The 115,343-nt window shown below is 59.8% G+C and carries 100 protein-coding genes, 1 tRNA gene and 1 pseudogene (1 of these 102 running past the window's edge); 61 read left to right on the top strand and 41 right to left on the bottom strand.

Annotation, left to right across the window (positions count from 1 at the left end; translation table 11 throughout):
- Together QPW08_RS13090 and polA are read right to left on the bottom strand one after the other, a co-directional pair.
- Positions 1-1,715 (bottom strand): annotated as a pseudogene (locus tag QPW08_RS13090) (hypothetical protein); the annotation flags it as partial.
- Positions 1,716-1,985: 270 nt separating this feature from the next.
- Positions 1,986-4,826: a DNA polymerase I gene (polA, locus tag QPW08_RS13095; protein ID WP_284126356.1), complete on the bottom strand. Its 2,841-nt coding sequence runs from the start codon at positions 4,824-4,826 to the stop codon at positions 1,986-1,988.
- Positions 4,827-5,089: 263 nt separating this feature from the next.
- On the opposite strand from polA, the gene QPW08_RS13100 reads away from it, so the two are divergent.
- Complete coding sequence (locus tag QPW08_RS13100) at positions 5,090-5,350, top strand: hypothetical protein (protein WP_284126357.1); 261 nt, start codon at positions 5,090-5,092, stop codon at positions 5,348-5,350.
- Positions 5,351-5,433: 83 nt separating this feature from the next.
- Here the strand turns inward: QPW08_RS13100 and QPW08_RS13105 are convergent, their stop codons facing one another.
- The gene (locus QPW08_RS13105; RefSeq protein WP_407674574.1) at positions 5,434-6,456 is read right to left on the bottom strand and encodes a serine hydrolase; all 1,023 of its coding nucleotides are present in this window, start codon (positions 6,454-6,456) and stop codon (positions 5,434-5,436) included.
- 225 nt (positions 6,457-6,681) lie between these two features.
- Between QPW08_RS13105 and QPW08_RS13110 the strand changes: the two genes are divergently transcribed.
- From QPW08_RS13110 to QPW08_RS13120, 3 genes are all read left to right on the top strand, one after another.
- Positions 6,682-8,025: a phosphotransferase family protein gene (locus tag QPW08_RS13110; RefSeq protein ID WP_284126359.1), complete on the top strand. Its 1,344-nt coding sequence runs from the start codon at positions 6,682-6,684 to the stop codon at positions 8,023-8,025.
- A gap of 3 nt (positions 8,026-8,028) precedes the next feature.
- A complete protein-coding gene (locus QPW08_RS13115) occupies positions 8,029-9,315 on the top strand; it encodes an acyl-CoA dehydrogenase family protein (protein WP_284126360.1) in 1,287 nt (428 codons plus the stop codon).
- Positions 9,316-9,431: 116 nt separating this feature from the next.
- A complete protein-coding gene (locus QPW08_RS13120) occupies positions 9,432-11,699 on the top strand; it encodes a DUF305 domain-containing protein (RefSeq protein WP_284126361.1) in 2,268 nt (755 codons plus the stop codon).
- 15 nt (positions 11,700-11,714) lie between these two features.
- Here the strand turns inward: QPW08_RS13120 and QPW08_RS13125 are convergent, their stop codons facing one another.
- The 3 genes from QPW08_RS13125 to QPW08_RS13135 all read right to left on the bottom strand — a co-directional run bounded on the left by QPW08_RS13125 (position 11,715) and on the right by QPW08_RS13135 (position 15,291).
- Positions 11,715-12,491 (bottom strand): aspartyl/asparaginyl beta-hydroxylase domain-containing protein, encoded by a 777-nt coding sequence (locus QPW08_RS13125; protein WP_284126362.1) that lies wholly within the window; start codon positions 12,489-12,491, stop codon positions 11,715-11,717.
- A 77-nt stretch (positions 12,492-12,568) separates the two neighbouring features.
- On the bottom strand, positions 12,569-13,576 hold the full coding sequence (locus tag QPW08_RS13130; RefSeq protein WP_284126363.1) for a copper resistance protein B: 1,008 nt from the start codon (positions 13,574-13,576) through the stop codon (positions 12,569-12,571).
- Positions 13,576-15,291: a copper resistance system multicopper oxidase gene (locus QPW08_RS13135; RefSeq protein WP_284126364.1), complete on the bottom strand. Its 1,716-nt coding sequence runs from the start codon at positions 15,289-15,291 to the stop codon at positions 13,576-13,578. The genes QPW08_RS13130 and QPW08_RS13135 overlap by 1 nt, the downstream gene beginning before the upstream one ends.
- A 50-nt stretch (positions 15,292-15,341) precedes the next feature.
- Here QPW08_RS13135 and QPW08_RS13140 point away from each other — a divergent pair, with 50 nt between their 5' ends.
- Positions 15,342-15,623 (top strand): metal-sensitive transcriptional regulator, encoded by a 282-nt coding sequence (locus QPW08_RS13140; RefSeq protein ID WP_284126365.1) that lies wholly within the window; start codon positions 15,342-15,344, stop codon positions 15,621-15,623.
- 3 nt (positions 15,624-15,626) lie between these two features.
- Here QPW08_RS13140 and QPW08_RS13145 read toward each other — a convergent pair whose 3' ends face one another.
- From QPW08_RS13145 to QPW08_RS13200, 12 genes are all read right to left on the bottom strand, one after another.
- Complete coding sequence (locus tag QPW08_RS13145) at positions 15,627-16,775, bottom strand: hypothetical protein (protein ID WP_284126366.1); 1,149 nt, start codon at positions 16,773-16,775, stop codon at positions 15,627-15,629.
- A 104-nt stretch (positions 16,776-16,879) separates the two neighbouring features.
- Positions 16,880-18,526 carry a chaperonin GroEL gene (groL, locus tag QPW08_RS13150; RefSeq protein WP_284126367.1) on the bottom strand — a complete coding sequence of 549 codons (1,647 nt, stop codon included), beginning with the start codon at positions 18,524-18,526 and terminating at the stop codon, positions 16,880-16,882.
- 55 nt (positions 18,527-18,581) lie between these two features.
- Positions 18,582-18,866 (bottom strand): co-chaperone GroES, encoded by a 285-nt coding sequence (locus tag QPW08_RS13155; RefSeq protein ID WP_284126368.1) that lies wholly within the window; start codon positions 18,864-18,866, stop codon positions 18,582-18,584.
- 137 nt (positions 18,867-19,003) lie between these two features.
- Entirely contained in the window at positions 19,004-20,422 is a 1,419-nt protein-coding gene (locus tag QPW08_RS13160; RefSeq protein WP_284126369.1) for an MATE family efflux transporter, read from the bottom strand.
- A 110-nt stretch (positions 20,423-20,532) separates the two neighbouring features.
- On the bottom strand, positions 20,533-21,216 hold the full coding sequence (locus QPW08_RS13165) for a hypothetical protein (RefSeq protein WP_284126370.1): 684 nt from the start codon (positions 21,214-21,216) through the stop codon (positions 20,533-20,535).
- Positions 21,217-21,367: 151 nt separating this feature from the next.
- The gene (rplL, locus tag QPW08_RS13170; protein ID WP_284126371.1) at positions 21,368-21,745 is read right to left on the bottom strand and encodes a 50S ribosomal protein L7/L12; all 378 of its coding nucleotides are present in this window, start codon (positions 21,743-21,745) and stop codon (positions 21,368-21,370) included.
- Positions 21,746-21,813: 68 nt separating this feature from the next.
- Positions 21,814-22,329 (bottom strand): 50S ribosomal protein L10, encoded by a 516-nt coding sequence (rplJ, locus tag QPW08_RS13175; RefSeq protein ID WP_284126372.1) that lies wholly within the window; start codon positions 22,327-22,329, stop codon positions 21,814-21,816.
- 346 nt (positions 22,330-22,675) lie between these two features.
- Positions 22,676-23,086 carry a hypothetical protein gene (locus QPW08_RS13180; protein WP_284126373.1) on the bottom strand — a complete coding sequence of 137 codons (411 nt, stop codon included), beginning with the start codon at positions 23,084-23,086 and terminating at the stop codon, positions 22,676-22,678.
- A 124-nt stretch (positions 23,087-23,210) separates the two neighbouring features.
- The gene (locus QPW08_RS13185; protein ID WP_284126374.1) at positions 23,211-23,435 is read right to left on the bottom strand and encodes a helix-turn-helix domain-containing protein; all 225 of its coding nucleotides are present in this window, start codon (positions 23,433-23,435) and stop codon (positions 23,211-23,213) included.
- Positions 23,435-23,935: a DUF2975 domain-containing protein gene (locus QPW08_RS13190; RefSeq protein WP_284126375.1), complete on the bottom strand. Its 501-nt coding sequence runs from the start codon at positions 23,933-23,935 to the stop codon at positions 23,435-23,437. Before QPW08_RS13190 ends, QPW08_RS13185 begins: the two co-directional genes overlap by 1 nt.
- Positions 23,936-24,008: 73 nt before the next feature.
- Positions 24,009-24,140: a hypothetical protein gene (locus tag QPW08_RS13195; RefSeq protein WP_284126376.1), complete on the bottom strand. Its 132-nt coding sequence runs from the start codon at positions 24,138-24,140 to the stop codon at positions 24,009-24,011.
- A gap of 185 nt (positions 24,141-24,325) precedes the next feature.
- Entirely contained in the window at positions 24,326-25,771 is a 1,446-nt protein-coding gene (locus QPW08_RS13200; protein ID WP_284126377.1) for an 8'-apo-carotenoid 13,14-cleaving dioxygenase, read from the bottom strand.
- 47 nt (positions 25,772-25,818) lie between these two features.
- On the opposite strand from QPW08_RS13200, the gene QPW08_RS13205 reads away from it, so the two are divergent.
- The 4 genes from QPW08_RS13205 to rpoC all read left to right on the top strand — a co-directional run bounded on the left by QPW08_RS13205 (position 25,819) and on the right by rpoC (position 36,096).
- A complete protein-coding gene (locus QPW08_RS13205) occupies positions 25,819-26,439 on the top strand; it encodes a TetR/AcrR family transcriptional regulator (RefSeq protein ID WP_284126378.1) in 621 nt (206 codons plus the stop codon).
- Between the two features lie 268 nt (positions 26,440-26,707).
- Complete coding sequence (gene rpoB, locus QPW08_RS13210; protein WP_284126379.1) at positions 26,708-30,892, top strand: DNA-directed RNA polymerase subunit beta; 4,185 nt, start codon at positions 26,708-26,710, stop codon at positions 30,890-30,892.
- Between the two features lie 51 nt (positions 30,893-30,943).
- Positions 30,944-31,738, top strand: a complete 795-nt coding sequence (locus tag QPW08_RS13215; RefSeq protein WP_284126380.1) for an FkbM family methyltransferase — start codon at positions 30,944-30,946, stop codon at positions 31,736-31,738.
- Positions 31,739-31,806: 68 nt separating this feature from the next.
- The gene (rpoC, locus tag QPW08_RS13220; protein ID WP_284126381.1) at positions 31,807-36,096 is read left to right on the top strand and encodes a DNA-directed RNA polymerase subunit beta'; all 4,290 of its coding nucleotides are present in this window, start codon (positions 31,807-31,809) and stop codon (positions 36,094-36,096) included.
- 95 nt (positions 36,097-36,191) lie between these two features.
- Here the strand turns inward: rpoC and QPW08_RS13225 are convergent, their stop codons facing one another.
- Positions 36,192-37,337, bottom strand: a complete 1,146-nt coding sequence (locus QPW08_RS13225; RefSeq protein WP_284126382.1) for a serine hydrolase domain-containing protein — start codon at positions 37,335-37,337, stop codon at positions 36,192-36,194.
- A gap of 44 nt (positions 37,338-37,381) precedes the next feature.
- Between QPW08_RS13225 and gltX the strand changes: the two genes are divergently transcribed.
- Positions 37,382-38,731 carry a glutamate--tRNA ligase gene (gltX, locus tag QPW08_RS13230; protein ID WP_284126383.1) on the top strand — a complete coding sequence of 450 codons (1,350 nt, stop codon included), beginning with the start codon at positions 37,382-37,384 and terminating at the stop codon, positions 38,729-38,731.
- 115 nt (positions 38,732-38,846) lie between these two features.
- Here gltX and pyk read toward each other — a convergent pair whose 3' ends face one another.
- Positions 38,847-40,301: a pyruvate kinase gene (gene pyk / locus QPW08_RS13235; protein ID WP_284126384.1), complete on the bottom strand. Its 1,455-nt coding sequence runs from the start codon at positions 40,299-40,301 to the stop codon at positions 38,847-38,849.
- A gap of 50 nt (positions 40,302-40,351) precedes the next feature.
- Between pyk and QPW08_RS13240 the strand changes: the two genes are divergently transcribed.
- From QPW08_RS13240 to QPW08_RS13305, 14 genes are all read left to right on the top strand, one after another.
- Complete coding sequence (locus QPW08_RS13240) at positions 40,352-40,663, top strand: DUF1244 domain-containing protein (protein ID WP_284126385.1); 312 nt, start codon at positions 40,352-40,354, stop codon at positions 40,661-40,663.
- Positions 40,664-40,743: 80 nt separating this feature from the next.
- Positions 40,744-40,980 (top strand): DUF2312 domain-containing protein, encoded by a 237-nt coding sequence (locus tag QPW08_RS13245; protein ID WP_160673385.1) that lies wholly within the window; start codon positions 40,744-40,746, stop codon positions 40,978-40,980.
- 51 nt (positions 40,981-41,031) lie between these two features.
- Complete coding sequence (locus QPW08_RS13250; RefSeq protein WP_284126386.1) at positions 41,032-41,283, top strand: hypothetical protein; 252 nt, start codon at positions 41,032-41,034, stop codon at positions 41,281-41,283.
- A 12-nt stretch (positions 41,284-41,295) separates the two neighbouring features.
- Positions 41,296-41,643, top strand: coding sequence for a heavy metal-binding domain-containing protein (locus QPW08_RS13255; RefSeq protein ID WP_284126387.1), 348 nt, complete (start codon positions 41,296-41,298; stop codon positions 41,641-41,643).
- A gap of 5 nt (positions 41,644-41,648) precedes the next feature.
- A complete protein-coding gene (locus QPW08_RS13260; RefSeq protein WP_284126388.1) occupies positions 41,649-42,500 on the top strand; it encodes an alpha/beta fold hydrolase in 852 nt (283 codons plus the stop codon).
- A gap of 71 nt (positions 42,501-42,571) precedes the next feature.
- Positions 42,572-43,105, top strand: coding sequence for a hypothetical protein (locus tag QPW08_RS13265; RefSeq protein ID WP_284126389.1), 534 nt, complete (start codon positions 42,572-42,574; stop codon positions 43,103-43,105).
- Positions 43,102-43,905: a hypothetical protein gene (locus tag QPW08_RS13270; RefSeq protein ID WP_284126390.1), complete on the top strand. Its 804-nt coding sequence runs from the start codon at positions 43,102-43,104 to the stop codon at positions 43,903-43,905. Before QPW08_RS13265 ends, QPW08_RS13270 begins: the two co-directional genes overlap by 4 nt.
- A gap of 92 nt (positions 43,906-43,997) precedes the next feature.
- Entirely contained in the window at positions 43,998-44,741 is a 744-nt protein-coding gene (locus tag QPW08_RS13275) for a YebC/PmpR family DNA-binding transcriptional regulator (protein ID WP_284126391.1), read from the top strand.
- A complete protein-coding gene (locus QPW08_RS13280; RefSeq protein WP_284126392.1) occupies positions 44,741-45,091 on the top strand; it encodes a DUF3147 family protein in 351 nt (116 codons plus the stop codon). Before QPW08_RS13275 ends, QPW08_RS13280 begins: the two co-directional genes overlap by 1 nt.
- 3 nt (positions 45,092-45,094) lie before the next feature.
- A complete protein-coding gene (ruvC, locus tag QPW08_RS13285; RefSeq protein WP_284126393.1) occupies positions 45,095-45,568 on the top strand; it encodes a crossover junction endodeoxyribonuclease RuvC in 474 nt (157 codons plus the stop codon).
- A gap of 123 nt (positions 45,569-45,691) precedes the next feature.
- Positions 45,692-46,045: an ArsC family reductase gene (locus tag QPW08_RS13290; protein ID WP_284126394.1), complete on the top strand. Its 354-nt coding sequence runs from the start codon at positions 45,692-45,694 to the stop codon at positions 46,043-46,045.
- 4 nt (positions 46,046-46,049) lie between these two features.
- A complete protein-coding gene (gene pnuC / locus QPW08_RS13295) occupies positions 46,050-46,622 on the top strand; it encodes a nicotinamide riboside transporter PnuC (RefSeq protein ID WP_284126395.1) in 573 nt (190 codons plus the stop codon).
- Positions 46,619-47,611 carry an AAA family ATPase gene (locus QPW08_RS13300; protein WP_284126396.1) on the top strand — a complete coding sequence of 331 codons (993 nt, stop codon included), beginning with the start codon at positions 46,619-46,621 and terminating at the stop codon, positions 47,609-47,611. Before pnuC ends, QPW08_RS13300 begins: the two co-directional genes overlap by 4 nt.
- Positions 47,604-48,695, top strand: a complete 1,092-nt coding sequence (locus QPW08_RS13305; RefSeq protein WP_407674575.1) for a glycerophosphodiester phosphodiesterase family protein — start codon at positions 47,604-47,606, stop codon at positions 48,693-48,695. Before QPW08_RS13300 ends, QPW08_RS13305 begins: the two co-directional genes overlap by 8 nt.
- On the opposite strand, the gene ubiG is transcribed toward QPW08_RS13305, so the two are convergent.
- Together ubiG and QPW08_RS13315 are read right to left on the bottom strand one after the other, a co-directional pair.
- Positions 48,692-49,411, bottom strand: coding sequence for a bifunctional 2-polyprenyl-6-hydroxyphenol methylase/3-demethylubiquinol 3-O-methyltransferase UbiG (ubiG, locus tag QPW08_RS13310; protein ID WP_284126397.1), 720 nt, complete (start codon positions 49,409-49,411; stop codon positions 48,692-48,694). The genes QPW08_RS13305 and ubiG overlap by 4 nt on opposite strands.
- Positions 49,412-50,305 (bottom strand): phytanoyl-CoA dioxygenase family protein, encoded by an 894-nt coding sequence (locus tag QPW08_RS13315; RefSeq protein ID WP_284126398.1) that lies wholly within the window; start codon positions 50,303-50,305, stop codon positions 49,412-49,414.
- Positions 50,306-50,426: 121 nt separating this feature from the next.
- Between QPW08_RS13315 and QPW08_RS13320 the strand changes: the two genes are divergently transcribed.
- The 4 genes from QPW08_RS13320 to QPW08_RS13335 all read left to right on the top strand — a co-directional run bounded on the left by QPW08_RS13320 (position 50,427) and on the right by QPW08_RS13335 (position 54,547).
- Positions 50,427-51,704, top strand: coding sequence for an aspartate kinase (locus QPW08_RS13320; protein WP_284126399.1), 1,278 nt, complete (start codon positions 50,427-50,429; stop codon positions 51,702-51,704).
- Positions 51,705-51,743: 39 nt separating this feature from the next.
- Positions 51,744-52,754, top strand: a complete 1,011-nt coding sequence (locus QPW08_RS13325) for an NAD(P)H-dependent flavin oxidoreductase (protein WP_284126400.1) — start codon at positions 51,744-51,746, stop codon at positions 52,752-52,754.
- A 41-nt stretch (positions 52,755-52,795) separates the two neighbouring features.
- Positions 52,796-53,587: an SDR family NAD(P)-dependent oxidoreductase gene (locus QPW08_RS13330; protein ID WP_284126401.1), complete on the top strand. Its 792-nt coding sequence runs from the start codon at positions 52,796-52,798 to the stop codon at positions 53,585-53,587.
- Between the two features lie 69 nt (positions 53,588-53,656).
- Positions 53,657-54,547 (top strand): dienelactone hydrolase family protein, encoded by an 891-nt coding sequence (locus tag QPW08_RS13335; RefSeq protein ID WP_284126402.1) that lies wholly within the window; start codon positions 53,657-53,659, stop codon positions 54,545-54,547.
- 3 nt (positions 54,548-54,550) lie between these two features.
- Here the strand turns inward: QPW08_RS13335 and QPW08_RS13340 are convergent, their stop codons facing one another.
- Together QPW08_RS13340 and QPW08_RS13345 are read right to left on the bottom strand one after the other, a co-directional pair.
- The gene (locus QPW08_RS13340; protein WP_284126403.1) at positions 54,551-54,940 is read right to left on the bottom strand and encodes a hypothetical protein; all 390 of its coding nucleotides are present in this window, start codon (positions 54,938-54,940) and stop codon (positions 54,551-54,553) included.
- 100 nt (positions 54,941-55,040) lie between these two features.
- Positions 55,041-57,149, bottom strand: coding sequence for a PQQ-dependent dehydrogenase, methanol/ethanol family (locus QPW08_RS13345; RefSeq protein ID WP_284126404.1), 2,109 nt, complete (start codon positions 57,147-57,149; stop codon positions 55,041-55,043).
- A 158-nt stretch (positions 57,150-57,307) separates the two neighbouring features.
- Between QPW08_RS13345 and QPW08_RS13350 the strand changes: the two genes are divergently transcribed.
- Both QPW08_RS13350 and QPW08_RS13355 read left to right on the top strand, forming a co-directional pair.
- Positions 57,308-58,282, top strand: coding sequence for an SPFH domain-containing protein (locus QPW08_RS13350; RefSeq protein WP_284126405.1), 975 nt, complete (start codon positions 57,308-57,310; stop codon positions 58,280-58,282).
- Positions 58,282-58,725 carry an NfeD family protein gene (locus QPW08_RS13355; protein ID WP_284126406.1) on the top strand — a complete coding sequence of 148 codons (444 nt, stop codon included), beginning with the start codon at positions 58,282-58,284 and terminating at the stop codon, positions 58,723-58,725. The genes QPW08_RS13350 and QPW08_RS13355 overlap by 1 nt, the downstream gene beginning before the upstream one ends.
- 9 nt (positions 58,726-58,734) lie before the next feature.
- Here QPW08_RS13355 and QPW08_RS13360 read toward each other — a convergent pair whose 3' ends face one another.
- Positions 58,735-59,688: a complex I NDUFA9 subunit family protein gene (locus tag QPW08_RS13360; RefSeq protein WP_284126407.1), complete on the bottom strand. Its 954-nt coding sequence runs from the start codon at positions 59,686-59,688 to the stop codon at positions 58,735-58,737.
- A gap of 209 nt (positions 59,689-59,897) precedes the next feature.
- Between QPW08_RS13360 and QPW08_RS13365 the strand changes: the two genes are divergently transcribed.
- From QPW08_RS13365 to QPW08_RS13410, 11 genes are all read left to right on the top strand, one after another.
- Positions 59,898-59,984 (top strand) — tRNA-Leu (locus QPW08_RS13365).
- Between the two features lie 216 nt (positions 59,985-60,200).
- Positions 60,201-60,398 (top strand): helix-turn-helix transcriptional regulator, encoded by a 198-nt coding sequence (locus tag QPW08_RS14745; protein ID WP_407674576.1) that lies wholly within the window; start codon positions 60,201-60,203, stop codon positions 60,396-60,398.
- Positions 60,399-60,509: 111 nt separating this feature from the next.
- Complete coding sequence (locus tag QPW08_RS13370; protein ID WP_284126408.1) at positions 60,510-63,749, top strand: helicase-related protein; 3,240 nt, start codon at positions 60,510-60,512, stop codon at positions 63,747-63,749.
- Between the two features lie 20 nt (positions 63,750-63,769).
- Positions 63,770-64,510 (top strand): DUF4391 domain-containing protein, encoded by a 741-nt coding sequence (locus QPW08_RS13375; RefSeq protein ID WP_284126666.1) that lies wholly within the window; start codon positions 63,770-63,772, stop codon positions 64,508-64,510.
- Between the two features lie 18 nt (positions 64,511-64,528).
- Positions 64,529-66,439 carry a site-specific DNA-methyltransferase gene (locus QPW08_RS13380; RefSeq protein ID WP_284126409.1) on the top strand — a complete coding sequence of 637 codons (1,911 nt, stop codon included), beginning with the start codon at positions 64,529-64,531 and terminating at the stop codon, positions 66,437-66,439.
- Between the two features lie 20 nt (positions 66,440-66,459).
- Positions 66,460-69,444: a type III restriction-modification system endonuclease gene (locus QPW08_RS13385; protein ID WP_284126410.1), complete on the top strand. Its 2,985-nt coding sequence runs from the start codon at positions 66,460-66,462 to the stop codon at positions 69,442-69,444.
- A 244-nt stretch (positions 69,445-69,688) separates the two neighbouring features.
- Entirely contained in the window at positions 69,689-70,210 is a 522-nt protein-coding gene (locus QPW08_RS13390; protein ID WP_284126411.1) for a hypothetical protein, read from the top strand.
- Position 70,211: 1 nt separating this feature from the next.
- The gene (locus QPW08_RS13395) at positions 70,212-72,374 is read left to right on the top strand and encodes a type IV secretory system conjugative DNA transfer family protein (RefSeq protein WP_284126412.1); all 2,163 of its coding nucleotides are present in this window, start codon (positions 70,212-70,214) and stop codon (positions 72,372-72,374) included.
- 32 nt (positions 72,375-72,406) lie between these two features.
- On the top strand, positions 72,407-73,123 hold the full coding sequence (locus tag QPW08_RS13400; RefSeq protein ID WP_284126413.1) for a hypothetical protein: 717 nt from the start codon (positions 72,407-72,409) through the stop codon (positions 73,121-73,123).
- Between the two features lie 201 nt (positions 73,124-73,324).
- Positions 73,325-74,287 carry a replication-relaxation family protein gene (locus tag QPW08_RS13405; RefSeq protein ID WP_284126414.1) on the top strand — a complete coding sequence of 321 codons (963 nt, stop codon included), beginning with the start codon at positions 73,325-73,327 and terminating at the stop codon, positions 74,285-74,287.
- A gap of 14 nt (positions 74,288-74,301) precedes the next feature.
- Positions 74,302-74,970: a hypothetical protein gene (locus QPW08_RS13410; protein ID WP_284126415.1), complete on the top strand. Its 669-nt coding sequence runs from the start codon at positions 74,302-74,304 to the stop codon at positions 74,968-74,970.
- Between the two features lie 18 nt (positions 74,971-74,988).
- Here QPW08_RS13410 and QPW08_RS13415 read toward each other — a convergent pair whose 3' ends face one another.
- The 3 genes from QPW08_RS13415 to QPW08_RS13425 form a co-directional block, all read right to left on the bottom strand.
- Positions 74,989-75,300, bottom strand: a complete 312-nt coding sequence (locus QPW08_RS13415) for a DUF2958 domain-containing protein (protein ID WP_284126416.1) — start codon at positions 75,298-75,300, stop codon at positions 74,989-74,991.
- 215 nt (positions 75,301-75,515) lie between these two features.
- A complete protein-coding gene (locus QPW08_RS13420; protein ID WP_284126417.1) occupies positions 75,516-75,947 on the bottom strand; it encodes a hypothetical protein in 432 nt (143 codons plus the stop codon).
- 37 nt (positions 75,948-75,984) lie between these two features.
- Positions 75,985-76,338: a helix-turn-helix transcriptional regulator gene (locus QPW08_RS13425; RefSeq protein WP_284126418.1), complete on the bottom strand. Its 354-nt coding sequence runs from the start codon at positions 76,336-76,338 to the stop codon at positions 75,985-75,987.
- A 418-nt stretch (positions 76,339-76,756) separates the two neighbouring features.
- Here QPW08_RS13425 and QPW08_RS13430 point away from each other — a divergent pair, with 418 nt between their 5' ends.
- From QPW08_RS13430 to QPW08_RS13445, 4 genes are all read left to right on the top strand, one after another.
- Positions 76,757-77,890 carry a type IV secretory system conjugative DNA transfer family protein gene (locus QPW08_RS13430; RefSeq protein ID WP_284126419.1) on the top strand — a complete coding sequence of 378 codons (1,134 nt, stop codon included), beginning with the start codon at positions 76,757-76,759 and terminating at the stop codon, positions 77,888-77,890.
- Positions 77,891-77,908: 18 nt separating this feature from the next.
- On the top strand, positions 77,909-78,373 hold the full coding sequence (locus QPW08_RS13435; protein WP_284126420.1) for a hypothetical protein: 465 nt from the start codon (positions 77,909-77,911) through the stop codon (positions 78,371-78,373).
- 234 nt (positions 78,374-78,607) lie between these two features.
- Complete coding sequence (locus tag QPW08_RS13440) at positions 78,608-80,203, top strand: recombinase family protein (protein WP_284126421.1); 1,596 nt, start codon at positions 78,608-78,610, stop codon at positions 80,201-80,203.
- A 74-nt stretch (positions 80,204-80,277) separates the two neighbouring features.
- A complete protein-coding gene (locus tag QPW08_RS13445) occupies positions 80,278-82,461 on the top strand; it encodes an ATP-binding protein (protein ID WP_284126422.1) in 2,184 nt (727 codons plus the stop codon).
- A 136-nt stretch (positions 82,462-82,597) separates the two neighbouring features.
- On the opposite strand, the gene QPW08_RS13450 is transcribed toward QPW08_RS13445, so the two are convergent.
- The 5 genes from QPW08_RS13450 to QPW08_RS13465 are packed head-to-tail and all read right to left on the bottom strand — an operon-like array spanning position 82,598 to position 85,700.
- Positions 82,598-82,840, bottom strand: a complete 243-nt coding sequence (locus QPW08_RS13450) for a DUF2188 domain-containing protein (RefSeq protein WP_284126423.1) — start codon at positions 82,838-82,840, stop codon at positions 82,598-82,600.
- 26 nt (positions 82,841-82,866) lie between these two features.
- A complete protein-coding gene (locus tag QPW08_RS13455; RefSeq protein WP_284126424.1) occupies positions 82,867-83,877 on the bottom strand; it encodes a hypothetical protein in 1,011 nt (336 codons plus the stop codon).
- 18 nt (positions 83,878-83,895) lie between these two features.
- Positions 83,896-84,306 (bottom strand): DUF6527 family protein, encoded by a 411-nt coding sequence (locus QPW08_RS14750; protein WP_407674570.1) that lies wholly within the window; start codon positions 84,304-84,306, stop codon positions 83,896-83,898.
- Positions 84,299-85,483, bottom strand: coding sequence for a ThiF family adenylyltransferase (locus QPW08_RS13460; RefSeq protein WP_284126425.1), 1,185 nt, complete (start codon positions 85,481-85,483; stop codon positions 84,299-84,301). Before QPW08_RS13460 ends, QPW08_RS14750 begins: the two co-directional genes overlap by 8 nt.
- Positions 85,458-85,700: a multiubiquitin domain-containing protein gene (locus tag QPW08_RS13465; protein ID WP_284126426.1), complete on the bottom strand. Its 243-nt coding sequence runs from the start codon at positions 85,698-85,700 to the stop codon at positions 85,458-85,460. The genes QPW08_RS13460 and QPW08_RS13465 overlap by 26 nt, the downstream gene beginning before the upstream one ends.
- 250 nt (positions 85,701-85,950) lie before the next feature.
- Here QPW08_RS13465 and QPW08_RS13470 point away from each other — a divergent pair, with 250 nt between their 5' ends.
- From QPW08_RS13470 to QPW08_RS13480, 3 genes are all read left to right on the top strand, one after another.
- A complete protein-coding gene (locus tag QPW08_RS13470; protein WP_284126427.1) occupies positions 85,951-86,145 on the top strand; it encodes a hypothetical protein in 195 nt (64 codons plus the stop codon).
- A gap of 183 nt (positions 86,146-86,328) precedes the next feature.
- Complete coding sequence (locus QPW08_RS13475) at positions 86,329-87,903, top strand: ATP-dependent nuclease (RefSeq protein WP_284126428.1); 1,575 nt, start codon at positions 86,329-86,331, stop codon at positions 87,901-87,903.
- The gene (locus QPW08_RS13480) at positions 87,888-88,919 is read left to right on the top strand and encodes a hypothetical protein (protein WP_284126429.1); all 1,032 of its coding nucleotides are present in this window, start codon (positions 87,888-87,890) and stop codon (positions 88,917-88,919) included. The genes QPW08_RS13475 and QPW08_RS13480 overlap by 16 nt, the downstream gene beginning before the upstream one ends.
- A 30-nt stretch (positions 88,920-88,949) precedes the next feature.
- Here the strand turns inward: QPW08_RS13480 and QPW08_RS13485 are convergent, their stop codons facing one another.
- Positions 88,950-90,107 (bottom strand): tyrosine-type recombinase/integrase, encoded by a 1,158-nt coding sequence (locus QPW08_RS13485; protein WP_284126430.1) that lies wholly within the window; start codon positions 90,105-90,107, stop codon positions 88,950-88,952.
- Between the two features lie 517 nt (positions 90,108-90,624).
- Here QPW08_RS13485 and QPW08_RS13490 point away from each other — a divergent pair.
- Both QPW08_RS13490 and QPW08_RS13495 read left to right on the top strand, forming a co-directional pair.
- On the top strand, positions 90,625-91,329 hold the full coding sequence (locus tag QPW08_RS13490) for a response regulator transcription factor (RefSeq protein ID WP_284126431.1): 705 nt from the start codon (positions 90,625-90,627) through the stop codon (positions 91,327-91,329).
- A gap of 3 nt (positions 91,330-91,332) precedes the next feature.
- Positions 91,333-91,878 carry a hypothetical protein gene (locus tag QPW08_RS13495; RefSeq protein ID WP_284126432.1) on the top strand — a complete coding sequence of 182 codons (546 nt, stop codon included), beginning with the start codon at positions 91,333-91,335 and terminating at the stop codon, positions 91,876-91,878.
- Between the two features lie 9 nt (positions 91,879-91,887).
- Here the strand turns inward: QPW08_RS13495 and QPW08_RS13500 are convergent, their stop codons facing one another.
- Both QPW08_RS13500 and QPW08_RS13505 read right to left on the bottom strand, forming a co-directional pair.
- Positions 91,888-94,071: a CHASE2 and HATPase_c domain-containing protein gene (locus QPW08_RS13500; RefSeq protein ID WP_284126433.1), complete on the bottom strand. Its 2,184-nt coding sequence runs from the start codon at positions 94,069-94,071 to the stop codon at positions 91,888-91,890.
- Between the two features lie 25 nt (positions 94,072-94,096).
- A complete protein-coding gene (locus QPW08_RS13505) occupies positions 94,097-95,395 on the bottom strand; it encodes a FecR domain-containing protein (RefSeq protein WP_284126434.1) in 1,299 nt (432 codons plus the stop codon).
- A 118-nt stretch (positions 95,396-95,513) separates the two neighbouring features.
- Between QPW08_RS13505 and QPW08_RS13510 the strand changes: the two genes are divergently transcribed.
- Positions 95,514-97,163 carry an acyl-CoA dehydrogenase family protein gene (locus QPW08_RS13510; protein WP_284126435.1) on the top strand — a complete coding sequence of 550 codons (1,650 nt, stop codon included), beginning with the start codon at positions 95,514-95,516 and terminating at the stop codon, positions 97,161-97,163.
- Here the strand turns inward: QPW08_RS13510 and QPW08_RS13515 are convergent.
- Together QPW08_RS13515 and QPW08_RS13520 are read right to left on the bottom strand one after the other, a co-directional pair.
- On the bottom strand, positions 97,160-98,182 hold the full coding sequence (locus QPW08_RS13515) for a DUF2235 domain-containing protein (RefSeq protein WP_284126436.1): 1,023 nt from the start codon (positions 98,180-98,182) through the stop codon (positions 97,160-97,162). The genes QPW08_RS13510 and QPW08_RS13515 overlap by 4 nt on opposite strands.
- Positions 98,183-98,326: 144 nt before the next feature.
- Positions 98,327-99,595, bottom strand: a complete 1,269-nt coding sequence (locus QPW08_RS13520) for an acetyl-CoA C-acetyltransferase (protein WP_284126437.1) — start codon at positions 99,593-99,595, stop codon at positions 98,327-98,329.
- A 115-nt stretch (positions 99,596-99,710) separates the two neighbouring features.
- Here QPW08_RS13520 and QPW08_RS13525 point away from each other — a divergent pair, with 115 nt between their 5' ends.
- The 4 genes from QPW08_RS13525 (at position 99,711) to QPW08_RS13540 (ending at position 106,116) form a co-directional block, all read left to right on the top strand.
- Complete coding sequence (locus tag QPW08_RS13525) at positions 99,711-100,496, top strand: crotonase/enoyl-CoA hydratase family protein (RefSeq protein WP_284126438.1); 786 nt, start codon at positions 99,711-99,713, stop codon at positions 100,494-100,496.
- Positions 100,496-101,644, top strand: a complete 1,149-nt coding sequence (locus QPW08_RS13530) for a CaiB/BaiF CoA transferase family protein (protein WP_284126439.1) — start codon at positions 100,496-100,498, stop codon at positions 101,642-101,644. Before QPW08_RS13525 ends, QPW08_RS13530 begins: the two co-directional genes overlap by 1 nt.
- Positions 101,645-101,671: 27 nt before the next feature.
- A complete protein-coding gene (locus tag QPW08_RS13535) occupies positions 101,672-102,814 on the top strand; it encodes an acyl-CoA dehydrogenase family protein (protein ID WP_284126440.1) in 1,143 nt (380 codons plus the stop codon).
- 260 nt (positions 102,815-103,074) lie between these two features.
- Positions 103,075-106,116 (top strand): hypothetical protein, encoded by a 3,042-nt coding sequence (locus QPW08_RS13540; RefSeq protein WP_284126441.1) that lies wholly within the window; start codon positions 103,075-103,077, stop codon positions 106,114-106,116.
- Between the two features lie 26 nt (positions 106,117-106,142).
- Here QPW08_RS13540 and QPW08_RS13545 read toward each other — a convergent pair whose 3' ends face one another.
- Both QPW08_RS13545 and QPW08_RS13550 read right to left on the bottom strand, forming a co-directional pair.
- Positions 106,143-107,705: a GMC oxidoreductase gene (locus tag QPW08_RS13545; RefSeq protein WP_284126442.1), complete on the bottom strand. Its 1,563-nt coding sequence runs from the start codon at positions 107,703-107,705 to the stop codon at positions 106,143-106,145.
- Positions 107,706-107,950: 245 nt separating this feature from the next.
- Positions 107,951-108,547: a hypothetical protein gene (locus tag QPW08_RS13550; protein WP_284126443.1), complete on the bottom strand. Its 597-nt coding sequence runs from the start codon at positions 108,545-108,547 to the stop codon at positions 107,951-107,953.
- Between the two features lie 201 nt (positions 108,548-108,748).
- On the opposite strand from QPW08_RS13550, the gene QPW08_RS13555 reads away from it, so the two are divergent.
- Positions 108,749-109,051: a GIY-YIG nuclease family protein gene (locus QPW08_RS13555; RefSeq protein WP_284126444.1), complete on the top strand. Its 303-nt coding sequence runs from the start codon at positions 108,749-108,751 to the stop codon at positions 109,049-109,051.
- 136 nt (positions 109,052-109,187) lie between these two features.
- Positions 109,188-109,799 (top strand): hypothetical protein, encoded by a 612-nt coding sequence (locus tag QPW08_RS13560; RefSeq protein ID WP_284126445.1) that lies wholly within the window; start codon positions 109,188-109,190, stop codon positions 109,797-109,799.
- Here the strand turns inward: QPW08_RS13560 and QPW08_RS13565 are convergent.
- Complete coding sequence (locus QPW08_RS13565) at positions 109,789-110,718, bottom strand: alpha/beta fold hydrolase (protein WP_284126446.1); 930 nt, start codon at positions 110,716-110,718, stop codon at positions 109,789-109,791. The two genes, QPW08_RS13560 and QPW08_RS13565, sit on opposite strands and share 11 nt — an antisense overlap.
- Positions 110,719-110,812: 94 nt before the next feature.
- Here QPW08_RS13565 and QPW08_RS13570 point away from each other — a divergent pair, with 94 nt between their 5' ends.
- The 4 genes from QPW08_RS13570 to QPW08_RS13585 form a co-directional block, all read left to right on the top strand.
- Complete coding sequence (locus QPW08_RS13570; protein WP_284126447.1) at positions 110,813-111,976, top strand: acyl-CoA dehydrogenase family protein; 1,164 nt, start codon at positions 110,813-110,815, stop codon at positions 111,974-111,976.
- Between the two features lie 79 nt (positions 111,977-112,055).
- Positions 112,056-113,969, top strand: coding sequence for a DUF3604 domain-containing protein (locus tag QPW08_RS13575; protein WP_284126448.1), 1,914 nt, complete (start codon positions 112,056-112,058; stop codon positions 113,967-113,969).
- The gene (locus QPW08_RS13580; RefSeq protein WP_284126449.1) at positions 113,966-114,781 is read left to right on the top strand and encodes a peptidylprolyl isomerase; all 816 of its coding nucleotides are present in this window, start codon (positions 113,966-113,968) and stop codon (positions 114,779-114,781) included. The genes QPW08_RS13575 and QPW08_RS13580 overlap by 4 nt, the downstream gene beginning before the upstream one ends.
- Positions 114,778-115,343, top strand: partial view of a HupE/UreJ family protein gene (locus tag QPW08_RS13585; RefSeq protein WP_284126450.1) — the 5' portion only. It continues 406 nt past the right edge of the window; 566 of the gene's 972 nt are visible here — the first part of the coding sequence; the start codon lies at positions 114,778-114,780; its stop codon lies beyond the right edge, outside the window. The genes QPW08_RS13580 and QPW08_RS13585 overlap by 4 nt, the downstream gene beginning before the upstream one ends.

Raw genomic sequence — 115,343 nt, forward strand, 5'->3', positions numbered from 1 at the left:
CCAAAGGCAGCCGCCCGCGCGGCGGTCGCCTGCGCCCCCAGCGTATCGCCATCGTCGCCATCACCGCCAATGGCGATCGAGCTGAGGCCGGTAGAATCGGTGTCGGCACCGATGGCGATGGCTGCTACGGCCGAAGCTCCGCTGTTGGAGCCAACCGAGATTGCATCCACGGCCGTTGCATCGGCATTGAAGCCGACCGAGGTCGCTTCCTGCGCCGCATCGGCGGATGCGCCCAGTGCAACGCCGCCTGCAGCCGATACGATTGCAGACGACCCCAGCGCCACGGCATTGTTGCCGGTGGTGCTGGAATTGCGGCCGATAGCGACATCGCTGGTTCCATTGGAGGTCGCAAAGTTACCGATGGCAACGGAATAGTCGCCATTGGATTCCGCACCGTCATTACCGCTCGCACCGCCGCCAATTGCAACCGAGTATGCACCCGATGCACGGGCAGAATAGAGCGTGGTCGCACCGCCGCCAAGCGCCGTCGCATAGATCCCTGAGGACTGGGCATAGGAGCCAGCAGCGAGGGCCGTCGATGCCGAAGCCACGCTGCCGCGACCTAGCGCGGTTGCCCGGGTGTCTGATGCCGAGGCATTAGTGCCCAGAGCGGTCGAGCCGATTCCGGCCGCCGAGGTGTTTTCGCCGATAGCGGTGGATTCGGTGTTGCTGGCCGTTGCGCCATAGCCAAATGCCGCCGACTCGCTGCCGCTCGCCACAGCGTCGCTGCCCACGGCAGTGCTTTGTGTCCCGGTTGCCTGTGCGCCGAGGGTGTCCCCGTCATCGCCGTCACCGCCCAGTGCCACAGCTCCATCGGCGCTGGCCGCCGAATCTGCGCCAATGGCAATGGAGCCGATGCCGATTGCGTCGGCCGATGGTCCTATGGCCACCGCGTCAGTCGCCGTGGCCACGGTGTTGATTCCGATCCCGATCGAGCGCTGGCCGCTGGCGGTTGTATTGGTCCCGAAGGCGGTAGCGTAAAGGCCGCTGGCCGAAGTCGAATAACCAACCGCGATGGCATAGGAATTTGTGGCGGTGGCCTGGTGGCCGAAGGCGATACCACTTTCGAAGCTCGCTACGGCATCGGGGCCGATCGCCATGGAATAGATCCCGGTTGCTTGCGCCCCGGCAGTGTCACCATCGTTCGCATCCCCGCCAATCGCGATCGCGCTTACCCCGAGCGCGTCGCTCTGCGCGCCGATGGAGATCGCGCTGGCCTGGTTGGCACTGGCGTCGGCCCCGAGAGCAGTGGCACCAATGCCGCCAACGTCGGCGCTATGGCCGACGGCGGTTGAATCGGTAAAGTCGGCTACGGCGTCGGCACCGAGAGCAAGCGATTCCGTACCGCTGGCGAAGGAGTCAGCGCCAAGAGCGGTAGCGTTGGTGTTGGTCGCATCTGCCGCATTGCCGATGGCGGTGGAATCGTCACCGGTGGCGGTAGTATCTTCGCCCACGGCTGTTGATTGCAGTGCTGTCGCATCTGCGCCTTCGCCGATTGCAGTGCTTTCTGCCCCGGTTGCATTCGAGTTTGCCCCGATTGCAGTAGCGCCGGATATACCTGAAGCGGTCGAATTGCGTCCGCATTCGAGCGAGGTCGTGCCGCCAGTTGCGTTCTCATTGCACTCCGGGGTGGTGTCTGCTCGCGCCGCGCCGCCATAGGTGAGGGCGATCGCCATGGCGGCGAGGCCTGCAGTGCTGAGGATTGTATTGTTCATTTCTTTTCCCTTTCACAACCGAAAGGGAGGCCGGACATGCGACCCGGCTATCGTCGGAGGCTTGCGCTCCGATCATGAAATTTGCTGTCCCCCTCCCGGTGTACCAATGCGCGCGACTCGCCAAAATCACTGCGCCCGAGGGTTGCCTAGCAACATTGACAGAGCCGTGGCTGCAAATTTTTAACCACGTGGCCTACTGCGGGACGAATTTCGAGGCCAAATCCGTCCAATATCATCGTTGCCAGAGCGTCGTGCCGGGCCTGCAATCCCCTAGTGTGCAGCGTCCCAGCTCATCCCGGTACCGATCTCGATGCCGAGCGGGACCGACAGCTTGACTGCCGGCTCTGCCGCAGTCGCCATCACGCGCTCGATGATCGGGCGCGCCGCTGCGACATCGGCCTCGGGCAGTTCGAAGACCAGTTCGTCATGCACTTGCAACAGCATTTTTGCGTGTCCCAGCCCAGCGTCATTAAGCGCAGGCATCACCCGGGCCATCGCCCGCTTGATGATATCGGCGCTGGTGCCCTGGATCGGGGCGTTGATGGCAGCGCGCTCGCTGCCCTGGCGCTCCATCTGGTTCTTGGAATTGATCCGCGGGAACCAGGTCTTGCGACCGAACAGCGTCTCCGAATAGCCGCGCTCGCGCACCGTCTCGAGCGTCGCGTGGATATAGGCCTGGATGCCGGGGAAGCGCTTGAAATAGGTGTCGATCACTTCCTGCGCTTCATCCGGTTCCACGCCCAACCGCCCGGCGAGGCCCCAGCGACTGATGCCATAAAGGATCGCGAAATTGATGGTCTTGGCCCGCGCGCGCGTGTCGCGGTCGACCGTGCCATACATCTCCTGAGCGGTGCGGCTGTGGATGTCCTCGCCCTTGGCAAAGGCATCCTTGAGCGTATCGACATCGGCCATGTGCGCGGCAAGCCGCAGTTCGATCTGCGAATAGTCGGCGGCGAGCAGCACATTGCCGTCCTCGGGCACGAAGGCTTCGCGAATCTGCCGTCCGATCGGGGTGCGGATCGGGATGTTCTGCAGGTTGGGATCGGTCGAGGATAGCCGCCCGGTCTGCGCGCCGACGAGGCTGTAGCTGGTGTGCACCCGGCCCGTATCTGGATTGATCGCTTCCTGCAGCGCGTCGGTATAGGTCGATTTGAGCTTGGTCAGCTGGCGCCATTCGAGCACCTTGTCGGCGATTTCCGCGCCCTCGCCCGAGAGCCGCTCGAGCACTGACTGGTCGGTCGAATACTGCCCGCTCTTGCCCTTCTTGCCGCCCTTGTAGCCGAGCTTGTCGAACAGGATATCGCCGAGCTGCTTGGGGCTGCCGACGGTGAATTCCTCGCCCGCCAGCTCATGGATGGTGGCTTCGAGCCGGGCGGTTTCGGTGGCGAACTCCTCGCTCAGCTTCGCTAGCCGTGCGCGGTCGACCTTGATCCCGTGGCGCTCCATCTGCGCCACCACCGGGATCAGCGGGCGGTCGACCCGCTCATAGATGCGCGCACCGTGCTCGACGGCAAGCCGGGGTTTCAAGTGCCGGTGCAGCCGCCAGGTCACATCGGCATCCTCGGCAGCGTACTCGGTAGCCTTGTCGAGCGGCACTTCGCCGAACGGGATGGCTTTCTTACCCGTCCCGCAAACGTCCTTGAACGCGAGCGGTATATGTCCAAGATGGCGCTCGGAAAGCTCGTCCATACCGTGGCCGCCGCCAATCCCATCCTGCGACCTGCCGGCATCGAGGTCGAAGCTGATGATCATGGTGTCGTCGATCGGACTGACCGCGATGCCATAACGCGCCAACACGTTGAGATCGTATTTGATGTTCTGACCGATCTTGAGCACCGCGTCACTTTCCAGCAGCGGCTTGAGCGCGGCAATGGCATCGTCGAGCGGAACCTGTTCGGGCTTCTCTGAGAACATGTCGTTGCCGCCATGCGCGAGCGGGATGTAGCAGGCTTCCCCCGCGCCGGTCGCGAGGCTGATGCCGACCAGGTCCGCCCGCATGGCGTCGAGCGCACTGGTTTCCGTGTCGACCGCAATCTCACGCGCAGCAAAGCACTTGGTGATCCAGTGCTCAAGCCGTTCCATCGTCTGCACCGTCTCATAGGTACTACGATCGATTTCAGGCAGTTCCGGCAGCGGCTGGCTGTTGCCTTTGCTGGTGGGTTCCGCCCCTTTGTTCTCTGCCTTGGCCGGGCTGAGATCGTTGGGTCGATCCGGGCTGCCATGGCCTGCGCCAAGCCGCCGCAAAAGGGAAGTGAAGCCGTGCTTTTCCAGGAAAGCTGCAAGCGGCTCGGCAGGAATTCCGTCGAGCTTCATATCGTCGATGGGGATGGGCAGCGGGCAATCTTCCTTGAGCGTCACCAGCACGCGGCTGAGTTCTGCGTCCGCGCGATGCTCGATCAGGCGCTCCTTGAGCTTGCTCTTCTTCATGTCCTCGGCAGCATCGAGTGCGGCGGTGAGTGAGCCGTGTTCCTGGATCAGCTTGGTCGCCGTCTTGGGACCGACTCCAAAGATGCCCGGGATGTTGTCGACGCTATCCCCCATCAACGCCAGCACGTCGCCCACAAGTTCGGGCCCGACGCCGAACTTCTCCTCGACTTCGGGAAGGTGGATGCGCTGGCTCTTCATGGTGTCGAGCATGTCGATCTCGCCCATACTGTCGCTGCCGGCCTGGACCAGCTGCATCAGATCCTTGTCGCTGGAAACGATCGTGACATTCCACCCCCGCGCTGCAGCGGCGCGGGCATAGGAAGCGATCATGTCGTCGGCCTCGACATTCTCTTCCTCGATCATCGGCAGGCTGAAAGCGCGGGTGGCATCGCGGATCAACGGGAACTGCGGCAACAGATCCTCGGGCGCGGGTGGGCGGTTGGCCTTGTACTGATCGTAGATTTCGTTGCGGAACGACGTGCCCGACTTGTCGAGCACCACCGCCAGGTGCGTGGGTCCGTCGGCCTTGTCCAGGTCATCGGCCAGCTTCCACAGCATCGTTGTATAGCCATAGACTGCGCCCACAGGTGTACCCTCGGGGTCGGTCAGCGGGGGGAGACGGTGATAGGCCCGGAAGATATAGGACGAACCATCGACCAGGTAGAGATGCTGCTTGTCGGCCATGATGACCTGCTAGCAGTCCGGGGGCGGCAGGACAGCCGAAAATTTTCCCCATGAAATTGGGAAGTTTGAGGCCGGAAAATGGCAGAAATCCGGCGATACTTGGTAAAATAAGGCAAAAATATGGCAGAATGTGGCGAAATCGCTTGCGTGGCCACAATCCGGCCATTATTTAGCGATTCGGAAGCCGACCTTTGGGGGAGGTTTCGCCGCCCCGGCACGAAGCCTGGGAGGGATATCCACTCGCTAGAGTAAGGAAATTTATTATGCGTAAGATCGTTCTCGCTGCTGCAATCGCTGGCCTGTCGCTCGCTGCTTGCTCGCAGGAAACCACCGACGCTGCTGCTGACGCTGCTGACTCGGCTGCTGCCGACATGGAAACCGCTGCTGACGGCGCCATGGAAGGTGCTGCTGACGCCGCAGAAGGCGCTGCTGACGCTGCTACCGACGCTGCTGAAGGCGCTGCTGACGCCGTCGAAGGCGCTGCTGACGACGCTGCTGAAGCTGTTGAAGGCGCTACCGAGTAAGCACTACGCTATTCGATACGAAGAGGGCGGTGCCTTGCGGCGCCGCCCTTTTTGTTTGTCCATTGGATTTGAGTGTAGGGGCGTCAGTCGCCGCCGTAATCCGCATCCGCCCACTGGCGGCGATCGGTCTCTGCACCGCCAAACCCGTCATACAGGGCGTAGGCGATACTGGATATCTTCGCATCGCGGCGCGCGCGGGCTGCCAGCTTTTCGCTGCGGCTGCCATTCTCGACGGCCATCGAGGGGCTCTGCCCGGTGACATAGATCGCTGCGGCGATCGGGCGCCCGTCAGGCGTGAGGAAGATCCCGATATCGCTCGCGGTGCGCGATAACGTGCCGGTCTTGTGCGCGAGGTTTGCGGTTTCCGGCAAGGCTGACCGCATGCGTTTTTTTCCCGTGGTGGTTTCCTGCATGGCACCCAGGATAACGCTGCGTGACGGCGCGCTCAGCCACCGCCCCTGGTATATCCCGGCGAGCAGCTGGCCCATCGCGCGCGGTGTCGCGCTGTCCTTGCGATCGACCCGTGACGCGGGATCGATTTCACCGTCTTCCTGGATCAAGGTGCGGATATTACGCGTCAGCTCGAAATCCTGGATGCCCGCCTGGCGCATCCAGCGATTGACCGCTTCCGGACCACCAACCGCATTCAACAGCGCATCCGTGCAATCGTTGCAGCTCCGGCTGATCATGAGTTCGATCAGTCGCTCGGCCGGGACATAAACGTCGCCGGGCCGGGGCAGCCGCAGTTCGCGGGTCAGGGTTAGGCGACCGCGATCGACTTCGGCAAGGTATGTCGCGGCAACAGCGACCTTGCTGGTGCTTGCCATGGGGAAACGCTGATCGGCCAGCACACCGATTTCGCGTCCGGTCGCAAGATCGATGGCATAGACTCCGATCCGGCCGTCCGAGCCATCCGCGAGCATGGCAATCTGTTGCTCAAAGGGCGTGTCGTAACGGGCTTCGAAACTTTGCGGTGCACGCACCTGGGTCCCGAATGTACGGTCGAAGGCGGCTTCAAGGTCGGTGCTATCGGCCTGCGCCGGCGAAGCAGCCAGCGTCGCTGCGAAGGCCGACGCGGCCGCTGCGATCTTGAAAATTCGTGACATCATGGACCCGAAGGTTACCCCCCTATGGTTTGCACCGTATTAATGCGCGAAAGATTCATCGCTGCAAGCTGCAATCCGACAGAATGTGACTCGCTTGCGACCGATGATTCCAACAACTGCATGATTCCAGTCGTGCTAAACGGCATTCGCATTGAACGGACTGCAGCTTGAGTTCCTGCAACATTGGGCTTGTCTGCGCTCCATACGCCTGCAAACTGGGCAGCAATGGGAGAGACACAAGAGAATCGGGGCATCGAGAATGGCCTCGCCAGTGCCATGGCGCGGGTCGGCATGGGTGCACCTCAGGCTCTACACCGCCTCACCGGCGGCGCGACGATGGAAAGCTGGCGCTTCTCCAGCGACGGCGAAGATTTCGTCCTGCGTCGAGCGCCAAGCCTGGAGTTCATGGCAGGCCGCCCGTTCGGCCACGATGTCGAAGCGGCGGTGATCCGCGCGGCGCATGGCAAGGGCGTGACTGCGCCGGAGGTGGTGGTGGAACTGGTGCCGGACGATGGCATCGGCTCGGGCTTCGTCATGCGCGCGCTCCCTGGCACGCCCGATCCGCGTGCGATCCTGGCGATGGAAGACCCGGACCAGCTGCTACGCGAAGTGGCGGCGGACCTGGCGCGGATCCACTCGCTCAAGCCCGCTGACCTGCCCGATGTTATTCCCACGATGGACTATGCCGAAGGAGTCGCGGGGCTGCGCGAGCAGTTCGAGGAAGCAGGCGGTGACAGGCCGATCATCGCGCTGGGGCTGAAGTGGCTCATGGACAATCTGCCCGTGCCGGTCGAGCCCGTGCTCAACCATGGCGACTACCGCTTGGGCAATATCCTTTGCAAAGATAGCCACCTGACCGGCGTGCTTGACTGGGAGTTGGTCCATTTCGGCGACCGCCACGAGGATCTCGCGTTCGGCTGCATGGCCGTATGGCGCTTCTCCCGATACGACCGGCCCGCGTTGGGGCTGGGCTCGCTCGAGGACTACTTCGCGGCCTATGAAGCGGCGGGCGGAGCGCCCGTGGATCGCGAGCGGTTCCGTTTCTGGTCGATCTATCGCACGGTCTGGTGGGCGCTTGGCTGCATCCGCATGGCTGACTTCTGGCGGCGCGGCGAAGACCGTATGCTGGAAAGGGTCGTCATTTCGCGGCGGACCAGCGAGAACGAGCTCGATCTCTTGATGCTTCTAGATGATGACCTGCTGCCTGGAATCGTCACCAAGGAGCGACTGTTGGCAGAGGAACTCGACCGAGGCGAAGCCAACGATGCTGAGATTGCTGAAGCTGTCTCTGAATGGCTCGCGACAATTAAGGACCAGATGGAAGGCCACGACCGCTTCCAACTCGCCGTTGCTCGCAATGCTCTTGGCATGTTGGCAAGAGGATATCGGATACTTCCGCGGTCCACCGACCCTGAGTTAGCGCGGGACTATTTGGCTGGTCGGCGCGACATGACGTCAGACCCGACGATAACACGCTTCAGGCGCGATGCACTTGATAAGCTCGAAGCCGACGTGCCCAAATACCCCGCGCTTGCTGTCGCGCGGCAGAAATGGACTGGAGAGGACTAACCCATGGATTTCACCATCCCGCAGGAGCTTGAGGACTACTACGCCGAGCTCGTTGCCTTCATCGAAAATACGATCATCCCGATGGAGCAAAAGGACGACAACATCCGCTTCTTCGACCACCGTCGCGAATGGGCGCGGACGAATTTCGAGGAAGGCGGGCTGCCGCGGCATGAATGGGAAGCGCTGCTGCGCGATGCCCGCAAGGCGGCGGACGAGGCTGGGCACTGGCGCTTCTCCGCACCGAAGAAATATGGCGGCAGGGATGGCACCAATTTGTGGATGGCGGTGATCCGCGACCGCTTTGCCCAGCGCGGGTTGGGGCTGCACAATGATTTGCAGAACGAGCACAGCATCGTCGGCAATTTCCCCTTCGTCGAAATGTTCGAGCAGTGGGGCACCGAAGAGCAGAAGCAGGAATTTATCCTCGGCGGCTTCGAAGGCACGCGCCGCGTCGCTTTCGGCCTCACCGAAGCCAATCATGGTTCCGATGCCACTCACATGGAAACCCGCGCCGTGCGCGAGACGCGCGACGGGACCCCCGGCTGGCTGATCAATGGCGAGAAGATGTGGATCACCGGCATGCATGTCGCCACCCATTGCGCCATGTTCTGCCGCACCGATGGCGAGCCGGGTGATGCGCGCGGGATCACCTGCCTGCTGGTACCCAACCCGACACAAGGACTGGAAATCGAGGAGTGGATGTGGACTTTCAACATGCCCACTGACCACCCGCGCCTTTCGGTCAAGGATGTGTGGGTGCCTGAAAGCGCGATGCTGGGCCGCGAAGGGCTGGGCCTCGCGCTGGCACAGAGCTTCGTCCACCAGAACCGTATCCGCCAGGCTGCGAGCAGCCTCGGCGCGGCGCAATTCTGCGTCGAGGAAAGCGTCCGCTACGCCCGTGAGCGCAAGCCCTTTGGCGAGGAGCTGGCCCGCAACCAGGCAATCCAGTTCCCGCTGGTGGAGCTCGCTACCCAGTGCGAGATGCTGCGGCTGCTGATCTACAAGACCGCGTGGGAAATGGACAACATGCCCCATGCCGAGATCGAGAAGACCATCTCCGACAAGGTCAGCATGTGCAACTACTGGGCCAACCGGCTGGTGTGCCAGGCCGCCGACCGGGCGATGCAGGTGCATGGCGGGATCGGCTATTCACGCCACAAGCCGTTCGAGCACATCTATCGCCACCATCGTCGCTATCGCATCACCGAAGGTGCGGAGGAGATCCAGATGCGCAAGGTCGGGGCCTACCTGTTCGGCTATCTCGGGCCCAAGAAAGGCAAGTACGGCTAGGGTCGGTTATCTCGCCATTCGCGGAACCGCATGGGCCGTCCGTCGATTGAGGATTCAACTTGCTCGCTGCCTGCGTTCTCAGGCAGGGCAAGAGGGCAGAATACTGGGGACCTGACATGACATCGACTTTGCTTCGCGGCGCTGCCGCCACACTTCTACTGGGCGTATCGAGCTACGCCCTGGCGCAGGATGTGACCATCGTACAGCCGGGTGCTCCGGGCGAAGATCCGAAAGTGATCAGCGCGGAAGCCGCGACCAGTCTGGCCGACACCAGCTATGCGCCAGCCGACGCGGCTTTCATGCAGGGCATGATCGTGCACCACAAACAAGCAGTCAAGATGGCCGAGCTGGTCGAAGGCCGCACCAACAACGAAGACATCGTTGCGGTTGCCGGGCGCATCCTCGCCAGCCAGGCCGACGAGATCAAGTTCATGACCGAATGGCTGGAAGCACGCGGCGAACCGCTCAGCATGCCGATGATGGGCATGAAGATGGACGGGATGAAAATGGAAGGCATGGGCCGCGACCATGACCACAATGCTCATCACGGGATGAAGGGCATGGCCAGCCCAGCGCAGATGAAGGCGCTGGCGGAAGCCAATGGCACTGCCTTCGACCGGTTGTTCCTGTCGTTGATGATCGCCCACCACCGAGGCGCGCTGGACATGGTCGAGGACCTGCACCGCTCGCCCGGCACAGCCTACGATCCGGTGATGTTCGAATTCACCAACGATGTAGTGAGCGACCAGCAAACCGAAATCGAACGCATGAACATCGTGCTGGCCGGCTTGTCCGATGATCCGCGTGCTACGCTGACCGCCGGTTTCCGCGATGCTGGCGAAGCGATCAGCAACATGCGGCTGGTGGCAGCGCTGCCCAAGCCGACCGGCTTCTTCGATCCGGCCAACCCGGCCGGGCTGCAGCCGGAAATCAAGAAGGACAAGAACGAAGGCGCTGACGAGGCTGGCGATGAGGCCGCCGAGGCTGGTGCCGCCGAAGACGGCGACAAGGAACCGCCCAAGCCGAGCTTCGGCAAGCGCGGCTCGCTGCTCGATTTCGCCAACACTGACATCGCCTTCTCCGGCGACATCATGGTCGCGGGCAGCTACCACGGCTTCAATGCCTACAAGCTCGGCGAAGATGGCATGCCGACGCTGGTCAGCTCGGTCGTCTGCCCCGGAGGGCAGGGTGACGTCTCGATCGTCGGCGACATCCTGGTGATGAGCGTGCAGGACAGCCGGGCGCGTATCGATTGCGGGCTCGAAGGTGTGCAGGGCCGGGTCAACGAAGATCGCTTCCGCGGCATCCGCATATTCGACATTTCCGATATCACCCGGCCCAAGCAGGTCGGCCAGGTCCAGACTTGCCGCGGCAGCCACACGCACTCGATCGTCGATGTGAACGATGAGCGGATCGTGGTCTACAACTCGGGCACCTCCTATGTCCGCGATGCGGACGAATTGCCCGGCTGCTTCAATGTGGCAGGTGACGAGACTGCGCTGTTCAGCATCGACGTGATCGAGATCCCGCTGGCCGATCCCGGCGCATCGCGCGTCGTCAGCCGTCCGCGCGTCTTTGCCAAGGATGGTCAGATCGCCGGCCTATGGCGCGGCGGCGACCATGGTGAGGGCACGCAGGATACTGCCGACACCAACCAGTGCCACGACATCACTGTGTTCCCGGCGCTCAAGCTCGCTGCCGGGGCATGTTCGGGTAACGGCATCATCATGGACATCTCCGACCCCTACAATCCGCAGCGGCTCGACGATGTAACCGACAAGGGCTTCGCCTATTGGCACTCGGCGACCTTCAGCAACAAGGGCGACAAGGTCCTGTTCACTGACGAATGGGGCGGGGGTGGCCGTCCGCGCTGCCAAGCCGGCGACCCGATGAACTGGGGCGCCGATGCATTCTACGCGATCGTCGATGGCAAGCTGGAATATCGCGGCACTTACAAGCTGCCCGCACCGCAGGGCGACAAGGAGAACTGCGTCGCGCACAACGGTTCGATCATCCCGGTTCCGGGGCGCGATATCTTCGTCCAGGCGTGGTACCAGGGCGGCATCAGCGTGATAGATTTCACTGACGCGGCAAACCCGTTCGAGATCGCCTATTTCGATCGCGGTCCGGTCGATGACGATCAGATGGTCGTCGGCGGTTACTGGTCAGCCTATTGGTATAATGGTCGGATTTACGGCACCGATATCGTTCGCGGCATCGATGTCTTCGCGCTTGAGCCGAGCGAATTCCTGACGGCCGAGGAAATCGCTGCTGCCGAGGGCGCGATCTATCCGGGTGACGTGTTCAATCCGCAGACCCAGACCCAGGTCACCTGGCCTGAAGAATTGGTCACAGCTGCAGAGGACAGCCGCAAGGGTGGTTAGAAGCGGGAAAGTGCGTCAGGCTCCAAGGGCCTGGCGCACATCCTGCACGAAGCCCGTACGGCGGATCAATTCATAGATGGTACGTGCTGCCATGCGGCCGGGCCAGCGCATCGGGCGGCGCACTTGCAGCATCAGCACGACACGCGATTGGCCGGTGTCGTTCCACACCTCGTGAGCGAAGGTTTCGTCGAACACGAACCATTCCCCCTCACGCCACTGGTGTAGCGTACCGTCGACGTCGATCTCGCACCGCCCCGGGTTTTTCGGCACGACTAGCGGCAGGTGGCAATTGAGCCAGGCCTTGGTCAGCCCGCGATGGCGCGGGACATGGGTGTCGCCAGCCATGATCGAATAGAAGCCCACGACGAGGCCAGGAATCCGGTCGAGAAAAGCAGCGGTAGCCGGGCACAGCGCGCGGTTCTTTTCAGAACGGAAGCCGTAACCTTCAAAGAAGAAGCTCTTCCATTGCGGGCCGCTGGCGATGCGTCGGTGATCGGGTGAGATCTTGCCGAAGGCCGGGATGTCCTCCCGACCGGCAAGCAGAGCTGCGGCCTCGTCCCGGATGGCCCGCCATTCTGTCTCGTTCACCGCGAGTGCTGGCAAGTGTTCGGCATCAATGATGGGCGAGGTCGGTATCAACGACTGCTTGGCAAACCACGCGTTGACCGGGGCCCGAATGGACTTGCCGAAGCGAACCAGTCGAGTCTGCTTCGGGCGCACATAACGCTCGGCTTCCGGCGCGGGCGTGCCGGTTTCCGATGCTTCCTGGGGCCTGTCCTCCGCATCAAGCATGGCCGCGAAATAGCACCGGCTGCCCGCCGGGGCTTGTTCAAAAACGACAAATTTCAGAGTTCGGTCGGTTGAGGCCTTCAGAACCAGGCGCGGATACCCAGCAACACTGCGAAACCGTCCGGATCCTCCCCATTGCTGCGGGCGATTTCGGCGGTTTCGCCCAGCTTGGCCTCGTAGCCGACACCGATATAAGGCGCGAACTCACGGGCGATTTCATAGCGCAGGCGCAGTCCGGTCTCGAACTTGGTAAAGCCGGCCCCGATTTCGCGCTCGGGAATATCCTGCGCGGCAGCTTCCAGCTCCACGCGCGGTTGCAGGATCAGGCGCTGAGTGATCTTCTGGTCGTATTCGCCCTCCAGCCGCGCGGTCAGGTCGCCCCGGTCGGACAGGAACAGCGCCCCGTCGACATGGAACATGTAGGGCGCGAGGCCCTGCACGCCGAGCACGAGATGGCTGCGGGTTTCCGGTTCGAGATCGAGCCGCGCGCCCGTCTGCAGATCGAAGAAGGGAGCGATTGCCCGGCTGTAGAGCAACTGGACTTCCGCATCCTCGACGCTGCCGCCGAGCTCGCCTTCGCCTTCGGACTTGACGAAAACCCGGTCGATATCGCCGCCGTACCAGCCCTGCACATCCCAAAGGAAGGCGTCCTCGCCGTTGCGGATGCGGGCTTCAAGCCGTTCGACCATCAGCGTGCCGGTGGTCATGCCACCGTTCTCTCTCGCCAGCTGCTCGCGCGAACGGGCCATGGACTGCTCGCCCCAAATGGCATCAGCGGCATGGCGCGGGCCTTCAAGCGCGCGCGGCGGTGGTGGGGCATCGGCTTCCGGCTCAGCGCAATGACCCATCGCTCCGTGATCCATCGTGCCGTGGTCCATGGCGCCATGATCGGGACCATGATCCATGGGTTGTTCCGGCTGGGGCTCAACCGTTGGCATCTTGTGGCCCTTGTGCGGGTCGTCATCGACTGGCGCCGGAGCCGATGCAGCGGGCATCTTGTGCCCCTTATGCGGATCGTGCGCGTCGTGATCCTGTGCGGCCAGTGGTGCGGCGAGTGCCAGCAAAGGCAAAGTGAGCAGCAGCCGCATCACGCCTTCTCCGCCGGGAACGGGCGCACGGTCACCACCTGCATCATTCCGGCGTGCATGTGGTAGAGCAGGTGGCAGTGGAAGGCCCAATCGCCCGGTTCGTCGGCGGTCAGGTCGAAGGTAGCGCTGCTGCCCGGCTGGACGATGACTGTGTGCTTGCGCGGCTGGAACATGTCATGCGGGCCCTTGCCATTGACCAGCTCGAAGAAATGCCCGTGCAGATGGATCGGGTGCGCCATCATGGTGTCGTTGACGAGCTTCACCCGCACCCGCTCGTCATAACCGAAGCGGATCGGATCATCGGTGACGGCGGTGAACTTCTTGCCGTCGAAGCTCCACATGTAGCGTTCCATATTGCCGGTGAGATGGATCTGCATCTCGCGTTCCGGCATCCGGTGCGGGTTCATCTTCTTCGAGCGCAAATCGGTGTAGCGCAGCACCCGGTGCGGCACATTGTCGAGTCCCAGGCCGGGGTAGTCCATCCGGTCCATCGGCATGGCGCTGACCATGTCGACGCCCGGACCAGCCTCGACGTCCGGCGGCAGCAGGCTGGTGTCGCGCATGGAATGATCCATGCTGCCTGAGCCATGGTCCATCTCGCCCATGCCCATGTCGGTCATTGTCAGCGTAACCGGCTCGCGGAGAGGAGGCGGGGAGGCCTTGTGGCCGGGGTGCGAGGTCAGGCTGGCGACCCCCATCCCGCTGCGATCCATCGCTTCGGCCACCAGCGCATGGCTGCCATCGGGAGGCGAGACGACCACATCGTAGGTCTCGGCCACACCGATCTGGAGCTCATCGACTTGGACGTCCTTCACATCCTGCCCGTCGGCCTGGATGACAGTCATCGGCACGCCGGGAATGCGGATATTGAAGAAGCTCATGGCAGAGCCGTTGATGATGCGGAGCCGCACCTTCTCGCCCGGCTTGAACAGGTATTCGAGATCGTCGGCAGGGCCGTGGCCGTTGATGAGGTAGGTGTAGGCGGGCGCGGAGACGTCCGAAATGTCGCGCGGGTTCATCCGCATACCGCCCCACATGCGGCGCTCCTCACCCGACAGGTCGCCTTCGGTCGCGGTCATCATCTGGCGATTGAAATAGTGCTCGCCAACCTTGAGCTTGCGCATGATCTCGTGCGGATGCATCGGCGTGAACTCGCTCAGCAGCACGATGTAGTCGCGGTCATAGCGCTTGTCGGAGCCGTCCTTGGCTTCGATCACTAGTGGGCCGTAATGCCCCATCTGCTCTTGCAGGCCGGAGTGGCTGTGCCACCAGTAGGTGCCCGCTTGCCGGATCGGGAATTCGTAGGTGAAGGTCTCGCCCGGCCCTATGCCGGGGAAGCTGACACCCGGCACCCCGTCAAACTGGAACGGCAGTAGCAGCCCGTGCCAGTGGATCGAAGTGTCCTCGTCCAGCGTGTTGGTGACATTGAGGCGGATGTTCTGGCCTTCCTTCAGCCGGATCAGCGGCCCGGGGATCATGCCATCGACCGCAATCGCGTGTCCGTTGCGTCCGCCGGTCGAATAGCGCGCATGGCCGACGGTGAGGTTGATCTCCTCACCCGAATAGGTGCCGAAGCCCTTCTTCGCCTCGTGCATCGAGCCACCCTTCGCCCATGCCGGGCTGGGCAGTGCAGAGGCGGCAGCAAGCGCCGCGGTGCTGGTGATCAGTCCGCGCCGGGACACCATCAGGGGGGAAGGCTTGATAAGCTGTGACATGTGGGCCTATATATACCCCCATAGGGTATTTGAAAGAGGTCTTTTGGGCCATGTCCGACACGTTGTCAGCCGAAGCCAAATCCACCGTCAACCGTTTGAACCGCATTGCCGGACAGGTGCAGGGTGTTGTTCGCATGATCGAGCAGGACCGTTACTGCATCGACGTGCTGACCCAGCTGGCGGCGATCAAGTCGGCGCTGGGCAAGGTCGAAAGCGAAGTGCTGAAACAGCACGCGGCCTGCTGCGTCTCCGAAGCCATCGCCACCGGCGACGAAGCTGAACAACGCGCCAAGTTCAACGAGCTGGTGGAGCTGTTCGAAAAGCGGCGGTGAACCCTACTCGGTTTGCCCTTCTTCCGGCCATACAGGTTCTGCCATCCCGTATTCGCTTTCTGTCAGACCAGCATATGGTTCAAGCTCTGTGCGCTTGAAGACGGTCCACATGCCGAGGTCGATGCAGAAATAAGGGCGGTCCCGAACCATGTCGGCGTCGCCGAAAAAGGCAGGCCATTTTCCTGAGCAATCGCCTTTCTTGCACCAGCATGCCCGCACTTCGGCGATATCTACCGGGCCGGAAATTACTTCGCCCCCCGGCGATTCCCAGTCGCGCAAGGTGAAGAGTTTGCGCGGCATATGGTCGAGCGGCAGCGGCGTTTCGAGCCAGCTGGAAAGCTCGCGGGCCTTCGCCCACTGGTCCAGGCTTCTCCGGAAAAGTTCTTTGGAGAACTCGCCCGCCACTATACGTGGGGGATCGCCGTCCTCGCCCGGTTCGATAGAAAGGCCGACAAACGGCGCTGTCGAGTCGAATGCCATGGCTTCGGGCCGATTCTCCGGATTCGTAATCGCATGAAAAGCGGCTTCATTGCCTTCTATGATGGCTGCGACAAGCCATTGGGCAAGCCTCAGGTCGATACCGGTCGCAAGGTCGCCAGGCGACAATTCCAGCAGGTCGGTCTTGTCCGCCGAGACTTCGTCGGTGGTGTATCGCTCAATGCCGTTGAAGCTGAGGAAAGTCACGGCCACCGGATCGATGTATGGCAGGCTGTGATAATGGCAGGTTCCGCCGATGAAGGTGATGTAGAGCAATCCTTCGGATTCGGCGTTCTTGCGCTTCGTTTGCTCATCGGCTTCAGCTTGCACTTTGCCGCAGTTATCCGCGATTCCCACAACGCGCGCGCGCAAAGGCGTGCTGGCCTTCGGTATAGGGCTGCGCTGCAAGGAGATATAGCTTGTTTCTGGGGATCTTGGTCGGTCGAGGCCGAACATGGCTTCGCGGCTGGCATGCAGTGTATTCCCATCGAGGATGCCTTCCACGACCACGCATTTGAATCGCCAGCCTTCGTCGGTGCGCAACTGGGCGATTGTGGCTGGTACGGCGGTGTCGACAGTGCATGCCGGTGGTGCTTCGGCTTCGTCAGCCTGCGCTCGGAGCGGACTGAGCGCGAAAATGAGCATGACGATGAGAAGCTGTGCGACTCTGATCATGGAGTGAGGATGCCCCACTTTCACCGAAAAGCAAGCAAGATACAAAAAGGCCCGGCAGGAGCGATCCTGCCGGGCCTCTTGTTCTTGCGACTGGTGCGAAAGGCTTAGAAGCCCATTCCGCCCATTCCGCCCATACCGCCCATGTCGGGCATGGCCGGAGCCGGCTTGTCTTCGGGGATTTCCGAGATAGCCGCTTCAGTGGTGATCAGCAGGCCGGCAACCGAAGCCGCGTCCTGCAGCGCGACGCGCACAACCTTGGTCGGGTCGATAACGCCGGCCTTGACCAGGTCTTCATAGGTGTCGGTTGCAGCGTTGAAGCCCTGCGTCTCGTCGTCTTCGCGCAGGAGGTTGCCCGAAACGACCGCACCATCATGGCCGGCGTTGGCCGCAATCTGGCGCACCGGGGCGACAATTGCATTGCGCACGATATCGATGCCACGGGTCTGATCGTCATTCGCGCCCTTCAGGCCGTCGAGGGCCTTGGTGGCGTAAAGCAGCGCGGTACCGCCGCCCGGGACGATGCCTTCTTCGACTGCAGCGCGGGTCGCGTGGAGCGCGTCGTCGACGCGGTCCTTGCGTTCCTTCACCTCAACTTCCGACGCGCCGCCGACCTTGATCACCGCAACACCGCCAGCCAGCTTGGCGAGGCGTTCCTGCAGCTTCTCGCGGTCGTAGTCGCTCGAAGTGTTGTCGATCTGCGTGCGGATTTCACCGACGCGGGCCTTGATGTCGTCTTCATTGCCAGCGCCATCGACGATGGTGGTGTTGTCCTTGTCGATGGTGACGCGCTTGGCTTCGCCGAGCATGCCCAGCGTGACGTTCTCGAGCTTGATGCCGAGATCTTCGCTGATCATTTCGCCCTTGGTGAGGATCGCGATGTCCTGCAGCATGGCCTTGCGACGATCGCCGAAGCCCGGAGCCTTGACAGCAGCTACCTTGAGGCCGCCGCGCAGCTTGTTGACCACCAGGGTCGCCAGCGCTTCGCCTTCGATGTCTTCTGCGATGATCAGCAGCGGACGGCCCGACTGGACTGCGGCTTCGAGAACCGGCAGCATCGACTGCAGGTTCGACAGCTTCTTCTCGTGGATCAGGATGTAGGGGTTATCCAGTTCCACGGTCATCTTGTCGGGGTTGGTGATGAAGTAGGGCGACAGGTAGCCGCGGTCGAACTGCATGCCTTCGACGACATCGAGTTCAAACTCGAGACCCTTGGCTTCCTCGACGGTGATGACGCCTTCCTTGCCGACCTTGTCCATGGCTTCAGCGATCTTCTCGCCGACTTCCTTGTCGCCATTGGCCGAGATCACGCCGACCTGGGCGATCTCCTCGGAGCCCGACACGTCCTTCGAACGGGCCTGCAGGTTTTCGACGACCTTGGTCACGGCGAGATCGATGCCGCGCTTGAGGTCCATCGGGTTCATGCCGGCTGCGACCGACTTCATGCCTTCGCGCACGATCGCCTGGCCGAGCACGGTGGCAGTGGTGGTGCCGTCACCTGCGAGGTCGTTGGTCTTCGAGGCCACTTCGCGCAGCATCTGTGCGCCCATGTTCTCGTACTTGTCCTTGAGCTCGATTTCCTTGGCGACGGAAACGCCGTCCTTGGTGATGCGCGGGGCACCGAAGCTCTTGTCGATCACGACGTTGCGACCCTTCGGGCCGAGCGTGACCTTGACGGCATTGGCGAGCGTATCAACGCCCTTGAGGATGCGCTCGCGCGCATCACGGCCGAACTTTACGTCCTTGGCAGCCATTGGTGTTTCTCCTGGGAATTCTGTGTTGGGTTGGGAAAAGCGGCGAGGGTGGTGATCAGGAGATCACGCCCATGATGTCGCTTTCCTTCATGATCAGCAGCTCTTCACCATCGACGGTGATTTCGGTGCCGGACCATTTGCCGAACAGCACGCGGTCGCCGGCCTTGACGTCGGGAGCGACGAACGAGCCTTCTTCGCGGGTGCCGGGGCCGACAGCGACGACTTCGCCTTCGCTCGGCTTTTCCTTGGCGCTGTCAGGGATGATGATCCCGCCAGCGGTCTTCTCTTCGGCTTCGATGCGACGGACCAGAACGCGGTCGTGCAGAGGACGAAATGCCATGGTGTATGACCTTTCACTTGGGTTGAACAATCACGATTGGCACTCTTGCATCAAGAGTGCCAGCGAGGGCGCAGATGGGTGCGGGACTGCCGTGAGTCAACAAGTGTTCAGGAAAAAAGTTCAATCCCCGCGCAGGGTCAGGCGGGGCGTTTTGCAGCATGTCCCGGGCGGCGGGTCAGGCCGAGAGATTCCCTACGGCCCCAGCGCCAGATCAGCAGGGCAGCTGCCACCGTCAATCCGGTCGCGAGCCCGATCCACACGCCAAACCCTTCCAGCGGGGTCCCGAAGCCGAGCCACAGGGCCACACCCAGGCCCGGGATCCAGTAACTGAAGATGGCGATCCACATCGGGATGCGCGTGTCCTGCAGCCCGCGCAGCGCGCCGGCCGCCACCGCCTGCAGGCCGTCAGACAGCTGGAACGCAGCCGCGACCGTCAGGTACTGCGCAGCAAACCCGACCAACACGGCGTTCTTTGCTGCGTCGGGATCGACATAGATCGACAGCAACGTCTTTGGCGCGAGCACCATTGCAAGCGCAGTCGTGGCCATGAAGCCAGTGCCCATGATGATCGCAGTCCACCCCGCGCGCCGCATTCCTTCGCTATCGCGCGCGCCATAGAAATAGCCGACCCGGATCGTTGCTGCCTGCCCGATGCCGAACGGAACCTGGAAGGCCAACGCCGCTACTTGCAGCGCGACAGTATGAGCGGCCAGTTGCGACGCGCCGATATTGCCCATCAGGAAGGCCGCCGCACCGAAGATCCCGGCCTCGGCCGTCACAGTCAATGCGATCGGCGTGCCAATGCGGACGATCTCCCAGAACCGGCGCCAGTCGGGTGCCCACCAGCGACCGAAGATATGGTACCGGTGCAGGCCCCGGTCGAGCCGGATGGCGATGACATAGGCAGCCAGCGTTACGAGCGTTGTAATGATGGTCGCGACAGCCGCACCCTGCAGGCCAAGCGCGGGCGCACCGAAATTGCCAAAGATGAAGGCATAATTGCCGAGTGCGTTCACGCCGATCCCGCCTGCTGTTATCGCAGTGGCAAAGATTGGCCGACCTAGCGCTGAGACAAAATTGCGCAGAACACTGGCAAGGATCATCGGGACCAGCGACCAGATAAGCAGCAGGTTGTACTCCGTGCTGAGCGCGATAATTTCGGCGTCCTGACCGGTGATGCGCGCAATCGGTCCGAGGAGCAGGCAGATTCCCATGCCGATCAATCCGACTATCACACTGAGCCACAAGGCCATGCGGGTCGCACGTCGGATCGGACGCAAGGCCGGGGCGCGCTCACCCAGTTCAGCCGATATGAGCGGCGCAACTGCCCCGGTCAGCGAAGAGAGGCTCCACAGCACCAGGCCGAACAGCGAGACGGCCAGCGCAGATGCCGCCAGCGGCGCTTCGCCCAGGCGCGCGATAAAGATCACGTCAATGGCATAGATCAGCATCTGCAGCAGGTTGGCGAGCGCCAGCGGCCACGACAGGCGGAAGGTCGCGGCTATCTCGGCTCGCCAGCTTTGCGCTGTGTCCGCTTTGGGCTGCATCTGCGGCATAAAGCCGGCCCGGGTATACGAGCGGGTCCGACGGTCAAAGCGGTTGTTGAACCAAACGCCGATTTGCCTGCCGGGGCGTGTGTCTCACGCCACAGGTGATATTCCTGGCTTCAATCGAGCCATTTTCGACGCCGATGGGTGTGGTCGATCAGGAAGGCAGGGATTGCGGCCCAGAAGAAGACGCCGGCAAGCGCCAGGTCTGCCCATCCGAAATACTCCCGGTAGTGTCCGACTGGAACGACGAAGAAGTAGTAGGCGAGCCGGAAGACCAGCGGGACGAGCGCGGCCATTGACAGGATCCGGAACAGGTTGAAGCGCATGTGCCTGGCTTCAATCGCCGACGACACTCCGCCCCGGCGCTGGCGGCGCAGATTATGCGCTATTTTCGCCTGCCACAGGATGAAACCGGTCCCGCGGTAGATCATGGCCAGGAGCGGATGGAACATCGCCAGGACGATGCTGCCTATGACCATGCAAGTGAAAATGAACGGGCCGGTTTCCAGCCCGGCGAACTCGCCCTCCAGTCGCAGATAAAACGCGTCCGTCAACAGGATGGCGAAGGCGAGCGGGATCATGGCGCGATAGAGCTTGCGCGACAGGATGGCGTTGCGGGTAGAGCGTTCGATCGCCGCTTCGCCCTGGCGCGCGAGGCGTTCAGCTTCCTCGGCAAAGATGTGATAGGCGGTGCCGGTCGGCGAGTAGAACAGCCATCCGGCCTCGCTTTCGCGAATACAGCGGGCCAATCGCCCGTTGGCCGCGCCCTGACCCACGCGGATGACATCGAATTCGCCCATGCCGCTGGACTAGCACGCAAATCCTACCACAAAGGAAAAGGGCGGCACCTTGCGGCACCGCCCTCTTTGAAATCGACTGATCTGTTCGACCAGGCGGATCGAGATCCCCGCTTGCGCGAGGATAAGGCCGGCGGGCGAGCCCGCCGTGTCCTTACTTGAGCTCGACGGTACCGCCGGCAGCTTCGATCTTGCCCTTGATTTCTTCGGCTTCAGCCTTGTTGACGCCTTCCTTGACGGCCTTCGGCGCGCCTTCGACGAGCGCCTTGGCTTCGGTCAGGCCCAGGCCTGTGATGCCGCGGACTTCCTTGATCACCTGGATCTTCTTGCCACCGTCGCCGGTGAGAATGACGTCGAATTCGTCCTTCTCTTCAGCAGCCGGAGCGTCGCCGCCAGCACCACCCGGTGCAGCAACGGCAACAGCAGCAGCGGCGCTAACGCCCCACTCTTCTTCGAGCGCCTTGGCAAGCTCAGCAGCTTCCAGGACGGTCAGCTTCGAAAGTTCTTCAACGAGAGCCTTGATATCGGCCATTGTACGTACTCCAAATTGGTCGGGGTCTCAGTCGAGCCCCAGTGGAATGTCTGTTCTGGAAAAACCGCTTACGCCGCTTCCTTGGCGCCCTGGGCACCGAAGACGCGAGCGAGCTTGTTGGCAGGTGCATTGACGACCTGGGCGATTTTCGTCGCCGGGGCGTTGATGAGACCCACCAGCTTGCCACGAAGCTCGTCGAGGCTCGGCATCGAGGCAAGCGCCTTGACCCCTGCTTCGTCGAGCAACTGCCCACCCATCGAACCGCCGACGATCTCGAGCTTGTCGTTCGATTTGGCGAAGTCCACCGCAGCCTTGGCAGCGGCAACCGGATCCTCGGAGTAACCGAGGGCGATTGGACCCGTCAGCATCTCGGAGATGCCTTCGTAGTCCGTGTCCTTCAGGGCGAGCTTGGCGAGACGGTTCTTCGCAACCTGGTAGGAAGCACCAACTTCACGCATCTTCCCGCGCAGTTCGGTGGACTGGGCCACCGTCAGGCCGAGGTTGCGGGTGACAACCACCACGCCAGCCTCGTTGAAGACACCGTTGAGCTGGGCAACCGCATCGGCTTTTTGCGAACGATCCATGCCATACTCCTTCACATATGACCGCACGGGATGGCTCCCGGACGGCCGGCTCAAATAGCTTCGAGGCTCGTGCCCCGAAGCGAGTCCGTTGATGGGGAAGGAGGGTGCATATGCACCGGATGGCCAACTCTGGAGGAGGCCGGAAAACTCGTTTCCCCGTCTAGGCTGCAAATTAAGAACGGCAAATTCCGCTCAGCAACTGTCTCGGACGGATGACTGCCTGAGCAGTCGAGCGCGGCGTCTAGCGGAATTGCTGGCCGAGTCAAGCATCCTGCGCGGGTCTGGCAGCAAAACCGGCGCGGAGAACGAGGGGCTCCGCGCCGGTCGGATGCTTGGGGGCAGGTGTTCACTCCACCGAGGCAAGAAACTCGGTCCGGCTGTTGCACACGGCAGCGTTCGTCTCGACCTTGTACTTCTTGAAAGACCATCCGCCGAGCTTGCCCTTGATGCGGTACTCGAACCGGATCTTGGTTTCGCGCGCATTGACCTTCTCGAGGTTGCGGGTCTCGCGCCAGGTGGTGCCGGGCTCCAGCGTCTCGTTGATCACCGGTTCGGAACGCCAGCCGCCGTTGCGGCCCTTGGCCGGATCCCAGTAGTCGACATCGACGATATTGATCTTGGCTTCGGTATCGTTGGTGAAAGCCAGCGCGACATTGCGGCAGCTGTTGGCAGCATGGGCCGGAGTGGCAATGCCGAGCGTGGCAACGGCTGCCAGCGATGCAGCGGCGATGGTCTTGGCGAAAGCCTGAGTATTCATGGTCACTCTCCTTCGAAAAATCGGTCGGCAGAAACGGGGTTGTGTTCCTGCCGACCGTTCTAGGGAGAGGGCGGATGGGGCTGTATGGGGGAGATACCCCATCCGCTGTTTGGCGGGGGTGGTGTCAGGCCGCGTCGTAACTGAGCAAGTCCCCCGGCTGGCATTCCAGCTCACGGCAGATAGCCTCGAGGGTGGAAAACCGGATCGCCTTGGCCTTGCCGGTCTTGAGGATCGAGAGGTTGGCAAGGGTCAGGCCGACCCGCTCTGCCAGTTCGGTCAGGGTCATGCGGCGTTCGTGCAGCAGGTCGTCGAGTTTGACCACGATGTTGGTTCCTTCTTCAGCGGGCATCACACGGTCCCTTCCAGGTCTTCGCGCATCGCAGCGCCGTGGCGGAACACGCGGGCCAGGATGAACAGGATGACGATCGTCAGGATCGAAGAGGCGTCGAAGTCGACAGCGAAGGTCAGGTGGGCCGATTCCAGCTGATTGGCCCAATCCGACACGGATGCGCCGACGACGGCCATTGCGATGCCGAGCAGATAGACGCCCACCATCATCCACGCCATGGCGTTGAGCCGATCGGCATTGTCGGGGATGAACGGATCGCCTTCACCGACCGTGGCTATGATCTGGCGCAACTTGCCGAAGAACAGGAATAGCAACGCCACTGCCGCAAGCGCCAACAGGATGACGGCGACGATGGGCGCGACGGGCAGGGGATCCACTGCACCAGCATGCTCGGCACGGATTTCGAGATCGATCCTGTCTTGCATGACAATGAGGAAAGGCAGGACGATGGCCAATGCCGCTCCTGCAACTGCCAGCGCGCCCTGGGTCAACAGAGCCAAGATCTTACCGGCGAGGAGTAGCGGGTCGTTATGATTCGATCGGGGCACGGTTCGTTCCTTGAATGAGGTGTGATCAGGCCAGGGCCGGAGCGGCCATGATGGCGAGAGTCTGGGCCTGCGGCACGGTTACGAGGGCGCTGAAGCTGCCGGCCATGATCATGACGGCGGCGACTGCGGCGAAAAGCTGGTTGGTGAAACGGGGCATTATCGATCTCCTTGATATCTGATATTGATATTCAATAAGTCGAGTCGATCTTATTGTCAATCAATAATATTGAAAAACAATATGCGACGTATCGTTTCGCGTTATCAGGCGGCGATGGAGCGCAAACGCAAAGCGCCCGCCACGGCTCTGGCCGGGCGGGCGCGTGGAGGTCTGGGGCTGAGGTGTCAGGCGGAGGCAGGCACCCAGTTGCCGTGGAAGCCTGGCGGGATGCGGTGCGGGATGTGAATCACCGCCTGCGGCTCGCCGGTGAAGTCGTCGGCCTTGAGGATCTGAAGCTCGGTGGTCTCGTTGGCAGCATCGATCACCAGCCCGATTAGCCAGCCCTCGTCTTCAGCGGCGTCGGGTGAGCGCGGGACGAAGACGAACTCACCCGGATGCTTGTGCGCACCCAGTTCACGTACTTCAGTGGTGCCAGCCACGACATCATGCTTGAAGAGCTGGGTCGCGCCCATGTCGAGACCCTCTTCCTGAGCCAAGGCGATGCAGTAGGCATAGCGATAGGGCTGGCAGCTGCGCCGCTCATCGTAACGCGGGAATTCCTGACCGCGATCATGCAGGATGGTGCGCGCAACTCTGCGTGTGGCGGGATCGGCGACCCAGCGTTCGAACCGGGTCCACTTGCCCCCGGGGCCCTGCGGCGAGCTGTCATAGGTGCTTTCGTGGACGACGACATCGACGACCACATTCCCGTCTTCTGTCTCGAAGGCATTGGCCGGGTGATAGACATAGCAAGGTTCGTCGATCTCGCACCAGATGACATCCTCACCCTTGCCGCGGCGGGGCAGCAGGCCGAGCCGGCAACCATGGTCCGGGCTCCACTGGAACGGGAAGGCATAGCCGGCCACGAGCCGCTTCATCGAGAACACTGCCGGCAAGTCGAACACTAGCGCGTAATGTTCTGTGATCTGGCAATCATGGATCGAAGGGCCGTCCTTGACCGGAATCGGCTCTTCGCGAACCACCTTGCCATGTGCATCAACCACGGTGTGCCAGACCGTTTCGGGCTGTTGCGCGTCGTAGCAAATGGCGTGCATCTCGCCCGTAGCGGGGTCGAGATGGGGGTGCGCCGAATAGGAGTTCTGGAGCGTCCCGTCGAATGGGTTGTGCGCGATGGTGTCGAGCGTATCGCTCAGCTCGACCGGCTTCCCGCCAGCTTCGACGATAGCGAAGGTGCGCCCGTCGATCCCTACGATATTGGTATTGGCTGTGTCTGTCCGCGGATTGCGCGTTCCGGGCTTGCGATCCTCGCCCAAAGCGTCACTAACGGCGTTGGAGCGGATCCAGCGGTTGCGGTACCATTCGGCTTTGCCACCTGAGATCCGCACTCCATGGGCCATCCCGTCACCGACAAACCAGTGATAGCTGGCGCGATCGGGCGGAGTGACCGGGTTGGGGCCGATGCGCAGATAACGCCCATCGAGCTGGGCCGGAATTTCGCCGTCCACCTTGAGCGTATCTAGCGTCACTTCCTCTGTCATCGGAGTGTGTATCCCGGTCAGGTAGGGGTGGCCGCCTTCCGGTTCAGGCAGGCGTTTGCGGTTGAAATCGGCGACGGTCATGACGCCCTTGGTAACGGCGGAGCGGATGGTTTTCTCGATAACGCTGGCCATGGCTTGGTTTCCTTGCATGAGCGGGTCGGAATGTTTATGCTGTTAACATGACTGCAAATGATAACACTGTCAACATTAAATCGGACGAGAGCTATCACCATGGTGATTTGCGCGCGGCGGCCCTGGCGCTTGGGCTTGAGAAACTGGCCTCGCAGGAGGTGCCCGACCTTGGGCTGCGTGCCATAGCCCGCGATTTGGGCGTCAGCGCCACCGCGCTCTATCGCCACTTCGCCAACAAGGACGCCTTGCTCGATGCGCTCGCCAACGAAGGGGTGCGGCTGCTTGGCGAATCGCAGAAGGCCGCTGCGGCCAATGCGCCGACCGAGGATGCAGCCTTCCTAGCGACGGGCGAAGCCTATGTGCGTTGGGCCGTGGCCAACCCGGCGCTCTTCGCGCTGACCTTTACCCGCAAGGCGAGCACCGATTTGTCCGACGAGGCAGGTGGGGACAACGAAGCATTCCGGCAATTGCAGGCCGGGATTTCCAGCGTCCTTCCCAAACTCGGCCCTCACAGCGACCGCGCGAGCGCGGCAATGCACGCATGGTCGCTGGTGCATGGGCTCTCGAACCTGATCCTTGCTGGCCATATCGACAACGATCCGACCTCCATTCGCGCGGTCGTCGGTCATACTTTCGGCCTTGGCCGAGATGGCCCTGACTGCGCTTGACCCTTTCCAACACGCTCCCTATATGCGCCCCCGACCGCTCGCTTCGAGCAAGGGCGATTCATGCGCGGGAATCGTTCCAGGGAAGGAAGCAGCGGGTTCCATAATCGCGACGCTTTGATGAAGCTGCAGTTTTAGCCGCCGGGATCGGTGTGCCTTCGCTGCGGCCTTTTCGCGTCTCTTATGGGCCAGTTCTCGCGTTCGACACGGATTTTTCCTGCCGGCGGCTGCATGAACCGCTGGCACATTTGAGAAGAGGCGACACTCCTCCATGGCAAGCAAGGCGAAGACGAAAGCCGCAACCGCAGCAAAAGCTGAAGGTACGGCCAAGCGGCGTATCCGCAAGATTTTCGGCGACATTCACGAAGTGGTGAAGATGCCGAACCTGATCGAGGTCCAGCGCGAGAGCTACGAGCAGTTCCTGCGTTCGAACAAGGAGATCGATTACGTCTCCGGCCTTGAGAAGACGCTGCGCAGCGTGTTCCCCATCCGTGACTTCGCCGGCACGGCCGAGCTCGACTTCGTTCATTACGAACTCGAGCCGCCGAAATACGACACCACTGAATGCCGCCAGCGCGGCATCACCTATGCCGCTCCGATGAAGGTCACGCTGCGCCTGATCGTGTTCGAAGTCGACCAGGAAACCGAAACCCGTTCCGTGCTCGATATCAAGGAGCAGGACGTCTACATGGGCGACATGCCGCTCATGACGGAGAACGGCACTTTCATCATCAACGGAACCGAACGTGTCATCGTGTCGCAGATGCACCGTTCGCCGGGTGTGCTGTTCGACCACGACCGGGGCAAGACCCATAGCTCGGGCAAGCTGCTGTTTGCCGCCCGCGTGATCCCTTATCGCGGTTCCTGGCTCGATTTCGAGTTCGACGCCAAGGACATCGTCAATGTCAGGATCGACCGCAAGCGCAAGCTGCCGGTCACTGCGCTGCTCTATGCGCTGGGCCTCGACAGCGAGCAGATCCTTCATCATTTCTACGAGACCGTCAGCTGGAAGCGCGCCAAAGACGGTTGGAAGATCCCGTTCGAAGCCGAGCAATGGCGCGGTGCCAAGCCAACGTTTGCGCTGGTTGACGCCAAGACCGGCGAAGAAGTCTTCCCGGCTGGCCAGAAGATTTCGCCGATGAAGGCCCGGAAGGCGCAGAAGGACGGGCTCAAGGAGCTGCTGCTCCCGACCGAAGAGATCTTCGGTCGCTACGCTGCTTTCGACATGATCGACGAGAAGACCGGCCGCATCTACATCGAGGCTGGCGACGAAGTTTCGCCTGACAACCTCGAAGTGCTCGACGCCGCCGGGATCGACACGCTCGAGCTGCTCGACATCGACCACGTCAACACCGGTCCGTGGATTCGAAACACGCTTCAGGTCGACAAGGCCGAGAACCGCGATGAAGGCCTGGAAGCGATCTACAAGGTCATGCGTCCGGGTGAACCGCCGACCAAGGAAACCGCCGAAGCCCTGTTCGAAGGCCTGTTCTTCGATGGTGAACGCTATGACCTGTCGGCTGTCGGCCGCGTCAAGCTCAACATGCGTCTCGAACTCGATGCCGAAGACACCGTCACCACGCTGCGCAAGGAAGACATCCTCGCAGTGGTGAAGGAACTGGTCGGCCTCAAGGACGGCAAGGGCGAAGTCGATGACATCGACAACCTCGGCAATCGCCGCGTTCGCTCGGTCGGCGAGCTGCTGGAAAACCAGTACCGCGTCGGCCTGCTGCGCATGGAACGCGCGGTGAAGGAGCGCATGAGCTCGGTCGATGTCTCGACCGTTATGCCCAACGACCTCATCAACGCCAAGCCCGCCGTGGCCGCGGTGCGTGAATTCTTCGGCTCTTCGCAGCTGTCGCAGTTCATGGACCAGACCAACCCTCTGTCGGAAGTCACGCACAAGCGCCGCGTTTCGGCGCTTGGCCCGGGTGGCCTCACCCGTGAGCGCGCGGGCTTCGAAGTGCGCGACGTCCACCCGACGCACTACGGCCGCATCTGCCCGATCGAAACGCCGGAAGGCCCGAACATCGGCCTGATCAACTCGCTCTCGACCTTTGCCCGCGTCAACAAGTACGGTTTCATCGAAACGCCGTACCGCGTCGTGAAGGACGGTAAGGTCACCAGCGAAGTGATCTACCTCTCCGCCATGGAAGAGCAGAAGCACACCGTTGCGCAGGCCTCGGCCGAGCTCAACGATGATGGCTCCTTCGTCGAAGAGCTGATCTCGGCGCGCCAGAACGGCGACAACCTGATGGCACCGCGCGAAACCATCACGCTGATGGACGTGTCGCCCAAGCAGCTCGTCTCGGTTGCCGCATCGCTCATTCCGTTCCTGGAAAACGATGACGCCAACCGCGCGCTGATGGGCTCGAACATGCAGCGCCAGGCGGTGCCGCTGGTCAAGGCCGAAGCGCCGTGGGTCGGCACCGGCATGGAAGAAACCGTGGCTCGCGATTCGGGCGCTGCGATCACCGCCACCCGCGGCGGCATCGTCGACCAGGTAGACGCCACGCGTATCGTGATCCGCGCCATCGGCGATGTCGAACCCGGCCAGTCGGGCGTCGACATCTACACGCTGCAGAAGTTCCAGCGCTCGAACCAGAACACCTGCATCAACCAGCGTCCGCTGGTGAAGGTCGGCGAGACGGTCGAAGCGGGCGACATCATTGCCGACGGTCCGTCGACCGATCTTGGCGAGCTGGCGTTGGGCAAGAACAGCCTCGTCGCGTTCATGCCGTGGAACGGCTACAACTACGAGGACTCGATCCTCATCTCCGAGCGTATCGTGAAGGACGACGTCTTCACTTCGATCCACATTGAGGAATTCGAAGTGATGGCCCGCGACACCAAGCTGGGGCCGGAAGACATCACCCGCGACATCCCGAATGTCGGCGAGGAAGCGCTGCGCAACCTCGACGAGGCAGGCATTGTCTACATCGGTGCCGAAGTGCACCCGGGCGATATCCTGGTCGGCAAGATCACGCCGAAGGGCGAAAGCCCGATGACGCCGGAAGAGAAGCTCCTGCGCGCCATTTTCGGCGAGAAGGCCAGCGACGTCCGCGACACTTCGCTCCGCTTGCCGCCGGGCGTGGCCGGGACGATCGTCGAAGTCCGTGTCTTTAACCGTCACGGCATCGAGATCGACGACCGTACTCGCGCGATCCAGCACGAAGAAATCGAGCGCCTGCGCAAGGACAGCCAGGATGAACGCGCGATCCTCAACCGGGCGACCTACAACCGCCTGCGCGACATGCTCGTCGGCCAGACCGCTTCGGCAGCGCCCAAGGGCGTGAAGAAGGGTGTGAAGATCGACGAAGAGCTGCTCGAGGGCATCGACAAGCACGAGTGGTTCAAGTTTGCCGTGGCCGACGATAACCGCCAGGCGCAGCTCGAAGCGGTCAAGTCGCAGTATGACGAAGCCGCCAAGGGCATCGACGACAAGTTCGAAGACCGTAAGGAAAAGCTCGAGCGTGGCGATGAACTCGCCCCAGGCGTGCTCAAGATGGTCAAGGTCTTCGTCGCGGTGAAGCGCAAGCTGCAGCCGGGCGACAAGATGGCCGGCCGTCACGGTAACAAGGGTGTGATTTCGCGCATCCTGCCGGTCGAGGACATGCCGTTCCTGGAGGACGGCACCCCGGTCGATATCGTGCTCAACCCGCTGGGCGTGCCTTCGCGCATGAACGTCGGGCAGATCTTCGAAACGCACCTGGGCTTCGCAGCACGCGGGCTTGGCCAGCAGGTCAAGGCGGCGCTGGAAGACTGGCGTGCAGCCAACCCCGATCCCGAAGCCGGCAAGCCGCCGGAAGCGGTCAAGGCCAAGCTGCAGGAAGTCTATGGCGATCGTTACGAAGACGATATCGCCGGACGCAGCGACGCCGAGATCATCGAGCTGGCCGGCAACCTCACCGCCGGTGTCCCGATGGGCACTCCGGTGTTCGACGGCGCGCGCGAAGGCGATGTGACCACCGAACTGCAGGCCGCGGGCATCGACAGCGATGGTCAGTCGGTCCTCTACGATGGCCGCACCGGCGAAGCGTTCGACCGCAAAGTGACCGTGGGCATTATCTACATGCTCAAGCTGCACCACCTGGTCGACGACAAGATCCACGCCCGCTCGATCGGTCCCTACTCGCTCGTCACCCAGCAGCCGCTGGGCGGTAAGGCGCAGTTCGGCGGCCAGCGCTTCGGTGAGATGGAGGTCTGGGCACTCCAGGCCTACGGCGCGGCCTACACGCTGCAGGAAATGCTCACCGTCAAGTCGGACGACGTTGTTGGCCGGACCAAGGTCTACGAAGCGATCGTCAAGGGCGACGACACCTTCGAAGCCGGCATTCCGGAAAGCTTCAACGTGCTCGTCAAGGAAATGCGCTCGCTGGGCCTCAATGTCGAACTCTCCTCGCTGTCCGACGGCGATGACGAGGACGACGACGGCCTGAAGATCGCAGCGGAGTAACAAGGAGGACGTGGGCAGCCTTCGCTTTGCGGCGAAGGCGATCACGGAACGATGCGTATCAGCAGGATGATCCGAAACCTGGCCGGTTCACAGGGCCTCGTTATCCGGCGCGAGCCGGATGGCGCAGCCCTGCGCGCTGTGCTGGCGGGTCTGCGCCCGGTGGAGACCGGGCATGAGCTGGTGCGTCTTGGTGCCGCGCATGACGGTGGCTATCTCGTGCCTGACGACCTCGACGGCATTGCCGCCGTGTTTTCGCCGGGCGTCGATACCACCGCCGAGTTCGAGCGGGACTGCATCGCGCGTGGTATCCGCAGCTTCCAGGCCGATGGGTCGATCGAGCGTTCGCCGCTCGACGACGCCGCCAACGATTTCGAACCGAAATACATCGGTATCGACAGCCACGGCGACACCATCACTCTGGACGACTGGGTCGCGGCCAAGGCGCCTGGCTCAGAAGACCTCATGCTGCAGATGGATATCGAAGGGCATGAATGGCTCGCACTGGCGCAGGCCAGCGACGCGCTGCTCGGCCGCTTTCGTGTCATCGTGCTGGAGCTGCATCATCTCGATGCCCTTGCCACCGATTTTGGTCGGCTGGTGATGGCTCCCGTGATTACCCGCCTGTCGCGGCATTTCGATGTCGTGCACATGCATGCCAACAACCATGCCGAGCCGCTTGCCACCCGCGACGGCGAGCTGCTCGAGCTGGTCGAAGTGACGCTGCTGCGGAAGGATCGTTCGCAGAAACGTGAGCCGGTCTCGCAGCTGCCGCATCCGCTCGATGCCGACAATGTCCCTGACCGGCCCCCGATACAATTGCCGCCCACCCTATCCGGAATGACCTGACACAAGTCCGCCGCCCGCCCGATGAATTGAGAAGCCGCCGCAAGGCGCACAGGAACCGAAGAAACGCCATGAACGAACTGACCAAATTCACCAACCAGATGGCCAAGCCCGAAACGTTCGACCAGATCCAGATCGGGATCGCGAGCCCCGAGCGTATCCGCAGCTGGTCGTTCGGCGAGATCAAGAAGCCGGAAACGATCAACTACCGGACGTTCAAGCCCGAACGTGACGGGTTGTTCTGTGCCCGCATCTTCGGTCCGGTGAAGGATTACGAATGCCTGTGCGGCAAGTACAAGCGCATGAAGTACAAGGGCGTCGTGTGCGAGAAGTGCGGCGTCGAAGTCACTGTCACCAAGGTTCGCCGCGAGCGCATGGGCCACATCGAGCTGGCGGCTCCGGTGGCACACATCTGGTTCCTGAAGTCGCTGCCATCGCGCATCGGCCTGCTGCTCGACATGCAATTGAAGCAGCTCGAGCGGGTTCTCTATTTCGAGAACTACATCGTCACCGAGCCGGGCCTGACCCCTCTGGAGAAGTTCCAGCTGCTGACCGAGGACGAGCTCCTCGAAGCGCAGGACGAGTATGGCGAAGATGCCTTCACCGCCGGGATCGGCGCCGAAGCGGTCAAGATCATGCTAATGGACCTCGATCTCGAGCAGGAGAAAGAGGACCTGATGGAAGAGCTGGCGACCACCAAGTCCAAGCTCAAGCCCGCCAAGATCATCAAGCGCCTTAAGGTCGTCGAGAGCTTCATCGAATCCGGCAACCGTCCGGAATGGATGATCCTCGAAGTCGTTCCGGTCATTCCGCCCGAGCTGCGCCCGCTGGTGCCGCTCGACGGTGGCCGGTTCGCGACCTCGGACCTCAACGATCTCTATCGCCGCGTCATCAACCGCAACAACCGCTTGAAGCGCCTGATCGAGCTGCGCGCGCCGGATATCATCGTCCGCAACGAGAAGCGCATGCTGCAGGAATCGGTCGATGCGCTGTTCGACAACGGTCGCCGCGGCCGTGTGATCACCGGTGCCAACAAGCGACCGCTCAAGTCGCTCAGCGACATGCTCAAGGGCAAGCAGGGTCGCTTCCGCCAGAACCTGCTCGGCAAGCGCGTCGACTATTCGGGCCGCTCGGTCATCGTGACCGGGCCGGAGCTCAAGCTGCACCAGTGCGGCCTGCCCAAGAAGATGGCGCTCGAGCTGTTCAAGCCGTTCATCTACGCCCGTCTCGATGCCAAGGGTCTGTCGATGACCCTCAAGCAGGCCAAGAAGTGGGTCGAGAAGGAGCGCAAGGAAGTCTGGGACATCCTCGACGAAGTCATTCGCGAGCACCCGGTCCTCTTGAACCGCGCGCCGACGCTTCACCGTCTTGGCATCCAGGCGTTCGAGCCGGTGCTGATCGAAGGCAAGGCCATCCAGCTGCACCCGCTCGTCTGCTCGGCCTTCAACGCCGACTTCGATGGTGACCAGATGGCTGTCCACGTTCCGCTGAGCCTCGAGGCACAGCTGGAAGCGCGCGTGCTGATGATGTCGACCAACAACATCCTCTCGCCCGCCAACGGCAAGCCGATCATCGTGCCTTCACAGGACATGGTCCTCGGCCTCTACTACCTCTCGATGGAGCGGCAGGAGAAGACGCCCGAGTTCATCGAAGAGAACGGTGAGAAGATCGAGAAGCTGCCGCGCTTTGCCGACATGGCCGAAGTCCACCAGGCGTTGGAAACCAAGTCGGTTACGCTGCACACCAAGATCATCGCTCGCGTCCCGCAGGCCGATGAAGACGGCAAGACGCAAATGAAGCGCTTCGTCACCACGCCGGGCCGTATGCTGATCGGCGAATGCCTGCCGAAGAACCACAAGGTTCCTTACGACATCGTCAACCGCCTCCTGACCAAGAAGGAAATCGGCGACGTCATCGACCAGGTCTATCGTCATACCGGCCAGAAGGACACGGTGCTGTTCGCTGACGCCATCATGGTCCTCGGCTTCCGCCACGCGTTCAAGGCCGGCATCAGCTTCGGCAAGGACGACATGATCATTCCGGACAGCAAGGAAGGCATGATCGAGGAAACCAAGAAGCTGGTTGCCGACTATGAGCAGCAGTATCAGGACGGCCTGATCACCCAGCAGGAAAAGTACAACAAGGTGATCGACGCCTGGAGCCGCTGTGGCGACCAGGTGGCCGACGCCATGATGGCGGAGATCAAGTCGCAGACCTTCGACAAGGATGGCAAGGAATCGCAGATCAACTCGATCTACATGATGAGCCACTCGGGCGCGCGTGGTTCGCCGGCACAGATGAAGCAGCTCGCCGGCATGCGCGGCCTCATGGCCAAGCCGTCGGGCGAGATCATCGAGAACCCGATCATCTCGAACTTCAAGGAGGGCCTGACCGTCCTTGAATACTTCAACTCGACTCACGGTGCGCGCAAGGGCCTCGCCGATACCGCGCTCAAGACCGCGAACTCGGGCTACCTGACTCGCCGTCTCGTCGACGTGTCGCAGGATTGCGTCATCGTCGAGGAAGACTGCAAGACCGACAACGCGCTGGAAATGCGCGCGATCGTGCAGGGTGGTTCGGTGATCGCATCGCTCGGTGAACGTATCCTTGGTCGTACGCTGGTCGAAGACCTCGTCAATGCCAAGACCGGGGAAGTCATCGTCAAGGCCGGCACGCTGATGGACGAGCCGATGGTCAAGGCCATCGAGGAAGCCGAAGTGCAGGTCGCCAAGATCCGCTCGCCACTGGTCTGCGAAGCCGACCAGGGCGTGTGCGCCAAGTGCTACGGCCGCGACCTGGCTCGCGGTACGCCGGTAAACATCGGTGAAGCTGTCGGCGTCATCGCCGCGCAGTCGATCGGTGAGCCGGGCACCCAGTTGACCATGCGGACCTTCCACATCGGCGGCGCGGCACAGCTCAACGAAACCAGCCACCTGGAGTCGATTTCGGACGGTAAGGTCGAATATCGCGACATGCCGACTATCGTTGACAAGCGTGGTCGCATTCTCAGCCTCGCTCGCAACGGCGAGCTGGCGGTGATCGACGCTGAAGGCCGCGAGCGCGAAATCCACAAGGTTCCTTACGGTACCGTGCTGATGCACAAGGATGGCGCCAAGGTGAAGGAAGGCGATCGCCTGGCTGAATGGGACCCGTTCTCCTTGCCGATCATCACCGAACAGTCGGGTGTCGTGAAGTTCCAGGACCTCGTCGAAGGCACCACTCTCGAAGAGCAGACCGACGACGCCACCGGGATCGCCCAGCGTGTCGTCACGGAAAACCGTGCCACCGGTCGCAAGAAGAAGGAAGACCTGCGTCCGCGCCTGACTCTCTTCAACGAAGGGGCCAAGGACGGCGAAGACGAAGCAGCGCGCTATATGCTCGCTCCGGGTACGACACTGTCGGTCGAAGACGGCCAGACCGTCGAAGCAGGCGACATCCTCGCCCGTGCTTCGCGTGAAGCCGCCAAGACCCGCGACATCACCGGCGGTCTGCCGCGTGTTGCCGAGCTGTTCGAAGCGCGTATTCCGAAGGACAATGCGATCATCGCCAAGATTTCCGGCAAGATCGAATTCGTTCGCGAATACAAGGCCAAGCGCAAGATCGCGATCGTTCCCGAGGAAGGTGAAGCAGTCGAGTACCTGATCCCCAAGACCAAGGTGATCGACGTCCAGGAAGGCGACTTCGTGAAGAAGGGCGATACCCTGATCTCGGGCAGCCCGAACCCGCACGACATCCTCGATGTCCTGGGCGTCGAAGCGCTGGCCGAGTATCTCTGCACCGAGATCCAGGAAGTCTACCGACTGCAGGGCGTGAAGATCAACGACAAGCACATCGAGGTGATCGTTCGCCAGATGCTGCAGAAGGTCGAGATCACCGATGGCGGCGACACCGTGCTGCTGCCGGGCGAACAGGTCGATCGTGAAGAAATGGACGAAGCCAACGCCAAGCTTGGCAAGGGCAAGAAGCCGGCAACCGGCAATCCGGTCCTGCTCGGCATCACCAAGGCTTCGCTCCAGACCCGTTCGTTCATTTCGGCGGCGTCGTTCCAGGAGACTACCCGTGTCCTCACTCAGGCTTCGGTCGAAGGCAAGAAGGACACGCTGATCGGTCTGAAGGAGAACGTTATCGTCGGTCGCCTGATCCCCGCCGGTACCGGTGCAGGCATGAACCGTATGCGCGTGACCGCTTCGGCCCGCGACGCTGCGCTGCGCGCGCAGTGGAAGAAGCAGCAGGAAGCCCTCGCTGCCTCAGGCGAAGCAGAGAAGGAACCGGAAGCCGAGGTGATGGATGCCGACGCCATGGCCGCTGCTATGGGCGGCGGCGACGCCAAGCCGGAAGCTCCCGAGGCGACCGAAGAGTAAGCCGGTTCTCCAGCTGACAGGAATTACCCCGCCGGAGGTTCGCTTCCGGCGGGGTTTTTCTTTCTCCCATCACGCGTTGGCTTCAGCCAAGCACGTCACGCGTAAGCCATCCGCTCCAGCGCCCCGAAAGAGTCAAGCGCGCCTTGGTCGCCGAACGGCGCCAGTTGCGACACGAACACGCCGCCCACACCTTCGGTGGGATCGATCCAGTAGTAGCTGTTGAAGATCCCTGCCCAGGCGAGGCTGCCGGGTGAGCGGCCATTGGGTCCCCGCTCGGGATTGATCAGGAAGCCCAGGCCCCAACCGGTGTGCATGTCAGGAAAGTTGTCGAACGGTGCGGCGAGCTCGGGCATGGCCGAGCCCATATAGCCCGCGCGCAATTCGCCGACCTGGTTGCGGCCCATCTCAGCGACACTATCTTCGCTCAGGATGCGGTTGCCGCCCAGTTCGCCGCCGCGCAGCATCGCCTGCAGGAACCGCGCATAGTCAGGCGCGGTGGAGGTCAGCCCGCCGCCGCCACTGTCGAACTCTCCGCCGCCGAGGAACATCGGTTCAGCCACGAACCCGCCTTCGGGCTTGCGCCGGTGCACCGTAGCCGCGCCTTCCGCCGGAGCATCGAGGAAGCCGGTGTTGGCCATTTCGAGCGGCGCGAAGACATTGGCCGACATGTAGTCGCGAAGCCGCTCGCCCGTTGCGCTCTCGATTGCCAGCCCGACCCAGTCGGTGCCAACGCTGTATTCCCAGCTGTCACCCGGATCGAACATCAGCGGCATCTTCACGCTGTCGCGCGAACCGGGCACCGGCATTCCGGCGTGGGCATAATAGCGCAGGATCTGCGGGTGGATGAAGAAATAACCCAGCCCGGCGGTGTGCGTGAGCAAGTGGCGCAGGGTGATCGGGCGGGCGGCCGGACGCAGCTCAGGTGCGCCGCTGGCGTCGAAACCGGTCAGCACCTGAGGATCGGCCAGGTCGGGCAACACGTCATCGACCGGATCGTCGAGCGAGAGCTTGCCCTGCTCCACCAGCTGCATCGCCCCTACCGACACAAGGGCTTTGGTCATGCTGGCGATCTGGCACGGCGTGTCGAGCGTCATTGGCGTACCGTTGATGGCATCGGCATGGCCGAAGGCGTGCGTGTATCGCACTCCGTCTGCATCGACGAGCATCGCCGCTGCTCCGGGCAGGTTGGCGGCTTCGAGGGTGCGGGTGAAATCGCTGTCGTCCATGGCTCTCCCCTTCATGGTTGCGCTTTGAATGTGGCGAAAATCCCGCTAGCGCAAGCGCCATGGTAGCAACCCGTTTCGCCCCTTCGCCCACCGGGCGGCTCCACGTCGGCAATATTCGCACTGCGCTCCACAACTGGATGCTCGCCAAGAAGAATGGCGGCACTTTCCTGCTGCGGATCGACGATACCGATGCCGAGCGCAGCAAAGAGGAATATGTCGAGGCCATACGTGCCGACCTTGCGTGGCTGGGTCTGGAGCCCGATGGCGAGGAGCGCCAGTCGGAGCGGCTGGAGAAATACGAAGCTGCCTTCGAGGCGCTGAAGACGGCAGGCCGTGTCTATCCCGCCTATGAGACTGCGCAGGAGCTTGAGCTCAAGCGAAAGATCCAGCTCGGGCGCGGGCTGCCACCGATCTATGATCGCGGCGCGCTCAAGCTCAGCGACGAGGAACGCGCGGCCAAGGAAGCCGAGGGCATTGCCACGCACTGGCGCTTCAAGCTCGATCATGACGAGCCGATCAGCTGGCACGATGGCGTGCGCGGTCCACAGAAATTCGATCCGGCGACGCTGTCCGACCCGGTGATCCGCCGCGCCGATGGTTCATGGCTCTACATGTTGCCAAGCGCGGTTGACGATATCGACATGGGTATTACCCATGTCCTGCGCGGCGAGGACCATGTGTCGAATACTGCCGTGCAAATTCAGATGTTTACCGCACTTTATGCTGCGCAGCATGAAGTGCAGCAAAATCCTCCAGAGCTTGCGCATGAGGCGTTGCTGGTGGGCAAGGAAGGCAAGCTCTCGAAACGGCTCGGTTCGCTTGGTTGCGACGCATTCCGCGAGAAGGGCATCGAGCCGGAAGCGATCGTAGCGATGCTGGCGCGGCTCGGCACTTCACTGCCGGTCGAGGCCATCGCGGACCGCCAATTGCTGCTCGATACATTCGATCTTTCGACCTTCGGGCGCGCTCCCGCCAAGTTCGACGATGCCGAGCTGGAGCGGGTCAATACGGCCATTGTCCATGCAATGACCTTCGATGCAGTCAAAGACCGCCTGCCCGAAGGGATCGATGCCGCCGGCTGGCATGCGATCCAGCCCAACCTCTCGACCGTCGAAGAGGCGGGTGAATGGTGGCGGCTGGTCACCGGACCCATCGAGCAGGTGGAGTTCTCGGACGAGGATCGGGAATATCTCGCCGAGGCCGCCGATGCGCTCGAATGGGGAGACGACCCGTGGCACGCGGTCACCGCCAAGCTCAAGGACAGCACGGGCCGCAAGGGCAAGGCGCTGTTCCTGCCACTGCGTAAGGCGCTTACGGGCATGAACCACGGCCCGGATATGGGCGAACTGCTGCCTCTGATTGGAGAAGAGGAGGCGCGGGCGCGGTTGAAAACCGCCGCCAATCTCTAATCCCCGTCATCCCCGCCTCCGAGCCGGGGTCCCGCTTTCTTTCAGAACCACATCGCCACCAAGAAGTGGGATCCCGGATCAAGTCCGGGATGACGAAGCGAGGTAGACATAGAGCCTACCCCTCGTACTTCTCCAGCTCATCCCCACTCAGCGTCACGATGTGCAGCAGGTTCGTGCTGCCCGGGGTCCCGAACGGCACGCCGGCCAGCGCGATCAGCTTGCTGCCCGCTTCGCCGAATCCGTGGCGCAGCGCCATGCGCTTGCCCTTGGCGATCATCTCTTCGAAGCTGCCGATATCCTTGGTCGCGACCGCATGCGCGCCCCATAGCAGGCCCATGCGCCGGGCGGTGCGCATCGACGGGGTCAGGACCAGCATTGGCACGCTCGGTCGCTCGCGCGCGACCCGCCGGGCCGTCGAACCGCTTCCCGTGAAAACGGTAATGGCGCCAATCTTCACTGTGTCGGCAATGGTCATGCAGGCGTGCGCCAGTGCATCGGCAGTGGTGGGATCGGGCGGTGTATCGAGCAGGCGAACCCGCTCGATATAGTCCGGATCGCGTTCCACCTGGTGCGCGATCTTGTGCATGATGGTAACGGCTTCCTCGGGCCATTCGCCGGCAGCGGTCTCTGCACTCAGCATTACTGCATCGGCCCCGTCATAGACAGCGTTGGCGACGTCGGAGACTTCGGCACGGGTCGGGGCCGGGCTTTCAATCATCGATTCCAGCATCTGCGTGGCGACAATCACCGGCTTGCCCTTGAGGCGTGCTGCGTTGACGATCTTCTTTTGCAGTGGCGGGACTTCCTGCGGCTCCAGCTCAACGCCCAGGTCTCCGCGCGCGACCATGATCCCGTCGGACATCTCGATCAGCTCGTCGAGCCGGCGCACGGCCATCGGCTTCTCGATCTTGGCGCAGAGAGCGCCCTTACCGCCCATCAACTTTCGCGCTTCGGCAAGGTCTTCGGGGCGCTGGACGAAGCTAAGCCCGATCCAGTCGGCCCCGTTCTCCATCGCGAAGGCCAGGTCCTTGCGATCCTTGCCGGTCAGCGCCGGGATTGGCACTTCGGCATCGGGTACATTCACGCCCTTACGGTCGGAAATAACCCCGCCAACTTCGGCCGAGCAGAAGATCCGCTCGTCATCGGCCTCCTTCACCACCAGCCGGATCTTCCCGTCGTTGATCAGCAGCCGGTCGCCCTTGCTCATGAGGCCAAACAGTTCGGGATGCGGCAGTTCGACACGAGTTTCGTCGCCAGGCTCGGGATTGCGGTCGAGCGTGAAGTGGCCCGAATGGCGGATGACCGCCTTGCCGTCTTTGAATGTGCCGACCCGCAGCTTGGGCCCCTGCAGGTCGCAGAGGATGGCGACGGGGCGGTAGAATTCGCGCTCGAGCTCGCGGATTGCCTTCATCGTTTCGGCATGGGTGGCGTGGTCGCCATGGCTCATGTTGACGCGGAAGGCGTCTGCCCCGGCCTTGAACAGGCGGCGCAACATTTCGGGATCGCGGCTGGCCGGGCCAACCGTTGCGAGGATCTTGACCTTGCGGCCACGAGGATCGAACTTTTGCATCGGGGCAACGCTATGACATAGCTGTGTTGCAACTCAAGGAATTGGTTTCAATGGATACGAATGCAGACTCTCTCGACGCTTTGGACGATGCGGTTGCCGCCGCTGCCTTCCGCCGGCTGGTGCGGCACTTGCGCCATCGCCACGACGCGCAGAACATCGAGCTGATGGGGCTGGCAGGCTTCTGCCGCAATTGCCTCGCCGACTGGATTCGCGATGGGGGCTATGATGGCGACAAGGCGGCCGCGCGTGAGCTGATCCACGGCATGCCGATGGAGAGGTGGAAAGCAACCCGCCAGACCCCTGCGACCGAGGAACAGCTGGCGGCGATGGAAGCCAGCATTGCGAAGAACGCACAGGAATAATTTTCCCACCCGGTTCAATCGCGCGCGCGGTCTGGCTATCGAGCCCCCAACTGATTCTCACCTGATTCTTGGAGACCATCATGGCCGAAGCCACCGACGACCGCCTGCGCCTGCTGATCGAGCGCATCGAACGCCTCGAGGAAGAAAAGAAGGGCATCGCCGACGATATCCGCGACGTCTATGCCGAGGCCAAGGCGGTCGGCTACGACCCCAAGATCATGCGCCAGATCGTGCGCCTGCGGAAGATGAAGCCTGACGATCGCAGCGAGCAGGAAATGATCCTCGATACGTACAAGGCCGCGCTCGGGATGGGGTGATTGATGGCGAAATCCTTGACTCGGCAAGTGATTTAACCCACTAATACACCTATGCAAAAACTGATCGCACTCGCTGTCGGCCTCCTGTTGGTGCCGCTCGTCGCCGCGCTGTCTGCGCTTGTCCTGATGGTGCTCGGAGCCGCAGCTGGCTGGCTGGGCGGACTGGTGTTCCCGCAGGTCTTCGACAATATGTCGGAAATGCTGTTTGGGAAGATTGTCCCCGCATGGCAGATCGGAGCCATGTTCGGTTTCATCGGGGGCTTCTTCCGGCATTTCGGAAATCGCCGCCGCAGCAAGGCATAGGAGGAAGCCCGGATGGCCGGCCCATGGAAAGACGCGCGCGGTGTCATCGTTACCACCACTCCCACCATCGAGGGTCAGCCGATCCAGCAGTACCTCGGCATCGTCACTGGCGAAGTGATCGTCGGCGCGAACATCTTCCGCGACCTGTTCGCCAATATCCGCGATATCGTGGGCGGCCGTTCGGGCAGCTACGAACGGATCCTGGCCGATGCCCGCAACCAGGCGATCGAGGAACTGCAGGCCGAATGCGCGGCGCGCGGCGGCAATGCCGTGGTCGGGATCGATCTCGATTACGAAGTCATCGGCGATACGGGCTCGATGCTGATGGTCAGCGCCAGCGGCACTGCGGTGAAGGTCTGAAACGCTTGGCCGAAGCCGTCCGTACCGAATTCACCAGCATCGACGGGCTGACGCTGGTCGGCGATGTGCTCGGGCCCGAGGGCGCGCCGCTCGTCATCCTCATGCACGGCGGCGGGCAGACCCGGCACAGCTGGGCCAAGGCGATGTATGCGCTGGCCGACGCCGGATACCGCGTCGCCAATATGGACGCGCGCGGCCATGGCGAGAGCGACTGGTCCACGAACCGCGCCTACACCATCGCCGACCGCGTCACCGATATCCACGCTGTCACCGATGCCATCCCGGGTCCCTATGCGCTGGTCGGTGCATCGATGGGCGGGCTGACTTCGATCCATGCCATTGGTGAGGGCGCGTGGCCACAGGCGCTGGTGTTGGTCGATATCGTCCCGCAGATGGAGCCCGAGGGCGTCACCCGCATCACCAGCTTCATGAACGCGCATCATGCTGGCTTCGCTTCGCTGGAGGACGCCGCCGATGCCGTCGCCGCCTATTACCCAGAGCGTCCGCGCCCCAAGGACCCCAGAGGCTTGATGAAGAACCTGCGCCTGCGAGAGGACGGGCGGCTCTACTGGCATTGGGACCCGGTGATGTTCGATGTCGAGAACCCGCGCGACTTTCGCGAGCCATTGCTGCGCTCGACCGAGAGACTGGGGCACATGCACCAGCTCCCCGTGCTGGTGGTGCGCGGCAAGCTCAGCGATATCGTCTCGGACGAAAGCATCGCCGAGTTCCAAGCGATGGTCCCCCATGCACAAGCCATCGACGTCAGCGACGCGGGCCACATGGTGGCGGGCGACAAGAACGATGCCTTCAACGCTGCTGTGTTGGCTTTCCTGCAGCAGCACCTGCCGACTTGACTCACAGCCGAAAAACCGCACCCGTGCGGATTGCAGGCGACGCCCCACGGCGACGCAGGAGGTCGTAGATTATGAGAATCATCCCGATGCTGGCTTGTCTCGCGCTCGTCGTGCCGCAGAGTCTTGCGGCGCAAGAGAGCCTGCCTGACAAGGATGCTGTCGAGTTGCCAGCGATCACCTATGGTGACGATCCACAGGTGGCCAAGAATGGCTACAAGTTCTTCTTCTTCCACAATGCAGAGATCGGGTTTGACGATGCGCTGCTCGATTTTGCCGAGTGCCGCAGCGTGCTTGTTACCGGATCGTATTTGCCCCTGCCAGGTTTCGTACCCTGGGTGGAAGACAACAACCGCAAGGTTGCGCAGGGCGGCAACGCCTTTGGACTGGTCGGGGCCGCCATATCGGCCATCATCCTGCCAAAGCTGGAGCGCGGGCTGCGCAACAACAAGATGCGGCTGTGCATGGAGAGGCGCGGCTATGTGCGCTACGCGATGGATGAAGCCGCCTATGACGCGATCTGGGACGCCGAACCTGCCAAGAGCATGATCATGCAGGCCACGCTTGCCACCAACCCCGCTCCGCAAGCACCGCAGGTGACTGAATGAAAACGCTGATTTCCGCTATCGTCCTGTTGCTGGCTGCCGCTCCTGCGTGGGCCAAGGATGCTGAAGGCGTCGCCAACCACACAGTGGCACCAGCTGCGCTCCAGCCTGACAAGGCCTATTTGCTGTTCGATTCGAGCCGAGCCAAGTCTGGTGTCATGAAGATTACCCATGTCTTCATGCGGGTGCCGACAGAGCCGGAGATCGCGCTCTACCGCGAGGCCAAGCGTCTGGCCTATGAAAAGGCACTGCCCAAGCTCAAGCGTAAGGCCAAGGGCGGCCCCGTCGAGAGTTTCGAGGAATTCCAGTTTTCGTGGGACGGGGTGCAAAACACCTTCGCGGTCGACATGGGCAAGCCACTGGAAGAAAGCGACACCTTCCTCGTCGAAGTCCCGCCGGGCACGTATGTGCTCTATGGGGTCGCAGTTTCCACGCGCGGTCTCGCAACCTGTAACTGCCTCGGCACGGTCAAGTTCGATGCTGCGCCCGGCACCATCACGCGGATGGGCGCTCTGTTTGCTGACAAGGTGCATGAAGACTCGCCGGTCCCCAATCTTGAAGACAATCTTGGCAAGCAGATGTCGCAATATGGCTTCGTCCTGGGCCAGGCGTTGATCCCGGCGAAGGCCGGCGACCCGGTGCCAACAGCGATCGAAGGCTTGCCCTCGGTGCTCGCCGAATATCATCCGGTCGGAATGTTTGCCGAGCCCGGCGCGGCCAGCGTCAACCGCCTTGCACCGATCCCCGGGGTGCTCGAATATGATCGCGGTCGGGTTGTGATTCCGGAGCGGGCCGGGGAATGACTTCAGCCTGCGGGGCATTGCACGATTGAAGCGCGGGTTCTGCTGGGCTAGGCCGCGCGCAGCATTCCATCAGCCAAACACCAAGAGTTCCCATGGCAGGCCATTCCAAATTCAAGAATATTATGCACCGCAAGGGTGCGCAGGACAAGAAACGCTCCAACCTGTTTTCCAAGCTCAGCCGCGAGATCACTGTCGCGGCCAAGATGGGCACGCCCGATCCGGACATGAACCCGCGCCTCAGGCTCGCGATCAACACCGCCAAGGCGCAGTCCATGCCCAAGGACAACATCCAGCGCGCGATCGACAAGGCTTCGGCCAATGACGGCGAGAGCTACGAGAATGTGCGCTACGAGGGCTATGGCCCAGGTGGCAGCGCGATCATCGTCGAAGCGCTGACCGACAATCGCAACCGCACTGCGACTTCGATTCGCACCGCATTCAGCAAGAACGGCGGCAACCTTGGCACTGAAGGATCGGTCGCGCATGGGTTCGAGCGGCTCGGCTACATTGAATACGGTGCCGAGGCAGGCGACGAGGAAAAGGTGCTTGAGGCAGCCCTTGAAGCCGGGGCCGAAGATATCCAGTCTTCCGAGGACGGTCACGAGATATGGACCGCTGCCGAAGACCTGCATGAAGTCGCCACTTCGCTCGAAGCCGCGCTCGGTGAAGCCAAGGAAGTAAAGCTGGCGTGGAAGCCCAACCTGACCGTTGAGCTCGACGAAAAGGACGCCAGCACCTTGTTAAAACTGGTCGACGCGCTCGACGACGATGACGACGTCCAGACCGTCTGGGGCAATTACGACATCTCGGACGAAGTCATGGAGAAGCTCGACTGATGTGGAGTTTCGTCGCGAAGGCGCTGCTGGCCGGTGCCATGATCGCGGCGATTGCCGAAGTCGGGCGCAGGTTGCCGACAGCAGCAGCGTTGATCGCGTCGCTGCCGCTGGTCTCGATCCTGGGCATGATCTTCCTGTGGTTTTCCCGACCCGATGCCAAGAACATGGCAGTCCATGCGCAATCGACCTTCTGGTTCGTGCTGCCCAGCCTGCCGATGTTCCTCCTGATCCCGCTCATGCTGCGGCAGGGCTATGGGTTCTGGGTCTCGCTTGCGGCGGGCTGCGTGCTCACGGTCGCGCTCTACCTCGCTATGGTGCACTTCGGACCGCGGCTGGGGCTGCGGCTCTAATCCATGTTCATCCTCGGCCTTGACCCTTCGCTCAGCTGCACGGGCTGGGGCGTGATCCGCAGCGAGGGATCGCGCATTGCGCATGTCGCCAATGGCCAGGTGAAGACCGATGCCAAGGCGCCCATTGCCGAGCGGCTACACCATTTGCACGATGCCATCCGCGCGGTGATTGCTGCGCATGCGCCCGACCGGGCGGCGGCGGAAGAGATCTTCGTCAACAAGAACCCGCAATCGACACTCAAGCTGGCGCAGGCGCGGGGCTGTGTGCTGGCGGCCTGTGCGGCAGGCGGGCTGAGCGTCAACGAGCATGCGGCGCGGCTGGTCAAAAAAGCTGTTGTCGGCACCGGCGGGGCGGACAAGGCCCAGGTACAGGCGATGTTGAAGGTGCTGCTACCCGGTGCGCAGATTGCCGGGGCGGACGCCGCCGATGCGCTGGCGGTCGCCATTGCAGATGCGCATCTGACGCCAAGCGCTTGACCCCCAACCCCGTCATTGCGAGGAGCGCAGCGACGAAGCAATCCATGGACGAAACTGCGCGCCTCGGAGTTTGGCCCTGGATTGCCGCGCAGCCTCGCGGCTGCTCGCAATGACGAGTGAAAAATGACAATCCACGTTTACGGCATCCCCAATTGCGACACCATCAAGAAGGCCCGCAAGTGGCTCGAGGCGAAGAGTGTCGATTACACCTTCCACGACTACAAGAAGGAAGGCGCGGACGCCGCCAATCTCGCGCGCTGGGCCGATGCGGTGGGCTGGGAAGTGCTGCTCAACAGGCGCGGGACGACCTTTCGCAAGCTGAGCGATACCGAGAAGGCCGACATCGACCGCGACAAGGCCATCGAATTGATGGTCGTGCATCCGAGCATGATCAAGCGTCCGGTCGCCGAGCATGAGGATGGCGAGCGCGTGCTGATCGGCTTCAATGAGAGCGAGTGGGAAAACGCCTGGAGCTGATGCGGTGAACACGCTGGAGATCATCGCGGTCATCCTCGGGCTGGCCAATGTCGGCCTGGTCGTGCGGCGCAGCATCTGGAACTACCCGTTCGGGATGGCGATGGTCGCGCTCTATATGCTGATCTTCTGGGAAGCGCGGCTCTATGGTGAAGCCGTCTTGCAGGTGTTTTTCTTCGTCGTGCAGGCATGGGGCTGGTGGCTGTGGGCTCGCGCAGGCGGGCTGGTCGAAGCCGTAGAAGTGAGCTGGCTCGAATGGCCGGCACGGTTCGGATCGCTGCTAGCGGTGGCGCTGGTTACGCTGACGGTCGGCTGGGGCATGGCGCGCTTCACCGATGCGGCGATGCCCTATGCCGATGCCGCGATCACCGGGGCGAGCGTGGTGGCGCAGATCCTGCTCTCCATCCGCCGGATTGAGAACTGGATCCTGTGGATCGCGATCAATGTGGGCGCGATCTTCCTCTACATCGAGCGCGGTTTGCAGCTGACTGCAGGGCTTTATGGTGCATTCCTGATCCTCGCGACGATGGGCCTGATTCAGTGGATACGGGCCGAGCGCAAGAGCGAAGCGGTCGCGTGAGCAAGCGCGGCTTCCTGCTCGGCAAGTTCATGCCACCGCATGCCGGACACATCGCGCTGATCGAGGCGGCGCGCGTTCTGGTGGACGAGCTGACGGTGCTGGTGTGCTGGCTGCCCGATGATTCGATCCCGGGTGAGCAGCGGCTGGCATGGATGCGCCAGATGTTCCCCGATTGCCGCGTGGTCGGTCATGGCGCAGTGGTGCCGCAGGAACCGCAAGAGAGTGCAGACTTCTGGCCGATCTGGCGCGGGATTGTCGCTGAATCCCACCCGGAACCGATCGACTATGTCTTTGCCGGTGAGGCCTATGGTGCCGAACTCGCGCAGACCGTTGGTGGAGTCTTCGTGCCGCTTGGTGGCCGGATATTGGGCATGGCGGAGGATCGGTTGTCGAGGCTTTCGGCCAGTGCGGTGCGGGCCGATCCGCCCACGCATTGGGACCTGTTGCCCGCGCCTGTGCAGGCGCATTATCGCAAGCGCATCTGCCTGCACGGGACCGAGAGCACCGGCAAATCGACACTCGCTGCGCATTTGGCAGCGGAGCATGGCATCATCACCGTGCCCGAATATGGTCGCAGTCACTGCGAAGTGCATACCGCTCCGCTGACAATGCATGACCTGCTGCTGATCGGGCGCGCGCAGCAGGCAATGGCGCAAGCGACTGAGCGCTGGGCCGGGCCGGTTCTGCTGCTCGATACCGATGCCCTGATGACGGCGGCGTGGTGCGAGATGCTGCTGGGCGAGCGGCCCGACGAGCTGATGCAGATGCCCAAGGCGGATCACTACCTGCTGATGGAGCCGGACCTGCCATGGGTCGATGACGGGACGCGCTACTTCGCCGATCCCGATGAACGTCACCGTTTCGCAAAGATAGCGGAGCAGGTGCTGCTCGATGCTCATGTCCCCTTCACCCGCATTGCGGGACAGGGGCAGGAGCGGCTCGATGCCGTGAAACGCGCGATAGGATTGATGGATGGCGAGAATGCTTGATTGGCGATTGTTGCTGGCGGTCATGGCGGTGGCGGTGGCAGTGTTGGCGCTGCCCATGGCGCCTGCCTGGTCGCAGGACAGCGACTTCATCGTCATCGCGCACCGCGGGGCCAGCGGCGAGCGGCCCGAGCATACGCTGGCCGCCTATGAGCTCGCCATCGACCAGGGCGCGGACTACATCGAGCCCGACCTCGTTGTGACCAAGGACGGTGTGCTGGTGGCGCGGCACGAGAACGAGCTATCGGACACCACCGATGTCGCCAGCCGCGAGGAATTTGCCGACCGCAATCGCACCAAGTTCATCGACGGGCGCAATGTCGCGGGTTGGTTCGCGGAAGACTTCACGCTGGCCGAGTTGCGAACCTTGCGCGCCAAGGAACGCATCCCCACGATCCGCCCACAGAACGCGCGCTATGACGGGCTGTACCAGGTCCCGACGCTGGAAGAGATCGTCAAGCTGGTACGGGCGAAGGAAGCCGAGACCGGGCGGCGCATCGGGCTCTATCCGGAGCTCAAGCATCCCGAGTTCCTGCTTCAGGCCGAAGGGTTCGACACGGTCGACCTGCTGCTGCTGGAGCTGAAACGGCTCGGGATCACAGCGGAGGATCCGGTCTTTATCCAGAGCTTCGAGATCGAACCGCTGCGTCGGCTCAACCAGCGCAGCGAATTCAGGCTGGTGCAGCTGATCAACGTGGACGGCGGCCCGGCAGACGTTCTGGGGATGACCTATGCCGATATGGCAACACCAAGCGGGCTGGCGGATATTGCCACCTATGCCGACGGAGTCGGCGTGAACATGCGGTTGCTGTTGAATGATGACCTGACAGCGACCGCTATGGCCGACGATGCCAGACAAGCAGGTCTGCTAGTGCATGCATGGACTCTGCGCAAAGAGAACGCGTTCTTGCCTCCGGACCGACACCGCCCAGGCGGTGATGCAGCCGAGGGGTGCTATAACAAGGTCTACGTCGCGCTGCGCAAGGTCGGTGTCGATGGCATCTTCACGGACAATCCCCGCGAGATTGTCGAAGAACCTGGAAAGGTCTGGAACGGCTGGTGTGCCGGGGAATTCTGGAAGGACTAACCTCGACTGGCGCTCAAGATGTAGTTCAGCGACTGGTCCTCGCTCAGGTGCAAGCCCTTCATCGGCGAGAAAGCGATACCGCGGGTCTCGGTGACGGTCAGGCCCAGTGCCTCCAGCATTTCCGTCAACTCGTCGGGAGCGATGAAATCTTCCCAATGATGCGTGCCCCTGGGAATGGCACCCACAGCCTCCGCCGCGCCGACCAGCAGCAGGCGTGATTGCGCGGTCTTGTTGGGCGTGGAAAGAATCATCAGCCCGCCGGGCGCAAGGCGTTCGACCAGCGTTGCGAGGAAGGCCTCTTTGTCGGCGACATGCTCGATGACCTCGAGACAGGTGACGAGATCGAACCCGCCAAGTCCCAGCGCAGCTAGCTCTCCATGCCGGTAGTCGATTGAAAGCCCGATACCCTCCGCGTGTGCCTTCGCTGCCGCTACATTCTCAGCCGCTGCATCTACGCCGGTTACATCGGCGCCCAGCCGCGCTAGCGGCTCGCACAGCAGCCCTGCGCCGCAGCCGACATCGAGCGCGGTCTTGCCCTCGAGCGGGGAAGGAGAATCGATATCGCCGCCCCAGTGAAGGTCGATGGCCTCGCGGATAAAGCCAAGCCGGACCGGATTGAGCCGGTGCAGCATCGCGCTGGAGCCCTTGGGATTCCACCACTCCGCCGCCAGCGCGCCGAAATGCGCGGCTTCTTCAGGCCGGATGGTGGTGGTCATTCACATCGCTCCCTTCTTGGCGCGTTCGTTGACGCTGTCGAACAGGCTGTCGCCCCAGGCCTTGGCATTGCTGCCGAACAGCCAATCAGGTGGGGTCACTTCGGGCCCTTCGCCGGGTGGCAAGGGCGGGGTGAAATAGCCCAACGCATAGCTGCCCATGGCGTATCCCAGCAGTGCCTGCAATTCCGGCGCGAAGTCCTTGGCGATTTCCGGCGGGCAGGAGAGGTACTGGTTCTCCTCCTGCCGCAGCCAGCCCAGGCAATAGGTGATGTTGAGGCCCATCCGGTCGCTGTCCGACTGGTTGCGGCCGCCCGAATGGATGACCGAGCCCGAATAGACCAACACCGACCCTGTCGTCATCTCGGCAAAGGCGATCTCGTCCTCTTCAGCGCGTCGCTCCGGGTCCCAGCGGTTGGAACCGGGCACCACGCGCGTCGCTCCGTTCTCGCGGGTGAAGTCCGTGACCGCCCAGATGGTGTTGAGCTGCGGCTCCAGCGACGCTGGCAGATAGCCGCCCCATGCCAGTCGGTCGCGGTGGAGCGGCTGCTCGCCTTGCCCCGGAAAGATCCGGATCAGCTGAGTCAGGTGCAGCTGGTAGGTGTCGCAGAAGTCCTTGAGAAAGCTGTCGCAGGCACCGATCAGCCGCTCATCCATGACCAGCTCGCGGCAGGCTTCGCTCCGCGCCACCAGCGCTCCGGTGCGGGTCGTCTGGCGGCCAGTAAAATCGTCCCTGCCCATGTCGGTCGCTTCGACATAGGGCATGATCTCGGCCATGAGCCGGTCGAGCTGTCCCGGTGCCATAGCGTCGTCGATGATGCAGGCCCCGTCCTCTCGCAATGCCTGCACGATCATGTCCGGTGCGACGTCAGTTGTGAAGTGCTTGAGCTCGGGCATGGCGATCTCTCCTTCGGTTCAATCAACGCTATTGCCGCGTAAACCGCAAGCTTGCTTGTCATCTGCGCCACACGCCCCTAGTCCCCAGCGCTCTTGCAGGATCAGAACCGGGAGCGCCCAAGTGGCCCGTATCGTGATGAAATTCGGCGGAACCTCGATGGCGGGGACCGAGCGGATTCGCCGCGTGGCCAATATCGTACGCAAGCAGGCTGCGAATGGCGATGAGGTCGCGGTCGTCGTCAGCGCGATGGCGGGCGAGACCGATCGGCTGGTCAATTTCTGCCGCGAAGCCAACGCACTGTACGATCCGGCGGAATATGACGTGGTGGTGGCATCGGGCGAGCAGGTGACTTCGGGCCTGTTGGCGCTGACCCTGCAATCGCTGGGCTGCAAGGCGCGCAGCTGGCTGGGCTGGCAGTTGCCGGTCCACACAATCGAAGCGCACGCCAAGGCCCGGATCGAAAGCATCGACAATGATGCTCTGCTTGAAAGCATGGCTGGCGGCACGATCGCTGTCATACCCGGTTTCCAGGGCCTCAGCGATGATGGGCGGATCACTACGCTGGGGCGTGGCGGTTCGGATACCTCGGCCGTTGCCGTTGCTGCTGCCATCGGGGCCGACCGCTGCGACATCTATACCGACGTCGACGGGGTCTACACCACCGACCCGCGTATTGTCGCCCGCGCGCGCAAGCAGAAGGCGGTGACTTACGAGGAAATGCTGGAGCTGGCCTCGGTCGGTGCCAAGGTGTTGCAGACCCGCTCGGTCGGGCTCGCCATGAAGGAGGGGGTGCGGGTGCAAGTCCTCTCCAGCTTCGTCGACGACGATGCCACCCCCGCAGACGACCTGCCCGGCACGATGATCGTGTCGGAAGAGGAAATGGAACGCATTCTCGAGGAGGGCGACATGGAACGCCAGCTTGTGACCGGTATCGCGCATGACAAGAACGAGGCCAAGGTGATCCTGACCCGCGTGCCGGACAAGCCCGGCGCAGTGGCCAATATCTTCGAGCCGCTGGCGCAGGCATCGATCAATGTCGACATGATCATCCAGAACGTCGGCCGCGACAAGGGCGAGACAGACGTGACCTTTACTGTCCCGCAGGCGGACCTGGCTCGGGCTCAAGCGCTGCTGGAAGACCGCCGCGACGAGATTGGTTTCAACCGCATCATTACCGATAGCCAGATCGCCAAGATCAGCGTTGTGGGTGTCGGCATGAAGAGCCATGCGGGTGTAGCCAGCACGATGTTCCGCGCGCTGTCGGAACGCGGCATCAACATCCAGGCTATCTCGACGTCCGAGATCAAGGTCAGCGTCATGATCGACGAGGACGAGACCGAGCTGGCCGTGCGCGTGCTGCACACCGCTTATGGTCTCGATGCGGAGGACGCGGCCTGAGAGCTTGCCCGCCCGTGCAACGCGCCCTAAGCGCCAGCCATGACTGACTATCCAAAGACTTCGCGCCTTATGCAGCGCGGCACCGACTTCCTCGGCTCGGACTACGCCATCCTGTGCGGGGCAATGAGCTGGGTGTCGGAGCGCAACCTCGTCTCCGCCATCTCCAACGCTGGTGGCTTTGGTGTAATTGCCTGCGGGGCGATGACGCCCGAGCTGCTCGATACCGAGATTGCAGCGACCAAGGCGCTGACGGACAAGCCGTTTGGGGTGAACCTCATCACCATGCACCCGCAGTTGTTCGAGCTGATCGAGGTCTGCAAGAAGCACGATGTCGGCCATGTCGTGCTCGCCGGCGGGATTCCGCCCAAGGGCAGTGTCGAGGCGATCAAGGAGTTCGGGGCAAAGGTCATCGTTTTTGCTCCCACGCTGGCGCTGGCGAAGAAGCTGCTGCGTTCGGGTGGCGATGCGCTGGTAATCGAAGGAATGGAGGCCGGAGGCCATATCGGCCCGGTCTCGACCAGCGTGCTGGCGCAGGAATTCCTGCCCGAATTGAGCGAGGATCACCTGGTGTTCGTCGCCGGGGGCATTGGTCGAGGGCAGGCGATCGCTGGGTATCTCGAGATGGGCGCAGTCGGCGTGCAGCTCGGCACGCGCTTTGCCTGTGCCAAGGAATCGATTGCGCACGAGAACTTCAAGAGGGCCTTTTTCCGCGCCAATGCGCGCGATGCCATCACCAGCGTGCAGGTCGATCCGCGCCTGCCGGTGATCCCGGTCCGCGCGCTCAAGAACAAGGGCACAGATGAATTCACCGCCAAGCAAATTGAAGTCGCCAAGTTGCTCGATGAAGGCGCGATCGAGATGGGCGAGGCCCAGCTGCAGATCGAGCATTTCTGGGCCGGGGCGCTGCGCCGCGCGGTGATCGACGGCGATGTCGAGAACGGCTCGGTCATGGCCGGGCAAAGCGTCGGCATGCTCAAGGAAGAGGAGCCGGTCGCCAATATCATCCAGAAGTTGATGGCGCAGAGCGAGGTAGCACTGACACGGCGCTGATACTGGTATCGGCGCAGCGGGACTGAAGGGAGAGCAGACCGATGAGCGACTATCCACTGCCGAACAATTCGCAGGACCTTTCCGGGCGCGTCGCGCTGGTAACCGGGGCCTCTTCGGGCCTCGGCGAACGTTTCGCCCGGGTGCTGGCGAGCCAGGGCGCAGCGGTGGTGCTCGCGGCGCGGCGGCTGGACCGGCTGGAGGCGCTGGCGGCCGAAATCGAAGCAGCGGGCGGCAAGGCGCTGGCGGTGCAGATGGATGCGACCGACGCTGATGCGCTGGTGGCGGCGGTCGATGCGGGCGAGCAGGCCTTCGACACCATCGACATTCTCGTCAACAATGCCGGGATGCCCGATGCCCAGCGCGCCCACAAGATGAGCGTCGAGCTGGTCGACCAGGTGCTGGGCGTGAACCTACGCGGACCGTGGCTGCTCGCCTGCGAAGTCGCGCGGCGGCTGATCGAGGCGAAGAAGCCGGGCAATATCGTCAACATCAGCTCGGTCGCGCATTATCGCTATGATGGCGGTGGGGCGGCCCTTTATGCCGTCACCAAGACCGCCATCGCGCGCATGACCGAAGCGCTCAGCGTCGAATGGGCTTATGCCGGGATCAACGTCAACGCCATCGCGCCGGGTATGTTCGTCAGCGAAATGACCGACGGCATGTTCGAACGCATCGGCGACCCGACCGACCATGTCGCGCGCAAGCGGATCCCGGTCCCGGCACAGATGGATTCGACCTTGCTCTATCTCGTCGCCCCGTCGAGCGAATGCGTCACCGGCGCGATCATCCGCATCGATGACGGGCAAAGTGCGCGGGTGCTGATGCGCGGATAGGACTGGTGCTAAGGCCCAGCTTGCTCGTGTCCGCCAAGCGCCTATCCTCGCCGCAAAGAGGAGATTCGCATGTGTGACGAAAGTGATCTTGCCGGCTGGGACAAGAAGCTCGCGGCCAAGGGCCTCAATAGGCGCCAATTCGGCTTGCTAAGCGGGGCTGCGGCGCTGGCGGCCTGCTCTGGCGAGATATCTGCCAGCAATGGTGAATCGGGTGCAAGCGGTCTCGTCGAGAACATGGTCCTGATCGACACCGAGGACGGTGAGATGGATGCCTTCTTCGTGCATCCTGCGGCCGGCAAGCATCCGGCGGTGATCCTGTGGCCTGACATCGCTTCCTTGCGCGATGCGAAGCGGGTCATGGCGCGGCGGCTCGCCGGCGAGGGCTATGCCGTGCTCGTGGTCAACCAATACTATCGCGATGTCCCGGGCGACCAGTTTCCGACCATGGTCGACTTCCGCTCTGGGGGCGGCTTCCAACAGGTCGGACCATGGCGTGCGAAGCTCTCCAGCACGGCGATCATGCGCGATACCGATGCGCTGGTCGACTGGCTGGACGGGCAGGAAGCCGTCGACACTTCGAAGGGGATCGGCACGCAGGGATACTGCATGGGCGGTCCGTTCACGGTCTACAGCGCGCATTCCCGTCCGGACCGGGTCAAGGCTGCTGCCAGTTTCCACGGCGGCGGGCTGGTGCGCGATGATGAGGACAGCCCGCACAAGATCCTGGAGAAGGATACCAGCTACCTCATCGCCATTGCCAGGAACGACGACGCGAAAGCCCCCGACGACAAGACCGCACTGCGCGAAGCCGCCGATGCCGGCGGGATCAGCGCCGAGATCGAAGTCTACGGCGGCGACCACGGCTGGTGCGTGCTCGACAACCCGACCTATGATGAGGCCGAAGCCGAGCGCGCATGGTCGCGACTGCTGGTGCTGTATGAAAACGAGCTCAGGGGCTGATCGTCACCTGTAACCAGGCGTGATGTAGATCGGGTTCGGGATGCACGGCCGGCCGTTGATGGCGCTGTCATATGCCGTGCCGTAGGGCGCAATCTGGCCGTTGGTGTAGTAGGTGCTCAGGTAGCCATGCCCGTTGTTGGCATAAAGCGGGCAGTTGTAGATGCCGCTGTTGTAGTTTCGGACCGTCTCGCGTGTCCGGCGCCGTTCGAAACGACGCAATGCCGCGCGTTTTCGCTCGAGGCATACACTGTCATAGCCTGAGAAGTCGCCGTCTCGATCATAGACCGAACATTGCTCGTAATCGCCACTGGTGAGCGATTGGGCCAGGGCCTGTGCAGGCACCATGAAAGCAGATGCGGCTATACCTGTGGCGATCACCGGAATCCATTGCATTGAAGTTCTCCCCTTGCCTCGATGGCAAGGGCCTAACTTCGACTGAATGTAACACGCCTGAATGAGGCTGTTGTCCTAGCGAAAGATTCCTGCCGGGCGGTTAGCCGCCGCTCTCCAGTGCCTTGTCTTCGTTCGCCCGTTTGAGGACATAGAGCCGCATGGCTTCGATCTGTTCGCGGTCAAACTGCTTGTTCCACGCCACCATGCCGTTCTGCGCCAGCAGGCCGTCATGCACGACCTGTTGCCACAGATCCTTCTTGCCGAGCGTGGAGCTGTGCCGCAGGTCCGGGTTGAGGCTGCCAGCCACCGCGCTGCTGCCATGGCAGACGCTGCAGCTGTTGGTGTAGAGCTTCTCGCCCAACGCGATCTGCTCTGGCGTGCCCTCCGGTGCCGGGGGATCGAGCACCAGCGCAGGCGTGGGCTTGAGCGGCGGCAGTTCACCATCGGCACCCAGCTTGAACACCAGCAGGCGACTGACATTGGGTGTGATCCCGCCCCCGAGAGCGCCGGCCGAAACGTCCCAAACACCACCCCAGCCGACCAGAACGGCGACATATTGCTCACCGTCAATGGCATAGGTCATGGGAGCCGCGAGTACGCCGGTCTGGGTTTCGAACGACCACAGCTGCTGGCCGGTATCGGCAGTATAGGCACGAAACTCACCGGTCGAGGTGCCCTGGAACACCAGGTTTCCGGCTGTCGCCAGCGTGCCGCCATTGGTAGGGCTGGGCTGGTCGACCTTCCAGCGGATCTCGCCGGCAACCGGATCGAATGCCACCAGCGCGCCGTTGAGGCTGGCCTTGATTGCTTCGCGCACACCCTTGTCGGCAGGGAAATTGCCGCCGCTCACGTCGAGACCGAGCTGGAACCCGGTTTCGCCCGGCTCCCAATCCGGATCATGCGCGTAGTACTGCGGGGTATTGTTGGTAGGGATGTACACCAGCCCAGTCTCAGGGCTGTAGCTCATCGGCGACCAGCTATGCGCGCCGACCGCACCCGGCACGCCGACAAAAGGCTTTCCGGTCAGCTCGTATTTCGCTTCCGGATTGACATCGGGCTTGCCAGTTTCGGGATCGAGCCCGCTGGCCCAGTTGATCCCTTCGACAAAGGGCTTGCCGGAGATGAACTCGCCACTGGCTGCATCGAGCACGTAGAAGAAGCCGTTCTTGGGCGCGTGCATCACCACGCGGCGCTCCTTGCCGTCGATCTCCAGATTGGTGACGGTAATCTGCTGGTTGGAATCGAAGTCCCAGCGGTCTTCCGGCGTCTCCTGGAAGTGCCAGGCATACTCGCCGGTATCCGGTTTCACCGCGACGATTGAGGCGGTGTAGAGGCTGTCGCCTGCGCCATCGGTATTGCGATAGGCCGGGTTCCACGGCTCGGCATTGGCAGTGCCGAAATAGACGAGGTCGGTCTCGGGATCATAGGTGATCGAATCCCACACGGTGCCGCCACCGCCCAGTTTCCACCATTCACCGGTCCAGGTCTCCGCCGCCTTCTCCATGGCTGCGTTCTCGAATCCGTCGGCCGGATTGCCGGGCACGGTATGGAACCGCCATAATTCCTCTCCGGTCTGCGCATCGAAGGAAGCAAGATAGCCGCGGGTAAAATACTCCGCCCCGGCCGACCCGATCAGCACCATGCCCTTGGCAATGCGAGGTGCACCCGTGATCGCCATCTGCGAGCCTTCGGGAATGGTCAGCTTGTCCCACACGACCTGGCCGGTGTCCTGGTCCAGCGCGACCAGGCGGCCGTCGAGTGTCGCAACGTAAACCTTGTCACCGTAAAGAGCCACGCCGCGGTTAACCGCGTCGCAGCACACCTCAACCAGCTTGCTGCGCGGCACCTCTGGGTCATATTCCCATTTGAGCGAACCGGTCCTGGCATCGTATGCCTTCACCTTGCTCCAAGCCGTGGTGATGTAGAGCGTGCCGTCGTGCATGAGCGGGGTCGCTTCCTGCCCGCGCGCGGTATCCAGATCTGCAGACCAGGCGAGGCCCAGTTCACCGACGTTCCCGGCATTGATCTGGTCAAGCGAAGAGAAGCGCTGTTCGGCATAGTCGCCGCCATAGGTCAGCCACTCTTCACCATTGCCCGCCGCGATCATGGCATCGGTAACGCCCTCCGTGGCGAGCTCCGATCGGGTGGGGCTGTTGTTGCAGCCAGCCAATGCAAGCACCGCAAGTGCGGCCACGGCAATGCGCTTCATCGATGTCTCTCCCTCGGCGCGATTCTATCAGTCGCGCTTTGCAACCGAACCTGCCGTGTTCCGAGCGACTTGTCTATTGCTGAAAGCGAACCGCTTTTGCTTGGCGTGCAAGGCTCCGCGCGCTAGCTTCGACCACAAGAAACCCTGGGGGAGGATCCATGTTCGAATTTCTGTTGGCGCTGCTGGTGCTTGTCATCGTCTTCCTGGCGATGGGCGTGCGCATCGTGCGGCAGGGCTATGTCTACACGCTTGAGCGGCTGGGCAAGTTCCACAAGGCGGCAGAGCCTGGCTTCCACCTGCTGATCCCGTTCTTCGATCGCGTCGGGCACAAGATCAACATGATGGAGCAGGTGCTCGATATCCCGGGGCAGGAGATCATCACTGCAGACAACGCCATGGTCGGCACCGACGCGGTGGTGTTCTTCCAGGTCCTGGATGCGGGCAAGGCAGCTTATGAGGTCTCCAACCTCTACAATGCGATCATGGCGCTCACGACCACCAACCTGCGCACAGTGATGGGCAGCATGGACCTCGACGAGACGCTGTCCAAGCGTGACGAAATCAACGCCCGCCTGCTCAGCGTGGTCGATCACGCTACCTCGCCCTGGGGGGTCAAGATCACTCGCGTCGAGATCAAGGATATCCGTCCGCCGGCGGACATCTCCGACGCCATGGCGCGGCAGATGAAAGCCGAGCGCCTGAAGCGCGCGGAGATCCTCGAGGCCGAAGGTGATCGGGCATCGGAAATCCTTCGCGCAGAAGGTGCCAAGCAAAGCGCTATCCTGCAGGCAGAAGGCCGGCGCGAAGCCGCTTTCCGGGATGCCGAAGCGCGCGAGCGCGAGGCTGAGGCAGAAGCCAAGGCAACCGAGGTTGTGACCGCTGCGATAGCCGACAGCGGGTCAACGGCCATCAATTACTTCGTGGCACAGAAATACACCGATGCCGTGGCCAAGTTCGCCACCAGCCCGAACGCCAAGACGATCCTGTTCCCGGTCGAAGCGACCCAGCTGATCGGCACGCTGGGCGGAATCGGCGAACTGGCAAAAGAAGCGCTTGGGGATGGCAGCGGATCGGGTGGCGGCAATCCGCCTTCCCCGTCGCGACCGAGCGTGCCGCGTAGCAGGGGGGCGTAATGGACTGGCTGGAATCGCTCGAGCCGCATTTCATCTGGCTCGCCATCGGGCTGTTCCTGGGGGCGGCGGAAATCCTCGTCCCGGGTGTGTTCCTGATCTGGTTGGCAGGAGCTGCGCTCATTACCGGGGCGCTCGCTTTCTTCCTCCCGATCGGCTTGCCTCTGCAGATCGTGATTTTCGCGGTGCTGGCGATTGTTGCGGTGTTCATGGGGCGCAACTACCTCAAGGCCCATCCGATCGAGGATGTTGATCCCAAGATGAACCGGAGGGGTGAGCGGCTGGTGGGCGAAACTGCATTGGTGGTGCAAGGCTTCGAAGGTGGCACCGGACGGATCAAGGTCGGCGACAGTGAATGGCTTGCGCGTGGCACAGACATGGAAGTCGGCGCGCGGGTCCGCATCACCGGGAGCGAAGGGGCCATTCTGCTGGTGGAGCCTGCCTAGGGCAAGCGATCAGGCCAGCGCTTCGTTGAAGCGCCCGTGCTTGCGATAGCGCACCATCCAGTCGTCGAGGAACAGGCCGAGTGGCTTGGGCTCGATGCCTAGCTCCTTGAATCCCTTGGCCTTGGCGCTCACCACATTGCCGGCCTTGAGCATGGCCCACTGGTCGCGCGTCATTGGCGTCAGCGGCAAAGTGGCAAAGGTGGCACTGGCGAAATCCGGCATCGGGAAGAAGCTGCGCGGGCGGCGCTGCGCCTCGGCGATGCGCTCATGGATTTCCATCATGTTGAGGACTTCCGGCCCGCCAAGCTCATATGTCTTGCCGCCATATGTGCCGGGATCGGCGAGGGCGATCGCGGCGGCCTCCGCCACGTCGTCGACATGGACCAGCTGCAGTTCCGCCTTCGGACCAAACACCGGTAGCGCAGGCAGAGCCTGGATCAGGCCGGCGAACATGTTGATGAAGCTATTGTCTTCGCCAAAGATGATTGACGGTCGCAGGATGGTCGCCTTCGGGAGTGTATCCAGGACCAGTTTCTCTCCCAGTCCTTTGCCCCGCGCATATTCCGTCGCTTCGTCAGCGTCCTCGCCAAGCTCGGCGCCGATGGCGCTGATGTGCACGAACCGGCTGATGCCTTGCGCTGCCGCCAGTTCGGCAATGCGTCCGGCGGCCTTGCCCATCAGTTCGACCTGGTCACCTTCGAAAGAGCCGACGAGATTGACGACAGCATCACTCCCTTGCAGGCATGCTTCTACGCTTTCCGCCTTGAGGATATTGCAGCGCGCGAACTGTAGCTGCCCGAGGTTCGCCAGCGGCTTGAGGGTATAGGCCTTCTCTGGGTGGCGGCTGGCGATACGCAGCCGGGCACCACGCGAAAGGAGCGCCTGGGCTACATGCCTGCCAAGGAATCCTGAACCACCGAAGACTGTAACGAGCTTGTTGGCGAGCGGGTTGATGGCAGGCATGGATCAGGTCCTATGGGTATTTGCGCTTTGCGAAACTGGTCATGGCCATGCCTTAACGTAGCGCGACTCGCAACCGTTCCGACGTAGCGATCTGCCGAGGTTCGATCTGGAGGTCTGATGCCCCATATTGCCGTTGACATGGCGGGCGACTCTTCGTAGTGGCCCGCCCCTACCCGCGGACCGGACAACGATGACCGGACCCGATGTGTGCCCAGATGGCGGAATTGGTAGACGCACCGTCTTCAGGTGGCGGCGCTCGCAAGGGCGTGGAGGTTCGAGTCCTCTTCTGGGCACCATTTATCTTAAAAAATATCGTAAAAACAAGAATTTGAGTGGAATGCGCAAATTCAGCCCACCTTCTGGGCCACCTCGACTCGTGCGCAGGCTTGGTCAGATATGAGCAGCCATGCGCTCGGCAATTGCGATCCGCACGCTTCCTGATAGCTTATGCGTTCCTCGGGGATTGTCGTTAGCCGGGGCATCGCGATGCTCTCTTTCAAGGAGACATCGTGATGAGGATTCTTTCAAAGCGCCAGCTGAAGGAGCTTGTCCTGTATTCACCTCAGCATATTGCGCGCCTGGAAAAGGCCGGCCAATTCCCCAAGCGGGTACAGCTTGGCCCTTGCAGGGTGGGATGGGTTGAGGATGAAGTTTTGGATTGGCTTCAGTCACGTCTGGATGGCCGCGAAGCGCCTGTCCGACACTCCTGATAAAGGAGCGGGTGGCCGGGATTGCAAGCCCGGTCACCCAACTTCAGTTCGAAGACAGATCGCGAAGGAGCGTGTATTATTGCACTAAGCACTTAAAATTCGTCGCCAAACATGGGAACAAGCAACCAACCAAACAAAAAAGCCGGATATCACCGAAGAATGCTCCTCGACAACAAGACCCACGGCAAGGTTGCAGACGAACTTCGCAGGAGTATCGAACCAGAATCGAAGCTCGCGATCCTGACCGGGCTTTTCACCGTGTTTGGCTTTGCCGCCCTGAAGGGCGAGCTTTCCAAGATCGAAAATCTTAGGCTTCTGCTTGCAGATGGCGAAGCCACCTTGCCGATACGCCTTGCAGGCAATTCAGACGAGATTGGTCTCAAGAACGAGCTAAACCTTCAGCACATCGCTGCTGAATGTGCGCAGTGGGTCCGGAAGAAAGCTGAAGTGCGCTCTTTGTCTGGCGCTCCAATCCGTCAAAACCTGTTCCACGTCAGCCAACCTGACGGAGACGCGGTGGCTATCTCTGGAACGTCCGACCTGACTGCGCCAGGGCTTGGCACAGTGCAGTCCAGTGCCTTTGCCATGAATACCGTTGCGACTGATCGCGCCGCTGCCCAACAACTGATCGACTGGTTCGATACAATCTGGAACGATCCTACCGCGATCATTCAGGCGAAAGAGACGCTGCTACAAGCGCTCGAAAACCTCGCGGCTGATAAGCCTGCGAACCTTCTATATTTCCTTACCCTCTTCACGATCTTTCGAGATTTTCTCGATGACATCGATGAGGACAGCATCATCCGGTCGAAGACGGGGATCAAGGACACAATCGTATGGAACAAACTCTACAAGTTCCAACGCGACGGCGTACTCGGTGCGATCGACAAGCTCGAAAAGCACAACGGCTGCATCATTGCTGACAGCGTCGGTCTTGGTAAGACATTCGAAGCGCTTGCTATCATCAAGTACTATGAGCTCCGCAATGATCGCGTCCTGGTGCTCGCGCCAAAGAAGCTTCGCGAAAACTGGACTGTGTACACGATCAACGACAAGCGAAACGTACTCGCGGGCGATCGCTTCAACTTCGACGTACTCAATCACACCGACCTCAGCCGTGAGACCGGTAAGTCAGGCGAGATCAATCTCGAAACCTTGAATTGGGGCAATTACGACCTCGTTGTGATCGATGAGTCGCACAACTTTAGAAATAACAATCCCAGAGCCGATGGCGTAACCCGTTACCAACGCCTTATGGAAGAGGTGATCCGCAAAGGCGTGAAGACCAAGGTCCTCATGCTTTCTGCCACTCCCGTCAACAATCGCCTCAATGATCTGAAGAACCAAGTCGCCTTCATCACTGAAGGCCAGGACAAAGCGTTTGCTGAATCCGGAATCGCCAGCATCGAAGTGACACTTCGGCGGGCGCAGACCCAATTCAACAATTGGCTGAAATTGCCCGAAGCGGAACGCAAGCCTGAGGCTTTGCTGGAAAGCCTAAACTTTGGCTACTTCAAGCTTCTCGACCTTCTTACGATCGCTCGCTCGCGACGACATATCGAGAAGTACTATGACATCTCGGAGATCGGCAAGTTCCCTGAACGCCTAAAGCCGCAAAACGTCAAAGCTGACATCGACAAGGCTGGTGCGTTCCCGCCCCTCAAAGATATCAATCGCTCTATCAAGAAGCTCTCGCTAGCAGCCTACGCACCACTCGATTACCTAAGGAGCGACAAGCAGGAAGAATATAGCCGCAAGTACGACCAACAGGTCAAAGGCGGCAAATCCACGCTCAAGCAAGTCGATCGAGAGCGCAGCCTGATCCACCTGATGCGCGTCAATATGCTCAAGCGCATGGAAAGCTCGATCCATTCCTTCGCTCTCACCACTGAGAAAGTTCACGCACAGGTTGAGGCGATGCTGGAGAAGATCGAAGCGCTTGAAAGCGAAGAGATCGAAGAGTTGAGCATCGAGGAAATCGAAGCCGATTCTCCTGAGCTTGAGGACCTCATGATTGGCCGCAAGGTCAAAGTGCTCATTCAAGACTTGGACCTTGTTCGGCTCAAGCAGGACCTGGAAGCTGACAGGGTCTTGCTAGCCTATCTCCTCGAAGAAGCTCGCCAGGTTGAAGCCGACGATGACGCCAAACTGCAAGCCCTGAAAGACACGATCTCAGCCAAGCTCAAAAACCCGATCAACGATGGAAACAGGAAGGTAATCGTCTTCACCGCGTTCTCGGACACGGCGGAATACCTCTACTCTCACATTCACGATTGGGCGTTGCAGCAGTTTGGATTGCACAGTGCGTTGATCACAGGTTCCGGTACCAACAAATGCACGATCAAGGTATTGGGCCGCGACCTGAACTCTCTCCTTACGAACTTCTCACCGATCTCGAAGGAGCGTGAGAAGGTCGATCCTGATGCGACCGATGAGATCGATATCCTAATCGCCACGGACTGCATTTCCGAAGGTCAGAACCTTCAGGATTGCGACATGCTGGTGAACTACGACATTCACTGGAACCCAGTGCGGATCATCCAGCGCTTTGGTCGTGTCGATCGCTTGGGCTCTCGCAATGGCGCTATCCAGCTGACCAACTTCTGGCCGAATATGGAGCTGGACGAGTATATCAATCTGGAAGCTCGCGTGAGCGGACGCATGGTGTTGCTCGATATCTCTGCCACCGGCGAAGAGAACGTCATCGAGTATGACGAGACCAAGCAGATGAATGATCTCGAATACCGCCGGAAGCAGATGCAGCAGCTTCAGGATGCGGTGATCGACCTTGAGGATATGGATGGCAGCGTTTCCATCACCGACATGACGCTGAACGATTTCCGCATGGACCTCTCTAGCTTCATGAAGGACAATCTCGCCACCTTGGAAGGCGCACCTACCGGCTTTCACGCAGCCATCACCGCTAGCACGCCGGAGGCGGTTCCTGGCGCGATCTTCTGCCTCCGCGACGTGAAGGCTAAAGTGCAGAACGAGGATAGCTATGCCCTCGCTCCCTACTATCTCGTCTATGTCTCCGAGACAGGCGAGATCGTCTTTAATCATCTCCAGGCGAAGAAGAGCCTGGACCTCTTCAAGAAGCTCGCTGCGACCACGGCTGAGCTCGACGAAGCGGCCATAACTGCGGTCCAGGCCGAAACGAAGAAGGGCCGCGACATGAGCCACTATTGCGAGCTTCGTGACAAGGCGATCGAGAGCATTGTCGGCAAGACGGAAGAGAAAGGCGTCGAGAGCCTATTCACACGCGGCGGTACGAGCCTCACCAAGGATCATCTCAAAGGGAGCGATGACTTCGAGGTTGTGAGCTTTCTGATCGTCAAAGCCGCATCATGATCGAGACACTCTTTGCCAGCATGGAAATCCCGGAGGCCTGCTTGCTCGACAAGCCGGTCTACAAGAAGATGTTCCTCGATAATGCCGAGCTGGACCAGACTGACAAAAAGGCGCTGAGCGAAGATGTCGATCGCATCCGCTGGCGCTACACGTTGAAGCCCGAGACGATCAATATTCGCCCGTTCCAGGACGATACGCACGACTATCCCGAAGTCGCAATCCTCTCGATCGAGCTCAGCCGCCCAAACAGGGCGCGGCGTATCGCCGGGTTCATGCATCGGGCTATTCCCTACCCGTTGATCCTTGTGTTCGAGCATGAGGGCAAGCTGAGCATCGCGGTCGCTGAAAAGCGTATCAACCAGGCAGATAAGTCCAAGATGGTAATCCTTGATCGATGGCAGACCGAGTGGTTCGATCCAAAGCGCGCCAATGCCCCGATCTCCGCCTTTCTCAAGGCGATCGCATTGCATCGATTGCCGGGAACCAACTTCTACGCTCTTTATGAAGCTTTACAGGCGCAAATCATCCAGTTGATTGCCAGCGAGCGCACTGGCGCATTTGCTCCGGTGCCGATCGAGGTCTCGAAGGCTCATGCCGAGGCACTCAAGGAAATTGACGGATTGGAACGCGAGATTGCCGAGCTAAAGTCCACGCTGAAGGCCGAACGACAGATGGGGCGGAAAATCTCTCTCAACAGCCAAATCAGGGAGCGAAAGGATGCTATACTTGCACTTGAAGCTCGCCTAAGGCTTAATGATTAGAAATCAAGAAGATAGACTATGGAAAAAGTAACTCTGGAAGACGGGCAAAGCGCCGACATCGCTGCTGGGAATATCGAAAAGCTCAAAGAGCTTTTTCCGGACGCCTTTAAAGAAGGTGCGGTCGATTTTGAGGTGCTTCGCCAGTTACTTGGCGACGCTTCGGTTTTGGTGGAGGGTGAAGAGAAATTTGGCCTTAACTGGCCCGGCAAGAAGAGGGCGCGGCAAATCGCCCTAACTCCAAGCATGGGCACATTGCTTCCGTGTCCCGATTCGAGCAAGAATTGGGAGCAGACAAAGAATCTCTTTATTGAAGGGGATAACCTGGAAGTCCTGAAGCTTCTTCAGAAATCATACACTGGTAAAGTGAAAATGATTTACATCGATCCGCCTTACAACACAGGAAGAGAGTTTATATATCCTGATAAATTTCAGGATAACCTTGAGACATATCTAAAGTATTCTGGGCAAATTGACAGCGAGGGAATGAAGTTTTCTTCTAACACGGAGACGGGTGGGCGAAAGCATTCCAATTGGCTCACGATGATGTACCCCAGGCTCAAGTTGGCGAAGTCCTTCTTGCGGAAGGATGGGGCAATTTTTGTTTCCATTGATGACAATGAGGTCGCCAACCTCCGCGCGATCATGGACGATATATTTGGTGAAGAGAATTTCATCAGCCAGATAATTTGGAAGAAAACCGAGAACATTAAAATGGACTCGCGCTTCTTATCTCAAAATAAAGACTATGTACTTTGCTATCGAGCAAGTGCTGATTTGACCGAATTTGAAAAGCAGCAATCAGATATTGCGCGATTCAATTTGGAAGATGAAAAAGGGAAATATTACCTTCGGAAATTGGATAGTAAGAGTGCGGCCTACAGGAAGACGCTGGACTATGTAATAGAGCATGATGGTGTCAGCTACTACGCTGGGGGCTCGTTCGAAGATTGGGAGAGGAGAAAGCGTGGCGAAGTTGGGGGCTTTGCTCCTCGTTGGCTGTGGTCGGAAGAGAAGTTCAAGAAGGGCCTTGAAGACGGAGAGATAGTTTTCAAGAACGGAAATGTTTACAACAAGGTGCGCTATGATGGGGTCGCGAAGAAGCCTCACGTAGACATGCAAACGCTCGTCTCAGGTCAGACCGCTCAGAAAGAGCTAGACCAACTTTTTGGGAAGAGGATGTTTGATCACCCGAAGCCTCCGCAACTTGTCGAATGGTTGATGAGTCTGCTGCCAACTGACGAAGACGACATAATCTTAGACTTCTTCGCTGGCTCCTCAACAACTGCACATGCAGTTCTACAGGCGAATGCGAAGGACGGTGGCACCAGGCGCTACATCATGGTGCAGCTGCCTGAAAGCATTGATGAAGGGCATGACGCAGCTCGTGCCGGAATGACGAATATAGCACAGCTAAGTCGGAAACGTATCGAGTTGGCCGTAGACAAGATCGCGCGCGAATTTTCTGATGAGATTGCTAGGCGCAAGCAGCCTTTAGATACGGGCTTTAAGGTTCTCAAACTTGCTCAATCCAATATTCGAATTTGGAATCCTGATCGAACTGACCTGGAGGAGTCCCTCCTTGGTCATCAGGAGCACTTGATCGAAGGCCGAAACGAGCGGGACTTACTCTATGAGCTACTCTTGAAGAGAGGTGTTGATCTAACGACGCCTGTTGAAACGAGGACTATCAAAGGAAAGCCAATTCACAGCGTCGGATTTGGCGTACTATTCGCTTGTTTGGCGGAGTCGATCACTTCGGGTCAGGTCGATGAATTGGCGCAAGGTATCATCGATTGGCACAAAGAGCTGGAGCCGGAGACAGACACACATGTGTTCTTCCGCGACAGCGCTTTTGAGGACGACATCGCCAAGACTAATCTGGCTGCCATCCTAGAGCAGAACGGCATAACTCATGTTCGTAGCCTGTAACCTGACCGAGTATGCCTGAGATGAAACTCCACTTCGAAGACGATCTCGATTACCAGCAGGCTGCTATCGCCTCGGTTGTCGAGCTGTTCAAAGGCCAGGAAATCTCCCGGTCCGAGTTCACCGTTACCTATCGCCCGGAAAGCGGCCCACAGGCCACTCTGGGGCTTGTGGAGAGCGATCTGGGCGTTGGCAATCGCCTACAGCTCATCGATGAAGAGCTGCTTGAGAACCTAGCTGAGGTCCAGCTTGGGAATGGCCTTTCGCAGGACAAAGTACTCCAGTCCGGTGACTTCACTGTCGAGATGGAGACCGGGACCGGAAAGACCTACGTTTATCTCCGCACCATCTTTGAGCTGAACAAGGAATATGGCTTCACCAAATTCGTGATCGTCGTGCCCTCGGTCGCGATCAAGGAAGGCACCTACAAAACGCTCGAAATCACCCGCGACCACTTCGAGAACCTCTACCCCAAAGCGAAGGGGTACGAGTACTTCCTCTACGACTCCTCGAAGCTAGGTCAGGTGCGCAACTTCGCCACCAGCTCAACGATCCAGATCATGGTCACCACCGTTGGCGCGATCAACAAGAAGGACGTCAACAACCTCTACAAAGAGAGTGAGAACACTGGCGGCGAAAAGCCGATCGACCTGATCAAAGCCACCAATCCGATCATCATCGTCGATGAGCCGCAAAGCGTAGATGGCGGTCTCAAAGGTGCCGGTAAGACAGCTCTTGCAGCGATGAACCCGCTTTGCACGCTTCGCTATTCAGCGACCCACGTCGACAAGCACCACATGGTCTATCGCCTGGATGCGGTGGACGCCTATGAGCGCGGCCTGGTGAAGCAAATCGAAGTCGCTTCGCTCGAAATCGAAGGCGGGCACAACAAACCCTATGTGAAGCTGCTTTCAACGCACAACAGGCAGGGATCGATCACGGCCAAAGTCGAGCTCGATATCGCCAGCGGCAAGGATGTGAAGCGCAAGATTTTGACCGTCGAAGACGGAGACGATCTGGAGCAGCTCACGGGCCGAGCCATCTACGAGAATATGCAGATTGGGACGATCACGGTTGGTCCCGAAGAGACGATCGAGCTCAAGGGTCCGGGTCTCGACAAGACCCTCAAGCCGGGAATGTCGCATGGCGGCGTCGATCCCGATGAACAGAAGCGGCTCATGATCCGTCGCACGATCAAGGAGCATTTGGATAAGGAACTGCGCTTCAAGGAGACTGGGCGCCCGATCAAGGTGCTTAGCCTGTTCTTCATCGACAGCGTTGAGCACTACCGGAAATATGACGACGACGGGAATGTGCTGAAAGGCAAATACGCCGAGATGTTCGAAGAGGAATATCGTCGGCTCGCCAAGCTGCCTGACTACCAAACACTGTTTGCCAGCATCGATCTGGATGAAGAGGTTGAAGAGCTCCACAACGGTTATTTCTCGATCGACAAGAAAGGTGGCTGGACCGACACCGCCGAGAACAATCAGACTAACCGCGACAACGCTGAGCGTGCCTACAACCTCATCATGAAGGACAAGGAGAAGCTGCTCAGCTTCGATACCAAGCTGAAGTTCATCTTCTCCCACTCCGCCCTGCGTGAGGGTTGGGACAACCCGAATGTCTTCCAGATTTGTACGCTGCGCGACATGGGCACTGAACGAGAGCGCCGCCAGACGATCGGACGCGGATTGCGCTTGTGCGTAGACCAATCAGGCCAGCGACTACGTGGCAATGATGTGAACACGCTGACCGTTGTGGCGACTGAGAGCTACGAGGAGTTCGCCAAGAACCTTCAGAGCGAGATTGAGAAAGATACTGGCATCAAATTCGGCATCGTCGAGCCTCACCAATTCGCCGCAATTCAAGTCAAAGGTGAAGACGGCGAAGCCAAGCCTCTGGGTGCAGATGCGTCTGAGAAGCTCTGGCAACACCTTAAGCAAGCCGAACTGATCGATAGCAAGGGCCGCGTCCAGGACAGCCTCAAGGCTGCACTCAAGGACGGCACTTTAGAGCTTCCAGATGAATTCGCAGAGCAGGCCGACGAGATCAAGGCGATCCTTAAGAAGCTTGCGGGGCGTCTCGACATCAAGAACGCGGACGAGCGCAAAATCATCCGCACCCGCGAGGCCGTGCTCCAGAGTCCTGAGTTCAAAGCCCTGTGGGACCGGATCAAGCACAAGACGACCTATCGGGTCGAATTCGACAATGTGAAGCTGATCGAAGACTGCTCAATCGCCATTCGAGATAGCGAACCGATTACCAAGACGCGCGCCCGTTTCCGCAAGGCCGGGATCGAGATCGGCAAAGGCGGCGTCGAGGCCAAGGATGGCGATGTCGGCAATTATACGACGATCAATGAAGACGACATCGACCTGCCTGACATCATTACTGAGCTCCAAGATCGCACTCAGCTGACCCGCAAGAGCATCGTGGACATTCTGATCAAGAGCGACAGGTTGCCCGATTTCAAACGCAACCCGCAGCAGTTCATCGATCAAGCTGCCGAGGCGATCATTCGCACCAAGCGCTTGGCATTGGTCGATGGCATCAAGTACCGACGCATCGGAGACGATCACTTCTATTGCCAAGAGCTGTTCGAACAGGAAGAGCTCAAGAGCTACATGAAGAATGCGGTGAAGGCCGAAAAATCCGTTTTTGAGTACGTGGTCTACGATTCTGAAGGCACCGAAAAATCCTTCGCAGAAGACCTCGAAAGCAATGAGGCTGTGAAGGTCTACGCGAAGCTCCCGGCGTGGTTCAAAATCCCGACTCCGCTTGGCACCTACAATCCCGACTGGGCAGTTCTGGTTGAGCAAGATGGCGAGGAAAAGCTCTTCTTTGTCGTCGAGACTAAGAGCAGCAGCTGGTGGGATGACCTACGTCATCAAGAAGGTGCTAAGATCAAATGCGGAGAGAAGCACTTCAGGGCGATCGAGGCGGAATCGAACCCCGCAAAGTTCATCAAGGCGACCTCCGTTGATGGGGTCATGAAGCACGTTTGAATGGGGATCGCTGTATCCCCATCTGGTCCCGTTTCCGATCCCCATCCATAGCATCGCATGGCTCACCATAGTGAGTTTCTAGGTGATGGGGATCGCCCACGACTTCAGAATATCCCCTCACTCATTATTGAATTCGCGGGCGGGGATATTCCCGAAACTGTAAGAGATTACACGGAAATCTCTTGACCCCTGAAAGGAGCCTTCTCAATCTCTCTTCCTGTCTTTGAACAGGTGTAAGGGGGATATGATGGAGCTTCTCTTCAAGAGAGAACAAACAACCGGAAACGTTGGACGGGTTAACTTCAAACTTTGGGGCAAGCTCGAAGTCACAGAAGACGAACAGGCCCTGATCAATCGCTACCGCTTCGATGAATCCATTTTGATCGGAGCTGATGACCGCCATCTACTTCGAGGTGCCATCAAGCTGGGCGCGATTGTATTTGTGGTCGCCGCTTTGCTCCTCACTTATCTTGCCGATAGCGGAATGCTTGGACTGATCGGAGGCCTCGCTGCCGGTGGTGGCGCGGGCTACTGGCATATGAACGAGAAACGCGAGACGATTTTTGTGAAAGACCTCCTGCATGGCAGGAATTTCAAGTGTGACAGCGTCGTTGAGCTCGCCAAGAAAGAGGCCTGGCTTGAAGGGGCCTGCGAGATGTTCCGCCAGGTCATGGAAAGCGCAAAACATTGGGACGGCGTTGAACGCCATACGATCGAGCCGCTGCCGAAGGAGCTTGCGCGAGAAATGATCCTCAGGGCTTTCTGATATGGTCTGGCGCGTCGGAGCGCGGGTTCATTCCTTGGTGCATGGACTGTTCAAGCCCAGCGAGGCGGAATTGGTGCGCCAGCTCTTCATGGAGCTCGAAGGCCAATTCCGCCAACTCGGCCTCTCGGACGATGTCGGCAGGCAGCGTCTCATCGGCGCGGTCGCGGACGATGTATGCGCGCGGCTTGGCATTCCGCAATTTCATTTTGAGCACAGTGTAGTTCGGACATTTGTCGATCGCATTTTCGACTACGAAAGGATGTTGGTACTGCCGGAGGTCGATTGGGACCGCGAACGGACGATCGCTGAGCTTTGGGATATACGCGAAGAGCTGTCGCGCCAGCGCGGATTCCTTGATGATTTCGACGAGAAGATTTCTCTCATCACCATCGCCAGCGCAGCTATCCTCGAACCGCTGCTATCGTCTTGCCCCGCATTGCTGGAAGACACTGATGAGCAAGATGGGATTCGGATTCCGACTGACCTGTTGCGAAGTCTTGGGAACCTAGCCGAGGTCACACAAGCGATGCTTGGGGTGGGCTTTGCGGAAGAGTTATCGGAACAAGCTCTTTTCACCCGCCTACGTGATCGCCTTGAGCGCAATGTCGTTGCTGCTTCAGGCGGCAATCCGGCCGATCCCGCTAGCTTCAACCGGGCCCCAAAAATGCCCGAGCAGTTTGATGCAAAGTCACCCGAGCAGCTGATTTCGACTTATCTCGGCGGGACGCCATTGCTGGACCTATTTGATCAGGCGCTTGCCTTCACCATCCCTACGAAAGCACGCTTTGAACATCATCACATTATTGCCGGTTCCGGTCATGGCAAAACCCAGACGCTGCAATATCTGATCGCTCAAGACTTGGCTGCAATGGAGCAGGAGAAGCGTTCGATCGTGGTGCTCGATAGCCAGGGCGATTTAATCCGCAACATCGCCCAGCTTGCCGCATTTTCTCCAGGCGGTGCTCTGCATGACCGGCTTGTCCTGATCGATCCAACCGACGTTGAATATCCGGTATCGCTCAACCTGTTCGATGTCGGTCAGGAACGCCTCTCCGGCTACGCTCCACTTGAGCGAGAGAGGCTGACCAACTCTATCCTAGAGCTCTACGACTTTGTGCTTGGCACGCTGCTCGACGCGCAGATGACGCAGAAGCAGAACGTCATCTTTCGCTACGTGACCAGATTGATGCTCCACATCCCGGATGCCACCATTCACACACTGCGGGAGTTGATGGAGCCTGGAAGTGAGGTGAAGTTCGCTGAGCATATTGCCAAACTGCAAGGAACCGCGAAGCACTTCTTCGAAACCGAGTTTGCCTCCCGAGAATTCGAGCAAACCAAAAAGCAAGTTCTCAGGCGACTATGGGGCATCCTCGAAAATCAGACCTTCGAGCGCATGTTCTCGCACCCGCGCTCCAAGCTCGACCTCTTCAAAGAAATGAATGCGGGAAAGGTGATCCTGATCAATACCGCCAAGGATCTCCTGAAGGAGCAAGGAACCGAGATATTCGGCCGCTTCTTCATCGCCATGATCGCGCAGGCAGCGCAGGAACGCGCTACGCTGAAAGGTGGCGAGCGAGTTCCAACAATGGTCTATGTCGATGAAGCGCAGGACTATTTCGATCGAAACATCGGACTGATCCTGGCTCAGGCGCGCAAGTACAATGTCGGGATGGTGCTTGCTCACCAATATCTCGGGCAGCTTGAGCCCAAGCTTCAAGAAGCTTTTTCGGCCAACACCGCGATCAAATTTGCCGGCGGTGTTTCAGCGAAAGATGCCAGGGCTCTCGCACCCATGCTCTATACCGACGCCGCCTTCATCGAGGCCCAAGGCAAAGGCAGCTTCGCCGCGCACATCCGGGGGCACACCAAGGGCGCAGTGCCTCTTTCTTTTCCATTCGGATACCTTGAAGATTTGCCACGAATGTCAGCTACGCAGCGCAATGAGCTGCGGCACCAAATGCGATGTCGATACGCTGAACATCATTCGGTTGTTGGAACCGACGAAACGCAGCGTGATCGGGAGTCCGAGGAACCCGCGTCTGATGAAGTCAGTCCCAGCAATGCCACCACCGAAGACGGTAATTCGGATGATGGCCAGAAGCAGAAGCCCGGTGATTCTGCCCCGGGCCATGTGGACACGGACCCAGGCGATGACTGGTAAGTCACGATGTGGGCGCTGAAGGAGCACCTTCAATGATTGAGACACTAAACAGCAATGCTGGTGTGGCTAGTGTGATCCTCACGCTAGGACTCCTCACTGTCACCGGCTTCTATGCTTGGACAACGCATCTTCTCTTCAAAGAGGCTCGGGCGACAAGGATGCTGGCGAGCCAGCCCAGAGTGGTCGCTTACCTCAGGCCAAACGAGGTTCATGCAAATATTGTGCAGCTCTGTATTGCCAACCTTTCTTCCGCAGCCGCAGTCAATGTCACGGCAAAGATTGAACAACTCACGGATTGGCCGAGCGAGTTCTATTTGGAGGACTCGAAGGTCCTTCGCGACATATCCTTTCTGAGGCCAAATGAAGTTCTAAAGTTTGATCTTGGGATGGGCCCCGACCTCTTCCGGGACAAGAAGGGAGCAGAATTCGAAATCACGATCGACTATGCCAGCTTGGATGAGAAAGCTCATCGGTTTGCTGACAATCTTAATATTGAGAGTGTCGAAGGGTTTTCGAGCTTCCAAATCTATTCGATTGATGATGTTGCCCGAAGGCTGAAGGAAATCTCTGACACGATCCGGAAGTGGAGCGCATTCAAGCAGTTGAGAGTCGAGGTGTCTGATTCACACGACCGACTATCGCGGTTGGATAGATTAGAGATAGCCAAGGCCAGGGTTGCTGAGCGACGGGAGAGGCGTTTGAGAAAGAACAAACCAAAGAGCCGAGGTGGCATCCTATCTCGCAGGTGAGGTTCCTAGGCTGAGCCGTCAATCATCAGTCAGCCAACAGCCCATTACTGGCTCCGTGTCCGTCTGAGCTTTTTCGAGAAATCCTGGTTTGAACATCCGTTCTCATAATTCTTGATTGCATCACATGTTGGAAAATGCCGCACGGTTACAGCCATCCAAAATCCGCATAAGTGATCTGCCCCGAAGCAGCGAGGGCATATCATGGATCAACGACAAACCGTCAGCAGTAGGCGCAATCGTCTCAGGCCAACATCCACCGGAAAACGGGTCAGCGCACAGGACCGCGATCTCCTCTGGTTCGCAAAGCTTGCCGAACACGGCCCGTTGCCGACATCATTCCTGCTCGAATACAGCCGCCATACTCACAAGTCCGAAAAGCGCGCGAAGGAGCGCCTAACCGACCTCTTCAATGAAGCAAACACGCCGCACCACGGACCCTACCTCACGCGACCGCTTCAGCAGTTTCGGACTATCGATAGCCGCCATAATCAGTTGGTTTATGATCTGGGCCTGCCAGCAATTGCTGCACTTGAAAATTGCAGCTCAATTGGGTGCCGAAGTCATTCGGGGCCTTGGCTCCATCGCTTCATGTTGGCTTGCGTCACCGCCTCGATAGAGCTCGCCTGCCGCCAAAGGCATGACATAAAGTACATTCCACAGAGTATGATCCTGGCGAGAGCCGAGGTCGACTTACGTTGGCCAACCAAAATTACTGATCCAAAGTCGGGCGCGACCTTCGTCAAAGACCTTATCCCCGATGCCGTGTTCGGGCTCGAATACCATTCCGGTGAGAGCCGCAAATTTCGCTTCTTTGTGGTCGAAGTCGATCGGGCCACTGAACCCGCCACATCGAGCAATTTCCACCGCAAAAGCTTTGAGCGACATTTGCTTCAATACGCCGAATACATCGAAGGCGGAGGATATCGGGAGCATCTCAACCTGACTGCGCCAATGTTGGTCCTGAATGTAACGACCAATCTTTCTCGGCGTACACGGATGCAAGAGGTGCTCGACGAAATCTATCCGGCAGGCAATGCGTATCAGTTGTTTCAAACCTGGGATGCTTTCGGGCCAGTCTTTTGCCCGCCGAGGCCCAATCCAGCCCTGTTGATTGGCGATTGGGCTCGGGCGGGCTATCAAGCATTGAGATTGGATGAGAAATGAGAGGCAGGTAGAAAATGACAGCTTTGTCGAAGTTTTCTCCAGGCGCTCACAAGAAGCTCGGCCTCTCGCACATCTCAGACGTCTTCCCGACAAATCTCTTCTACGTCATTCGAGGCCGCAACGCTTGGCACTCGACCTGGGTCACGCACTATTTTGCTGAGTGTATGCATGACAGCATTCGGACTGCAAAAGACCGCGCTGAGAAATGGCGTGAGCAAGGTTCGGTTTTCACCATCCGAGAGCAACCAGCCTTAGCTTTCCGCTCAAAGCAAGGGCTCGTTCTCATAACTGAAATCAACACACAGTTGCCACTCGGCAGGTGGATCAAGGATTACCAGAAGGAAGATTCAGAATTCGGTTTGAATCAGGACTATTGCCGCCTCGAGCGATTTTTCTCGAAAGGGCGAACCATTGGCTCTTTCGTTAAGGCTCTAAAGGACAAGAGTGTTTTTCCTGACCATCTGCCTGCCTTATCGAAGAATGTCTTCGTGCTTGTTGGTCCTGATCCAAATGCTTTGGACAAGTCCCGGAACCCCAGGCTGAAACTTTGGAAATCGATGAGCTCTGGGGCCAACTACTATTTGGGATGGCGAGAGCATGGCTCCGATATCAGTGGAAAGGCTGTCAGGCGGATCGCGAATGCGCTTGCGGACCGCGTAAGCGAACAAAAGAGCCAAGCATAAGCTTGGCTCTTGCGAGGGTTAGTAACCCTCTTGCGTCTTCAGCTTGGAAAACGCGATCGGTTCAAAGAACAGGTCGCATTCGATGCGCGGAATCTCGCCACCGAGCTTCAGGCTCTCAAGCTCGCTGATCGACACATATCCCCACTCGTCAGCCACCAGTCCGGTGACAAAGCCAAAGGCGATATCTTGGCCATCATACTCAGTGAGATACCAAGTGCCTCCGCCGAAAGCATGGAACAGCTTGCAGTGGATGATGGGGTCGCTCCGCCCTTCTTGACTGCGAAGCGGGTGGTTTTTGAGTCGCTTGGCGACCTCGCTGCGAATATCCATCGCACACTCCTTTTTAGGGCACTGGCGGGATTGCCAATGCTTCCCCCAGTGTGCGGGCGACCTGGCATTGGCGCATGGAGGCGAACAGCGCCCAAAAGGTCACAAATTGAGGATTGGCTTAAAGCAAAATCAGCCCAACAATTGCGGCTGATTGGGAGCGCGAACTGGCCATCAAAGGGCAGGCTTTTGGGCTGATTTGCTGCTCTACGAAACGGCTAACCAAGGGCAGCTGCTAACGTTGTAGATGAGCCCCGCATAACCTTCTCAGTCATGGACAGAGCTTCAAACAATACCGTGTTGCGCGGTTCGTTGTCGTAGAACTTTTCTCGCTGCGGCAACCAGGGTGTCAGCTCCGGGTACCGGGCTACCAGCGCTTCGGCTTCTGCGTATTTGTTGACGAACTCATGCGCCCGGTTTGTGGGAACCAGGAGAATATTAGCCTCGTAGGTCGCGTCATGAATCACCCCAATGAGAGCCTTTGCCTTCGGACCTTTGCGGCAATGTCGATCAAGCTTTTCCGTGACGACAACATTCGGACGATGGTCGCACAGGAGACTAATCGTCAACAGACGCATCTTGGAGTCAGACTGATAGCCTGAAGTTGCGATTTGCCAGTGGCTGAGCTTGCCCTGGTCGAGTACTACCACGCCGATCCTACGATATGCGACTGCAAAGCCGAGATACCTAAGCGCCCTCATAAGGTGATGGCGTCATTCCAGTAACGCGCGCCTTGATCCGCTTCAAAGTGGCGTCCCGATTGAAAGTCGCCACGCGGTTGCGCCGCTCAGCTGGCAGTGACGGAAGCTGGGTTTGAAGCTTCATCTTGCCGCTCTCCATGAGCTCAGAGAACAAGCTTTCAAAGGAGCGGCCATAGATGAGCGATAGCTCGCAAATCTGTGGTAAGCTCGGAAGCTTTCGACCCAGTTCAAGCGCGGTGATTTCTTTACGACCTGTCCCCAGGAGGTGCGCGACATCCTCTGAGGTGAGGCCCGCCTTGCGCCGCGCGAGACGCAAGTCTTGGGCAAATTGTCTGGACATATTGTGTTGGCTTAATGCTGCTAAAGCTGCATCAGCTTAGGTCACTCGCTCCTGCCGCTCCAGGAGGCACAATGTCCCCAGTTTATCCGCTTTGACTGCCTTTCGAGTATCTTGCACCCAAGTACGATGGCAGAGCTCCGTTTGCCGGAAAGGTGAAACCTTTCCGGTTGGCTTGCCATCGCACTTAGGTGGTCATCAAGAGAACTACCGTCCTTCTTCCCTAGGGGCAGGATAGCGGGCATCCAGCACCCAATGCTAGACAGCCAAAACGCTCCCCAAGGCCACTTCTGACCGTCCACCTTGATTCTATCTCGCAAGCTGGCCAGGCGGCAAGCGCGCCCATCAAGAGGCGCAGCTGACCGCCTGGAGGCCAGCGCTCGCGCCACCTTACAATTCGGTCATGCTAAATTCGCTCACCATGATTGGCGATGCCTTTAAGCGGACACAGCGTTTGCCGTTTGGGTTGCTTCAGCGCGATCGGCTGCATCATTGCTACATTATCGGACAGACCGGCACCGGCAAGACTACGCTCCTTCAGAGGATGATACTTCAGGATGTGACAGCCGCGCGCGGAGTGTGTCTGATCGATCCACACGGAGACCTTGCTGAAACACTCGCCAATCGGCTCGTTGATCGCGTCATTCACTGGCGTGTCGCCGATCCCGCCAGTCCATATGGCTACAATCCGATCACTCGGGTTGGCGCAATACATCGACCGCTTGTGGCTTCAGGTCTAATCGACAGCCTCAAGAAGCAGTGGGCTGACAGTTGGGGCGCCCGCATGGAGCACCTGCTTCGCTACGCGCTGCTCGCGCTGCTAGAGTTGCCAGAGGCAGACCTGCGCGACGTTGTGCGCCTCTATGTCGATCGAGAATTTCGCAGGGTCGTAATTGCCCGCGTGACCGATCCTCAGGTCCGTCGCTTCTGGACCGAAGAGCTGCCCAAGATGAATTACATGACCTCCATCGACGGTGTTGCCCCGATCGCCAACAAGTTGGGAGCATTTCTTGCGCACCCAGTTGTTCGTCGAGCCGTTTGCGAACCAGATAAGCCGCTGCGATTTCGGCGGATCATGGACCGAGGACACATTCTGATCGTCAATCTGGCAAAGGGCGAACTTGGGACTGACAATGCCAATGTCCTTGGCGGCCTATTGATCACGAATCTTATGAACGCCGCGCTTACCAGGCACGATCTGCGTGAACGCAATCGCCGCCCATTTTTCCTCTATGTCGACGAGTTTCACAACTTTACGACATCAGCATTCGCTGAGTTGCTCCCAGAAGCTCGCAAGTACGGACTAGGGCTAACCCTTGCGCATCAGCACCGCTCACAAATGGATGGCAGTGTTGCGGATGCTGTCATCGGCAACTGCGGAACGCTCCTGTGCTTTCGCTTGGGGGCAACCGACGCAGCACTCTTCTCTCGACAGCTTATCGACGTGCCCGCTGAGGCCTTGGTGAGGCTCCCAAACTATCGTGGTTTTGCACAGCTCCTGATCCAAGGGCAAAAGTCTCCGGCGTTCAGCTTTGAAACCAGTGCAATTTCATAGCCGGGATAGGAGATAAGGATGCCTCGAAGAAGACGCATTGAGATTGAGAGGAATGAGCTGGTCGCTCGGATAATCAGCTACAACCGGAGCTATTACATATCGCGAAACGAGATCGACTATCGAAAGGTAGGAGATGAAGCGATCCTGGAAATTGCAGGTACGGTTGAGGCTATCGGCAAGAAGCATAAGAAACTAATCGGCGCTCCCTTTGAGGCCACCCTTATCTGCGCTTGCGAGTATAGCGCAGAGCAGCCTCTATCGGCGACCGCTTCGCCTAGGCTCTTTGGAGTGACCCTCAAAGGCGGTAAGGCTTCGATATTGGTCTATCTACCGATGGAGCCATTTTGGGCATTGCCGTCGATGATCGCATCAAAAGAGATCACGCATATCGAAGCGATCTACGGCAAGCCGCATTACGGTGATGCGGACCTCGATAGCCTTCATTTTGCAAGCTCAACAAAGTTCGATGAAATACGACAGTAAGCTCCGTCAAAAGGCACCTTAGGCGCGCATCTTGATGACTAGGACTCGAATCCTCTCGGCGTAAGCTAGAGGAATGAGTGAACGCGACTTTCTCGAAGAATACTTCCAACTGTGCAGGCGGATTTATGAGCGCCGAGTGCTTGAGGGCACTTGGCCTTGGGACGTCGATTCGACGGATTTTGAGGATATGGTAGACTCCGACTCCATAGACAACGACGAGGTATGAAGAAGTGTTTGGCCTACATCCGCGTCTCAACAGCTAAGCAAGGCGAAGGTGTAAGCTTAGAGGCGCAAAGAGAAGCAATTGAGGCCTTTGCGAGTCGCAACCATCTCAGTGTCGTTCAGTGGTTCGAAGAAAAAGAGACAGCGGCCAAGCGCGGAAGACCCGTCTTCAATGAGGTGGTCCGCCTGCTCAGGCGCGGGAAAGCCGATGGATTGATCGTCCATAAGATCGATCGATCTGCCCGTAACTTTGCTGACTGGGCCAAGATCGGCGATCTAGCTGATGCCGGGGTATCAATTCACTTCGCTTCAGAGAGTCTCGACTTCACGTCTCGGGGCGGTCGCCTCGCAGCTGACGTCCAAGCCGTCGTGGCTGCCGACTACATCCGAAACTTGCGCGAAGAATCGATCAAGGGACTCAACGGCAGATTGAAGCAAGGTCTCTATCCATTCCGGGCTCCGATTGGCTATCTCGACAATGGTCGCGGAAAGCCGAAGACCTTGGACCCTGAGCGAGCGCCTCTCGTGAAGCGAGCATTCGAGCTCTATGCGACCAGAAGCCATTCACTGCGAACGTTGCGAGCTGAATTGAACCGCCAGGGGCTAACCGGGCGCAATGGCCGTGCATTGACCATGAACGGCCTCATGACGATGCTCAACAACCCCTTTTACACCGGGGTGATCCACATCAAACGTACGGGGCGGACCTACAAAGGTATTCATGAAAGACTGATCACCACGAAGCTGTTTGAGCGCGTCCAGGAAATCAAGTCCGGCAAGTCCGGTCCAAAAGTCACGCGCCACAATCACATCTACCAAGGTCTTTTTCGATGCGCTCACTGCAATGGCGCAATGGTTCCAGAATTGCAGAAGGGGCGCGTCTACTATCGTTGCAAGACTGTGCCGTGCATCACGCGTACCATCCGAGAGGATCAGCTTGAGATTGCCATCGAGACACGCCTGACGGGCCTCCAGCTGACAGGTCAGGACCTGAAACGGTTTCGCCGCAAAATCGAGGCTTGGCAGACTGACAAGAAGCATGAACCAGTCGAGCGCTCTCTCCAGCTTAGGCGCGCAAAATTGGCAGAGCGGATCGATCGGCTCATAGACGCACATATTGATGGAAGAATTGGGTCTGAGGATTTCTCAAAGCGCCGTCGAAGTTTGGCCTTGGAAGAGGAGGTACTCGATCAGGAGCAGCGCGAAATGCGTGACTTGGCTTCTGCGGCTGTAAGACTGCGCACATTGGCCGAACTCGCAAGTAGCGTTGTTTCAAGCCATCGATTGGGGAATGGTCCGGAAAGGCGTCAATTGCTGGAAATCGTCTCGCCGAACTGGCGGGTTTCAGGAAGAAATGTAGACCTAGAGCCATATGATTGGCTGTTGGACCTCAAATCTGAGGCAGGTGTACCTTTTGGTGACTCAGACAGAAGCATCCGCCGAATTTTGGCGGGCGTACCCTCTGGTGAACCATCTCGAGACAGAGATCGAACCTTCGGCGCTCTGCTGCTGAGTTATCGTCGCATTATGCGCGCTTTCGGATGTGAGCCAATGACTCATAGATCTAAGGAGATCCCAAGAGACGATAAAGGACGCTTCATTAGGTAGAGGCTGCCAGGTGGTTTGCTTCTAGTTTGCGAACTACGCATGCAGATTGTTACATTCTGTGGCAAACTGAGTTCATGAAAACAGAAACTTACGGAGCGTCTATGTCCGGAAGAGCGTCATACCCAAGCCTAAAACAAAGGACGCTCGTCCTGATCGTCAATGTCGCGATCTTCTACCTAGCGTTCGCAATCTCCACCTCCAGTTTCGTGCCGACGGGCGGCCTGGAGAGTGTTTGGCTACTGAGTGCGGCAGCGATGTGGTTCTTATGCTTGCTTTCGGCTCCATGGTTCCTTCCACCACGAGATAGCTTGGCAAATGCAGTAGCTGCGGCCGCAGTCCTAGCAGCATTGGATCTGTCATCTGTCAGTCAGTTCCAAAGAGAGCTGGATATAATTCGTTGGGCCGGCTTCTTTTATTCACTGGCAGTCATTGCGCTGTCTCTGACCACTCTCTTCCTGCATGACCGATCTCTGCCCACAGCATCCGGGAAATTTGCTTATCGAGCGGTCGGCATATTCGGCAAACCTGAGATCTCATATTCTGTAGCGGCCATTGTAAGCATCATAGGGGCCTACCAAGCGAATTTTGGGACAATGGCGTCTTTGCTGCTGCTATGGCTTCTATTTGTAATCGCTCGGCCAATCGAACAAACCATCGCTGCTTTGCAAGCTTGGAGAACGGAAAAAGCGACCAATGTAGATGGCGATACTGTTGGGATTATCGATCGGGTCGACCATCCAAATATCTTGCGCGTGAAGCTTGCTTCTGGCGCAGTATGGAAACAAGGTAACCTTTATGCCGCAGCCATGCCGAGCGGAGAGCAGCAATATGTTGCGGCGCTATTTTCTCAACCGCAGGGCGCCGAGGTTGTTGGCACTGGCTTATGTGTAGCCAAGCTCGCTGAACCGCTTCCACTTTCTTCCGGCCAAGTTTCGCTCTCCCATAACGAGGAGCTAGCTGCAGAGTTCATTGAGAATCTGAGCGGTGCGAGGGACTCACGCCTTGTGGGCTTTGTAGTGGAGAACTCAAACATTGGAGTCGTGAACTTTGAGGTTGCCGGCCCTGGGGCTCTCGAAGAAGGAGAGGTCGTATTCTTGCGGATTGATGGGCGGGAGATCTTTTACCAGATTCTGGACGCCGTGACTTCGGAAGAGAATTTCGATCAAAATCCAAGAGGCACCCACATAGTAAGAGCAGCACAACTTGGTCGCTATGACCCAGCAAAAGGCTTTCTGAAGTTCCCTTGGCTTCCTGCGATGAACACTCCGCTGTTCGCGGCCAAGGAACGTAAGTTTGAACAGCCCGAGCCAGCTGCCCGGGAGTTTCCAATTGGCCTGGTTCCTTCCACAGACATCTCATTGAATGCAAACTTGGATGATTTGGTGGAGTACCACACCGCCATTCTCGGGGTGACTGGAACTGGCAAGACGGAACTTGCGCTTGATATCGTTCGAGAGGCAATTTCAAGAGGCACCAAGGTGTTTTGCGTAGACTTCACTGGTGACTACAGTCAGCGCTTAGCCGACTTGAACCCCGTCTTCCCGGCCCCGACCAAGGAGCAGGCCGAGGACCTGGCTGAAAAGCTTTTTGATGCTGACACAGGAGCTTACGGTGCTGGAGCTGAGAAGAAGGTGCTCAAGAAGGCTATCGATGAGCTGCGCGACTCAACGACAGAACAGGTCACCGAATTCCTGGAAAGTGAAGACGATCATCTAGCCATTCTTGAGCTAAGAGAGATAACCAATACCAAGGCGTCTCTCAGGCTCACGGAACTCTATCTATCTACGATCATGGAGTGGGCTCGAGAGCATCGCCGTGCTCGCCAAATAATGATCGTGCTTGAGGAAGCCCATACGATTGTCCCTGAAACGGGCGGCTCTGGATTTGATTACGACACGCAGTGGGTTGTGAGCAGGATCGGTCAGATCGCGCTTCAAGGGCGTAAGTATGGAGTAGGCTTGTTAGTTGTCACTCAGCGCACCGCCTTGGTGAGCAAAACGATCCTCTCGCAATGTAACACTTTCCTCACTCACAGCTTAATCGATCAGACAAGCCTAAACTTCCTTCAGAGCGTCTACAGCAGCCAACATACGAACCTCATTCCAAACCTTCCCAATCTGCATTTCCTTGCATTTGGGAAAGCCTTGGCCGCGGACAGACCGATCATGCTCAGGCGTGAATTCGATCAGTCGAAGAAGGACGCGAGCGATAAACTGCGAAAGCCCTTGCCTGCCAAGGACGATGCTGCCGGCACGTGATGCAAGTTGTCTAGGGAGCGAAGCGCTCCAAATGTGACCCAGACAGAAGCATCCGCCGAATTATGGCGGGTGTACCCGCTGGTGTACTCAAGAGCCTAGAAAAGGACTTAAAATCGCGCCGAAGCGACAAAGCGGCCTAGTGCTTCTTGTCCTTAGGTGGGTTGGGATCATTACCGTAGCTATCTGAATCGCTTATCTTGCCGTCCATATTGTGAATGACGTGCTCGACCTTCGCCTTCTTGGCTTCCGCACGAGACTTTTGCTGAGCGGTAGCCTTGGTTCGAGAACGGGCGAGAGGTTCTTTCTGACCTTCCCGCTTAGTCTCCCACATCTTGCTGTCAGAATTGTAGACTGTGTGGATGTTCTTTTTGCGTGCCATATTTGTATTATAGGTGAGATGGTGGCTTATTGCACTCCGTAAAGCTTCTTGGCGGCTTCGAGCTGTTTTCCGTCAAGTAACATCTTCTGAAGCACCAGTTTGCCTTCGGTGTTTTGATCAATGCGGATCGCACTTAGATTCATTTGACGGCCATTTTCTGTAGTCTCAAGCGATTGCTCGTACATGATTGCCAACGTCCTTGACCTCCAAGGTATAAGGTCACCAAGCTGATCCATGCGCACGCTATCGCTGTGAGGGACTTCTTCGGCACCATAGAGCTCGGCAATCTCCTCGATTAGCTTATGAAGTTCGAAGCAAGCATCGTCGAGAAACTCGAACGCGTTGATCTGATTCGCATACGAGAATTCTGACGGTCTTAGGACCGATTGGTAATCAGGAAGTTCGGCCAAAACCCTCGGTTCTGGTAGTAGATCGATGAAGTAGCGAGACGTAAGTTCAGCGCGGTTGAAATCGTGCTGATCAATGTCACGATAGAATTTCACATGCTTTCCCGACCTCTCCCAGTAGGAAGCGATCGCGTCTTTTACGTCGCGAGACACTGAGTACTTATCAGCCTTCTTGCTGAAGTCGTTCATGCTCTTTGGCAACTGGACAGACTCCCATGCACTCGTCAGCGCAAGAACTCTGTTTTGGAGCACTCTCAAAGTTGAAAAGAGCGGCGAAATTTCACCCAAAAGTGCTCCCATGGACTGGGCTGCGAAGACCACCCGCTTTTCGCCTTTCAGAACTGCCTGATCGGCAAAAAGCTCAAATTCCTTCAGTACCACAGCATTTAAATGTCGAATGCGCTCCATACGCAGAATCGCATCAGTGCCATGATTGAGAATGGCTTCTTTGAGATCGCCAAACTTATGAGATTCCTTTTTCAGCCCGTTTAGTCGCTGGAACAGACCGTGCTGATTAAGAATCTGAGGTAGGTGCAGCATAGGTAGATTATGCCATTTACTTAGATAGGCCTCAAACCGTGCCTTCGTTTGTCTCGGTTCAAAGTCGCAAATGGCGACTTGGCTGAGCAAAGGCTCCCCTCAGCCTGATCACCAGAACCTCAGGCTCTTTATGAATGAAACTGAGGCTAGCCATATCCGGACCAAAATCGGCTTCTTGTCGAAATGCTGTTGTCGAAGAGCATGATCGCGTGCCCGTCCCGCTTCAATCTCAGCTTCCGACCACTGGAGCGCTTCATGAACTCCGCCATTGGTAATCAGATAATGCGATCGACAAGGCAAATTCCAATTTCCGATCGAGGGTCGTAGGGTTGGTGCCGATGAAGTGCCTGACAGGTTCCAACCGCCAGGCTTCAAAGGGGTTACCGTTTTGGTGCCACAACCACAGCAGCAACGATGAGCGGCTGTCTTGAATCTTTCGGACACATACAAAACGCCGTCTGCCAGTTCCGCTGGCATGAATTCGACCCCCTCCACGCGCATCTCTGAAATTCTAATCATACTGGTCTTCGTTAAGGAGTAAGTTGCTTCCAACGGTAAACGAGCTGAAATTCGCCCGGTCGAAAGCGTGGTAGAAACCTCGCATTTTTTTCCAGCGCAAAACTGCCAGCTGAGCATTCAGGGCATTGAGATCTGCAATCTGAATATTTTGATCATATTCGTTGGGCTCATCAGCATCAGCAAGTGACATCCGATCGCGAGCCTGATCACGGTTTGATTCGGTACTTGTTGTGACCTGAAGGATGCCTCCAATCCGGTCAGCCTTTTCATACAAGCCCATGCTGGCGTCGAAGAATGGAACTTTTGATGGGCCAAGCGTCTCCACAATCAATCGCTTTCCAGGTCCAGCGTCCATGCAAAGAAAAACGCAGTCCATTTGCGTCAGTTCGGCGACGTTTGCCTCATCTATATACTCGGGATGAGAAACGATGCCGCGATGCATCTTTGAGTAGATGTCTGCGAAGTAAGACACCTTCAAAGGCTGGGCTCGAAGTTCATCAAGCGATGCAGCTCCTGGGGCCCTGAAAGCGTTGTGAGATGAGAATTTATCTCCGTCGTAGATGTGTATTTGGGCGACTGGTGTCTTCGCCATTTGGTCCAGTACGTATGATCCTGTTCCGCCTAGTCCAACAATCGCGATCCTCTCGACGGCCAATCTTTCAGACAACATGCTGATCTCGGCCTTCGCCGAGTTGGTATCTAGATAGTTGAACGGAGACTCATCCGGCTGTGGCTCTACAACATTGCCAGTCATAGGTGTAGCTGTTGGATCGAGCGTTGAAGCAGGTCCACTTATGATGCCTGCATAGTTCTGGATTTTCTCGCGGAAATCCAAGTATCCTTCAGGGCGGGGCTTATTTGAAAACTCAAAATCGCAAGTGATGCCCCTGGTCACTTGGTGCTTTTTTGCGCTTTGGCGAAGCGCATCAATTGCGATCCCTTGTGCGTCGCAAGGAGCTTCTCCCTTAAACCGAATTTGGTGCCTTGCAGGTGCGATCGTCTTGTCGCCATTGAGGGTGAGTTCGGTGGCAAGGATTCCGTCGCGCTTAACCTCCTTCTGGGAATTGAGATACGGGATATCGCGCACAATCAGGTACGCACCCTCGATGTCGACGTTGAACTTCAGCTCGCGAAGCCTGCGTAGGTCCTCGTTAAGCTCGATTAGCTTGTATGACATCGAACACCGTGTTGCGCGGCTTAACCTTGACCGACCCACCTGGACCAAGCGTTCCTTGCTTCGGCTCTTTGGCGTGCTCGAAGGTGATTGAGTAAGTTATTTGCGGTCCAGTGGGAGCCCCAGGATAGGCCAGTTCCACGATTTGATCGAAAGTGACCGTTTCGTCAGGGACCGGCTTTTCCTCTGCATTTACAATAATGATGATTTCTTTTGCCATATCAGTTTCCTAGACTCGGTTGATCTACTGCTAATAAGTCCCGAGTTCATCCTCTATGATACGCTGGCTTGGGTTTAGCGCAAGGCTCTGTACCAATTTTGTTCTCCACAGCTTTTCATCAGGTGGCTGACATTGGATTCCGGGGAAATGGCGCGTTTCGCCTCCTAGTCTGCGAGCACGGAAAATAGATATGATGGTTCTGACCGGAGGCCGACCGGTCACTTATCAGCACCCAAAAAGGCGCCCATCTATGAGTGAGGAGAAAGCGAACCAATCTCCCCTGGAGGAGGCGCTCGATAACAGGAGATGGAAGCTGTGCGAGGAGCTGGACATTATTGAGGATAATGCCTGGGAGCTCTGCGATAGTATCCGTGGGATACGGCTACAACTGACTAGCCTTGAGAGTATCCGCGAGAAGATCGCCAAAACAGCTGCTGAAGCCTAATCGGAGCGCGATGCTCCGTGGGGTCCACCAGAAAAGCGCTCACTAAAGCGCAGTCTGTTCAATGTGACCCAGACAGAAGCATCCGCCGAATTTTGGCAGGTGTACCCGAAGGGGTGTTGAAGAGCCTGGAAAAGAGCGATGCGAGAAATTTACTTCGCTAGATTGCGTGGTACTCTATGATTGATGCCAAAACATACTATCCAGACTATTCATCTGAGAAACTTCAAGGGCTTCCGGAACAGGAAGATCGAAGGTCTTGATGCCAGCTTGAATATCTTCATCGGAGATAATGACACCGGGAAAAGCAGCATTCTACAGGCGATCGATCTGGTTTTGGGAGCCAATACCAGCCGGGTCGACGCCATTGGATTAGAAAAACTCATCAATCAATCGGCGGTGAGCGAATTTCTAAGCAAGCAGGAGCGAAAGGTCGAAGATCTCCCTGAAATGGAGATCGACCTATATCTTTCCGACACCCAACGGCCCGAGTTCGACGGGCAGCACAACATTGAGCAGATTGAGGCGCATGGCATCTACCTCAGATGCAGGCCTAGAGATGAGCTTTTTGAGCAAATCAGCGAGGTGATCAAACAGCCTGATATCGCCTTTCCCTACGATTACTATATGGTCGAAATAAAAGGTTTCGGTGGTGAGGCGCTATCTCCTTACAAGAAGCCGCTCGACTGTCTGGTGCTCGACACCACAAAAATCAGCACGGAGTATGCTTCCAAGGCGTACATCAATACGATGTACCAAGCGCATGTAAAAGATGAAGAAAAGCACGCTCTGAAATATGCCTACCGACAAGTGAAGGACAGCTACTCGAAGGAACAACTTGCTGAACTGAACGAGCGCTTAGACGCTGGCTACGGCTTCTCGGTCAAGAATAGCTCCAAGGCCAACCTTGAAACTGACCTTACCATTTCTCGCGAGGGGATCGATATTGATAACCTTGGAATGGGTAGCCAGTGCTTCGTTCGCACCGAATTTGCCTTAGCTAAGAAGGCGAATATCGACGTGGTGCTCTTGGAGGAGCCCGAAAACCATCTAAGTCAGGCTAATATGAAGAGGCTGATCAAGGTCATCGAGGATGGCAGTGAATCTCAGATTTTCATAGCCACACATAGCTCACTCATTTGCTCACGCCTTGATCTTCGGCACGCAATCTTGCTCGGTCCACCAGGCGCTGAGCCTATAAAGTTGGATGCCTTGCCCAAAGACACAGCGGAGTTCTTCATGAGGGCTCCGGACAATTCAGTGCTTGAATTTGTTCTTTCCAGTAGAGCGCTGCTTGTTGAGGGGGATGCAGAATATATTCTGATGGAAGCTTTCTATCAAAATCTGACGGGAGAACCTCTCTTCGGCTCTGGTGTTGATGTGATTGCGATCGGAGGGATCAGCTTCCCGAGATACCTAGATATCGCAAAACTCTTGGGCATTCGGACTGTGGTGATCACCGATAATGACGGCAATGGGCAAACTACCTGCGTTGAACGTTACGAACCATATGCTGACGCCGCGACAATAAACGTCGCCTACGATCCTGATGACGCTCGGTCGACATTCGAAATTTGCGTCTATCAGGACAATTCAGAATTGTGCGAAGGACTGTTCGCTGAAGGTAGAAGGACTCTAACCGTCCAAGAGTACATGCTGAAGAATAAGTCCGAAGCAGCTTTCGCCATTGCCTCTTCGAAACCGGACGATGTTGTGGTGCCTGCGTACATAGCCGAAGCGATAACATGGATAAGAAGCTAGTTTTTGCAGTTGCTGGTTCGGGCAAAACCTCACTTATTCTCAACTCGATTGATGATGCAAAGCGCTCGCTGATTATCACCTACACCAACGAAAATCTGAGGAGCATAGAAGCTAGCCTAATCGAGAAGTACGGCCACTTGCCAAGCCATATCCATGTCAGGTCGTACTTCTCGTTCCTCTACAGCTTTTGCCTCAGGCCGTATGTCTCGTACAAACTTCGAGACAATGCTTACACTTGGAAGCTACCGACGAGATCAAGGGCGAAGACGACAGATGCGAGGTACTATGTAAGCCCGCGCAGGTATATTTATGGAAACCGGGCAGCGAAACTGGTCTCTGTTGCCGGACTAATGGACAAGGTGCGTCGCCGCTTGGCGCGGTATTACGACGATCTATATGTCGATGAGGTGCAGGATTTTGCGGCGCACGACTTCAACTTCTTGCTGGAGCTATCTGCAACTGACATCGACGTGCTTCTTGTTGGGGATTTTTTCCAACACACCTTCGACACGAGCCGGGACGGCAATGTCCGGAAAAATCTGCACAAGAAAGGCCCTGGTGCGTACTTGAAGGAGTTCGAGGCCGCAGGCTTCGAAATTGACACTGATTCACTCGACAAAACTTGGAGGTGTAGCGCAGCGGTTTGTGCTTTCATCCAGTCTAACATCGGGATCAATATATCCAGTGCCCGCGAAGAGGACACGAAGGTCCACTTGATTAAGGATGCGGGCGAGGCTTTGAGGCTCTTCGATGATGATGAGAAAGTTAAGCTCTTTTATCAAGAATCTAAGAAATACCCATGTCACTCAAACAATTGGGGGAAATGCAAGGGACTGAATAGGTATGGGGATGTTTGTGTTGTTCTGAACAGGACGACTGCCAAAGCCTTTGAGGACGGTAAGCTTGCTGATCTACCCGAAGCGACACGAAACAAGCTATACGTAGCGTGCTCCCGAGCCCGTGGAGACCTCTACATCTTGCTAGAGGACCATGTCAGAAGCCGAAAGCGCAACTAACTCCTGCGATCCAAGCCATCAAACCCAACCTCAGGCTTGTTTTGAAGCTTTCGGGAGCAACCATGCAGACCATTGCCTCATCAGCTCTCGCCTTTTCTCCAAACGATCGGACCTTTGATAGGCTCCCACAACTCCAGCGTCGACCTGGTGGCCAAGGGCAGCTTCCTTCACCTCAAATGCGGCTTCAGTTTGCTCTTCACACCACGTCCGAAAGGTTGCCCTGAAGCCATGAGGTCTCGCTTCGTAGCCTTCGCGCTTCATAAAGCTCGACATAGCCATATCTGAAATTGGCTTCCCGCGCAGCGCGGGGAAGAAGAATTCGTTTTCAGATTTGGATCGTGCGATGCTGAGAACAGATATTGCTTCTTGGGTCAGAGGGACTCTGTGTTCGCGGCCAGTCTTTGTACGCTCCGGCGAGAGAACCCATACGTCACCATCAATCTCGGAAGCCGACGCTAAGCGAACTTCAGTCGTTCTGGCGACCGTGAGCATAAGAAAGCGCAGCGCAAGCGCCGCTGTGTGGTCAAAGCTACATAGCCACCGATAGAATTCTGGGGCTTCAGCATAGGGCATGGCAGGAATGTGAGTGGTTTGATGGCGCTGCTTCCCCATAAGCGCTCTTGCCTTCGCTGGTGCTTGTAGATCGACATCCAAGCCAAGTGCTGCTGCATATTTCAGTGTTTGGCCGATGTGCCCAAGAGATTTGCGAGCGGTTTCAGCCTTGGAATGCCAGATCGGCTCCAGCGTAGCTTTGATCTGGTGCTGATCTATTTCCTCAACAGGCAAGCTGCCAATTTTTGGCAGTACATGACCTTCTAACAGTCCAAGCCAGCGCTTGCGCGCATTTGCGTTCTTGAGCTCAACCCTCTTCGCTTCGAAGCACCCACGTGCTGCTTCTTCCAAGGTTACAGTCTTGGGGGCAAGACTATGCTTTGAACGCTCGGTGATGGGATCGAGCCCCTCACGCACTGCCTTTCGGGCGTCCGCGGCCCGGTCTCTAGCCTCAGAAATGGAGACATCGGGCCAGCGACCTAATCCCATTTCGCGGCGTTTGCGGTTGATGACAAGGCGCAGGGTCCATTTTCCAGCCTCTTTCGACCGCTTGACTAACCATAGCCCCTGACCGTCAGCGTATTTGCCAGGGCCCGCGTTCTTGGCCTTCATTTGTGTAAGTGCGTTGTAGAGCACCGGTCCACCTTTTGGCACTTTGGGACTCTAACTTTTCAGTCCACCCGATAGTCCACCTTTTGACACGCGAAACTGTGAAAATCAATGTTCATGTATGTTGGGGGCATCTAATCCATATCATTGTGAAATAACGCGAAAAAATGCCAATATGTTCAACTATGTGGAAATGGGTGTGAGTCCTCTTCTGGGCACCATCAGCTTTCAACCCTTGAATCCAAGAACATTGAAACGCGCCAGCCTTGGCTCGCCGATTGCGGTTGTCCTGTTGAATCACCAAGCGGAATCCCGTTCCCCTGTCCGGTCAGGGGAAGTCATGCGCGGTCCCGTTTCTCGCTGATGCGAAGTATGCAGCGCGACGGCGGGGCTTCTTCTTGCCGGCTATTGGTACCGGCGCGAACGTAAAATCTCGTAAATTCAGCACTGCTAAACGGCTGAACTGCTTCCATTATTTCATTTACACGTTACATTTCTGAATGCCCTGCCGGCGGCATTGAGGACAGCCGGCGCAGGATTGGAAATGCCTATGCGTGTCGCAATAGCCGATGATGATCCCGAATTGCTGGAGCAGCTCGCTGCGGCTTTGGACGGGTCATCCCACAATTTTGATCGCTACAGGAACGGGGCCGAGATGCTTACCGGTCTCAAGCGCGAAACCTATGATGTTGTGCTGATCGACTGGAACATGCCGGGCAAGACCGGGTTGGAGATCGTTAACTGGGCGACGGCAAATCTATCGCCGCCGCCGGCGATGATCCTGATTACCAGCCGGGCGGACAAGCAGGACGTGGTCAAGGGCCTCGAAGCCGGCGCGATCGACTATATCGTCAAGCCGGAAAGCAATGAAGTGATCCTGGCACGGATCGAAGCAGCCGTGCGCAAGGTTCGCAGTAGCCAGAAGCCACGCTTCGAAGAGTTCGGGCAGTATCGCATCGACCGGTTGCAGGAGACCATCGAGCGCGAGGGAAAGCCGGTCAAGCTGACGGCCAAGGAGTTCAAGGTTGCCGAACTGTTGTTCGACAATCTCAACCGACCGCTTTCGCGCAACTACATCTTCTCGCAGGTCTGGAACGGCTCGCCTGACATGGAGACCCGGACCCTCGACATGCACATTTCGCGGGTCCGCTCCAAGCTGGAATTGCGCCCGCAAAATGGATTTGCGATACAAACCGTGTTCGGTTTCGGCTATCGTATGGATGATTACGACGCCACCGCGGAGGAATAGTCCATGACCAAGCCTGACGGGCCGGCGGCCTGTATGGCGGTGCGACGGATCGCGCTGGCGTTGACGCCTGTAATGCTTGCGGCCTGTGCTGTGGCAACGCCTTTCGACATCAACTCCAGCGGAAAAGGTATCGCGGGTCCGACAAGCATTGCCTTGAGCGATGCCGGTGCCGACGGCGGTGACCGGGCAAGGCTTGAGCAAGCGCTGGGCCAGGCGTTCGCCAGGCATTCCGTCGCACTCTCCAGCGATGCACGCTACCTTGCAGATTATTCGATATCGATCGGGGACGCCGAAGGGGGTCTGACAACCTCTACCCAAGCCGCAGGCCAGGAGGCCATCGACTGGGAAGCGCGCCCACGCAAGTCGCGGCTTTTCGACGGCTGCGATGCCAAGCGGCTGCGAGCAACACTGGTCTTGCTGGATCGCCAGACCGGCTCGCGTGTCTATCGGGGCGAAGGAGAAGCGACGGCTTGCGGGTTCTCGGATGCGGAACTGTCAGCGTTTGCCGATCGCCTCGTCAGCGATGCGCTGGACCGCAGGCCGCGCTGAGAAATACCTTTATTCAGCTGGCAGCGTGACGACGAATCGCGTGCCCTGCCCGGCCTCCGACTTGACGTCGATCACCCCGCCATGCGTGTCGACCACGCGTTTTACGAATGCGAGGCCGAGCCCGGCGCTAGGGCCGGCATGCTGTTCATGCGCTCCGAACCGCGCAAATGGGTTGGCTTGCCGCTCTTCCGACAACCCCGGGCCCTCATCGGCAATGGTGAGAGCGACAGTGCCATCCGCAGGCTTGGCTACGGAGACATGAACCGAGGTCTCGGCTGGTGAGTACTTGAGCGCATTGCCAATCAGATTGTCGAGAAGCCTGGCAATCAACGAAGCATCGACGAGCGCATAGACAGGTTCTTCCGGCAGGTCTTGAGCGATGGTGATCTTTCTTGCCCTCGCCTGCGCAAAGAAGCGGTCGCAGGCTTCTTCACTGAGCGCCACCAGGTCCGTGTCCTCGCGGCTGATCTCCGCTTCTTCTAGCCGCGCCAGCTGGACGAAATCGTCGGCCAGCTTGAGCGTGCGTTCGGCCTGGTTGCGGATCCGCTTGAACAACTTGCCGGTATCCGGCTCGCCATTGGCACGGCTGGCGAGACCGATGATCGCAGCTTGCGGCGTGCGCATGTCATGCGAGAGGAACTCCAGCATCTGTTTGCGTTCCTCTTCGCGCCGGCGGATCTCCGTGACTTCACGCAGGGCGAGGATTTCGCCGCTCCTCGACGGCGCATCCGCGCTACCCAATTGTGCGCGGGCCAGAAGGAAAGTCTTGCCATCGGCAGTCTCAATCTCTCCGCGATCCTGACGCAGCCTTGCCTGCACTTCCAACAGCAGTTCCTGCAAGCTGGGGGCATCGCCTTCGCGCCATGCGGCGAAGAGGCTTTGCGCGCGGGCGTTCATCATTTGTGTATGACCTTCGGAGTCGAGCACGATGATGGCATCGGGCGCAGCTTCGATCACCTGCCGGAGGAAGGCGAGGGAATCCTGTACATTGTGCACCAGTCGCCGAACGCGGGAAACCTGCCGTGCGATGAAGTCGACCCCTTCTTCATCGCGGCCACCACGGTCGGCACTCACGAGCCGGCGCGCCTCGTTATCGAGATAGGTGCTGACAGCTGTCAGTCGCCGCCAGCTCCACAACGGATAAGCAAGCAGAATCACCAGCGCCAGCGCCCCGATCGGGAGCCACTGTCCGGTCAGCGGCACCATCGCGATCGTTCCAACCAGCAGCAGCGCTAGCAGGGCTACCGCTGAAACCAGGCCGTAGCGAGGTGGTAGGAACCAGAAGGCGAGGAACAGCAGGACCAGCGAGACGACCGACACCACAAGCTGAGCAGGCATTCCCATTGGCGTGACGACGCGCTGTGCCATCAGGGCATTGAGGAGGTTTGCCTGTGTCTCGACACCGGGCATCAATTCGACAGTACCGGCGGCGACAGAATATCGATCTCCCAGTCCCGCAGATGTTGCTCCGACCAAGACGATCTTTCCGGTGAGTGCGCCTTCAAGCAAGCGACCCTGGAGTACTTCGGCAGCGGAGATAGTTGGAAAGGCTCCAATGGGTTGGAAGGGGATGATCGGACGGTTGCCGGCATCTTCCGGCGCTCCGTGGTAGGGTGTTGGCAAGCCCAGCTCCTCCATCCCGACCGCCACGAAATGCGGAAAGACGGCCTCGCCGAGCGGCTGCTCAAGAGTGAAACGGCGAAGTAGCCCGTCATTGTCCAGTTCGGCACCGACATGACCGATGCCGGCTGCCGCAGCTCCGAGCGATGGAAGGGGCATGACTGGCTGAAACGCGTCAGCTGTGTTGGGAGTCAGCCCGAAGGTATGCGGGAGAACGACATGGCCTGCCTGCGCTATCGCATCGGCAAGCGCCGTGTCATCTTCAGTTGTGGTTGGTTCGACAAACAGCACATCGAACAGCACCAGCTTTGCTCCGGCAGCATCCAGCGCTTCGACGAGCCGGGCATGCGTCGATCGCGGCCACGGCCAGGCACCAATTTCGGCCAAGGCCGGGTCATCGATCGCCACGATAACAATGTCGGGATCAACGCTGGGCCGCGCCAGGCTCGTCGCGATGTCCAGTGCGCGATTGTCGATCCTGTAGGCCGCTTCGCTCCACTGTCCCCAAATGGCGACCGCCAGCGCCACTGCCAGCAGCAGCAACCATTCCAGCCTGAGCCGCAGGGGATTCATGGCTGCGGTCCTAACCTCATGAAACCTATTCGGAAACCACCAGCTTCTGTGTCGGGCCCCAGACTTTTAGAAGGCCTTCTTCAACCGCCTGCATCGCTGCCACGCGCCATTGGTAGGTACCGGGCTCGAGGTCGGTCAGGATGAGCCCGGTTTCCTGCATGCCGGTTTCATCCACCAGCATCCGACCAGGAGCCCCGTCCCGCCACATCTGGAAAGCGAAGAAGGTCTCGCCTTCACCTTCCGGCAGCCATTTGAACAGGAAACCATCGGCCAACGGGGATTCCTCGACTGCAGCAGAGACGTCGAGCCGTTTGCGGCGGAAACTGAAAGTCTCCGACAAGCCTTCAAGGCCGCTCGCGGAGATCGCGCGGGCGCGAACGAAATAGCGACCATTGTCGATACTGGCGAATTCTGTCGGGCCGTTGGCAACCACCTGCTCACCGACCATTTCAAGAAAACCAGCATCGCGGGCTATCTGCGTGCGGTAAGCCGAGGCCCTGTCGAGCGGTGCTACGTTGAAGACCAGCATCTCGCCCGTCTGTACTGCGCCGGGATCCTCGATCGCAGGAGCAGGCAACAGCGCTTCGAGCGTACCCACGCCGCTGGCGGTGCTGGCGACGCCGAAGCCAGCCCCGGTCGGGGTGCTTTCACTGCCGACAGCCACCGCAACCTCGCCTTCGACGACTTCGGTCAGGCTGCGCTCGGCGGCTTCATCATGGGCAACCCGGAATTCAGTGCCACGCACAGACGTCACTGCAGTGGGGGTGCGCATGCGCATCCGGCCCTGTGCCTTGAGCTTGGGAGATACAGCTTCGCCTCGGCCGCTGAGAATGGCAAAATCGACATCGAGGATGTCGCCAAGCAGGTAACGCCGCGCGCGCATCAGGCGGGCCCTGGTATTCGATGGCAATGAAACCTGCGCTCCGTTGGTGGCGCGAAAGCTGACGAAGCCGGCTCGCCCAGTCGCCACGGTCTGGCCTTCGCCCAGTACCCGGTTCAGCGCCGGGGCTTCGCCATTGACTTCGACCGGGCCGGAGAAGCCGGCGACCCGCAGTTGCACATCTTCGAAGCGCAGCAGGTCGCGCGGGATCTTGAGTTCTCGCGCCACCGGCAGCAGCCGGGGATTGGCGACCCGGTTGATCCGGCGCACTTGCTCGGCAGCTGCGTCTCCGCGCAGGTATTCCTGCCCCAGGCCATAGAGCGTGTCGCCTTTCTTCACCTGGTAGGTGATGAAGTCGTCATCTTGCGCATGCGCCGGGGCTGCCCCAAACAAGCAGGCGCAGCAGGCCGCCAGGAGAATCTGCAGAGTGGCGAATTTGTACATTGCTAGTCCCTCTTGTTCCTCTCCATGCCATGCCTGCACGCGTTAGGCCACGAGAAGACGGGTCGATTTTACATGAGCTTACGCTTTTGCGCAAAGCGACGGAGAGTTTGAAATAAGCATGACCGACTGGATTTCCCTGAGCCGCGATGCCTGCGGTGCAGCCAAGACCTATGGCGAAGCTGCCCGGCTGGCGACCGCCGCCCTTGCTGCGCCCCAGGGCACGCCAGACCCTTTGCTGGTCGAGCAGCATCAGCGACAGGTGCATGGCTTTGCCTGGATCGGCACCACGGTGGCGGCCCTTGAAAGCTGCGCCGATTGGGCGGCGCGGGCCGGGACTGCGGGGCGGTTTGGCGAAGTCGAGATGCTGGTCCTGCAAATCGGGTTCGGTGAGTATCTGCACCAGCTCGCCAGCGGGGTGGCGATGAGCCAGAACGAATATGTCCGACCTGGCGAACTGGGAATCGCCGAGGCCGCCTCTGCGCTGGCGCAAGATCCGGCTGCGGCGCGCTTCATGGCCGAAGGGAATACCGCCGCGAACCGTGCGCGGCTAGCGGCGCTGCTGGCCGAAGGCGCGGTGCCGGACGAGACTTTCGGTGACGAGACGCTCGATCTCATCCGCCAGCAGTTCCGCGCCTTCACCGCCGACCGGATCGCGCCGCATGCGCATGAGTGGCACCTGGCCGACGCGCTGATCCCGATCGAAGTCGTGCAGGAAATGGCCGAGCTCGGCGTGTTCGGAGTCTGCATCGGCGAAGAGTATGGCGGGCTGGGGCTGGGCAAGACTGCCATGTGCCTTGTCTCCGAAGAGCTGTCGCGCGGCTGGATCTGTGCTGGATCGCTGGGGACCCGGTCCGAGATTGCGGGCGAGCTGATCGGCGAGAACGGCACGCCGGAACAGAAAACCAAATGGCTGCCGAAGCTGGCTGACGGCTCAATCCTGCCGACCGCGGTCTTTACCGAGCCCGATACCGGCTCCGACCTCGCGTCGGTCCGAACGCGCGGGATGCGGCAGGCTGACGGCAGCTGGCGCATCACCGGGGCCAAGACCTGGATTACCCACGCCGCGCGGGCGGACATGATGACGGTGCTGTGCCGCACCGATCCCGATACGCCCGGCTATGGCGGGCTTTCCATGCTGCTGGCGGAAAAGACCCGCGGCAGTGACGCCGATCCGTTCCCTGACGATGGCATCGACGGCAGCGAGATCGAAGTGCTCGGCTATCGCGGTATGAAGGAATATGCGCTCGGCTTCGATGGTTTTGCTGTGGCCGAAGACGGTCTCCTGGGCGGGGCCGAGGGGCAGGGCTTCAAGCAGTTGATGCGGACCTTCGAAGGGGCGCGCATCCAGACCGCCGCCCGCGCCATCGGGGTCGGCTGGAATGCCTTCGACCTGGGGCTCAAATATGCGCTCGAGCGCAAGCAGTTCGGCAAACCCCTGCTGGCCTTCCCGCGCGTGGCCGACAAGCTGGCGCTGATGGTGGCCGAGCTGGTGATGGCGCGCGAGCTGACCTATTCTGCCGCCCGCCACAAGGACAAGGGCGAGCGCTGCGACATCGAGGCCGGCATGGCCAAGCTGCTGGCGGCACGGGTGGCCTGGGCCAATGCCGACAACGCGCTGCAGATCCACGGCGGCAATGGTTATGCGCTGGAATACGAGATCAGCCGCGTGCTGTGCGACGCGCGCATCCTCAACATCTTCGAAGGGGCGGGCGAAATCCAGGCCCAGGTGATCGGGCGAGGGACGCTCAAGGCACAGCCTGGCGGCTAGGCCTCTGACAGCAGATGCGCGATAGTCGGCGGTCGATACTTGCCGGCCTTCCAGCGTACCATGGCCTCATCCGAAAGCGCCGAGCGGTCTTCGGGGCCGGTCCGGTCATGCATCGGGCGCAGCGCGCCGAAGACGCCGCCGTCGCCGTCGAATTCTGTGAGCGGGTTGGGGCGGGTGTAGTCTTCGATTAGCTCGGCATCGAAGGTCAGCCCCGCTTCGCCGGCTTCGCCAACCATCCATTTGAGCGCGCCGTCAGCCAGCCCGCGTTCGGAACGGGTGCCGCCGCCGACGCTGCCGTGGGTGCCGGGGAACCAGATCTCTTTCAGGCTGTGGTCGGGCAAGGGCTTGCCCGGTGGTTGCATCCGCGTGACGTCGAAATCCTTGCGCCGCTCGTCGATGGCGACGGCGTGGCGGGCATGGCGGATGTAGGAATTGAGCTGGGTATCGTGGAAGGCGTGCGCGTCGTTGAATACTTTCTCGATCGGGAAGGCGGGGATGATGGTGGGGATGCCCAGCGAGCCGACCGTGTCGAAACAGCCTAGGAAATGGATCACTGGGGGGGCATCGTCATCGGCGATCGAATTGGATTTGCGAAAGACGATGCATTCATCGTGATCGGGCCCGATTTCACGGTCGCGATATAGCGCCATGGCGCGAGGGATGGCGCGCAGCCGGTCCCGCCTGACAATGCCGCAGGACCGGATCAGCCCGGCCAGCGAACGGACGGTGTAAGCCCCGCGGCTGAAGCCGAACAGGAAGATCTCGTCGCCGACCTCCCAGTTCATGCTGAGGAAGCTGTAGGCCTGCTCGATCTCGCCATCGAGGCCAAGCCCGAACCCGCCCCCGGCCACCCGGTCGAAGGCATTCTTCAGCCCGACGCCGGGATCGTAATAGAGCGTTTGCGTTACCCCGTCCGGAGCGGTCGGCAGCACGAATTGCGCAATGCGCTGGATGTTGGTCGGCCAGTCGTCGTCGAGGCTTTGCCAGGTGCCGTCGCAACAGATGATCAAGCGTTTCATCGGTCTCATCCCTTCATCGAGGGGGGTGGTGCGATCGAGACCCGGTCTGTTTTTCTTTTTGGCGTAACAGAAGGAGCGCAAACGAAAAAGGCCCGGAAGGTAACCATCCTTCCGGGCCGATAAGGTTTTGCTGTTGCGCGGCGATCAGTCGATGAAATCATCCACGCGTTCGACGATGATTGCCGGAGCCATACCGCCTGCCGCACACATGGTGACGAGGCCGGTCTTCTTCTCCTGCCGCTCAAGTTCGTCAACGATGGTACCGATCAGCATTGATCCGGTCGCGCCGATCGGATGGCCGAGTGCGATCGCACCGCCGTTGACGTTGACCTTGTCCCAATCGAGCCCGAGGTCGCGTACGAACTTGGCGGCGACGACTGCGAAGGCTTCGTTGATCTCGAACAGGTCGATATCGTCGAGCGTCATGCCCGCTTTCTCCAGCACTCGCTTGGCGGCTGGTACCGGTGCGTTGAGCATCAGTGTCGGATCGTCACCCATATTGGCGGTCGCGATGATCCGCGCGCGGGGCTTGAGCCCGTGCTTTTCGCAATACTCCTTGCTTGCCACCAGCACGCCGGCCGCGCCATCGACCACGCCCGAGCTGTTGCCCGCATGGTGGAAGTGCTTGATCTCGAGATCCGGGTACTTCTGGTTGATGAGCTTGCGGAAGGTCGTACCTTCCTTGTCCAGCGGGATGTCTGCCAGCTTGGGGAAGGCCGGTTCAAGCTGCGCCAGCGTTTCCATGGTGGTCTGTGGCCGGGGGAATTCCTCCCGGTCGAGGATTACATTGCCGTCATCGTCGACCACAGGGACCACCGACTTGTCGAAGCGGCCTTCTTCGATCGCCTTGGCGGCGCGCTGCTGGCTGAGATAGCCGACATGGTCGAGCTCTTCGCGGGTGAAGCCTTCCATGCTGGCAATGGCATCGCCGCACACGCCCTGGTGGCTTTGCGGGTGGACCTTTTGCAGCCGCGTATTGCCGCTACCCATCCGCGGCGGGTCGATGCCCGCCTGCATTTTGGCCTTCGCCATCTCGGCGGTGAGGCTCATCATCTCGGTGCCGCCGGCGACCACGCAGTCGGCCATGCCGGACATGACCTGAGCGGCAGCTAGGTTCACCGAGGTAATCCCGCCGCCGCAGAAACGGTCGAGCGTCATGCCGCTGCTGGTGATATCGTAGCCTGCGTCGAGCGCGGCCATGCGGCCCATGTCGCCGGCCTGCTTGCCATCCTGCGTGCTGACCGACCAGATCACGTCGTCGACGGTGGCGGTATCGAGGTTGTTTCGCTCCTTGAGCGCTTTGAGCACGGTTGCGGCAAGATGCTGCGGATGCTCGCCCGCGAGCGCTCCCTTGCCGACCTTGCCGATACCGCGCGGAGTGCGGCAGGCGTCAACGATATAGGCTACTGGCATGCTATCCTCTCCAAAGAATCATTGTTCCGGTGCTTTGTCCGGGTTGACGTTTTCGTAAACCTTGGCCAGTCCCGGCACAAGAAAAGTTTCAATTTGCCATGGAGAGGCGACCGATATGAGCGACACCGACACACAGCCAGGTGCGGGCGAAGTGCTGACCGAAGAGCGCGACGGCATCCTGATCATCACCATCAACCGCCCCGAAGCCAAGAACGCCATGACCAAGGCGGCGTCGGAAGGTATTGCGGCGGCGCTCGACCGGCTCGACGGCGAAGATCACCTGCGGGTCGGCATCCTGACCGGTGCGGGCGGGACATTCTGTTCGGGCATGGACCTCAAGGGCTTCCTGCGCGGCGAAACGCCCAGCGTTCCGGGGCGCGGTTTCGGCGGGCTGACCGAGCAGAAGCCGGCCAAGCCACTGATCGCGGCGGTCGACGGCTATGCGCTGGCGGGCGGGCTTGAGCTGATGATCGCCTGCGACCTTGTGGTCGCCAACAGCGGTGCCAAGTTCGGTATCCCTGAGGCCAAGCGCGGCCTGGTTGCTGCGGCAGGTGGCTTGATGGTGCTGCCCGATCTGATCCCGCACAAGGTGGCTATGGAGCTGGCGCTGACCGGCGATTTCATCGACGCGGGCCGGGCCTATGAGCTCGGCCTTGTCAACCGCGTTACCGATGGATCGGCGCTCGATGGCGCGCTGGAGCTGGCCGAGGCGATCAACGCCAACGGCCCGCTAGCGGTCAAGGTTTCCAAGCAGATCATCGAGGAATCGCGCAGCTGGCCGCGCGCCGATCGCTACAAGGAGCAAGGCAAGCTGATGCCGCAGATCTTCATGAGCGAGGACGCGCGTGAAGGGGCAGCGGCATTCGCCGAGAAGCGCAAGCCCAACTGGAAGGGCAAGTAATGGCTGGTCCGCTAGACGGCATCCGCATCGTCGAATTCGCCGGGATTGGGCCGGGCCCCTTCTGCGGGATGATGCTGGCCGACCATGGAGCGGAAGTGATCCGCGTCGATCGCGCCACCGGCGGGCGCGGCGGCTCGCAGCCTATCACTACCAAGGACGTGCTTGCGCGCGGGCGCAAGTCGATCGCAGTCAACCTCAAGAGTGAGGAGGGGGTTGCGCTCGCACGCAAGCTGGCCACCAGCGCCGATGGCATCATCGAGGGTTTCCGCCCCGGGGTGATGGAGCGGCTCGGGCTTGGTCCTGACGAGTTGCTCAAGGACAATCCCAAGCTGGTCTATGGCCGGATGACGGGCTGGGGCCAGACCGGCCCCTATGCGCCCTGGGCCGGGCATGACATCAATTATATCGCTCTCGCCGGGGCGCTCGCCCATTTCGGCCGCGCAGGGGGCAAGCCGACCCCGCCGATCAACATGGTCGGCGACTTCGGCGGCGGCGGGATGATGCTCGCCTATGGCATGGTTTCTGCCTTGCTCAACGTCGCCCGTGGCGGCGAGGGACAGGTGATCGACTGCGCCATGACTGACGGCACCGCAGTGCTGATGGCCATGATGCATGGTATGAAGAACACCGGCGTGTGGTCGGAGGAGCTGGGCGTGAACCTGCTCGATACCGGGGCACATTTCTACGACACCTACGAGACCGCCGATGGCAAGTTCATCTCCATCGGCAGCATCGAACCGCAGTTCTATGCCGAGCTTCGGCGGCTGGCAGGCCTTGAAGACGACGCTCAGTTCGACGCCCAGCATGACAAGCGCCAGTGGGGTGAGCTGAAGGACAAGCTCGCCTCGCTGTTCAAGAGCAAGACCCAGGGCGAATGGAACGCGCTGATGGAGCATACCGATGTCTGCTATGCGCCGGTACTCACCATGAGTGAGGCGGCGGCGCATCCGCACAATGTCGCGCGGGAGACCTTTATCGAGGTCGGCGGCGACACCCAGCCGGCCCCTGCGCCGCGCTATTCCGGCACCGCCAACGCTGCACCCAACCCGGCACCGATGCCGGGTGACCAAACCGACGAAATCCTCGCTTCGCTGGGGATTGACGCCAATGAAGCCGCTGCCCTGCGCGATGCAGGGACGGTCGGCTGATCCGACACTCCTTGAGGACCAAGACAGATGCTCGATACATCCAACCGCTTTGCCTACAATGAAGACCACGAGGCCTTTCGCGACACTGTGCGCAAGGTCTTTGCCCAGCATCTCGAACCGCATCTCGATGAGCACGAGGAAAAGGGCATCGTCCCGCGCGAGGTATGGAAAGCGGTTGGTGAAGCGGGCCTGCTGTGCCCCACGGTAAAGGAAGAGAACGGCGGACTGGGGCTCGACTTCGGCTTCAACTGCGTGCTGTGCGAAGAGCTGAGCTATCTCGGCTCCTCCGCCGGCTTCACGCTGCAGAGCGACATCACTGCCAATTACTTCGAGCGGCTCGGCAGCGAGGAGCAGCGCGCCAAGTACCTCCCGGGCATGGTCAGCGGCGACATCATCACTGCCATCGCCATGACCGAGCCGGGCGCAGGCTCCGACTTGCAAGGCATCCGCACCACCGCGATCGAGGATGGCAACCATCTGGTGATCAACGGGTCCAAGACCTACATCACCAACGGCCAGAACGCCGACTGCGTGATCGTGGTGGCGAAGACCGATCCGTCGCAGGGCGCCAAGGGGACCTCGCTGGTGCTGGTCGATGCCGACACGCCGGGCTTCGAGCGCGGGCGCAATCTCGACAAGATCGGCCAGCATTCGGCCGATACCAGCGAGCTGTTCTTCAACGACTGCCGCGTGCCCAAGACCAATATCCTCGGGCAGGAAGGGCGCGGTTTCATCCACCTGATGGAAGAGCTGCCGCAGGAACGGCTGGGCATTGCCGTAGGCGGACAGGCCGCCGCCCAGCGGGCCTTCGACGAGGCTGTGAAATTCACCAAGGACCGCAAGGCCTTCGGGCGGACCGTGTTCGAATTCCAGAACACCAAGTTCACCCTCGCCGACTTGAAGGCCAAGCTGCAGGTCGGCTGGGCGCATCTGGACTGGGCGATCAAGCGGCACCTTGAAGGCAAGCTCACCACCGATGAGGCCAGCGCCGCCAAGTTGTGGCACACCGACCTGCAATGGGAATGCTGCGACGCTGCACTCCAGCTCCATGGCGGGGCGGGCTACATGAACGAATACACCATCGCCCGCCTGTGGCGCGACGCCCGCGTGACCCGTATCTTCGGCGGCACCAACGAGATCATGAAGGAAGTAATTTCCCGCTCGATCTGATCGGCAACTGGTAGCAACGGCCGACATAAGACCTCGCTTCCCGCAGCGGGAAGCAGGCTTGGTGGGTCTCCATTCTTGCTCTGATCCCTATTATTTGGAGGCTCAAGAATCGGTGTTCAGAAAATATCTCGCTCATCTGCGACAATATTTCTTCGTCACTTGACTATTGACTTAGCGAAGCCCACCGTCGCGACGACTGTAACGGTTTGACAAGCCCATGGTCTGGGGTCGCTCCTATTGTTTTTTCGAAGGGAGTGAAGATGGGCAAGAGCAATCATGGGCCGACATTTCAACAGTGGGTCGGCACATACGATACAGTCGCGCAATGGGAAGCGACGAGCTTTTCTCCACTTGAGCTCAGGTCTGACGGGACCCTCCTCATTGCTGGTACCGAGGTGGACTATACCTTTGATGCTGGCAGGAACGCCATTTCGATCGCCCCCTTCACGCTGGTCGAAGCACAGCGGACGCTGACTGTTTCGCGCACCGAGATCGGTTTCTCGTACAAGGATGCCCAGGCCACGTTCGGCGGCAGTATCTGGCCCAACCCGGCCAGTGGCGGTCAGGATTTCTCCGGCCATCAGAAGCCGCGAGAGATGGTGATCCCGGAGTTCTTCTCCGACGTAAAAATGTCGACTGCGCTTTATAACGATCACTTGCATGTGGTCGGCGCAGCAAGGGTCGACATCTACCGAACTCACCTCGTCATCCACCGCCAGTTCCCGCTCAAGCGCCTGATCCCGACAGAAGGCGACGAGGCGAACTGGAACGGGGCCGCACTGGCTGATCCCAGCCACTGGAGCAAGGAACTGTGGCAGCCCGCCTATTGGGAAAAGTTGGGGGTGAACGATTTCAAGGCGAGCTTTCCGGAGGCGTTCAAGAATGCCTGGAGGGAACCGGAGGATAAATGGGCATCCAGCCCGCGCGATGAGAAGGGCGACGTAACCGACGCCGATATCACTTCGCTCGTCTCCATCGGGGGAGCGCTCTACTGCTTCTACACCTATTCCGACTCGTCCTACATGTCGCTTCGCGCGCGGCAGTTCACGGCCAAGGCAGGGGACAAGGGCGGGCAGTGGGGTCAGGAGATGATCCTGTTCGAACCACAGGACGATACGGCTGAGGACCACGTCCTCTACCACACCGGAGCCGTCTCGGCGGTCGCGTTCGGCGATACGCAGATCCTTGTGGCAGCATGTGGGACAGGAGATACCAGGACAGGCGACAATTACGGCCCCGGCTACGGCAAGCTGATGTTCTACCTGTTCGACATATCGGACACCAACAATGCCGCTGATGGCAAGGGTTGGGCCGCGCTTTCGGGCCGCCAGGTCGATGTGAATGCCGAGGTCGATTTCTACCTTAAGGACCAGCCCTGGAAACTCGAAAACCGCACCGGAGTCGGCTTCACCATAGATGCCGACTGGATCATCAGGACAGTCCCGGATCCCAAACCGGGGGCCGGCAAGGATGCCCGTGTGCCGCAATACTTTCTGGCGATTTCCTACGGGGTCACCTCGTCAGACCCGGCGCAGAACCAGCACACCAACTTCACTTGGCAAAGCCATGTCCCGCTGGAGTTCGACGACAGTACGTCCGACGAAGCCGGCAGCGGCAAGCTCAAAGCCAATCCATGGGGCACCGGGCGGCTGACAGCGTTCAGCAACCAGACCGGCAAGATGTCGTCGCTGAAGCGCGACGCGTCAGGCCGGCTGCAAAGTTTTGGCGACTATCACGAGAAAGCGTTTGCCCCCTTCTACACCCGGACCGACAAGGCCCCCGAGCCTGCCAATCAGTGGTGTCTCCAGGGGCCGACCGACAAGATCGATTACTATGGGACGGATGACCATACCAGGCCATCCAATCTCTTCTACACCTATCCGTCGGGCCAGCGGAAAACCGAAACCACCGGGGTCAACCTGGAAGGGCAACCGACCACGTTCGAGGCCGATGAGTATCCGATCCTCGAGTTCATCTGCTACGGCAAGGACAAGATCCAGCTGCACGATTACGGCAGCATCCGGACAGTGTCCGACAAGCACGATATCAAGCAGAAGGATCGCAACCGGCCGGTCTACCAGATCGGCGGCTACTTCGACGGGCCGGCACCGTTCCCGCTGCAGAACTTCAAGGGCATCGACAAACTGACTGGAGACACCGCCAAGGCGGCGGCTTTCGAATATGGCAAGGGTGAGGAAACCGGCAAGGCAACCTCCACCGAGTCGACCTGGAACGTAGGCATGGAAGCCGAAGGCAAGGTCACCAAGGGTGTCGGCCTCGGCTTCAAGGTTGGCTACGAATATGAAGACATCACCAAGGATGAGAAGGAGATTGCGTCTGCGCGCGAAACGGCCCTGGCAGTTGATGCGAAGGTCATCAACACAGCGCCCTATGACGAGCCGGAAGCCGAGGGTGCCGGGTCCGCGCGGACCCTCTCGGCGCAGTTTCACGTCACCGGCTTCCAGTTTGCCAACCGTTGGGGGGCGCTTGTTTCCGATGGCCTGAGCAAGGATCCCGCGCAGAGCCCGAAGCTGGGCCGGGTGCTGGCGCGCATGCAATCGGCGCCTGCCACCAACCAGGCCGCCTTCCACCCGTCGCTTGTCACGGCCGGGGACCTCGAATCCTATACCGCCGAGGCGATCGACGCCAAGATGGGCGAGAACTATGTCAGGGATACCATTTGCCGCAATGCCTACGTCTTCGAAGGCGGGCAGCCGTTCCTGATGTATTCGTGGAACAACGGCAACATGATCGTCGAAACTGCCGAAAGCATGACCAAGTCCTTCACATCGCACGAATGGTCGCACGGTGGCGAGGCCTATGCCGGTGTCAGCGGCGGGGTCGGTGCCAACATCTTCGGCTTCGGTGAAGAATACGAGTTCTCGGTCATGGCCGGGGGCGGTTACAAGCGCGAATGGTCCGAAGAAAGCCTGACGGAGTCGGGGTGGACCATCGGTGCCAAGCCGAGCGATTTCGACATCCCCATGCCGCGCGCGGTCGAGGATGGCGGCGACCCCGATGGCGTAGTCGAATTTGCCTTCCGGGCCTATTTCCTGCCGGTGCCGTCAGCGCCTTCCAAGCTGCCGCCTAACCAATGGGCCAAGGAATTGCACGACATGCTGCCGGAAGAGGCGCATGGCGATTACGACTTCACGAAAGACCAGGTCGATACCGGTTTCGGCTGTTGGCGCATCTTCTTCCTCGTCACCAAGATCCGGTATCGCAGCGAGTCTTCGAAACCGAACTACACCCTCCCGGCGGACCTGGACGATGTCACCAGCGTCTATGCCGATGACGGATAGCTGACGGCAGCCTGAGCGCTATTGCATCAGGCGCTGCCGAGCTTCTGTCCGAGATGTTCGGCCAGCCTGATCGAGAAGGCGATGATGGAGAAGGTCGGGTTCGAGATGCCCGCCGATGCCCATACCGAGGAGCCCGCGATGTAGAGGTTGTCGACGCCGTGCATCTTGAGATCGGCATCGACCACGCCTTCGGTGGGATCGGCCGACATGCGGGTGGTACCGATATGGTGGCCGTTGAACACCATGGTGGGCGGCAGGTTGGCCCAGTCCGTTACCGAGACCTGCTGGCCCGGCACCTTGGCCTGGACAGCGGCGGTAAACATCTTGGCGAGCGTCTCGTAGTTGTTCTGTTCGTTCGCATTCAGGTTCCACTCGACCCTTGTCTGCTTCTGGCCGAACACCGGATCCACGCTGTCCGCCAGCATGACCCGGCTGGTATATTCGGGCAACAGCTCGTGGTAGTAGTTGCCGGTACCGTCATTGTTGAACCAGACCCGGCCGACCCCGTTGGCCGTGGCCGCTTCGGCAGACGGTGTAAGCACGCCCTTGAGGGCGTTGATGCCATATTGCCCATACAGGCTGGTCCAGCCGACGAGCTTCTGTTCCTGCGGGGTAAGCCAGCTGGAAGACGTGCTGACAGCCGACCCATAATTGGCGAGCGGATGCCCCATCAGGTAGCGACCGATGAGATCGTTGTCCTCGCCGAAGCCGGACAGCAGCAGTTGCCGGGCATTGGCCACCGCACCGCAGGCAAGGACGACGATGTCCGCTTCCACCGTGAACGTCCCGGCCTGCTTGGCGGGTGTCCGGTTGTTGTCGCTCGAAGTGTTGTTGGTCATCACCCCGACGGTAAGCGCGGACACCGTGCCGCCCTGCCGTTCGATATCGAGCAAGCTGGCGTTGAGCACCACCTGGACATTGCTGTCGCCAATGGTCTTGCCATTGTCGAAGGTGCGGCTCTGGAATTGCAGCATGTTCGACTGAGGGAACTGATAGATGTCGACATCGAAGCCTTCGACGCTGGCGGCTGCATAATCCGGCCCCAGCGTATCGGCCCAGAACTCCGCGCTGAAGTTGTAGCCTGCGGTCCCGTCAGGCGCGTAGTAGGGTCCGTAGAGGCCCATCACCTTGCACGCTTCCTCGTAATAGGGATCGAGCTCTGCGCGCGTGACCGGCCAGCCGGGAAAGCCGGGCCGCTTCTCGAAGGTGATCGCATCGAGCGGGCGCGACTGCCCGCCCCAGTGGGTCGAAGTCCCGCCATAGACCCGGTCGCGTTCCGATGCGTTATCACCGGCAGCAGGCGTGCTGATCTGGTTGGAAGGCAGGATCAGGAAATGCTGTTCCGATGTCGCCAGCAGGCCCGCTGCTTCGCCGGTGTAAAGCTGGTTGTTCTCATTGTAGTCGGACGAAGGCCCGATCCCGCTGTTGGGGTCGCGCCCGAAGGTTCGGCTGCCTTCCAGCAGGATCACCGAAACACCCTTTTTCGCGAGGTAATAGGCGAGCGTTACCCCGGCCGGGCCGGTCCCGACAATGCAGACCTGCGCCTTGAGCGGGGCACCCCCGATGTGATTTTCGCCGTAGGTAATCATGACCGCATCTCCCCCACCGCTGTCACGCGGAGACTTGTATGAGTGCGATCGAATTCAGGTGCGTATATTGTGACTGTATAAGAGTCCAGCCCATGGGCGGATAATAGAAAAGCCAGAATTATTTGCTGAAAGAAGCCAAATGGGGCGACGACTTCTCTTCCATGGATCGGTGCTTGACACATGCTTGACGAAGTTGACACCGTGTCAATTTCGCGCGTGGTTCTCATGTCATTGAAATACTGCCATTATTCTGCATCTTCGCAGCTTGGCATCGCCGAGGGAGGCCCCGCCCCCTCCTCGGTCTCCCAGCCATAGCGCGCGTCATATTCGTCGTCGCAGCTTTCGCGCCATTCCTCAGGTCCGTCTGCGACCCGTTCGATCAGCGCGCCCAGCTCGTCTGCCTTGAACGCGGCGGCGGGCTCGCTGTCATAGGGTCGCTGTGGCACGAAGCTACGCCGCGTCGCCAGCAGAGCGAGCGTCAGCCGCTCGTCATACTTGCGCGAGGTGCCGACCAGCTCGCCATTATAGAAATGCGGCACCTCGACCCCGTTGAGCGCCCGGTCGAGCGCCGTTTCGGCCAACACATCGAACCGCGTCAGGAACGCCGCCTCCCACGCCTTGGCAAAGGGCTTGCCCTGCATCCGCGTGCGCAGCTGGTAGGCCGACTGGCGCGACATGCCGACGACGCGGGCCGCAGCGGCGACATTGTGGGTGGCGGATAGCTCGTGCAGGAACGCGGCCTGGCGGGCCGGGGTCCAGCCGTCGTGGCGGGTGGTGGCAGGAGAGGTCGTCGCTGCCGGCGCAGCACCGACAAACGAGCGGGGGTCGGGATGATCGGTCATCCGCGAGTGTAAGGCAGATTCTTGCGATGTAGGAAAATGATTTCGTTCGATACCTACCGTCATTGCGAGGAGCGGAGCGACGTGGGAATCCAGAGTTATGCGCAATCCGCTCTGGATTGCCACGGCGACTGGGTCGCCTCGCAATGACGGTAGGTATGTTAGGACTTGTGTGTCGGCACCCCGGCTGACACTCACACAAACATGCCCCGCGACATCCAGCCCGCCGTCTACATGATGGCCAACAAGCGCAACGGCACGATCTACGTCGGCGTAACGTCCAACCTCCCGCAACGTGCGTGGCAGCATCGAGAGGGTGTCGCTGACGGGTTCACCAAGCGCTACGGGTGCAAACTTCTTGTGTGGTACGAGCTATGCGGGACGATGGAGCAGGCGATCCTGCGCGAGAAACAAATCAAGGCCGGTTCACGCGTGAAGAAACTGGCGCTGATCGAGGCAGACAACCCGCAATGGCGCGACCTGTACGACGAAATCAGCGCGCCCTGATCGAACACCGTCATTGCGAGCGGCGAAGCCGCGCGGCAATCTAGAGTGAACCGCGCCACGCTCTGGATTGCTTCGCTACGCTCGCAATGACGGAGAGAGGATGGCGTGTGATGTGTGATCGGTCTATCGAATGCCTATGAAGCGTTCGCTCGCCGTATTGCCATCGTTGTTGCTGCTCTTCGGCTGCAAAGAGATGCAGCCTGCGCTTGCAGAATTTGGCTACACGCACAGTCTCGGGAAATTCGAAGTCGAACGTGTCTCAATTGTTCCGACCATGCCGACTCCTGGTGATGGATACGATGGCGGAGGCTGGCTGAAGGTTGAATTGTCTTCGCCCCGTCAGTTGCGAAAGGAATATCCGACGTACTGGGTTGGAGCAGCATCGGATTACTGTCCGCTTGAGGACGACCATGAGTTGATAGCGCTTGGTGTCTTCGACAAGCAGGTCGGCTTTTGGGACATCGAGGTTGATCCTATCGAGCAATCACCAGACGGACTGTATCGCTACCAGATTTATGTCGTCCGCGCTTATCCGCCACCCGGCAAAACACATGATGATTACGGAACACCTCGTACCGGCCCTTATGCGCAGCGCGAATATGATCTCTACGAAGACGGAAATGACGTTTGTTTGCAGGTCTTTGGTGGAGATCACTACCATGTCTTCGCCAGATCATCAGTGATTACGGTGCCATACGAAACAATCATGGCTGCCAAAGCGCAATCTGAAGCAAAGGCTACACCTTAGCGGCGTCGCTTGCGCATCCGTCGATTTGATTGGGTTTAAACTTCCCAATAAACCCCTTCACCTCGCTCACAAAATCCTCGAACCGGTCGTGGTGTACCCAGTGCCCGGCGCGGTCGTATTCGGTCACGCTGACATTTTCGCCGAAGTACTGCATCCGCCCGTCTTTTTCCGGGTTGCTGGCCCAGCTGTCGGCGCCGTAGACCATCAGGGCGGGGCAGGTGATGCGGCCCCATAGTTCTTCCAGCTGCTCCATGGTGATGTCGTCGGGCGGCCAGGCGTGCAGGTGCGGGTCGAACTTCCAGCTCCAGGTGCCGTCCTCGTTGCGGATCGCACCGTGGCGGGTGAGGTGCTCGGCCTGCGCGCGGCTCAGGTAGCTGTTGGCTTCGTGCATGCGGTCGAGCGCTTCGGCGAAGCTCGCGTATTTGCGTACCTGCCGGGCCGAGGCTTCGCGCTTCTTGTCGATCCACTGCTTGCGGTGCTCGTACCATGGGGTCTCGGCCATCTTGGCCTGCACCTTGGGACTGGGGCCGAGACCTTCGATGGCGACAATCCGCCGCACATTCTCCGGATACATCCCGGTATAGCGCAGGCAGACATTGCCGCCGAGCGAGTGGGCGACGATCGTCACCGGGGCGAGCTCCAGCTGGTGGATCAGCTGGGCGAGGTCATAGACATAGGAGCTGACGTTATAGACGCCGGTGTTGGTCCATTCGCTGTCGCCATGCCCGCGCAGGTCGGGGCAGATGACGTGCCAGTCGTGCCGCAGTTCCTCCGCCACCCAGTCCCAGCTGCGGCAATGGTCGCGCCCGCCGTGTTGCAGGATCAGCGGCGGCGCGCCTTCATTGCCCCAGTCGGCATAATGCAGCCGCGTGCGCTGGCTGATGAAGGTCTGCGAAGTAGGGCCGATAAGGTCGGACATGGTTTCCCTTCACGTAAGCGGAAAATTGCGTTGCGGATCGCTACCGATAGGATAGGCTGCAAGGCAATAGCCAAAGTGAGAGAGGAATCACACCATGCCCGCCATCAACGTGCCCCAGCCCGAATTCATGGAAGACGAAGAGATCGCCATCTTCGCCGATGCCGTGGGCAAGTTCTACCAGCAGCACGCCCCGCAAAAGCGCATCCTGAAGTGGCGCGAGGATGGCCAGGTCGAGCGTGAATTCTGGCGCGAGGCGGGCGAGGCCGGGCTGCTCGGGGTATCGATTCCGGAGGAATACGGCGGCCACGGCGGCGATTTCCGGCATGACATGGTGGTGATCGACCAGCAGGCGAAGCACGGCGTCGAAGGCTTCGCTGCTTCGCTCCACAACACCGTGATTCTGCCCTATCTCGTCCGCCACGGGACCGAGGAGCAGAAGAAGAAATATCTGCCCAAGCTCGTCACCGGCGAGCTCGTTAGCGCCATCGCCATGACCGAGCCGGGCGTCGGCTCGGACCTGCAGAGCGTCACCACCACTGCGCTCAAGGACGGCAATGGCTACCGCATCAACGGGGCCAAGACCTATATCTCCAACGGCCAGACCGCCGATTTCATCATCGTCGTCGCCAAGACCGATCCCAACGAGCGGGCCAAGGGCATCTCGCTGATGCTGCTGGAGACCGAAGGCGCCGAAGGCTTCCAGCGCGGCAAGAAGCTCGACAAGGTCGGGCTCGATGCTTCGGACACTTCGGAGCTGTTCTTCGACGATGTCTTCGTGCCGGCGGAAAACGTGCTCGGCGGGGTCGAAGGCAAGGGCTTCTACCAGCTGATGGGCGAACTGCCGCAGGAGCGCCTGATCATCGCCATGGGCGCGATGACGGGGATCGAGAAAGCGCTCGAGACCACGCTCGAATACACCAAGAGCCGCAAGGCCTTCGGGCAGACCATCTGGGATTTTCAGAACACGCAATTCGTGATGGCCGACCTTGCCGCGCGCGCCACGGCGGCGCGGGTGTTCGTCAACGATTGCATCGCCCGCCACCTCAAGGGCGAGCTCGATGTCGCTACCGCCTGCATGGCCAAATACTGGGTGACCGAATTGCAGGGCGAAGTCGTCGACAAGTGCCTGCAGTTCCACGGCGGGGCCGGCTTCATCAACGACTACCCGATCGCGCGGATGTTCCGCGACAGCCGCATCACGCGCATCTTCGGCGGTTCGAACGAAGTGATGAAAATGGTGATCGCGCGCTCGCTTTAGCGCGCGAGCTCAAACTTGACGCGGCGAGGGTGCAGGCGCACTCTCGCTCTATAACGTAACGCATGAGGGGGAGAGGACCATGCGAAAGAGGACACTCATTGCCGGGGTTGCGGCGCTGGCAATGGCCGGGGGCGCTGCCTGGTATTTCGACATCTTCGCACCGCGCGCCAGTGCCGAGCAGGCGAGCAATGGTGAAGGCACGATCGAGCTCGCCGAATTTCCCGACCGACCCTATTGGGGCGACACGCACCTGCACACCGACAACTCGGTAGACGCCTTTGGCTTCGGCGTGCGGCTCGGCCCGGAAGATGCGCTGAAGTTTGCGCGCGGGGACCTGGTGAAATCGACCGGCGGGCTCGACGCCCAGCTTGACCGGCCACTCGATTTCCTCGTTATCGCTGACCATTCCGACGGCCTTGGCGCGACCAAGCGGCTGCGCGACGCCCCGACCGCGTTGATCCAGGACCCGACGCTGAAGCGCTGGTCCGAAATGCTCAAGAAGGATGGCGAGGAATCGCAGCGGGCGGTGGCGGAACTCATCACCGCGGCCGCCAATGGCGACTTGCCGCCGGGGATGACTGACCCGGAGGCGAACCGCAAGACCACCACGACCATCTGGCAAGCACATCTCAGGACCGTCGATCTCTATAACGAGCCAGGCAAGTTCACGGCCTTTGCGGGTTTCGAATGGACGCTGATGCCGGGCGGCAACAACTTGCACCGCGTGGTAATGTTCCGCGACGGCGCGCCGACCATTGGCGAGACTCTCCCCTTCCCGGGGATCAACAGCGATGTGACGGATCTGTGGGACTATCTCGCCGCCTATGAGGAAGGTACCGGCGGCCAGGCGCTGGCCATCCCCCACAATTCCAACCTCTCCAATGGCATCATGTTCGAACTGACCGGCCCTGACGGCGCGCCGATGGCGGCTGACTATGCCACTCGCCGGGCCCGGTGGGAGCCGGTGGTCGAAGCGACTCAGATCAAGGGGGACAGCGAGAGCCATAGCTTCCTGTCGCCCAATGACGAATTCGCCGGCTATGGCGACTGGGGCTGGGATCTCGGCAATCTGCCGCTGACGCATGAGTCGACCCCCGACATGTATGCCGGCAGCTACATTCGCGAAGCCTTGAAGCGCGGGTTGTCGATCGAACAGCGGCTGGGCGTCAATCCCTATCGCTTCGGCCTGATCGGCTCGACCGATTCGCACACTGCACTGGCAACGGCCGATGAGGACAATTTCTTCGGCAAGCACTCCGGCACCGAACCCAATCCCAAGCGAGCGACCGAGGCGCAGAACCTCGGCACCAGGCTGGGCCGGTTCGGCTGGCAATATCTCGCCAGCGGTTATGCCGCAGCCTGGGCACGCGGCAACACGCGGGCGGAAATTTTCGACGCCTTCAAGCGGCGTGAAGTATATGCCACCACCGGCTCGCGCATGAGCGTGCGGGTGTTCGGTGGGTTCGGTTTCGACGAAGGCAGCTTCGGCGCTGACTGGGTCAGGACCGGCTACACCGAAGGCGTGCCGATGGGCGGCGTGCTCGACGACAGCGGCGCAGCCCCGGTGTTCATGATCGAAGCGCTGAAGGATCCCGAAGGTGCCAATCTCGATCGCGTGCAAGTGGTAAAGGGCTGGATCGACGCCAATGGCGAAACGCAGGAAAAGATCTTCGACGTCGCCTGGGCCGATGCCGAGAACCGCCCTGTCACCAATGGCAAGGTCCCCGCGATCGGCAACACAGTCGATGAAGCCAAGGCCAGCTACACCAACACCATCGGCGCACCGCAACTGCGCACGCTGTGGAGCGATCCCGAATACCGGGAAGGGCAGCGGGCGTTCTATTATGTCCGCGTGATCGAGATCCCGACCCCGCGCTGGGTGCTGTTCGATGCGCTCAAGTTTGGCTTCACCCTGCCCGAAGATGCGGTGAAGACCGTGCAGGAGCGCGCCTATACCTCGCCGATCTGGTTGCTGCCCAAGAGCACTTCATGAACCCAAGAGCCATCGCGCAGCAGGCCCTGCGCGAACCGCTGGTCCATTTCCTGCTGGGCGGGCTGCTGATCTTTGCGTTCTTTGCGTGGAAAGGGGAGCCCGCCGATCCGGCCAGCCGCGTGATCGATGTCGACCGCGCGACGCAGGCGCAGATCGCGCTGACCTTCGAACGCACCATGCAGCGCCCGCCTACCGACCAGGAGCTCGATGGGCTGATCGGGCAATATGTGCGCGAAGAAGTGCTCTATCGCGAAGCCTTGCGGCTGGGTCTCGATACCGACGATCCGGTGGTCAGGCGTAGGCTGGCGAAAAAGATGGATTTCCTCGCCGCCTCATCGGCGGAGGCGGTCGAGCCAGGAGAAGCCGTACTGGCGGACTGGTATCGCGCCAATGCCGCCCGCTATGCCGGGGACACCAGGCTCAGTTTCGACCAGGTCTACTTCGCCTCGCGACCGGAAGCACGAATTGTCCTGCCGAAACTCCGCGACGATTGGCGCGCGGCGGGAGAGCCTGCCTCGCTTCCTGCCAGCATGGAGGGACGCGAGCTGCGCGCGGTGGCGGCGCAATTCGGCGATGCGTTTGCCCGCGAGCTGGCCGCGATGGCCGCCGATGGCGAATGGCGCGGGCCAGTCGCCTCGGGTGTGGGCTGGCATTTCGTCCGCTTGCGCACACTAACGCCCGGCACCATACCGCCGCTGGAGCAAGTGCGCAGCCGCGTGGTCGAAGACTGGCGAGAGGAAACCGCCAAGGCCCGCGAGGAGGAAGCCTTCGGGCTGCTGCGCGATGCCTACACGGTCAAGATCGCCAGATGAGGCGCTGGTGGCTGGCCCTGCTGCTACTGTTCCTTGCTGCACCTGCTGCTGCGGATGAACTGCGCCCCGGCTATCTCGAATTCACGCAGACCGGTGAGAGCAGCTGGCAGCTGGCTTGGAAGCAGCCCTTGCTCAGCCCCGGTCCCGCACCGCTCGCGATCCCGGTCCTGCCCAAGGGGTGCTCGCTGGTTGGCGACCCGGTCCAGCGTGCAGCTCCGCTGGCGCTGATAGGATCGGCGCAGGTGACCTGTTCCGGTCCCGTTGCGGAGGGACAGGTCGGGTTCGAAGCCATTTTCGGTGGAGGCGATGTCATGCTGCGTGTCGCCCCGCTCGGCCGCCCGGTGCAAAGCTTCCGCCTGACCGAGGCAAAGCCACTTGCGACCATCGCAGCCAGGCCTTCGCGCTGGCAGGTCTGGCGCAGCTATTTCGGGCTTGGCGTCACGCATATCCTCGAAGGGTGGGATCACTTGCTGTTCGTCATCGCGCTGGTGCTGCTGGTGCGGCGCGGCTGGGCGGTGGCGAAGGCGGTGACGGCCTTCACTGTGGCGCATTCGCTGACGCT

Source organism: Parerythrobacter aestuarii (genome assembly GCF_030140925.1).
Lineage (GTDB): Bacteria > Pseudomonadota > Alphaproteobacteria > Sphingomonadales > Sphingomonadaceae > Parerythrobacter > Parerythrobacter aestuarii.

Excerpts from the sequence above, each read along its gene's own strand:
- QPW08_RS13125 (WP_284126362.1), bottom strand. The coding sequence starts at position 12,491 with ATGCTTGATGCGGAGGACAGGCCCCAGGAAGCATCGGAAACCGGCACG.
- QPW08_RS14750 (WP_407674570.1), bottom strand. The coding sequence starts at position 84,306 with ATGATTAGAATTTCAGAGATGCGCGTGGAGGGGGTCGAATTCATGCCA.
- QPW08_RS13515 (WP_284126436.1), bottom strand. The coding sequence starts at position 98,182 with ATGAAACGCTTGATCATCTGTTGCGACGGCACCTGGCAAAGCCTCGAC.
- QPW08_RS13370 (WP_284126408.1), top strand. The coding sequence starts at position 60,510 with ATGGGAACAAGCAACCAACCAAACAAAAAAGCCGGATATCACCGAAGA.
- QPW08_RS13225 (WP_284126382.1), bottom strand. The coding sequence starts at position 37,337 with ATGAAGGGGAGAGCCATGGACGACAGCGATTTCACCCGCACCCTCGAA.
- QPW08_RS13520 (WP_284126437.1), bottom strand. The coding sequence starts at position 99,595 with ATGCCAGTAGCCTATATCGTTGACGCCTGCCGCACTCCGCGCGGTATC.
- QPW08_RS13445 (WP_284126422.1), top strand. The coding sequence starts at position 80,278 with ATGAAAACAGAAACTTACGGAGCGTCTATGTCCGGAAGAGCGTCATAC.
- QPW08_RS13340 (WP_284126403.1), bottom strand. The coding sequence starts at position 54,940 with ATGCAATGGATTCCGGTGATCGCCACAGGTATAGCCGCATCTGCTTTC.
- QPW08_RS13465 (WP_284126426.1), bottom strand. The coding sequence starts at position 85,700 with ATGGCAAAAGAAATCATCATTATTGTAAATGCAGAGGAAAAGCCGGTC.
- QPW08_RS13495 (WP_284126432.1), top strand. The coding sequence starts at position 91,333 with ATGACCAAGCCTGACGGGCCGGCGGCCTGTATGGCGGTGCGACGGATC.
- QPW08_RS13555 (WP_284126444.1), top strand. The coding sequence starts at position 108,749 with ATGCCCCGCGACATCCAGCCCGCCGTCTACATGATGGCCAACAAGCGC.
- QPW08_RS13415 (WP_284126416.1), bottom strand. The coding sequence starts at position 75,300 with ATGGATATTCGCAGCGAGGTCGCCAAGCGACTCAAAAACCACCCGCTT.
- QPW08_RS13550 (WP_284126443.1), bottom strand. The coding sequence starts at position 108,547 with ATGACCGATCATCCCGACCCCCGCTCGTTTGTCGGTGCTGCGCCGGCA.
- QPW08_RS13115 (WP_284126360.1), top strand. The coding sequence starts at position 8,029 with ATGGATTTCACCATCCCGCAGGAGCTTGAGGACTACTACGCCGAGCTC.
- QPW08_RS13250 (WP_284126386.1), top strand. The coding sequence starts at position 41,032 with ATGCAAAAACTGATCGCACTCGCTGTCGGCCTCCTGTTGGTGCCGCTC.
- QPW08_RS13540 (WP_284126441.1), top strand. The coding sequence starts at position 103,075 with ATGGGCAAGAGCAATCATGGGCCGACATTTCAACAGTGGGTCGGCACA.
- QPW08_RS13430 (WP_284126419.1), top strand. The coding sequence starts at position 76,757 with ATGATTGGCGATGCCTTTAAGCGGACACAGCGTTTGCCGTTTGGGTTG.
- QPW08_RS13330 (WP_284126401.1), top strand. The coding sequence starts at position 52,796 with ATGAGCGACTATCCACTGCCGAACAATTCGCAGGACCTTTCCGGGCGC.
- QPW08_RS13475 (WP_284126428.1), top strand. The coding sequence starts at position 86,329 with ATGCCAAAACATACTATCCAGACTATTCATCTGAGAAACTTCAAGGGC.
- QPW08_RS13425 (WP_284126418.1), bottom strand. The coding sequence starts at position 76,338 with ATGTCCAGACAATTTGCCCAAGACTTGCGTCTCGCGCGGCGCAAGGCG.
- QPW08_RS13405 (WP_284126414.1), top strand. The coding sequence starts at position 73,325 with ATGGATCAACGACAAACCGTCAGCAGTAGGCGCAATCGTCTCAGGCCA.
- QPW08_RS13275 (WP_284126391.1), top strand. The coding sequence starts at position 43,998 with ATGGCAGGCCATTCCAAATTCAAGAATATTATGCACCGCAAGGGTGCG.
- QPW08_RS13470 (WP_284126427.1), top strand. The coding sequence starts at position 85,951 with ATGAGTGAGGAGAAAGCGAACCAATCTCCCCTGGAGGAGGCGCTCGAT.
- QPW08_RS13565 (WP_284126446.1), bottom strand. The coding sequence starts at position 110,718 with ATGTCCGACCTTATCGGCCCTACTTCGCAGACCTTCATCAGCCAGCGC.
- QPW08_RS13400 (WP_284126413.1), top strand. The coding sequence starts at position 72,407 with ATGATTGAGACACTAAACAGCAATGCTGGTGTGGCTAGTGTGATCCTC.
- QPW08_RS13185 (WP_284126374.1), bottom strand. The coding sequence starts at position 23,435 with ATGCCCGCTGAAGAAGGAACCAACATCGTGGTCAAACTCGACGACCTG.
- QPW08_RS13255 (WP_284126387.1), top strand. The coding sequence starts at position 41,296 with ATGGCCGGCCCATGGAAAGACGCGCGCGGTGTCATCGTTACCACCACT.
- QPW08_RS13160 (WP_284126369.1), bottom strand. The coding sequence starts at position 20,422 with ATGCCGCAGATGCAGCCCAAAGCGGACACAGCGCAAAGCTGGCGAGCC.
- QPW08_RS13130 (WP_284126363.1), bottom strand. The coding sequence starts at position 13,576 with ATGCGGCTGCTGCTCACTTTGCCTTTGCTGGCACTCGCCGCACCACTG.
- QPW08_RS13575 (WP_284126448.1), top strand. The coding sequence starts at position 112,056 with ATGCGAAAGAGGACACTCATTGCCGGGGTTGCGGCGCTGGCAATGGCC.
- QPW08_RS13510 (WP_284126435.1), top strand. The coding sequence starts at position 95,514 with ATGACCGACTGGATTTCCCTGAGCCGCGATGCCTGCGGTGCAGCCAAG.
- pyk (WP_284126384.1), bottom strand. The coding sequence starts at position 40,301 with ATGCAAAAGTTCGATCCTCGTGGCCGCAAGGTCAAGATCCTCGCAACG.
- QPW08_RS13280 (WP_284126392.1), top strand. The coding sequence starts at position 44,741 with ATGTGGAGTTTCGTCGCGAAGGCGCTGCTGGCCGGTGCCATGATCGCG.
- rplL (WP_284126371.1), bottom strand. The coding sequence starts at position 21,745 with ATGGCCGATATCAAGGCTCTCGTTGAAGAACTTTCGAAGCTGACCGTC.
- QPW08_RS13265 (WP_284126389.1), top strand. The coding sequence starts at position 42,572 with ATGAGAATCATCCCGATGCTGGCTTGTCTCGCGCTCGTCGTGCCGCAG.
- QPW08_RS13505 (WP_284126434.1), bottom strand. The coding sequence starts at position 95,395 with ATGTACAAATTCGCCACTCTGCAGATTCTCCTGGCGGCCTGCTGCGCC.
- ubiG (WP_284126397.1), bottom strand. The coding sequence starts at position 49,411 with ATGACCACCACCATCCGGCCTGAAGAAGCCGCGCATTTCGGCGCGCTG.
- QPW08_RS13345 (WP_284126404.1), bottom strand. The coding sequence starts at position 57,149 with ATGAAGCGCATTGCCGTGGCCGCACTTGCGGTGCTTGCATTGGCTGGC.
- polA (WP_284126356.1), bottom strand. The coding sequence starts at position 4,826 with ATGGCCGACAAGCAGCATCTCTACCTGGTCGATGGTTCGTCCTATATC.
- ruvC (WP_284126393.1), top strand. The coding sequence starts at position 45,095 with ATGTTCATCCTCGGCCTTGACCCTTCGCTCAGCTGCACGGGCTGGGGC.
- QPW08_RS13165 (WP_284126370.1), bottom strand. The coding sequence starts at position 21,216 with ATGGGCGAATTCGATGTCATCCGCGTGGGTCAGGGCGCGGCCAACGGG.
- QPW08_RS13325 (WP_284126400.1), top strand. The coding sequence starts at position 51,744 with ATGACTGACTATCCAAAGACTTCGCGCCTTATGCAGCGCGGCACCGAC.
- QPW08_RS13200 (WP_284126377.1), bottom strand. The coding sequence starts at position 25,771 with ATGGCCAGCGTTATCGAGAAAACCATCCGCTCCGCCGTTACCAAGGGC.
- QPW08_RS13215 (WP_284126380.1), top strand. The coding sequence starts at position 30,944 with ATGCGTATCAGCAGGATGATCCGAAACCTGGCCGGTTCACAGGGCCTC.
- QPW08_RS13355 (WP_284126406.1), top strand. The coding sequence starts at position 58,282 with ATGGACTGGCTGGAATCGCTCGAGCCGCATTTCATCTGGCTCGCCATC.
- QPW08_RS13315 (WP_284126398.1), bottom strand. The coding sequence starts at position 50,305 with ATGCCCGAGCTCAAGCACTTCACAACTGACGTCGCACCGGACATGATC.
- QPW08_RS14745 (WP_407674576.1), top strand. The coding sequence starts at position 60,201 with ATGAGGATTCTTTCAAAGCGCCAGCTGAAGGAGCTTGTCCTGTATTCA.
- QPW08_RS13395 (WP_284126412.1), top strand. The coding sequence starts at position 70,212 with ATGGTCTGGCGCGTCGGAGCGCGGGTTCATTCCTTGGTGCATGGACTG.
- QPW08_RS13350 (WP_284126405.1), top strand. The coding sequence starts at position 57,308 with ATGTTCGAATTTCTGTTGGCGCTGCTGGTGCTTGTCATCGTCTTCCTG.
- QPW08_RS13435 (WP_284126420.1), top strand. The coding sequence starts at position 77,909 with ATGCCTCGAAGAAGACGCATTGAGATTGAGAGGAATGAGCTGGTCGCT.
- rpoC (WP_284126381.1), top strand. The coding sequence starts at position 31,807 with ATGAACGAACTGACCAAATTCACCAACCAGATGGCCAAGCCCGAAACG.
- QPW08_RS13360 (WP_284126407.1), bottom strand. The coding sequence starts at position 59,688 with ATGCCTGCCATCAACCCGCTCGCCAACAAGCTCGTTACAGTCTTCGGT.
- QPW08_RS13460 (WP_284126425.1), bottom strand. The coding sequence starts at position 85,483 with ATGTCATACAAGCTAATCGAGCTTAACGAGGACCTACGCAGGCTTCGC.
- QPW08_RS13155 (WP_284126368.1), bottom strand. The coding sequence starts at position 18,866 with ATGGCATTTCGTCCTCTGCACGACCGCGTTCTGGTCCGTCGCATCGAA.
- QPW08_RS13410 (WP_284126415.1), top strand. The coding sequence starts at position 74,302 with ATGACAGCTTTGTCGAAGTTTTCTCCAGGCGCTCACAAGAAGCTCGGC.
- rpoB (WP_284126379.1), top strand. The coding sequence starts at position 26,708 with ATGGCAAGCAAGGCGAAGACGAAAGCCGCAACCGCAGCAAAAGCTGAA.
- QPW08_RS13205 (WP_284126378.1), top strand. The coding sequence starts at position 25,819 with ATGACTGCAAATGATAACACTGTCAACATTAAATCGGACGAGAGCTAT.
- QPW08_RS13120 (WP_284126361.1), top strand. The coding sequence starts at position 9,432 with ATGACATCGACTTTGCTTCGCGGCGCTGCCGCCACACTTCTACTGGGC.
- QPW08_RS13380 (WP_284126409.1), top strand. The coding sequence starts at position 64,529 with ATGGAAAAAGTAACTCTGGAAGACGGGCAAAGCGCCGACATCGCTGCT.
- QPW08_RS13335 (WP_284126402.1), top strand. The coding sequence starts at position 53,657 with ATGTGTGACGAAAGTGATCTTGCCGGCTGGGACAAGAAGCTCGCGGCC.
- QPW08_RS13110 (WP_284126359.1), top strand. The coding sequence starts at position 6,682 with ATGGGAGAGACACAAGAGAATCGGGGCATCGAGAATGGCCTCGCCAGT.
- QPW08_RS13100 (WP_284126357.1), top strand. The coding sequence starts at position 5,090 with ATGCGTAAGATCGTTCTCGCTGCTGCAATCGCTGGCCTGTCGCTCGCT.
- QPW08_RS13105 (WP_407674574.1), bottom strand. The coding sequence starts at position 6,456 with ATGTCACGAATTTTCAAGATCGCAGCGGCCGCGTCGGCCTTCGCAGCG.
- QPW08_RS13580 (WP_284126449.1), top strand. The coding sequence starts at position 113,966 with ATGAACCCAAGAGCCATCGCGCAGCAGGCCCTGCGCGAACCGCTGGTC.
- QPW08_RS13385 (WP_284126410.1), top strand. The coding sequence starts at position 66,460 with ATGAAACTCCACTTCGAAGACGATCTCGATTACCAGCAGGCTGCTATC.
- QPW08_RS13290 (WP_284126394.1), top strand. The coding sequence starts at position 45,692 with ATGACAATCCACGTTTACGGCATCCCCAATTGCGACACCATCAAGAAG.
- rplJ (WP_284126372.1), bottom strand. The coding sequence starts at position 22,329 with ATGGATCGTTCGCAAAAAGCCGATGCGGTTGCCCAGCTCAACGGTGTC.
- QPW08_RS13490 (WP_284126431.1), top strand. The coding sequence starts at position 90,625 with ATGCCTATGCGTGTCGCAATAGCCGATGATGATCCCGAATTGCTGGAG.
- QPW08_RS13145 (WP_284126366.1), bottom strand. The coding sequence starts at position 16,775 with ATGATCAGAGTCGCACAGCTTCTCATCGTCATGCTCATTTTCGCGCTC.
- QPW08_RS13535 (WP_284126440.1), top strand. The coding sequence starts at position 101,672 with ATGCTCGATACATCCAACCGCTTTGCCTACAATGAAGACCACGAGGCC.
- QPW08_RS13245 (WP_160673385.1), top strand. The coding sequence starts at position 40,744 with ATGGCCGAAGCCACCGACGACCGCCTGCGCCTGCTGATCGAGCGCATC.
- gltX (WP_284126383.1), top strand. The coding sequence starts at position 37,382 with ATGGTAGCAACCCGTTTCGCCCCTTCGCCCACCGGGCGGCTCCACGTC.
- QPW08_RS13240 (WP_284126385.1), top strand. The coding sequence starts at position 40,352 with ATGGATACGAATGCAGACTCTCTCGACGCTTTGGACGATGCGGTTGCC.
- QPW08_RS13450 (WP_284126423.1), bottom strand. The coding sequence starts at position 82,840 with ATGGCACGCAAAAAGAACATCCACACAGTCTACAATTCTGACAGCAAG.
- groL (WP_284126367.1), bottom strand. The coding sequence starts at position 18,526 with ATGGCTGCCAAGGACGTAAAGTTCGGCCGTGATGCGCGCGAGCGCATC.
- QPW08_RS13530 (WP_284126439.1), top strand. The coding sequence starts at position 100,496 with ATGGCTGGTCCGCTAGACGGCATCCGCATCGTCGAATTCGCCGGGATT.
- QPW08_RS13560 (WP_284126445.1), top strand. The coding sequence starts at position 109,188 with ATGAAGCGTTCGCTCGCCGTATTGCCATCGTTGTTGCTGCTCTTCGGC.
- QPW08_RS13270 (WP_284126390.1), top strand. The coding sequence starts at position 43,102 with ATGAAAACGCTGATTTCCGCTATCGTCCTGTTGCTGGCTGCCGCTCCT.
- QPW08_RS13390 (WP_284126411.1), top strand. The coding sequence starts at position 69,689 with ATGATGGAGCTTCTCTTCAAGAGAGAACAAACAACCGGAAACGTTGGA.
- QPW08_RS13135 (WP_284126364.1), bottom strand. The coding sequence starts at position 15,291 with ATGTCACAGCTTATCAAGCCTTCCCCCCTGATGGTGTCCCGGCGCGGA.
- QPW08_RS13480 (WP_284126429.1), top strand. The coding sequence starts at position 87,888 with ATGGATAAGAAGCTAGTTTTTGCAGTTGCTGGTTCGGGCAAAACCTCA.
- QPW08_RS13525 (WP_284126438.1), top strand. The coding sequence starts at position 99,711 with ATGAGCGACACCGACACACAGCCAGGTGCGGGCGAAGTGCTGACCGAA.
- QPW08_RS13195 (WP_284126376.1), bottom strand. The coding sequence starts at position 24,140 with ATGCCCCGTTTCACCAACCAGCTTTTCGCCGCAGTCGCCGCCGTCATG.
- QPW08_RS13500 (WP_284126433.1), bottom strand. The coding sequence starts at position 94,071 with ATGAATCCCCTGCGGCTCAGGCTGGAATGGTTGCTGCTGCTGGCAGTG.
- QPW08_RS13570 (WP_284126447.1), top strand. The coding sequence starts at position 110,813 with ATGCCCGCCATCAACGTGCCCCAGCCCGAATTCATGGAAGACGAAGAG.
- QPW08_RS13140 (WP_284126365.1), top strand. The coding sequence starts at position 15,342 with ATGTCCGACACGTTGTCAGCCGAAGCCAAATCCACCGTCAACCGTTTG.
- QPW08_RS13545 (WP_284126442.1), bottom strand. The coding sequence starts at position 107,705 with ATGATTACCTACGGCGAAAATCACATCGGGGGTGCCCCGCTCAAGGCG.
- QPW08_RS13375 (WP_284126666.1), top strand. The coding sequence starts at position 63,770 with ATGGAAATCCCGGAGGCCTGCTTGCTCGACAAGCCGGTCTACAAGAAG.
- QPW08_RS13305 (WP_407674575.1), top strand. The coding sequence starts at position 47,604 with ATGCTTGATTGGCGATTGTTGCTGGCGGTCATGGCGGTGGCGGTGGCA.
- QPW08_RS13180 (WP_284126373.1), bottom strand. The coding sequence starts at position 23,086 with ATGAATACTCAGGCTTTCGCCAAGACCATCGCCGCTGCATCGCTGGCA.